The 95120-nt window shown below is 53.8% G+C and carries 68 protein-coding genes and 2 pseudogenes; 20 read left to right on the forward strand and 50 right to left on the reverse strand.

The window, feature by feature from the left end:
* Positions 1 to 607: 607 nt before the first annotated feature.
* Both BLR64_RS05585 and BLR64_RS05590 read left to right on the forward strand, forming a co-directional pair.
* Positions 608 to 1477 (forward strand): aldo/keto reductase, encoded by an 870-nt coding sequence (locus BLR64_RS05585; protein WP_090713017.1) that lies wholly within the window; start codon positions 608 to 610, stop codon positions 1475 to 1477.
* Positions 1478 to 1491: 14 nt separating this feature from the next.
* Positions 1492 to 1899: pseudogene (locus BLR64_RS05590) on the forward strand (cupin domain-containing protein).
* Positions 1900 to 2014: 115 nt separating this feature from the next.
* Here the strand turns inward: BLR64_RS05590 and BLR64_RS05595 are convergent.
* From BLR64_RS05595 to BLR64_RS05615, 5 genes are all read right to left on the reverse strand, one after another.
* Positions 2015 to 5563 carry a glycoside hydrolase family 2 TIM barrel-domain containing protein gene (locus BLR64_RS05595; RefSeq protein WP_090713019.1) on the reverse strand — a complete coding sequence of 1183 codons (3549 nt, stop codon included), beginning with the start codon at positions 5561 to 5563 and terminating at the stop codon, positions 2015 to 2017.
* Positions 5564 to 5608: 45 nt separating this feature from the next.
* Positions 5609 to 7207, reverse strand: coding sequence for an extracellular solute-binding protein (locus tag BLR64_RS05600; protein ID WP_090713021.1), 1599 nt, complete (start codon positions 7205 to 7207; stop codon positions 5609 to 5611).
* A 200-nt stretch (positions 7208 to 7407) separates the two neighbouring features.
* Positions 7408 to 8202 carry a Nif3-like dinuclear metal center hexameric protein gene (locus tag BLR64_RS05605; protein ID WP_090713023.1) on the reverse strand — a complete coding sequence of 265 codons (795 nt, stop codon included), beginning with the start codon at positions 8200 to 8202 and terminating at the stop codon, positions 7408 to 7410.
* A 12-nt stretch (positions 8203 to 8214) separates the two neighbouring features.
* On the reverse strand, positions 8215 to 10347 hold the full coding sequence (locus BLR64_RS05610; RefSeq protein WP_090713025.1) for an alpha-glucuronidase family glycosyl hydrolase: 2133 nt from the start codon (positions 10345 to 10347) through the stop codon (positions 8215 to 8217).
* Between the two features lie 408 nt (positions 10348 to 10755).
* Positions 10756 to 12912 carry a glycoside hydrolase family 52 protein gene (locus BLR64_RS05615; protein ID WP_090713027.1) on the reverse strand — a complete coding sequence of 719 codons (2157 nt, stop codon included), beginning with the start codon at positions 12910 to 12912 and terminating at the stop codon, positions 10756 to 10758.
* Between the two features lie 179 nt (positions 12913 to 13091).
* Here BLR64_RS05615 and BLR64_RS05620 point away from each other — a divergent pair, with 179 nt between their 5' ends.
* Positions 13092 to 14000, forward strand: a complete 909-nt coding sequence (locus tag BLR64_RS05620) for an AraC family transcriptional regulator (protein WP_090713028.1) — start codon at positions 13092 to 13094, stop codon at positions 13998 to 14000.
* The gene (locus tag BLR64_RS05625; RefSeq protein ID WP_090713030.1) at positions 13997 to 14488 is read left to right on the forward strand and encodes an LURP-one-related/scramblase family protein; all 492 of its coding nucleotides are present in this window, start codon (positions 13997 to 13999) and stop codon (positions 14486 to 14488) included. The genes BLR64_RS05620 and BLR64_RS05625 overlap by 4 nt, the downstream gene beginning before the upstream one ends.
* A gap of 100 nt (positions 14489 to 14588) precedes the next feature.
* Here the strand turns inward: BLR64_RS05625 and BLR64_RS05630 are convergent, their stop codons facing one another.
* Entirely contained in the window at positions 14589 to 16040 is a 1452-nt protein-coding gene (locus BLR64_RS05630) for a 6-phospho-beta-glucosidase (RefSeq protein ID WP_090713032.1), read from the reverse strand.
* Positions 16041 to 16083: 43 nt separating this feature from the next.
* Positions 16084 to 18678, reverse strand: coding sequence for a glycosylhydrolase-like jelly roll fold domain-containing protein (locus BLR64_RS05635; RefSeq protein ID WP_090713034.1), 2595 nt, complete (start codon positions 18676 to 18678; stop codon positions 16084 to 16086).
* Positions 18679 to 18809: 131 nt separating this feature from the next.
* Here BLR64_RS05635 and BLR64_RS05640 point away from each other — a divergent pair, with 131 nt between their 5' ends.
* Complete coding sequence (locus BLR64_RS05640) at positions 18810 to 19853, forward strand: AraC family transcriptional regulator (protein WP_090713036.1); 1044 nt, start codon at positions 18810 to 18812, stop codon at positions 19851 to 19853.
* Between the two features lie 10 nt (positions 19854 to 19863).
* On the opposite strand, the gene BLR64_RS05645 is transcribed toward BLR64_RS05640, so the two are convergent.
* Both BLR64_RS05645 and BLR64_RS30720 read right to left on the reverse strand, forming a co-directional pair.
* Entirely contained in the window at positions 19864 to 21261 is a 1398-nt protein-coding gene (locus BLR64_RS05645) for a glucose PTS transporter subunit IIA (protein WP_244157622.1), read from the reverse strand.
* Positions 21152 to 21745: a PTS transporter subunit EIIB gene (locus BLR64_RS30720; protein WP_244157623.1), complete on the reverse strand. Its 594-nt coding sequence runs from the start codon at positions 21743 to 21745 to the stop codon at positions 21152 to 21154. Before BLR64_RS30720 ends, BLR64_RS05645 begins: the two co-directional genes overlap by 110 nt.
* A gap of 357 nt (positions 21746 to 22102) precedes the next feature.
* Between BLR64_RS30720 and BLR64_RS05650 the strand changes: the two genes are divergently transcribed.
* On the forward strand, positions 22103 to 22315 hold the full coding sequence (locus tag BLR64_RS05650) for a hypothetical protein (RefSeq protein WP_090713038.1): 213 nt from the start codon (positions 22103 to 22105) through the stop codon (positions 22313 to 22315).
* 811 nt (positions 22316 to 23126) lie between these two features.
* Positions 23127 to 23678 (forward strand): hypothetical protein, encoded by a 552-nt coding sequence (locus BLR64_RS05655; RefSeq protein ID WP_090713041.1) that lies wholly within the window; start codon positions 23127 to 23129, stop codon positions 23676 to 23678.
* 100 nt (positions 23679 to 23778) lie between these two features.
* Here BLR64_RS05655 and BLR64_RS05660 read toward each other — a convergent pair whose 3' ends face one another.
* Positions 23779 to 24855: an LCP family protein gene (locus BLR64_RS05660; RefSeq protein WP_090713044.1), complete on the reverse strand. Its 1077-nt coding sequence runs from the start codon at positions 24853 to 24855 to the stop codon at positions 23779 to 23781.
* A gap of 150 nt (positions 24856 to 25005) precedes the next feature.
* Here BLR64_RS05660 and BLR64_RS05665 point away from each other — a divergent pair, with 150 nt between their 5' ends.
* A complete protein-coding gene (locus BLR64_RS05665; protein ID WP_090713046.1) occupies positions 25006 to 25989 on the forward strand; it encodes a bile acid:sodium symporter family protein in 984 nt (327 codons plus the stop codon).
* Positions 25990 to 26049: 60 nt separating this feature from the next.
* Here the strand turns inward: BLR64_RS05665 and BLR64_RS05670 are convergent, their stop codons facing one another.
* Complete coding sequence (locus BLR64_RS05670) at positions 26050 to 26805, reverse strand: YheC/YheD family protein (protein WP_090713048.1); 756 nt, start codon at positions 26803 to 26805, stop codon at positions 26050 to 26052.
* A 211-nt stretch (positions 26806 to 27016) separates the two neighbouring features.
* On the opposite strand from BLR64_RS05670, the gene BLR64_RS05675 reads away from it, so the two are divergent.
* Together BLR64_RS05675 and BLR64_RS05680 are read left to right on the forward strand one after the other, a co-directional pair.
* Entirely contained in the window at positions 27017 to 27832 is an 816-nt protein-coding gene (locus BLR64_RS05675; RefSeq protein WP_208607137.1) for a DUF6492 family protein, read from the forward strand.
* Between the two features lie 12 nt (positions 27833 to 27844).
* Positions 27845 to 29167 carry a sugar phosphate nucleotidyltransferase gene (locus BLR64_RS05680; RefSeq protein ID WP_090713052.1) on the forward strand — a complete coding sequence of 441 codons (1323 nt, stop codon included), beginning with the start codon at positions 27845 to 27847 and terminating at the stop codon, positions 29165 to 29167.
* 22 nt (positions 29168 to 29189) lie between these two features.
* Here BLR64_RS05680 and BLR64_RS05685 read toward each other — a convergent pair whose 3' ends face one another.
* The gene (locus tag BLR64_RS05685) at positions 29190 to 31178 is read right to left on the reverse strand and encodes a Na+/H+ antiporter (RefSeq protein WP_090713054.1); all 1989 of its coding nucleotides are present in this window, start codon (positions 31176 to 31178) and stop codon (positions 29190 to 29192) included.
* Positions 31179 to 31613: 435 nt separating this feature from the next.
* A complete protein-coding gene (locus BLR64_RS30215; RefSeq protein ID WP_167360607.1) occupies positions 31614 to 31784 on the reverse strand; it encodes a hypothetical protein in 171 nt (56 codons plus the stop codon).
* Between the two features lie 277 nt (positions 31785 to 32061).
* Between BLR64_RS30215 and BLR64_RS05690 the strand changes: the two genes are divergently transcribed.
* From BLR64_RS05690 to BLR64_RS05700, 3 genes are all read left to right on the forward strand, one after another.
* Positions 32062 to 33012 carry a helix-turn-helix transcriptional regulator gene (locus BLR64_RS05690; RefSeq protein ID WP_090713056.1) on the forward strand — a complete coding sequence of 317 codons (951 nt, stop codon included), beginning with the start codon at positions 32062 to 32064 and terminating at the stop codon, positions 33010 to 33012.
* Between the two features lie 85 nt (positions 33013 to 33097).
* Positions 33098 to 33466, forward strand: coding sequence for a VOC family protein (locus BLR64_RS05695; RefSeq protein ID WP_090713058.1), 369 nt, complete (start codon positions 33098 to 33100; stop codon positions 33464 to 33466).
* Positions 33467 to 33788: 322 nt separating this feature from the next.
* Positions 33789 to 34649 (forward strand): P-loop NTPase family protein, encoded by an 861-nt coding sequence (locus BLR64_RS05700; protein WP_090713060.1) that lies wholly within the window; start codon positions 33789 to 33791, stop codon positions 34647 to 34649.
* A 153-nt stretch (positions 34650 to 34802) separates the two neighbouring features.
* Here BLR64_RS05700 and BLR64_RS05705 read toward each other — a convergent pair whose 3' ends face one another.
* Genes BLR64_RS05705 through BLR64_RS05720 form a run of 4 tightly spaced genes read right to left on the reverse strand, consistent with a single transcriptional unit; the run spans position 34803 to position 40884 of the window.
* A complete protein-coding gene (locus BLR64_RS05705) occupies positions 34803 to 36692 on the reverse strand; it encodes a DUF2264 domain-containing protein (protein ID WP_090713062.1) in 1890 nt (629 codons plus the stop codon).
* Positions 36693 to 36703: 11 nt separating this feature from the next.
* Positions 36704 to 37840: a glycoside hydrolase family 88 protein gene (locus tag BLR64_RS05710; protein WP_090713064.1), complete on the reverse strand. Its 1137-nt coding sequence runs from the start codon at positions 37838 to 37840 to the stop codon at positions 36704 to 36706.
* Between the two features lie 38 nt (positions 37841 to 37878).
* Positions 37879 to 39693 carry a heparinase II/III family protein gene (locus BLR64_RS05715; protein WP_090713066.1) on the reverse strand — a complete coding sequence of 605 codons (1815 nt, stop codon included), beginning with the start codon at positions 39691 to 39693 and terminating at the stop codon, positions 37879 to 37881.
* A gap of 45 nt (positions 39694 to 39738) precedes the next feature.
* A complete protein-coding gene (locus BLR64_RS05720) occupies positions 39739 to 40884 on the reverse strand; it encodes a DUF2264 domain-containing protein (protein ID WP_090713068.1) in 1146 nt (381 codons plus the stop codon).
* A 124-nt stretch (positions 40885 to 41008) separates the two neighbouring features.
* On the opposite strand from BLR64_RS05720, the gene BLR64_RS05725 reads away from it, so the two are divergent.
* On the forward strand, positions 41009 to 41860 hold the full coding sequence (locus tag BLR64_RS05725; protein ID WP_167360608.1) for a helix-turn-helix transcriptional regulator: 852 nt from the start codon (positions 41009 to 41011) through the stop codon (positions 41858 to 41860).
* A gap of 425 nt (positions 41861 to 42285) precedes the next feature.
* Here BLR64_RS05725 and BLR64_RS05730 read toward each other — a convergent pair whose 3' ends face one another.
* The 4 genes from BLR64_RS05730 to BLR64_RS05745 all read right to left on the reverse strand — a co-directional run bounded on the left by BLR64_RS05730 (position 42286) and on the right by BLR64_RS05745 (position 52354).
* Positions 42286 to 48936 (reverse strand): S-layer homology domain-containing protein, encoded by a 6651-nt coding sequence (locus BLR64_RS05730; RefSeq protein ID WP_090713071.1) that lies wholly within the window; start codon positions 48934 to 48936, stop codon positions 42286 to 42288.
* Between the two features lie 205 nt (positions 48937 to 49141).
* Positions 49142 to 49981, reverse strand: coding sequence for a carbohydrate ABC transporter permease (locus BLR64_RS05735; RefSeq protein ID WP_082707787.1), 840 nt, complete (start codon positions 49979 to 49981; stop codon positions 49142 to 49144).
* A 15-nt stretch (positions 49982 to 49996) separates the two neighbouring features.
* A complete protein-coding gene (locus BLR64_RS05740; protein ID WP_090713073.1) occupies positions 49997 to 50935 on the reverse strand; it encodes a carbohydrate ABC transporter permease in 939 nt (312 codons plus the stop codon).
* A gap of 69 nt (positions 50936 to 51004) precedes the next feature.
* A complete protein-coding gene (locus BLR64_RS05745; RefSeq protein ID WP_090713075.1) occupies positions 51005 to 52354 on the reverse strand; it encodes an ABC transporter substrate-binding protein in 1350 nt (449 codons plus the stop codon).
* Positions 52355 to 52711: 357 nt separating this feature from the next.
* Here BLR64_RS05745 and BLR64_RS05755 point away from each other — a divergent pair, with 357 nt between their 5' ends.
* Positions 52712 to 54439 carry a cache domain-containing sensor histidine kinase gene (locus BLR64_RS05755; RefSeq protein WP_090713079.1) on the forward strand — a complete coding sequence of 576 codons (1728 nt, stop codon included), beginning with the start codon at positions 52712 to 52714 and terminating at the stop codon, positions 54437 to 54439.
* A 32-nt stretch (positions 54440 to 54471) separates the two neighbouring features.
* A complete protein-coding gene (locus tag BLR64_RS05760; protein WP_090713081.1) occupies positions 54472 to 56121 on the forward strand; it encodes an AraC family transcriptional regulator in 1650 nt (549 codons plus the stop codon).
* 486 nt (positions 56122 to 56607) lie between these two features.
* On the opposite strand, the gene BLR64_RS05770 is transcribed toward BLR64_RS05760, so the two are convergent.
* Both BLR64_RS05770 and BLR64_RS31205 read right to left on the reverse strand, forming a co-directional pair.
* Positions 56608 to 57546 carry a glycoside hydrolase family protein gene (locus tag BLR64_RS05770; RefSeq protein ID WP_090713083.1) on the reverse strand — a complete coding sequence of 313 codons (939 nt, stop codon included), beginning with the start codon at positions 57544 to 57546 and terminating at the stop codon, positions 56608 to 56610.
* A 270-nt stretch (positions 57547 to 57816) separates the two neighbouring features.
* Positions 57817 to 58053 (reverse strand): annotated as a pseudogene (locus BLR64_RS31205) (MarR family winged helix-turn-helix transcriptional regulator); the annotation flags it as partial.
* 271 nt (positions 58054 to 58324) lie between these two features.
* On the opposite strand from BLR64_RS31205, the gene BLR64_RS05780 reads away from it, so the two are divergent.
* Positions 58325 to 59413: a low temperature requirement protein A gene (locus tag BLR64_RS05780; RefSeq protein ID WP_090713087.1), complete on the forward strand. Its 1089-nt coding sequence runs from the start codon at positions 58325 to 58327 to the stop codon at positions 59411 to 59413.
* 170 nt (positions 59414 to 59583) lie between these two features.
* Here the strand turns inward: BLR64_RS05780 and BLR64_RS05785 are convergent, their stop codons facing one another.
* Positions 59584 to 59958, reverse strand: a complete 375-nt coding sequence (locus BLR64_RS05785) for a MerR family transcriptional regulator (protein ID WP_090713089.1) — start codon at positions 59956 to 59958, stop codon at positions 59584 to 59586.
* A gap of 136 nt (positions 59959 to 60094) precedes the next feature.
* Here BLR64_RS05785 and BLR64_RS05790 point away from each other — a divergent pair, with 136 nt between their 5' ends.
* Positions 60095 to 61036, forward strand: a complete 942-nt coding sequence (locus BLR64_RS05790) for an SDR family oxidoreductase (protein ID WP_090713091.1) — start codon at positions 60095 to 60097, stop codon at positions 61034 to 61036.
* Between the two features lie 101 nt (positions 61037 to 61137).
* Here BLR64_RS05790 and BLR64_RS05795 read toward each other — a convergent pair whose 3' ends face one another.
* The 7 genes from BLR64_RS05795 to BLR64_RS05825 form a co-directional block, all read right to left on the reverse strand.
* The gene (locus BLR64_RS05795; RefSeq protein WP_090713094.1) at positions 61138 to 61413 is read right to left on the reverse strand and encodes a sensor histidine kinase; all 276 of its coding nucleotides are present in this window, start codon (positions 61411 to 61413) and stop codon (positions 61138 to 61140) included.
* 27 nt (positions 61414 to 61440) lie between these two features.
* Positions 61441 to 62355 (reverse strand): phosphotransferase, encoded by a 915-nt coding sequence (locus BLR64_RS05800; RefSeq protein ID WP_090713096.1) that lies wholly within the window; start codon positions 62353 to 62355, stop codon positions 61441 to 61443.
* 155 nt (positions 62356 to 62510) lie between these two features.
* Positions 62511 to 64373 carry an ABC transporter ATP-binding protein gene (locus BLR64_RS05805; protein ID WP_244157624.1) on the reverse strand — a complete coding sequence of 621 codons (1863 nt, stop codon included), beginning with the start codon at positions 64371 to 64373 and terminating at the stop codon, positions 62511 to 62513.
* Positions 64342 to 66108 carry an ABC transporter ATP-binding protein gene (locus BLR64_RS05810; protein WP_090713098.1) on the reverse strand — a complete coding sequence of 589 codons (1767 nt, stop codon included), beginning with the start codon at positions 66106 to 66108 and terminating at the stop codon, positions 64342 to 64344. Before BLR64_RS05810 ends, BLR64_RS05805 begins: the two co-directional genes overlap by 32 nt.
* Positions 66108 to 66410: a hypothetical protein gene (locus BLR64_RS05815; protein ID WP_090713100.1), complete on the reverse strand. Its 303-nt coding sequence runs from the start codon at positions 66408 to 66410 to the stop codon at positions 66108 to 66110. Before BLR64_RS05815 ends, BLR64_RS05810 begins: the two co-directional genes overlap by 1 nt.
* A 120-nt stretch (positions 66411 to 66530) precedes the next feature.
* On the reverse strand, positions 66531 to 67316 hold the full coding sequence (locus BLR64_RS05820) for a hypothetical protein (protein ID WP_090713102.1): 786 nt from the start codon (positions 67314 to 67316) through the stop codon (positions 66531 to 66533).
* 480 nt (positions 67317 to 67796) lie between these two features.
* Entirely contained in the window at positions 67797 to 68777 is a 981-nt protein-coding gene (locus tag BLR64_RS05825) for a zinc-binding dehydrogenase (RefSeq protein ID WP_090713104.1), read from the reverse strand.
* Positions 68778 to 69507: 730 nt separating this feature from the next.
* Here BLR64_RS05825 and BLR64_RS05835 point away from each other — a divergent pair.
* Together BLR64_RS05835 and BLR64_RS05840 are read left to right on the forward strand one after the other, a co-directional pair.
* Entirely contained in the window at positions 69508 to 70125 is a 618-nt protein-coding gene (locus BLR64_RS05835; RefSeq protein ID WP_090713108.1) for a TetR/AcrR family transcriptional regulator, read from the forward strand.
* Between the two features lie 28 nt (positions 70126 to 70153).
* Positions 70154 to 72655 (forward strand): MMPL family transporter, encoded by a 2502-nt coding sequence (locus tag BLR64_RS05840; protein WP_090713110.1) that lies wholly within the window; start codon positions 70154 to 70156, stop codon positions 72653 to 72655.
* Between the two features lie 92 nt (positions 72656 to 72747).
* On the opposite strand, the gene BLR64_RS05845 is transcribed toward BLR64_RS05840, so the two are convergent.
* The 19 genes from BLR64_RS05845 to BLR64_RS05935 all read right to left on the reverse strand — a co-directional run.
* Positions 72748 to 74847 carry a serine hydrolase domain-containing protein gene (locus BLR64_RS05845; RefSeq protein WP_090713112.1) on the reverse strand — a complete coding sequence of 700 codons (2100 nt, stop codon included), beginning with the start codon at positions 74845 to 74847 and terminating at the stop codon, positions 72748 to 72750.
* 25 nt (positions 74848 to 74872) lie between these two features.
* A complete protein-coding gene (locus BLR64_RS05850; protein WP_090713114.1) occupies positions 74873 to 75952 on the reverse strand; it encodes a DUF5808 domain-containing protein in 1080 nt (359 codons plus the stop codon).
* Positions 75953 to 75954: 2 nt separating this feature from the next.
* The gene (locus BLR64_RS05855; protein WP_090713116.1) at positions 75955 to 76350 is read right to left on the reverse strand and encodes a GntR family transcriptional regulator; all 396 of its coding nucleotides are present in this window, start codon (positions 76348 to 76350) and stop codon (positions 75955 to 75957) included.
* A gap of 152 nt (positions 76351 to 76502) precedes the next feature.
* Entirely contained in the window at positions 76503 to 77009 is a 507-nt protein-coding gene (locus tag BLR64_RS05860) for a GNAT family N-acetyltransferase (protein ID WP_090713118.1), read from the reverse strand.
* 169 nt (positions 77010 to 77178) lie between these two features.
* Positions 77179 to 77898: a trehalose operon repressor gene (gene treR, locus BLR64_RS05865; RefSeq protein WP_090713120.1), complete on the reverse strand. Its 720-nt coding sequence runs from the start codon at positions 77896 to 77898 to the stop codon at positions 77179 to 77181.
* A gap of 132 nt (positions 77899 to 78030) precedes the next feature.
* Positions 78031 to 80007, reverse strand: coding sequence for a PTS system trehalose-specific EIIBC component (gene treP, locus BLR64_RS05870; protein ID WP_090713122.1), 1977 nt, complete (start codon positions 80005 to 80007; stop codon positions 78031 to 78033).
* Positions 80008 to 80051: 44 nt separating this feature from the next.
* Positions 80052 to 81767, reverse strand: a complete 1716-nt coding sequence (gene treC, locus BLR64_RS05875) for an alpha,alpha-phosphotrehalase (RefSeq protein WP_415841136.1) — start codon at positions 81765 to 81767, stop codon at positions 80052 to 80054.
* Positions 81768 to 82502: 735 nt separating this feature from the next.
* Positions 82503 to 83396, reverse strand: coding sequence for a nickel transporter permease (gene nikC, locus BLR64_RS05880; RefSeq protein ID WP_090713126.1), 894 nt, complete (start codon positions 83394 to 83396; stop codon positions 82503 to 82505).
* A gap of 12 nt (positions 83397 to 83408) precedes the next feature.
* Complete coding sequence (locus BLR64_RS05885) at positions 83409 to 84413, reverse strand: ABC transporter permease (protein WP_090713127.1); 1005 nt, start codon at positions 84411 to 84413, stop codon at positions 83409 to 83411.
* A gap of 86 nt (positions 84414 to 84499) precedes the next feature.
* The gene (locus tag BLR64_RS05890) at positions 84500 to 86170 is read right to left on the reverse strand and encodes an ABC transporter substrate-binding protein (RefSeq protein WP_090713129.1); all 1671 of its coding nucleotides are present in this window, start codon (positions 86168 to 86170) and stop codon (positions 84500 to 84502) included.
* A gap of 85 nt (positions 86171 to 86255) precedes the next feature.
* Positions 86256 to 87251, reverse strand: coding sequence for an ABC transporter ATP-binding protein (locus tag BLR64_RS05895; RefSeq protein WP_090713131.1), 996 nt, complete (start codon positions 87249 to 87251; stop codon positions 86256 to 86258).
* Entirely contained in the window at positions 87248 to 88237 is a 990-nt protein-coding gene (locus BLR64_RS05900) for an ABC transporter ATP-binding protein (protein ID WP_090713133.1), read from the reverse strand. Before BLR64_RS05900 ends, BLR64_RS05895 begins: the two co-directional genes overlap by 4 nt.
* Before the next feature lie 562 nt (positions 88238 to 88799).
* On the reverse strand, positions 88800 to 89705 hold the full coding sequence (locus tag BLR64_RS05905; protein ID WP_090713135.1) for a dihydrodipicolinate synthase family protein: 906 nt from the start codon (positions 89703 to 89705) through the stop codon (positions 88800 to 88802).
* A 211-nt stretch (positions 89706 to 89916) separates the two neighbouring features.
* Positions 89917 to 90546 (reverse strand): GNAT family N-acetyltransferase, encoded by a 630-nt coding sequence (locus tag BLR64_RS05910; RefSeq protein ID WP_244157625.1) that lies wholly within the window; start codon positions 90544 to 90546, stop codon positions 89917 to 89919.
* Positions 90547 to 90599: 53 nt separating this feature from the next.
* Positions 90600 to 92426: an APC family permease gene (locus tag BLR64_RS05915; protein WP_090713140.1), complete on the reverse strand. Its 1827-nt coding sequence runs from the start codon at positions 92424 to 92426 to the stop codon at positions 90600 to 90602.
* A 146-nt stretch (positions 92427 to 92572) separates the two neighbouring features.
* A complete protein-coding gene (locus BLR64_RS05920; protein WP_090713142.1) occupies positions 92573 to 93448 on the reverse strand; it encodes a cation diffusion facilitator family transporter in 876 nt (291 codons plus the stop codon).
* A 180-nt stretch (positions 93449 to 93628) separates the two neighbouring features.
* A complete protein-coding gene (locus BLR64_RS05925; protein WP_090713144.1) occupies positions 93629 to 94336 on the reverse strand; it encodes a Crp/Fnr family transcriptional regulator in 708 nt (235 codons plus the stop codon).
* Between the two features lie 20 nt (positions 94337 to 94356).
* Complete coding sequence (rd, locus tag BLR64_RS05930; RefSeq protein WP_090713146.1) at positions 94357 to 94536, reverse strand: rubredoxin; 180 nt, start codon at positions 94534 to 94536, stop codon at positions 94357 to 94359.
* Positions 94537 to 94884: 348 nt separating this feature from the next.
* Positions 94885 to 95120: transposase (locus BLR64_RS05935; RefSeq protein ID WP_139171909.1), on the reverse strand; the 236-nt coding region annotated here is incomplete at its 5' end.

Here is a 95120-nt window from a genome sequence, read left to right on the forward strand (position 1 = left end):
CGCTTGGGGCAAATTCAAAGGCATTTTTGCCTTTGATTTCGGCCATCACAATAAAGCAGCCGGTCATCCAGACCGGCTGCTTATGTTACACTAGACGGGAATTGATACGGAGGATGGGACTCCCGTTCTCTTTTATCCGTACAGAGTGCACTCCTGCACTGTTCTTTCTAACAAAATGCCTACTTGTTTTGCCACTTCGGCAGGCGGACTGGACTGGGCATTCCTTTTACAATCTATCATTCGCCCCCCTACTATGCAGTTGCCATAAATTGCAGCACGCCACGCCCCCTTCTGATAACGCCCGATTCTTCTCTACGGTAAGATCCACCTCTTCATGAAACTCTTTTATGTTCTGGGTTGAGCTTGTTTAATAAGTCATATTTATCCTGATAATGAAGATGGTCATTCCAGACACGCCAGCTACTCTTGAATGATTGACACTTTGGTTCAATATGTCTAGTAATCGACAAATTTGCTGAAATTAGCGATTGAATACAATTGTGATTATTTTATTATATACATATGTCAAATAGACGATCCATATCGATTAGTGCGCATTTCAATATTTTGCGAGCTGCCATTCTGAAAAGGAAAAGGAGATAATCATATGTTTAGCGAAGCTTTCAAATTAGCAAATGGTGTTGAAATTCCAAAGTTAGGCCTGGGGACCTGGCTGCTTGATGATGAACAGGCTGCCCGGGCTGTACGTGATGCGGTGTCCATCGGCTATCGCCATATTGATACTGCTCAAGCTTATATGAATGAAGCGGGTGTAGGTGAAGGAGTCCGTTCCAGCGGAATTTCGAGAGAAGAGCTTTTTATCACGACAAAGGTAGTAGCAGAAGCAAAGAGCTATGATGCTGTAATGCAATCCATTCATAAATCTTTAGCCAAAACGGGGCTGGATTACATCGATCTTCTGATTATCCACAGCCCGCAGCCCTGGAACGAATTCCGCGGAGAGAAACGTTATTTTGCGGAAAACAAAGAAGCATGGAGAGCCATGGAGGACGCTTATAAGGCAGGTAAGGTTAAGGCCATCGGTCTTTCTAACTTCCTGCAGGACGATATAGAAAATATACTTGAGAGCTGTGAGATTAAGCCGATGGTCAATCAAATTCTGGCCCATGTGAGCAATACTCCATTCCAATTGATTGAGTTCTGCCAGAACAATGATATCCTGGTCGAGGCCTATTCACCGATTGCGCACGGTGCTATTCTTGATCATCCGGAGGTTAAGGAAATTGCAGGAAAGTATGGAGTATCTGTAGCCCAGCTCAGCCTTCGATACGATATTCAGCTTGGTCTTGTGGTCATTCCCAAGACGGCGAACCCGGAGCATATGCGAATCAATGCCGAGCTTGATTTTGTGATCAGCGATACGGATATGGAGACTTTGAAGAATGTTGAGACCATTCAACATTATGGTGAGCACAACTTCTTCCCGGTCTTCGGCGAGAAAAACAAAGTGAATTAAGGGGAGGAAACGAAATGGCAAAACATGAAGAAGTTGCAAACGGCGTGATTTTCCCTATTGGCGAAAAGAATGAAGCATTTGCAAAATATTTTATCGGACAAAGCTACTTCAAACTGCTGGTTGCTGATCCTGAAATCAATGTAGGGGTAGGAAATGTGACCTTTGAACCGGGTTGCCGGAATAACTGGCATATTCATAGAAACGGCTATCAGCTTTTACTTGTAACTGGCGGCGAAGGCTGGTATCAGGAAGAAGGACAACCGGCACAATTGTTAAAAGCAGGCGATGTCGTTGTTACCCATGATGGTGTAAAACACTGACACGGCGCAACAAGGGACAGCTGGTTTGAACATATAGCAATCACTGCAGGTACACCCGAATGGCTTGAGCCAGTCTCAGAGGAGCAATATAACAATCTTTAACGGGTATGATAAAGGCAGCCGGTCTAAGCGACCGGCTGCCTTTATTGATGATACTGACATTGAATCATTGCTAAGCGGGTCAATGATTCGCTTAACGGTCTCCCCTTCCAGAGGATCAATCTCCTTCTCCTGCTTGCAGAAACCGGAACCACCGCAGGTCAAAGTTACTGCCCGGCAGGAACAGGAATGTCACAGTGTGTGCACCATACACTGGCTCTAGCGTAAATTCCCGCACCGTATAGCTGTCCGCTCCTTGGAATTCAACAAGCTGCTTAGAGTCGCCGTCGGGGCCGCTGAACAGCAGGTGCACGGTATTGTTAGCAAGCCCGGAACGGCCGCAAATCTGCAGACTCACTGCGCCATGCTTACCGAAATCCATGTCCTCGTAGATCAGCGACACGTTGTTGCCGATCCCCTCAATCGCATGCTCTGTGACGGAGAAGGTATCGCCGTAAATCCGGCTGTTATCCAGGGCACCGAGACGGGCAAACGCTTTGTGCCGGCGGGCAAACGAGATGCCCTTGAGGTGAATCTTTTTCCGCAGGATGAAGGAAATCGTTGTAATGCCGCGCAGCTGGCGGGGCAGCTTGTAGGTCTCCTCCTGATATACATTCCAGCGGGACGGCTTCCGGTACAATACGGTATCCAGCAGCACCGCGCCGGACTGGCCCGGAATTCCTTCCCAGATCTCGATGGGATATTCCTCGCTATCCAGTGCGAATACAGGCATTGTCAATTCATCTGCGCCGTAGCTGCCAAAGTCAATCCGCTCGAAGCAGATCAGGCTCTCCCCTTCACGCGCCGTCGCTACGCCGCGTTCATTGCCGTTGGTCAGGTTGTAGCTGGCGCTGCTGTGATAGGCGGCGGAGATGAATTCATAAGGATTCAGATAAGCCTGGCCGAAGCCGCTAAGCTTGATCTCCATCTGTGAATAGATCCGGATGCCCTCTGCCCCGTTGCGCACTCCGCACCGCACAAAGACATCGCCGTCCCCGAGAGGGGTAACCAGCACTTCCTGTCCCTTAACCTCAAGCGCAGCAATATTGGAATCTACCCCGGCCGCATTAGTGATGCGCCATTCCACATCCTGATAAGTGGCGTTCTCCGGATGCAGCTTCACGCGGATGGGCAAGCCGGACTTATCCGGGGTCAGCAGCGTGCCCTCCGGACAGAGGATCTCCAGCTTCCGCACCGGCACCTCAGGCAAGGCTTCGCCGCTGGCGTGTCCAGCCTTCAAGCCGGCTCCCCGCCAGGCTTCCAGCGGGCAATCTGCATAGAGCACCCGTTCTTCCGGCTCTGCCCCCGTATCCGTAACAGCAGGCACGGACTGCAGCACGATCTCAGCACCGGCAATACCTGCCGACTCCGCGCGCAGCGTAATCGCCCCCGGCTCCAGTGTACCGGCAATAATCGCCAGCAGCTTGCCGCTGAACATCCGGCGGCTTGCGCCTTTGTAGGCATCGTAATCGGTGCTGTCCCCGTTATCCAGGCCGACCAGCCGTCCCGGTCCTTCGATGCCCAGCAGTACCCGGTTGTTGGCATTCTCCACAGGGAGACCGGCTGCATCTGCAGCAGTAATCGTGACGAAGATCAGATCCTGCCCGTCAGCAGCAAGCTCCTGCTTGTCTGCTGCCAGCACAAGGGAGGAGGCATCGCCGAAGGAAGCCCTCTGCTCTGAGGCAATCACCTGACCCTGTTCATCATAGGCATCGGCCCGGAGAACCCCAGCCTTGTACGGCAGCTGCCAGTTCCCTACGAGCTGCAGGCCGTGTTCATGGTCAATATCATAGGTTCCCTGCGATACGTCATCCAGAAACAGCTCAATCCGCGGGGCGTTAGAGCAGACACGAACATCGATCAGCTGCCCCTCCGAGAAATCCCAGTACGGGAAGATATGAATCATCGGAGCGGTGCGGTAATCCGTCCATTCCGCCTGATAAATATAATAGGAATCCTTCGGGAACCCGGCGGTGTCCAGCTGTCCGAAGTAAGAGTTCTTGGTATGGTACGGTGTCGGTTCCCCGATATAGTCGAAGCCGGTCCAGAGGAACTGTCCCAGGGAATACTTGGCGTCCCGGTCTCCGGTGATGCAGGTTTCTGTATTCTTCGCGCCCCAGCTGGTCGAGCTGTTGCCAAGCGCTGAACACTGCAGGTCATCGTCGGCAAGCACCGGCTGCTCCAGCGGAAAATGATAGACTCCCCGGCTCTGCACCGTCGAGCAGGTCTCGCTGCCGTAGATCATCCAGTCCGGATGCTCCGCATGATGCGTGTCATAATATTTCTCGCCGTAGTTATACCCGGCAACCTTGACAATGTCTGCACATTTCTGTGCATTCTCCCACGGCATATAGTTAGAGCCGATCGTCACAAAACCGTTGCCGCGCGGGTCGTGCAGCAGCACCTCATCCTGAAGCATCCGGGTAACCTCCTGGCCCCGATCACCAGCGTGAGTATCATAGATTTCGTTGCCGATGCTCCACATGATCAGGCTCGGGCGGTTCCGGTCGCGCCGGACCCAGCTGGCGATATCCTTCCTCCACCATTCCGGGAAAAAACGGGCATAGTCGTAAGGCGTCTTACTGCGCTCCCACATGTCAAACGCCTCCGAAACGATCAGCACGCCCATTTCATCCGCCAGCTCCATCAGCTCGACCGCAGGCATATTATGGGCGGTGCGGATGGCGTTCACGCCCATCTCCTGCAGCAGCACAATCTGCCGGCGCAGCGCAGCTGTATTAACTGCTGCCCCCAGTGCACCCAGATCATGATGCTGGCATACCCCATTTAGCTTAAAGGAGCGGCCGTTCAGGAAAAATCCCTTGTCACTGTCCAGCTCCACTGTCCGGAAGCCGAACCGCTCGCGTTCCTCCTGGATAACGGTCCCGCCGGCCAGCAGTTCTGTCTTTAGCCAGTACAGGCTAGGACTGGCAATGTCCCAGAGCGCCGGCTGTTCCACTGTCAGCCTGCTGTGGGCATGCACAGTCCCGCGGCTGTCCGCCATCAGCACTGCGGACTCCTCCAGGGCTACTGCATTACCGTCCCCGTCCAGCACCGTATGGCGGAGCGTGTACGCTGCTTTTTCCACGCCGGCTGCATGGTTCTGTCCGTCGTCTCCCGGCCAGCCGGCAGTTTCCGCCAGCTCCAGCTCTGCATCCACATCCACCGTCCAGTTCCCGCCGTCCGCCAGCCGCGCAGCAATGTAGATTCCGTCAGCCGCAATATGGCTAAGCGGGTATTCTCGCAGCCACACCGAGCGGTAGATACCTGCGCCGGAATACCAGCGGGAATTCGGCGATTCATGGACGACCCGCATCACAATGCGGTTATCGCCTTCCTGCAAATAAGGCGTAATGTCAAACTCAAAGGTGGAATACCCATACTTCCACTCCCCCGCCTCCTGTCCGTTCACATACAGTGTAGAATCCATGTATACGCCTTCAAACCGCAGAGAGTAACAGCGCTCCGGCGATATTTTATCCAGAATATGCGTCTTGCTGTACCAGCCCTCCCCGTTCTCGTAAAGCGCATTCGTATCGTAGATGAGCCAGTCATGCGGCAGGGTAACGGGCATCCAGTCCGCCTCTGCCATTACTTTTGTCAGCTCAGAGCCCAGCGGCTGCCTGCTGAACTGCCAGCCCCCGTTCCATTTGCGTGCAGTATTCATTCTGTCCTCTCCTCCTGTATCTTTTTTTCCGGATACCGCCCGGTCTCACCGCTCCAAATAACGTTCATAGGCAGCCTGCTGAATGTCCAGCGCCCGCTCGATCCCCATATCCCGCATCTGCTGCACATATTTGTCGTAGTTATCCGCCGGTTCGGTGCCGAGAATGATTCGGAGCTCCGCTTCCTTCACCAGGGTGTTGATGTCGTTCATAATGCTGCCCAGCTCGTCGGATTCCTCGCCTGTCGGCGTAACCGGCGGGAGCAGATGGCGCTCGTGGTTCGTATTCTTCCAGATGTCCAGGGCCGCTGTGGTCTGGGCATACTTCACCGGCAGGTGATTATCCTGCTGAATCATGGGAAAGTTCGTGCTGTGCGAGTATTTGAGCATCACCTTATCACTGGAAATACCGTCCGGGTTATTCGCCACAAAGTCCGTGTACACCGGCTCGCCGCCCACCAAAGTATACGTAGTCCCCTCGATGCCGAAGGTATTCAGCATACTTCCCTCTTCGGTAAAAGCATAATCCAGCCACCGCATCGCCGCCTCCACATGCTTCGTATTAGCCGAAATAGCCGCGGAGTAAGTTCCGGCATAGGCATTGTCGAGCTGGCCGAACTCCGGCGTCTCCCCCTTGGCTGCTGCAGGATACGGAGCGGCTGCAAAATCAGCATGTTCGCCTGCAGCCTGTGCTGCCGAATTGTAGCTCTCAATGTAAAATTGCCAGCCGATTGTCGCTCCGCTCTCGCCGGAGGTCATTTTTTTATCCACAGTCGCCGCATCGATGGAGGCAAAATCCTTGTCGATCAGCCCCTCCTTATACCACTGGGCCATCGTCTTCAGGTACTCCTTATATTCCGGCTCCAGGTACCCATAGACCACCTTCCCGTCATTGACATAGAAATTGCCCATCACCCCGAAGGCGCCGGCAAATCCGCCGGTCCGCTCACCCAGGAACAAGGTCCGGAGCGTCAGCGGGGCGGCAGCCAGTTTCTGTTCTTTAAAGGCGGTCAGCACCGTATGCCACTCGTCGATCGTCTCCGGGATGCCAAGCCCCAGCTCGTCCAGCCAGTCCTGGCGGATGATCGGTCCGCCGTACACCCTGCCGTTTTCCGAACGGATGAACGGGAAGGCATAGTAGGTTCCGGCATCGGTTTTAATCATTTTGTCAATTTCCGGATGCTCGGCAAGCGTCCGTTTCAGGTTGGGGGCATACTGGTCAATCAGACCGTTCAGCTTGAGAATATAGCCCTGCTCCACCGCTTTATCGGGACCGCCGGGGAACTGCAGCCAGGTGTTGAGAAAAATATCCGGCAGCTCGCCTGACGCCAGCAGCAGACTGAATTTCTGGTCAGTCATCGGCGTGCCTCCGAGCTGCCTGATCCGGATCCCCGTCCTGAGCTCATACTCGTCATCGATCGGCAGACGCTCCGGCGTCCCGCCCAGCTGTTCATTCATAAAGGTGAGTGTGATATCCCCCGCCATCGGATAGGAAAAATCAGCGGATTCTGCAGACGGATTGCCCGAAGGTGTCTTCAAAGCGCTTTCATTATTAGAGCCCTCGCATCCTCCGGCAAGCAGGACAATGCCCAGTAAAAAAACGGCTGAATGCCTGGCCCTTCCTTCTCTCCAATTGTTGATCAACATGATGACCTCCACTGTGAATTCTGGTCCGGCGAACATACTGTGCGATTTCATGCACCTTCAATGTAAGCTATAACCAGCGCCCGGAGCAATGTTCAATATGCAAAATGGATTGTCATTATCATAAAAAAGCCTGCTATATCCCGCTATTGGGACACGCGAGCAAAACCAAAAACCTCCTTGGCAGCAAGGAGGTTCTGGCGTTAAATCACTTCAAACACCGGACGTTCCGGGATAAAATGCACCGGCACCGCCGGAAACTGCGCCGCCAGCCGCTCTGCCAGCAGCTTCATGCCCGGCGCCTCACTCTCGGCGTGCCCAAGCATGATCAATGCTTTGCTGCGCCCCTGCTGCAGCGCATCCCTGACATATTCCGGCGTCTCCCATTCCGGTCCCTCCCCGGCAATAATCAGGTCCAGGCCTTCTTCCCCGTACAGGGGAATCACCTGCTGGCCTCCGCCCCGGTAGCCGACCAGGATGCCAATTGTGCGGCAGGCCGTCGAAAGATCTCCCGCTGCACGCACATAGGCAATCTGCAGCTTACTTTTCACATGCTCCGCGGCCTCTCTGGCCGTCATCGGCGGGAGCGTCAGAAGGGACACCGCAGGGCGGTGCTCCGTCACATACTCCTGCCAGCCCAGTGCCGTAATCAGTCCTTCGGTAATCCCGTCCGGTGTATAGCGGTGCACATAATCGTGAAAACGGTAAATACTGATTTGCGCTTCGGCAATCAGCGCCGATTTCTGCCGGTATACAGGATCATTCCCAAGCTGCTCCCGTTGATCATGATGGCTGTAATAAACCCCCTCATGCGAAATAATGAGGTTCGCACCAAGGGCAGCCGCCTGTTCTATCACATATTGCGAGGCGGTAAATGCGGTGACAATTCCCCGCACCTCCGTCTCCGGTGCTCCTGTCTCCAGCCTGTCTACCGTCTGCTCCGGCGCGGGAATTCCGGCCGTCAGCCAGTCAATAATGGTTCCGAAGGTAATCGTCATGGTCATATCCTCTTAGTAGATGGTGCGTGACGCCTGATCTTCTATCCCGCTTTTACGGTAAAAATACGTGTTGATCTGGTCACGCCACTCCTTGGCATGCGCCGCTTGCCCTGTAAGACGCTGCTCCACCTGCACATACAGATCCTCTCTTACCTTGTCCTTTAAGGTCTGCCAGGAGGACAGCAGCCCTTCCGCCCGCTGCGCACCTTCAAAATGCGTATCATAGATATGCTGGATTACGGTTTTGCCGGAATGGAGCACATGGGTGTACGGCACATGGTGGAAGAACAGCAGCAGCTCATCCGGGCATTCCTCAAGCGATTCGTAGCGGGCAGCGTTGCTGCCGATGTACTGGGCGCTGTATCCGGTTCCCGTCTTCACCGTCCGGTCGACCCCGATCCCTCGGTTGTCGGCATAATGATAGGTGCCCCATTGCGAATATTCATAGCCGTCCACATTCGGCCCGTAATGATGCTCTGGATTGATCATCCAGCCCACACCAAGCGGAGCGGTGTAGGATTCGTAGATTTCCCATGAATCCAGCAAAATCCGGCTGATTACATCCGCCACCTCCGGATTGCTGCCAAAGGTCAGTGCTATCCACTCAGCGGCGATGGCTTCCGCGCTGAGCTCAGGATTCCAGGCCAGGCGGCCGTAGCCGTACAGGTTGGCCTGGGCCAGCAGATGGCCGGTCCAGTTGATGTCATTGCCGGTGTTGGACACCGCCGCAATCCCGCTGTGCCTGTTGCCCCACAGCGAGCCGTCCACGATGCGCTTCACCGGAGAAGCTTCGCCTTTGGCGAGGGTCTGGAATTCCAGCACCTCCTTCCATTGGGGAACCAGGTAGCAGACATGGCGCTGCTGGCCGGTATATTCCTGGGCGATCTGAAATTCAATGATCTGATTAGTCTGCGTAAGTGCCCCGAACAACGGAGAGACCGGCTCTCTGACCTGGAAATCCATCGGCCCGTTTTTGATCTGGAGGATGACATTGTCCTTGAATCTGCCGTCCAGCGGCTTGAAGTGGTCATAGGCTGCCCGCGCACGGTCTGTCTTGCGGTCACGCCAGTCCTGCTTGCAGTTGTAGACGAAGCAGCGCCAGATGACAATGCCGCCGAACGGTTCCAGCGCCTCAGCCAGCATGTTGGCCCCGTCGGCATGGTCGCGTCCGTAGGTGAACGGCCCCGGACGGTTCTCCGAATCCGCCTTCACCACAAAGCCGCCGAAATCCGGGATCACCTGATAGATTTCTGCCGCCTTGTTCTGCCACCAGGTGCGCACGCCCGGATCCAGCGGGTCGGCAGTGCCCACTCCGCCTTCCTGCATTGGCCCGGCAAAATTCACACTCAGGAACAGCCGGATGCCATACACCCGGAACTTGTCAGCGATTTCTGCCACCTGCGGCAGATACTCCGAGATGAACAGTGTCTCCAGTGCGTGGACATTCACATTGTTGATTGCAATGGCATTGATCCCGGCGGAGGACATCAGGCGCGCATAATCGCGCACCCGCTCCATATCCCCGATAAACCGGTTATTCTCATAGAAAAAAGACCTGCCGGCATAGCCCCGCTCCACACTGCCGTCAAAATTATCCCAATGGTTGATCATCCGCAGGCTGTTGACCGGATTCACTGCCTCATCAAGTGCCGCGATGGGCTGAAGCGTGCCAATGAGCCGCAGCAGATGGAATACGCCGTACAGCACCCCGGCAGGTGCGGAGGCACCTACAGCAATGCAGTTATGCTCTGCGCTGGTGCGGATGGCGAAGCCTTCGCGGCCCACCTTGCGGATGTCGGCCTCTGCAAATACGCTGTTAATCAGCGGGTTGCCGCTTCCGAAGGTTCCGAAGGCAATGACATGGCCAGCACTTGTCCCGTCAGAATGCTCCGGGGCATTCGCTGCTGTATCCGCCAGGGCAGCTTCCGCCTGCACCTGCACCTCAATGCCCAGCATCGAAGCAACGCCCTGCTTCCATTCTGCGAGCGCAGCCTGAACCGTGTCGTCCGTCTCTGTAACACTCACCGCTCCGCACCATTTCACATATTGCTCCTGCAGGCTGCCCTGCGGAAGCTCGGGATAGCTTAACCAGGCATTGTACCCCTGGTCCTGTAGCAGATTGTTAATTCCGCCCGCCTCATTCATCCGGGAATCTCCTCCTGATTGTTCCTGATTAATGTTACTTAACACACTCTATTTCTACACACTTGATATACTCAATCATCCTGTCCGCTCTGCGCATACGCCCCACTATCAATTCCATAACTAGCTAAGCACACCCGTCCAGCTCACAGATCACCCTACTCACCCGGCTTGCCTCTCGCTACACTTGACAACTTTAGCTGCACTTTATACAGCTAATCCGGTTACTTTTGCTCCTCTAACCGTTTTAAATGTACTCCGTACACCTATATCGGCGGATTAAGCCCATTCAGTCCGATTTCAGCCAGTTTAGCTGTACCAAATGCAGCTATTTTGTCTAAACGCGGATTTTCCCTGCTTTTAGTTGCACAAACTGCAGTTATAGAGCGTGCCAGCTTTTATCTGCACAATTTATTTAGCAAAGGCCTGCCCTGCCAGCCCGGTCAGCGCCCGGCTGCCCGTGCCTTCCAGCAGCCAGAGGATGGCCGTAACGCCGCGCGGGTAGTATTTGCTGCCGCCGATCAGGCCGCCCAGAATCTGGTCGCTCCAGCACCAGTAGGACAGCTCGGGATGCAGCAGCCAGCCCACATGGGCGGCATCCGCCGCACGGCCGCTCTCCTCCCAAGGCAGATGCAAAATCTCGCGGGCGATAAACTGCGAGAGATAAATTTTACTGAGCCAGGAGTTGTTGCTGGTGGAGGACAGCTTCCAGCCTCCATCTTCGAACAGGCAGACGCCCGGAACCAGTACAGTCTGCAGATGCGTGTTCAGCGCGCTGAGGTACCCGGCGAACCGGCCGGCCGGATCAAGCGCCTCCTCACAGCCGGTGAAGAGCGGGAAGATCAGCCCTTCGATTGCCGGAATGATACGGGAATCATTATTTTCGTTAATGACGGCCGGAATAAACCCTTCACTATTTAACTGCGAAGCAATCGAAGCAGCACATTTCTCCGCCTGCTGTCCCGCTTCTGCCGCCAGCTCCGTCAGCCCCTCCTGTCCGAAAAACTTCTCCAGCGCCACATAGGCCGCCCAGCATTTGCCCGCCATATAAATGTTATTGCGTGACTGTCCCAGCGAGGTGTCCAGACTGTCGTAAGTGGTAATTTCGGCTCCGCCCTGCGTCCGGTTGCTGTCCAGACCCATCAGGCCGTTGCGCTGCTCCTTGTCCGGATGGTCACGGTTCAGCATGCTCTCGAAGCAGGCCCGGAGCACCGGCAGCATGTTGTCCACGAATTCACGGTCTCCGGTCTGTTCAATATAGACGAGCGCCGAGACCAGCCAGTTCACCAGCTCCTCATGACTCATAAAGGAAAAGCAGTCATCCAGCCCCGCCAGCTCATAAGCGGAATATTGCGGACGCGAGAACACATTGGCTACGCCGACATCATGGGTGAAGCTGATGCCGCCAGGATACTCCCTCGTTTCGCCCGGAAACACAACCTTATCCTCATAGCTGTAGCGGTCCACGAACAATTCCAGCTCATTCCGTACCGTCCACGGATTCATTACCAGCTCAAAAAACAGCTGATCCGCCGTCAGATCCAGCGTATTCATCATCCGGTATTCACCTTCGTTGACAATCCACAGATACTTCTCCCCGTCATGCAGCAGCTGCGTGCTTCCGTAATAGCTGTGAATTGCATGCGACAGCATGAAGCTCTGGTCTGCACTAAGCCCGGCCGAGTGAATCCAGGCATCAGCGTCCGTACAGGCAGCGGTCAGTTCACCGAAATGCTCCAGCGCATAACCGGCCACCTCCTCGATATTCCGGAAAAAGCGGGTATACGCATAGCAGGCATCGATCCCTGAAGTTACCAGACCGCCGCGGTAAAAGCAAACCGCAAACCGGTACGTCCGCTTTTCGCCCGCCGGAACGTCCATCAGTACGGCACCCGTGCCGCCCAGTCCAAAGGACAGATTATGCTCAAGCTTGGCCTCCAGAATCTTTTCCATGGTAAAGCCGAGCGCCGACTGCACGCCTTCCTCCGCACAGGCAATAGCCGTCAGCCGGCCTTGTCCGATTCCCTGAAAAGCGCCGCCGCTCGTATCGCCCAGCCTGCGCATGGAGCTGTATGGATCGCTGCCTTCGTAGCCGAAGAAGCCTCTGCGGGCAAAGGTCCCCCGGGTGTTATCGAGCGTAAGCTCGGCATAAACCGCCGGCAGCAGCGCCGCCTTCAGCGATTCATCATCAGCCGTGGACGGATCAGGTACCGACCGGACGGGAGAGTACACCTTGAAGGTCAGGTCCCCCGCCTGCCACGTATCGCTCGCTGTTCCGAGCGTCCGGCTGATCGCCTCATCTTGAAACGCTTTCAAATGAATTCTCGCGGATTCCCCCGCTTTTTCAATATCATATCTGGCTCCGGCATCTGCCACCTGCTCGAAAAAAGGCAGCACCTCATAGCTTTCACCGTCCGCAGACTGAAATCCGATATACATATTCTGGTCAGCCGGTTTGCCCAGCTCCAGCCCGAGCCCTCCGTTTTTACCTTTAAAACCGAGTGTGAAGCTTGCAAATGCCCCGATAGGTGAATGCTGGACATTATAGAATGGATTAGATTTTGTCATAATGGCTCCTTCCTGTTACGCAGCATGCGAGTTTGGCAGTTTATAGATTGCCCATTCTCATCCTATCACGGGGCTCTATGCCGGGAACATTGCCAAATCAGGCAGAAATTTACCCAAATCAAGCTAAACTCCGCTATACTAAAATCTACAGAGAACTTGCTTACCGGGAGGAACCGCCTATGGCTTCAGCTTTTTTGCCGCCTGAACTCGGCCAGAACATTAGTGAAATCATTATCCCTGACGTCAAAACAACGCTGAACCTGTTCGGCATGCATCTGCGGACGGTAAGCGGTGCATGGAGTTATCCAATTCATGCCCACCCGCAATATGAGTTCAACTATGTACTGGACGGGGAGCAGCGGATCATCGTCAACAGCCGCAGCTATACGCAGCGTGCCGGGGATCTGGTTCTTTTGCGGCCGGGAGACTCGCACTCCAGCCAGAGCGGCAACGGGCGGCCGTTCACGTATTTTTGTATCCATTTTGATATCGACGATAAAATTCTCATCTCGCTCTTGAGCCGGCTGCATCATGTATTGTTCAAGGCTGACAGCACGATTGCCCATAAGTTAACGCCCTCACTCACCCGGCTGGTCGATATCTCCCGCCAGATTCACGGGGACATCACAATGTCACAGCGGATGATGCTGCAGTCTGCCGTGTTTGAACTATTCGGCCAGCTGTGGGAGGCCTTCTCTGTTGAGGCCAACCTGCAGGCTTCTGCCAGCTATGAAAAGGTCGAGCTTGCCCACCAGATCCGCAGCCGCCTGCAAGGTCTTGTCTATCAGCAGTTCAAGCAGGATGCGCAGGAAGACCGGACGCTTGGCGTCGATGATATCGCGGCAGAGCTGGGCATCAGCTCCTCGCACTGCTACCGGGTATTCCGGCAGGTGTTCGGCCTCTCACCGAGAGAGTTCCTATCCCGGCAGATGCTCCATGAGGCCAAGGTGCTGCTGGACGATCCGCGTCTGCCGGTCAGCCACATCTCTACGATCCTCGGCTACCGGGATATCGCCCACTTCAGCCGCCAGTTCAAGCGCTGGCACGGCAAATCACCGCGCGAGTACCGCGAAGGAGGTTCATTATGAAGCAGCTATATATGAAGCAGAAGGTATTCAGTCTGAGCGGAAAATTTACAGTGAAGAACCAGCAGGAGCAGGATGTCTATCTGGTAGAAGGCAGCTTTATGCAGATTCCCAAAACGTTCTCCATTATGAATGCCCGCGGAGAGGAGATCGCACTGATTACGAAAAAGGTGTTCAGCTTCCTGCCGAAGTTTTTTGTCGAGGTGAACGGCCGGGAAGTGCTGACGATCAAGAAGGAATTTTCCTTTTTAAAAGCGCGCTATACGATTGATTCAGCCGGCATTGAGGTACGCGGCAACTGGTGGGATATGAACTTTCAGGTCTTACAGCACGGTTCAGTCATTGGTGAGGTCAACAAGGAGTGGTTTACCTGGGGCGACAGCTACAAGATTCAGATTTTGAATGAACAGATGGAGGCCATCATGATTGCGATTGTTGTGGCGATTGACTGCGTGAAGGCTGATCATGCGGCGGCGGGTTCTTCCCAGTAACTCCATCTCTAACAAAAAAACACCTCCAGGGATAATTCTATCGAACGATAGAGCTTACCTTCTGGAGGTGTTTTCTGGCTTTCATCCTATGCAGCTTATCCTAGTACAGCCCGTCCGCCGACAGGTTCCCGCCGTTACTGGCAATAACCTGCTTGTACCAGTGGAAGCTCTTCTTCCGGCTCCGCTGCAGGGTACCGTTGCCGGCGTTGTCCTTGTCGACGTAGATATAGCCGTAACGCTTCTTCATCTCTCCGGTTGAGGCGCTGACCAGATCAATCGGGCCCCAGCTGGTATAGCCGATGATCTCGACGCCGTCCTCAATGGCCTCGCCCATGGCGGCGATATGTCTCTGCAGATAGTCGATCCGGTAGTCGTCGGCTACCTCTCCGCCGGGACCGGGTTCATCGGCAGCGCCCAGCCCGTTCTCGACCACAAACAGCGGCTTCTGGTAGCGGTCATACAGCTGATTGGCTGTAATCCGGAAGCCGAGCGGATCAATCGTCCAGCCCCAGGCCGACTTTTGCAGATACGGATTATCGACCGAGCCGAACACATTGCCGCTGGTCATCCGGCCAAGCACCTCTGGGTCCGTGCTGGCAGTCCGGCTGGCATAGTAGCTGAAGCCGATATAATCCACCGTATTGTGCTTCAGCAGCTCCTCATCGCCCTGCTCCATCTCAACGGTGATGCCGTTATCCTTAAAGAACCGTTTGGCATAGCCGGGATACGCCCCGCGGGACTGAACGTCGATGAAGAAGAATGATTCGCGGTCCTTATTCATCGCATCCCATACATCCTCCGGATTGCACACATACGGATACGTTGATCCGGCGGCCAGCATACAGCCTATCTGCGCATCGGGGATAAGCTCATGACAGGCCTTCACCGCCAGCGCGCTCGCCACCAGCTGATGATGGGCAGCCTGATATTGGATCTGCCGCTTATCCTCCCCCTCACTAAAGACCAGCCCCGCGCCGACAAACGGCAGATGCAGCAGCATGTTAATCTCGTTGAAGGTCATCCAGTACTTCACTTTGTCCTTATAGCGTGTGAACAGCGTAATGGCGTACCGCTCAAACAACCCCACCAGCTTGCGGCTTCTCCAGCTTCCGTACGTCTGCACCAGATGAACCGGCACATCGAAATGTGCGATTGTAACCACCGGCTGTATCCCGTATTTCAGCAGCTCATCGAACAGATGATCATAGAACTCCAGCCCCGGCTCATTTGGCTCGGTATCATTCCCATTCGGAAAAATCCGCGTCCAGGACACCGACACACGCAGCGCCTTGAAGCCCATTTCCGCGAACAGCGCAATATCCTCTTTATAGCGGTGATAAAAGCCGATCGCTTCATGCGACGGATACATCAGCCCCAGCTGCGGCTCAAAAGCATCCAGCTTCCCGCCCATCACAGGCCAGCGCTGCGGCCCTGCCGGAATCAGATCCACCGTCGTCAGCCCTTTGCCGTCCTCCCGGTAAGCCCCTTCCGTCTGATTGGCCGCAATTGCGCCGCCCCACAGGAACCCTGCGGGAAAAGTATATTTTGACATAATATTATGCTCCTTCTGCTTATGCCTCTGTTTCAATCACTTCCTACCGCAGCACAACCGGTCCCAGCAGCCCGGACGGCTCGTGGATCATGTACTGGGACAAGAAATCCTGCTCCTGCTTGCCGAGGTTGTTCGTTACCTCAATGACCAGCCGGTTCTCGCCAAGTACCAGCGCAGTTCCTGCATCAAAGATGTAAGGCGGGCAGATTTTTACACCCAGCTGCTGGCCGTTAAGCGTTACTTCGGCAACCTCGTAGACGCGTCCCAGGTCAAGCACGGCATTGGCCGGAACTTCTTCCTCCAAAGTAAAGGCCAGCTCATAACGCATCGTTCCGGAGAACCGCGCCTTGCCTTCCACTCTGGAGATATCCTGCAGCGAAACCAGCGTCTGCTCTGCTGAAAAGGACGGATAAGCTGTGGCTGTGGCAAAAGAAACGCTCCATTCTCCAGCGATTTCTGCGCCGTCATTCGCCTGCTGCGGAGCAGCCTCGGCTTCCACCCGGCTTTCCAGCAGCACAACGGATTCATACGGATGCAGCACCAGCTGAACCTCAGTTTTACCATCGGCCTGGGACTGCGATACCGGCTTGACCTGATTGGAGAAGCCGTCATAGGCGACAACCGGACGATCTCCGCTTAACGTCACTGTCGTCTCAATCACCTTGTAAGGTTCTTCATTGAAGAACATGTATACATCGCCTTCGGCCTGACGGTAATGATAGCTGCGAAGGTAGGGCTGATGCTCTGAGGTGTGCACATCGTGATGATTTTCTTTGATCAGCTGAGCCGTAAACTCCTCCAGCCCGCATACCGCCGCCTGCTCCAGCAGCGTGCCGTCCGCCTGCTCCCCGTGCTCGTTTCTCACCGGAAGCCCGTCAATAAACTGCACGCGGATACCAGCATCTGTGAACACCTTAACCCGCTCCAGCAGCGCCTGCGGCAGTGCCTCGGCATAAGGGATCACCAGCGCGCTGAACGTCTGTCCGTTAATTGTATACGTGCCGCCGCCCAGCTCAGCCTGTGCAATCAGATCCGCCGGAATGACATCGAACTCGATCTGATGCTGCGCCAGCTCCTTTGCCGGCTTCTGGAACAGCATATACTCACCCAGCCATTCCGCTTCGGCATGATACAGCAGCCCAACGTTCGCAACATGCTGCCCCCCGTTCAGCAGATGGCTGACCCGGTTCAGATAATCAAACAGCACGCTCATGAACCGGTACTGCGGATTGTGGCCTCTGGCATCGAGATGCGGCGGGCAGTCAGGGTCCGGGAACTCTTTTGGCGAAAAAGCATGGGGTACAAAATGGGTCACACCCCGCACCAGCATATGGTCGGTAATCCACTTCATCAGCTTGATGCCTTCCGCCCAGCCGTAAGCCCCGTAGACCTCGCACATGGTGCGGTTCCGCTTTTTGGGATCGAGATGGCCAAGGGAAGCGCCCATTTTGGCCAGTCCATAATGGAAAAACTCCCCGTCCCAGCCCTTGGCCGTCATCGACTTGAACGGTCCTTTGTCCATGCCGGGCATAATCTGGTTCAGCACCACGTCGATGCCGGCCATATCCTGCTCCCAGATCGCTCTGAAAAAATGTCCCGCCCCGTAACCGAGCCGCGCATGCGCATTGTTGTCCTCGATCAGATGGCCGATATACTCTACGCCATGCTCCCGGCACCAGGCCGCCAGTGTTCCGGTGAACGCTTCACCGTACATCCGGCTCACAATGTCCATGTATTTGTAGCGGATGGCGTGCTCTGCACCCTCTGCCTCCACGGTTGAGAGCAGCGGCAGCAGCAGCTTTTCTTCCGCAGTGAACTGCTCCTGCAGCCCTTCTTTCCAAGGCAGCACCATTTCTGCCCGGCCGATCGAGCCGAAGGCCCCGTGCATATTGCCAAACCGCGGCTCATCCGAGAAAAATCCGGCAAACGTCTCGCCGAAATCCGCCGCATAACGGGCATAATGCGATTCGTAGACCTCGCTAATCAGCACCTTTACAGCCTCGGGATCAAGCGGATTCAGATAACCTTCGGTGTGGGGCTCCCCGCCGTGAATGGTCTCCAGCATAATGAAAACCCGCCAGTCTCCTTCCGGGATGTCCCAGTACAGCACACCGTCCTGCTCATGGGAGCTGACATCAGCGAAGCTCGCCGGATCGACGCTGTTCTCACCGGTTCTCCGTGCGGCGATGATGCCCAGCACTTTGTCATTCACAGCCTTGGGAGCTGCAGTCAGACTCATCCGGTTGCCGGGGCTGCCCCATTTTACGAGAAAAGAGGCGTCCTGCAGCGGGCCAACGAAATCAAGCTGATGGATTTTGAGATATTTTTTGACCAGCCCGGGGTGATCGGATTTGATCTTGCCGTTCGCATAGCCCGTAGGGAAATGGGAGTCGTCCAGCAGCCATACCTTCATGCCCCGGCGGCGGGCCTCATCCATAATAATGTCCATGTCGCGCCACCAGCCCTCACCGCAGAAATCGGGGTGCGGACGGGATTCCACGCAAAGGGCGTGTATGCCGGCCTCCTGGATTTTGGCAACCGATTCTCTTAAAAGCGCCTCCGGCTCTCCATGCAGCCACAGAAAAGGAAGCACGTAGTTTTCCTGTTTATTGTCCAGAACCTCAGCAAGTCTTTTCATAAAGGCTCCACTCCTGTCTTCTCTGTCTATTTGATGTATCTGATACCGCAAGTAAGCGGGTGATTGATTTGACTTACCAAACTTAACTTCATATAGTTAATCTTATCTTTGATCAAAGGGGGACTGCAGCCATGCAGAGAGACGAGTTAAGACGGCGGCTGTCCGAGCTGTCGGAAAGCGAGCACCGTCATAAAAAGGATCCTGACAAGGGTCTGCTTATATTCGAACAAATGAACAAGACGGTGAACATTACCGGAAGCCCGGTATATATTCTGGACCTGGATCCTTATTCAACCCAGGCGTGGAGAGACTCCAAATTTCCCGCTAACTCCACCAACTCTTTTCACATCAACCAGATGACGATCCGCCAGCATTCCCGTTACAGTAAAATTCCGATGCATATCCATAACTACGTCGAAATCAATTACGTCTACTCCGGCCAGTGCAAGCAGATTATCGACGGCAAACACGTCACCCTGCGGGAGGGCGATCTGTGCATGCTCGACACCAACGTGCCGCATACCATTCTCGAGACGACCGAGGAGGATATCATCATCAACCTCATTATGCTGAAGCCGTTCTTCACCACAGGTTTTCTGAGCAGGCTGGCGACGACCGGGATCATTTCCAATTTCATCGTGAATGCGATCTCGCAGATTCATAATCACAACCGCCATATTATTTTTCATACCGGCAATGAAATCTCGTTCAAGGAGACGATGGAGAGCCTGATGTGCGAAACGTTTGATCCGGGCTTCTGCTCCAAGGAGATTATCGAATCCTATATGGTCATTGTGTTCAGCAAGCTGCTGCAGTCGTTCCAGGGCGGTCATGACAAGGACTACGGCAATGAGGCCGGCAGGGCCAATCTGATCGAAATCCTGAAATATCTGGAGGATCACTATAAAGACGTCACCCTGATTTCCGTAGCCGAGCATTTCAGCTTCCACCCCAATTACTTCAGCGCCTATCTGAAAAAAGCGACCGGAAGAACGTTCAAGGAGCTTGTGCAGATCCAGCGGATGACCAGTGCCGGCCTCCTCCTGACCAATACTTCGCTTACTGTGGAGGAGGTGGCCGGTGAGGTCGGCTACAACAATCTCGGATTCTTTTACAAAAAATTTGTTGCTTACTACGGCCAGACGCCGAGCGATTACCGCAAGCAGCACCGGTAGTGCAGTATTATTAGCGGATGCTCAGAACCAGCTCGCCTGTCTTGGCTTCACGGCTGCGGTCTGCCTTGAGCTCAACTGACTCATGTTCGGCAGTATTTGTCACGATAACCGGGGTCGTCACCTCGAACTGATTGTCCCGGATCATGCTCCAGTCCACAATGGCCAGCAGCTGGCCTTTTTTAACTGCATCATTCTCCTGAACCTTGAGCTCAAACGGCGCACCCTTCAGCTTGACGGTATTAATCCCCATATGGATCAGCAGCTCCACACCGTCCTCCGATACGATTGCAACTGCATGCTTGGAATTCGCCACGGTTACTACTGTACCGTCGAATGGCGCGTAAACCTTATTATCCGAAGGAATGACGGCGTAACCGCTGCCCATCGCACCGCTTGCGAAGGCTTCGTCCGGCACCTCGCTGAGCGGGATAATTGTGCCTTGAATGGAGTTGTAGACCTGGGTTTTTGTACCCGCCGCTGGTGCTGTACTGCTTGTTCCGGAAGACACCGGAGCTGCTGCGGGAGTCTCCTGTTTGTCCTTGAAGCCGAACAGGTAGGTGAGCACGGTTGCAATCACGACGGCCACCGCACTTGCAATGACATAGGCATAGAAGCTGTTGTCGAGCCCTGCAGGATTAATGAACATCGGAGCTGCAAAAATCCCCCCGCCGCCGAAGCCGAACATCGTCGCACTCATCGCCGCAGTGATTCCGCCGCCAACAGCTCCGGCGATTCCTGCCATGACAAAAGGCTTTTTGTACGGGAGCGAGATCCCGTAAATTGCCGGCTCTGTTACACCCATAAAGGCGGATATGGCAGCCGGACCGGCAATGCTGCGCACCTTCGCATTTCTGGATTTCAGGAACACCCCGAGCGCCGCACCAACCTGGGCAAATACAGAGGCACTGAGGATCGCATTCACCGGATCATACTGCAGCGTTGTAATATTGTTGATCAGCACCGGGATAAAAGCATAATGCAGGCCGAAGATGACAATCAGCTGCCACAGCCCGCCAAGCACAACGCCCGCTATAACCGGACTGAGGTTGTAAATCCACATGGTCGCATCTGCCAGCAGACTGCTTGCTTCCGTCAGTACCGGACCAACCAGCAGGAAGGTCAGGACCCCGGTAACCAGAATGGTAAAGAGCGGAACAAAGAACAGCCGCAGAGAAGCGGGAAGCTTGCGCTCGAACCATTTTTCCAGCTTCGCCGCAACCCAGGCGGCCAGAATAATCGGAAACAGTGACGAGGTGTAGCTGGCCAGCACAACCGGAATCCCGGCAAAGGTCAGACTGTCACCCGCATTGTAGGCGGTAATGACCGACGGATAGACCAGCGCGGCGCCGATGGCTGCCGGGAATAAACGGATTGCCGTTAAATTTCCGGCCGGCCGAGAAGCCGACAATAATCGGCATGAAATAGAACAGGCCGTCTCCAAGCGCATTCAGCAAAATATAGGTGCCGTCTGTTGCCGCCAGCCAGTTCAGCGCCGTCGCCAGCCCCAGCATCCCTTTGATAATCCCGGCAGCGGCCAGCAGGCCGATGATCGGTGAGATAATGCCGACGATTACATCAACGAAGCGGTTAAAGGCATTTTTCTTTTTGCCGGGTGGCGCTGCTTCTGCATCATTCGACACGACCGCTCCGCCGAGCTGGTCCGTGACCTCTTTATAGACCTCTTTTACCTTATTGCCGATGACAACCTGGTATTGGCCCCCGCTTTTGACCACTGTCATAACGCCGTCCAAATTATTGATCGTGTCCGTCTGGGCGACGGATTCATCTTTTAACGTAAATCTTAACCGGGTGACGCAGTGCTCCAGATGGCTGATATTGCTCCGTCCGCCGACGTTCCGGATAATCTCCCGGGCTAAGCTCTGATTGTCCATAGTAGACCCTCCCTGATTCTGAAAAAAGCGTACAAAAGGAATTCACGGCCGCTGAATAAAAAAGCCTCTCATTCCAGTATGCCAAATATTCCATATTATTGTGCGAAGCATTAAACTTAGAGCGTTTACATTCCTTGCTGAAACCGGTACCCCCGGGTTAGGCCTTTACCCTTGAATACCCTTACACGAATATGATAACAAACGGCGCCAACGTAAAGTATCGTCAGTTCTTAATGAATTCACTTACCAAACTTAAGATTTTGTAAAGCGGTTGCAGACGGGTCGGGTACATTTGATAGGGATAGGGTAGACGGGTGATCGCGTATAGGGCCGAGGTGCTTGTGGAGAGCGGTAACGGTGGATGGACAGGCTGGGGCGTGGCGTAAGGATAGTCTGGAGCGTGGAGAGTGTGTGGCTGTGGTGGGCGTAGAAAGCGGTATTAGTGTGAGCAGTCTGGAGCGCGGAGATTGTGAGGTTGAGGTGGGCGTGGAAGGCGGTATTAGTGTGAGCAGTCTGAGGCTTGGAGAGTGTGTGGCTGTGGTGGGCGTGGAAAGCGGTATTAGTGCGTGAACAGTCTGAGGCTTGGAGAGTGTGTGGATGTGGTGGGCGTGGAAGGCGGTATTAGTGTGAACAGTCTGAGGCTGGAGAGTGTGTGGGCGTGGAAGGCGGTATTAGTGTGAGCAGTCTGGAGCGCGGAGATTGTGAGGTTGAGGTGTGCGTGGAGGGCGTTTGTTGTAGCGTCTGCAAAATATGGTAACGCAACTAAAATACTCACCTGCAGCGCTGAACTCATGTAAGGGCAGGACTTGGCTGAAATTTCGGCTGATCTAAACACAACATTGGGTTGGCAAGTTAGGTAATATTACTACCAGCGTTCCAGCTAACGGACTCAGATGCACTTATTTGCAGCAAAAGGCGTGTTTCTGCAGGCTAACGGACACCAGTGACCTTATTTCCCATCTTTCCGCGTAAAAAGTACTTTTAAGCTGGAAATAAAGTCATTACGGTCCGTTAGCCTGAATGAACAGGCCGATTTCCATAAATAACGGCTCTGGTGTCCGTTAGAAAAAGTGAAGGTTACTTAGGGGCGCGGGGGGGTACGGGGTTACGGGGTTACGGGGTTACGGGGTTACGGGGTTACGGGGTTACGGGGTTACGGGGTTACGGGTTACGGGTTACGGGTTACGGGTTACGGGTTACGGGTTACGGGTTACGGGTTACGGGGTTACGGCACTTGCAGCAGAGTACGGCACTTGCGAGGTTAAAGTATTCACGTTGTCCGCAGCGTATGCGCTGTTTAAGCCTGCTTCAAACAGTCTTTCCCGCCTGCAACCTTTCCCCTCCAGCAGCCGTCAGATATGTATCACGGAGGTGAATAGATATGCTCAGAGCAGCCCTGCTTGCTCTTTTAATAATGCTTTTTTTACCTGCCGGCAGCTCCCTTGCCTTATCGTGTGCCCAATTGCCGACGGTTGAACAAGCATATGATCATTACGACGGCATCGTGATCGGTCATGTCGATAAAATGTCTCCAAGCGATGACGGCACCTCAAATGAGCTCCATATCACAGTTAAGCGAAGCTTCAAAACAATAACGGAACGTTCGCTCATCCTGAAGGAAAACATCACCTGGGGTGCACTTAACGGCCCGAGCGAGACGGGAAAAGACTACCTGTTCTATCTCAAGCAGACGGACGGGGAGTGGGAAAACCCGTTATGCTCGCCTTCTGCTGTAATCAGCAATACTTCTGCCGGTCCGGAGTATTTGCAGAATAAAGAGATTGCACTGCTGCCTGCCCCACAGCCGCCCGCAGAGGATAACAGCTCCCTGGCAGACAATACCCCTATTGATGCCTGGACCATCGGAGGCTTAGTGGTGATAGGTATATTCACGGTTGTAACAATAGTCTGGCACCGCCGGAAGAGGGGTTAGAAGCCGCATTTTAATCTGTATTTAAAAAAGAGGGAGCTGCTCTCCGCTTTATGGAGAATAGCTCCCTTATCTTGGTTTCCTCTTAAGAAAAGCACTATTGTTAAAGTCCAAAATCATGAAGCAGCCGGCTGTTATCCAGTGCAGGCAGACCGAGCGGGCTGCGCAGCTTCTCCAGCTTCTCCAGCAAATCCTCTTCATTCGCGTAGACATACGGGCTCTTCCATTCCGATTCCAGCGTGATCAGCTCACTGGTTGCAGGCTTCATCGTCTTGTAATTCATAATCCAGCTAACCAGCTGGTCCTTATCAATATCTGTGCGGATATTATCGCCAAGAATATCAATAATCTCGCCCCACTTGGTAATGCCGCTTACCGAATCCAGCTTGTCCAGGATCAGATTCAGCACCTCCTGCTGCCGTTCATTGCGGGAGAAATCGGAGGACTCTGCCGTACCGCGGTTCGATTTGCGGTAGCGGACGAAATCAAGCACCTCTTTGCCGTTTAGATGCTGCATCCCTTTTTTGAGATTAATATTGGTGCCGTCCGCATTATCCACATACCGCATATCCATCGGCACATCAATATCCAACCCGCCCAGCTCATCAACAATGCTGCTGAAGGCCGCAAAATTCACCAGGATCATGTGATCAATGTCCATCTGCAGCAGGCTGCCGTAGAACTCTCTCGTCTTCTGCAAATCCTCGCCTTTGTTGTGGGCATAATAATAGGCATAATAATAGTTCGCCTTATGCGTGCCAAGATCACTGCTGGTGAGCTTCATGTCCCGGGGAATAGATAAGATGGACAGACGTCTGGTGGCAGGCTCATAGACAACCGGCATAATGACATCCGTATTCATCGTCCCGCCGCTGCCGCTTCTGTTATCGACCCCAGCCAGCAGGAACGTAAGCGGCTTGTTCTTCTCTTCTTCGGCAGCAGCAGCATCTGCAGCAGCCGAAGCCTCCGGAACAGGTGATACAGGCCCGGCCGTTTCACTCGGGGCTGTGCCCGAAGCGGAAATCCGGTCCAAGGCCCGCTCTGCCTTGAAATACAGTGTTCCGGCATATACAGCACCGGCAATCAGGCATGTACCCAGTATTGCAGTCGTGGTGATCAGCGCATTGCGTTTGCGAGCTTTGCCGAGCTGCGCTTTCCTTCTCTTGCTCCGTTGCTCCATTCCCTTCCTCCTGCTTGCTATGTATTAACTGTTATAAGTTGTAAACTAGTATACCATAGGCCGGCAGAGGTCCTCAAAAGCATAGCGTCACATGCACCATCCGGCAAAAGGTGTATAATAGTGGGAACCTACTAAAAAGGATGTCCTGACATGCTTCTCAAACTGAACCGTGTGCTTAACCGGATGATGCCCTTGATTACCCCGCTGAGTGTTCTTACCGGTGTGCTCTGCGGCAGTTCGCTTACCCCTTATACTTACTTGTCTCCCTGGCTGTTCGCCTTTATGACATTTGCAGGAAGCATCAGCCTTGGCGTCAGAGATTTTGTGAACGTTATCAAAAAACCGCTGCCCTTGTTCGTCTGTCTGTTTATCCTGCATATTACGATGCCGCTGGTCGCTTTCGGACTCGGAAATCTGCTGTATTATACCGATCAGTTCACCATAACCGGCCTGGTGCTGGCAGCGGTCATCCCGACCGGGGTCAGCAGCTTTATATGGGTGAGCATCTATAAGGGCAATACCGCCCTTACGCTGTCTATTATTTTGATTGATACCCTTCTAGCGCCTTTTGTCGTCCCGGGAGTGTTGTCCGTGCTGATCGGAACGAATGTGGAGCTGGATACATGGGCGATGATGGGCAGCCTGTTCTGGATGATTGTTGTCCCTTCACTGCTTGGAATGATCCTTAATGAATGGAGCAAGGGAGCGGTCGCACCGGTATGGAGCCCGCGGCTGAATCCCTTCTCCAAAGTGTTCATGGCTGTTGTCATTATGATTAACGGCTCGGTTATCTCGCCGTATCTGGCCGACATCGACCTCAAGCTGGTTGGTCTGGCGGCCGTAATCGTGCTCATGGCCTCCACCGGCTATGTTCTCTGCTTCCTGACTGCAAAGGTTCTGCGCTGGAATGAGGCGGATGAGGTGGCACTGATCTTTAACGGCGGGATGCGTAACATCAGCGCCGGTGCCGTGCTTGCCGTATCTTATTTCCCTGCTCCGGTTGCTGTCCCCGTTGTCCTTGGCATGGTATTCCAGCAGCTGCTTGCTTCACTCGCCGGGGTGATCCTCGGCCGGCGTTCCAGAGGCCGAGAACGCCTGAAGTTTGCATCATCGCGCTCCCCGCACGGAGGATAGCCGCATACAAAAAGAGCTCAGCGGAAGAAATCCCGCTGAGCTCTTTTGCCGTCCGGACGATTATATTTTCAGCTGAAACCGGCGGTACCGCATTACTTTTTTATACATGGCCTTATCCTTGAGCTGATTGAAAATGTAAGGGTCGGGCCGCATGTTCACTTCAATAATCCATGGAGTCAGCGACCGGTCCAGCCCGACATCTACGCCGATCTGCTTGATTTTGGGATAGGTCTTTTGCATGTGGGCCGCTATGCGCACACCAAGCGTATTCAGCTCCTCTGTCAGCTGTGCCAGCCGGGAGGCAGACAGATGGGTATGGAGCAACGTTTCAATTGCCGTCGGCTTGCCGCCGCTGTGGTAATTGGTAACGATTTTGCGCGGGTGTCCCAGCCGTCCGATGATGCCGGTAGCTTCCCAGGCTCCTTTGGGGCTTACCTGCACCATCACCCGGATGTCAAAGCGGCGGCTGTTGTGCTTGAGCAGATGAATCCCTTTTTGGATCAGATATCTTTTGCGGCCTGTTTTCTTCGCCAGACTTTTATAAAAAGCATCAAACGTATCAAACCGGCGGACTGTCTCCTCATACTGGTAGATAAAGCCCTGCCGTTCTCCCCGTTCAGCGCGGATCACCCCGTTCCCGTAGGTTCCCCTCTCCGGCTTCACGTAAATCATTCCATAGCTGTAAATCATCTGCTCCAGATTGCGTCTGGTAAATTTCCGGGTGTCCGGAATGTAGCGTCTGACAGTACCGCTCTGCAGCAGCAGTTTGGTCTTAATCCATTTACTCTGTAGGTGATCAGCCTTGGTTGCCTTCACATTTGCACTCTCCTGTCCGGGAGAGACGGTTAACCTCCCCCTGAATTACATCACAGTGCATCCTATGCCGCAGCATCAGCAGCTGAATAAACCATCTGTCCCGTGACTGGGAGAATATCTTTACAGTATATTTGGCCCGGTCATATTCTGCCTGCCAAGAATAGTCTAGTGCAGACGCTAAGATGTCAATTTACGTACGGAGATGAACCGAATGTCAGCATTTTCCTCAGGGAGCGCTGTTAGCGGCCCCGCTATCGACGTCCTGATTCCGGCCATTGACAAGGATCTGGGTACCCTTCCCTTTGTTATCGACAGCCTCCGCCGCCATGTGCGCCATCCAATCAGTCACATCTACGTCGTCTCACCGGCCAGCAGCAGAATCAGAGATCTGTGTGCACGCAAAAATTGTATTTTTGTCGATGAAGCCACCGTCCTGCCGTTCACCAAACAAGACATCCATTACTCCTCCACCCGCTGGAACCGCTCCGGCTGGCTGTATCAGCAATTGCTGAAAATGAATGGAGACCGCATCTGCCGGGAGCCCTTTTTTCTCGTAATTGATGCAGATACTGTGCTGATCCGCCCCCACCGCTTCCGCTCAGCAGGGAAAACCGTTTTTTATTGCCGGGACTGGAGCCAGCCGGAATATTTCCGGACCTACCGGAAGCTGCTAGGGAGCGCTGCCCCTTCCCCCAGGTCCTTTGTGACCCATTATATGCTGTTTGAAAAACAGAAGCTGGCCGCTTTGAAAAAAATGATTGCACGTCGGCATGGGCTGCCCTGGCATGCGGCCATCATCCGCAGCATCAACAAGAAAAGACAATTTGGCTTCTCCGAATATGAAACGTACGCCAACTATGTATACAGCCGTAGCCGCACTTCTGTGCTGCTGAGAAACGCAAATAACAAATCGCTGCACAGTCCGGCAGCCAGCCTGAACGAGAAGCAAATCCGCAAACTGGCCCGTACCTACCGCTCCCTGTCTTTTCATCAGCGCAAGGGATATTCCATTCCCGGCAAGCATTAAGGAGGTTTATCCATGCAGCATACCATTCTGCTCTGCGGCGGTTCCGGGCAGCGGCTGTGGCCGCTGTCCGGTGTCATCCGCTCCAAAATGTTCCTGAATCTGCTCCCCGCACCGGATGGCGGAACCGAATCCATGATCGGCCGGGTATGCCGCCAGCTCGGCCGGGCGGGACTTGGTGAATCTGTCTTATTTGTAACGCATAAGGATCAGGCGGCCCTTGTCCGGCGCTACACCGGGAATCGCTATCCGGTCATCGGGGAGCCGCATAAACGCGGCACCTTTACTGCCGCAGCCCTGGGCGTGCTTCATTTGTATACGACAGGGACAGCAAAGCCGGAGGACACGGTCTGCGTGGCTCCGGCTGATATGTTCGCGGATGATGTTTTTTTTCAATTATTCCACCGGTTCACAGAGGTCCTGGCTGCTTCCGGGTCCGAGCTTGCCTTACTCGGGACAAGGCCTGCCCATCCTTCCGACCAGTACGGCTATATAATCCCCGGGGAGGAAGCATCCGGCGGCTATGCTAAGGTTATCTCCTTTGAAGAAAAGCCCGGCCGCGCCCGGGCGGAGGAACTGCTGCAGGCATCTGCGCTCTGGAACTGCGGGGTATTCGCCTTTCGGCCCAGCTTCATGCTGTCACAACTGGAACGCATGGGACTGCCTGCCGAATTGGCAGCTTTTACAGACAGCTATCCCGGCCTGCCGGTGCTCAGCTTTGACAAGGAAATTGCTGAACGCAGCAGCAAGGCCGTTGTGCTCCGGCATGAGGGGGAATGGCGCGATCTCGGAAGCTGGGCGGTCCTGAGTGAGGAGCTGCAGCAGCCGGTAACCGGCGCAGGCGGAATCTGGGGAGAATCCACGGATTCCGTAATCATCAACGAGTTGAACATTCCGCTGCATGTGATTGGCGTGCCCGGCATCGTCGCTGCAGCAAGCCCCGAGGGCATTCTGGTTGCCGGCAAGCATGAAGCGAATGCGGTCAAAGAAATTGTGCAGCAGAACGCGGCCGGGCCGAGATACGGGGAATGCAGCTGGGGAAGCTACACCATACTGGACCGTGCGGCAAGCGGTCCGGAGCGGACAGTGACGATTAAACTGGGCATTCTGGAGGGCAGGGAGCTGCCTGTAATATCCTGCAGCAATTCCCGTAAACACTGGATTATCCTATCGGGGCATGGGGAAATTACGCATAACGGGATCAGCACTGCGGTGCATCCAGGGGATTGTTTAGCCATTACCCTTGCAGAGCAGCATGGGATCAAGGCCTGCACCGCAATGGAGCTGATTGAAATCCGGACCTCTGATGGGGATGATGAGGACTCCATTTATACCTGAAGTGCCGGGTCCGGTATTGCCGTCAGACAGTCTCTTCGCGCAGATCATGCTCCATGAACAGAATGTCCCGCTTCATTTCCTTCATCCCCTGGCGGGATATTCTGCCGGCCTCGAACATGGCCTGCAGGCTGTCACGCTCCAGCTGAATGCCGATCCGCGCCTGCTCCAGAATGGACTCGTCATACTCCTCACGGCTGACGGAATAGGCTTCGCCCCGCGTCAGCCTCAGCAGCAGCCGTTCATATTGCAGAATAAACGAGCTGACTTCATCCAGATCCGGCCCGCCCTCCGCGAGCAGCCCGTTCAGCTGCTGGAGTACAAAAGTCACATTCCGGATTCGCAGCCGGCTGAGCTCGGCGCGTCTTTGCGGCCTGCTGAGCCGCGCCTGCTGCAGAATGCCGACCATTTCATCCCAATGCTTAACGGGAAAGAGCTCCCTTTTGTAACGGGCTTCACGCGTATGCATGAACAGCAGCCGGTTAATCCGGTTCAGGTACCGGTAGCCGGTGTAAGGGTCAACCTCCTTGCGCTCCACCGCCAATAGCGTGCTCTCCCGCTCCCACTTCATGACTGACAGACCCAGAGCACGCTGCACCTCATACTTGCGGTCATCCTTTCGGAGCATGCGGATTCTAGAGGTATAGGCATTGATAATCTGGACCGAGGCGAGCCGGTTCTGCTCGGTGGACAACTCGTTTAACCCGGTGACTACACTCTGCAAAATTTCGATTTTGGCCTGCGTCTCTTCTTCCTGCGCTGCTTCCGCCTCTGTCCCGAGCAGCAGCGGCAGCAGATAATTGGACGCCAGCAGCGTCCACAGGATCACTCCGGACGCCAGGAAAATAATCAAATCCCTGGATGGAAAAGCCGAGCCGTCATCCAGGAAAAATGGCAGCGACAATGTACTCGCGAGTGTAATGGTGCCCCGGACTCCGGACAGCGCGAGAATAAGTGCTGTTCTGAATCTGCTTTTACGCGGACTGTGCTCTGCTCCGCCGTCTCCTGGCACCTTCATCAGCAGCACCCAGATCAGCCGCAGGCCGAGGACGGCCAATGTCAGCAGCAGGGTGTACAGGATTACCCGTACATTGCCGATTTCCGGGCTGTTCCAGATTGTCTGTATAATTTCCGGCAGCTGTGTGCCGAGCAGCAGGAACACCAGGCCGTTCAGCACAAAGATGATGACCGACCAGGTGCTTTTGGAAACTACACGCAGCTTGGCGACTTCGGGATTCATCTTTTTATAGCTGACAGAATGAGCAATCCCCGCAGCCACTACAGCCAGAATGCCGTTGACCCTCAGCTCCTCCGCTGCCATAAAGATCAGAAAAGGGGTCAGGATTTCAATCAGCATATGGAGAGTAACGTTCTCCATCCCCAGCCTGCGCAGCCATTTGACGATGCCATATTTGATCAAGGTAAGCAGCAGGCCCAGCACGATACCGCCAAGTGATATAGCCAGGAAGCTGAGACTCGCAGACCGGAAGGAGAACATTCCCGTAACCATCGCAGCCGCCGCAAACTGGAAAGAGACCAGGCCGGAGGCATCATTGATGAGCGATTCCCCTTCGAGAATCTGCATCGTTCGGTGCGGAATCTTCACCTTCTGCTCCAGCGCCCCGACCGCAACCGCATCGGTCGGCGCCAAGGCCGCCGCCAGGGCAAAGGCCGCCGCCAGCGGAATAACCGGCAGCAGCCAGTTCACGAAATAACCGACGATGCCGACCGTAACGAAGACAAGCCCAAGCGCCAGCAGAAGGATCGGCTTCCGCAGGCTCCAGAGCGCCTCCTTATCGGCCTGGCGCCCGTCATTGAACAGCAGCGGAGCGATGAACAGCAGCAGGAACAGCTCCGGATTGAGCGTTAATTCAAAATGCAGAGGGAGCAGCGTGAGCCCCACCCCCAGCGCAATCTGGATAATCGGCACTGAGACCGACGGCATAAACCGGTTCACCAGATTGGACACGGCCAGCGCCGCCAGCATCAGCAATATGTATTCAAATAACTCCAAAGGACCTCTACCTCCATTTCTTCATTCAGGCTTAGTGTAAACAAACAATGCAAACGGAATGTAAACGGGCCGTTTATTATTTTATCGGCGTGACTGCCATCAGACTAAGTGGATTTTCGCCATCTAATTCTCAATCATACCCACTTAATACTAGATTAGTTGGAAAAAGCACACTTAAAAATACCATTTTCGTCCTTGGTGAGCTATATTAGCAGAAATAAGCTGCATTTTTCCAACTAAATCCTGCGAGGCGGCAAATTTATTCGATTTAAGTGTCAAAAATCCAATTAGTTTTTGTGACAAAACTGTCCTAAACCAAAGAATAACTCCTCTCCAGCATTTGTCGTCAGACAAATGCTGATGAGGAGTCCATATGCGGTACTGCAGCTGGTCTTTTCTGCAAAATTACGGTAGGCTGATGGAACCTGACTACTGTTACAGTGGCTGCTTAGGCGGAATCTCCGGTGGGACCGGGGGCGGAATCTCCGGCTGCTCACGCGGGATGACCTCAGGCGGAATATCGGCCGGCTTTGGCTCCGGTATGCGCTCAGGGTCGACCTCGGGAACAACCTTAGGGGGAAGCTCGGGCGGCAAATCCTTATACATGGCTTCACACCTCCTTCCTTCCTGATACCCCTTAATACCCGGCACGGCTTTTTTCAAACGTTATCCCGGCAGGAGCAGCAAGCCGTTACTCCAGTATAGGATCCCGGACCGGATCTGGCTCCAACGCTCCTTCTAACTTATCCATGCTAACTTATCCATGGAGCTACTGACATCAAGTTGTCAGTAGAGTTCTATTATAATTTAGATATAAGGATACCTAAGCTGATATTAACTAAACCATTGTGTGGTGAATTCTAACAAGGGAGTGCAGCTTCAATTGAATAAAACAGAGCGTCTTTTAGCGATTGTAATGGAATTACAGCGAAGCAGATTGCGGACAGCTGATGAATTAGCGGAGGTTCTGGGGGTCAGCGCAAGAACGATTTACCGGGATATGCAGGCTTTGAGTGAAGCCGGTGTTCCCGTCGTTGGTGAGACAGGGTCGGGATATTCTTTAATGGAGGGCTATTTTCTTCCTCCCGTCAGTTTCACAGTAGAAGAGGCAGTGTCCCTTCTTCTTGGCGCTGAATTTATAGAAAAGCGTTTTGATCCCGCTTTCCGCAACAGTGCCCGTTCTTCCCGCAGAAAAATAGAAGCCATTCTTTCAGGGCCCGTCCGCGAGGAGACAAACCGCATCCAAGGGAGCATCCGTCTGCTCCAAAAAGATGAAATGGACATCATGATCCGGGAAAAAGTAAACCTGGGAATCATTCGTAAAGCCATGCAGGAGGGCAAAAAAATTCGTTTCACCTATCACAAGCGGGTTGCTGAAGCTGATGGGAGCAGGGTAACTGAGCGAACGGCATCGCCATTCGGATTGGCACATGATGAGCAAAATGGCTGGCTCTTGCTTGCTTCCTGCGACCTGCGGGAGGATATCCGCCATTTTCGGGTTACACGAATCAATGACCTTACCGTGACTGATGATTCCTTTCAGCTTCCCGATAACTTCAACCTTCAATCCTATCGGCCGAAGGATACGCGCGGCATACGGGTCTGTGCCATTTTCAATTTAGAGGTCGCCGATAAAGTTGATGAAGCGAACAACTATTATATGGAGACTGCCGAAGCTAAAGAGGATGGTTACCATGTCACTTTCCGGGTCCGTCAACCGGAAGAGCTGCTGGGTTGGGTTCTTGGGTGGGGTGCAGATGTGGTAGTCACAGAGCCTGAATCCTTCAAAAGCCGGATAAAAGAAGAAATCAAAAAAATGAAAGAACGCTACTGACATACTGTTGGCAACAGGGGGTTTGTATAATCAGGACATACCAAATGAAAGTGAATTAACAAACCCATACACAAAGGAGATTATTATGTCAGCTATTGGACCCGATTTCATCTCACTTCAGGTGAGCGATCTTGAAGCCTCTGCGGAATTCTATCAAAATTATCTCGGACTGGTCCGCTCACAGGCGGGACCGCCCCATGCCGTGGTCTTTGACACAAAGCCGATTGCATTTGCCCTGCGTGACCTGTTGCCAGGCACAGCACTAGGTTCCGGGAACCAACCCGGACTTGGTGTCGCCCTGTGGCTGCAAGCCCCTGACACGCAGGAAATTCACGACATGCTTGTTGCAGCAGGTGTAAAGATTATATCCTCCCCCATTGATGGACCCTTCGGTAGAACCTTTACATTTGCCGACCCGGACGGGTACTTCATCACGCTTCACAGTAAAGCCTGACACGCACACGTAAACGGCTCTATACGTGATTGTGTTCGGCCCGGTCTGATGGTAAGCTGATTAACAGAGATGTATACAAAGGAGCTTTCGCCGATCATGTGGATTACTCTGTAACGATTAACGATGCACAAGCCTGCCCGATAACAGCTTTATTCGCTGTTCTATTCGGCTTGCCTGCATGTAATCTTACAGGATATGCACGGAAGGCGCGCTCTAGATCCCTTCTGCGGATACCTGACGGTATCCGCTTTATTGTTGCGGAAAACAGCATCTCAGGCACTCCTCTGCAAGCGTATCCTCTATCCCGAATGGAGGAAATGATATGACAACTATTCCAAAGCTGATTCTGATTGAAGGCCTTCCCGGATCAGGGAAAACAACGGCCGCAGGACTTGTTCATGAGCTGCTTGCGGCAATGGACATTGACGCCAGACTATACACCGAAGGAAATCTGGAGCATCCTGCAGATTATGACGGGGTTGCCTGTTTTGAGGAGCATGAATTTGCAGAGCTGCTGTGCAGCTATGATGAATACAGAGATTTCTTGAATGAACATATCATCCGTCAGGATGGCCGCTGCTTTCTGGAATACCGTAAACTGCAGCAGGAGTACGGGCCGGAGTTTCCGGATGAGCTGCTGCAGGCTATTTTTCAAAAAGATATTTATGAGCTTCCGCTCGAGGACAACAGAAAGCTTATCACCGAGAGGTGGAGGAAGTTCACTGCAAATGCTGCGGCAGGTCAGGACACATTCATCTTTGACTGCTGCTTCATCCAAAATCCCGTAACGGCGGGAATGATTAAATATGGTGCGGACAAGGAGACTGTCGCTGGCTACGTAACGGAGCTCGCTGCCATTATAGAACCGCTCAATCCGCTGCTAATCTACATCACACAGCATGATCTTGACCACTCATTTAAAAAAGCTGTGCGGGAACGCCCTGCCGAATGGTCTCAGGGATTCATCGAGTATTACACGAACCAGGGATACGGCGCGCAGCACCAGTACTCAGGCTTAGAAGGTACTTTACAGGTGCTTAAAGCACGCCAAGAACTGGAAGCTGACATTTACAGCAGCCTGACCATCGCCAAGCATAAGGCGGATAATTCCGCTTTTGACAATGAGGGGTATAAGCAGGTGATCGCAGGGATTCTAGAATCCTATTTTAAAAAGGCAGACTAGACGTTGAAGCTGTCAAATCAGCTGTTGCATTAACTTACCAGCATTCCGAAGCAGGAGCAGCAGCCACGGTTGAGAAGCAACAAGTCCCCTATGTCATTGAAATGACATAGGGGACTTGTTTTTTTGGGAAACTCTGAAACAGGGGTTCCGTTTCTAATCCGTTGAAAGGGTAACCTGGCTGCCGCCGGACGTGAGCACTTTAACAGACTGCTGATCAATGGCTACATTAAGCAGAATTTCCGGCTGCTGCTCCAGAATACCGGCTGCCTGGCGGCTCCAGCTATCCTTCGCGGGATTCCCGGCCGGATCGCCATAGACCGCAGATACCAGCCAGTGCACCCCCGGCTCAAGTGACGCCGTTAGGGTAGGCAGCACGGTCCGCGGCCGGAGCAGATTCGTGTTGGCGTTTGGCATGACCAGCTCTGCTTTGCCTTTGGCGTTGGCGAATCCGAGCAGTCCTTTAATCGCTGTAGCTCCCCAGGCCGTACATGCAGCTGCGCCTGTGGGGCTGATAAACTGCCCGCGCTCTGCTTCCTGGCCGAGGGCAAACCCGCCTTCCGCAATGTCCAGCGCCCGTCCCGCTGCAATCCGGTGCACCCGGATGTGCCACGGAAGACCGGCGATAATCCAGGTGCGGACCTCAACATCGGACCATGGCATCCATACGGAATGAAGCACATTGTCCGTGATCTCCGATTTCAGGTTCCGCCTTCTCACCCGGTACAGATTATCCCCGCTCTCGCTCAAGGCAAGCATCGAATCAAAGGCTCCCTGGGACAGTCCCCATTCCGCACGGGGCACGCTGAAGCCGAAGCCGGTCGAGTACACGAATTTCTCGTACTTGGCCGAGGTATGGGTATGCTCATTGGTGTACAAATGCCCGCTGTTGAAGGCGGCCACATGACCGGCCTCACGCACCATTAAGAGATGCGCCGGCTGCTGGACGGACACCGCCGGAAGCTCCGGCAGCGGCAGCTCGTCAGCCTTCCAGAACGGATGCTCCTCATCCAGCGCCAGCGGCAGGAAGGTCTTCAGCGCCCAGTACGGCGATCCGGGTGCATTGTAATTCTCCGCCATCACCAGGTTAGGATAGGTGTAGCCGATCGTCAGCAAGCCGTCCCGGTCAAAAATCTCCCGGCTGAACCACCAGCGCAGGTTGCGCAGCACCAGCCCCTTAACCACCCCTGCCGGGTAGCCTCCCTCTACCTCTGCATAAGCATATGCGCTCCAGAAGGCCGATTGGGCAAAACGGTATGCCAGACTGCGGCCGTATGGCAGCGCGGAGCCGTCCGGGGCGAACCAGCTGATGAACGCCGGGGCGAACAGTCTTGCTCTTTCCTTGAACAGCGCTGAACGCTCCGGGTCCTCCTGCTCCATCAGCTTCGCATACAGCAGCCCGTAATAATGGATAGCAAACGGCACATAGTAATCGCTGTGCCCGTTGACCCCGTCGCTGTACCAGCCTTCATCCAGATAGAACGCGTCCATCCGCTGCAGGTTCGTCTCCAGCTGCCCTGCGTCATAGGCAAGCCTGAGCTTTTTGAAGCCGGCATTGACCAGCACATTGAAAAACAGCCAGTTGCAGTCATAGCAGGGATGGGCGTTGATCTGATTGAGCCAGCTGTACAGCCGGCTTTGCTCCTCGGGAGCAAGCGGCGTCCAGATCTGCTCCGGAACCGCTGCCAGAGCGAAGCCGAAGACAGCCATCTCTACGAGCCGCTGGTCGTAATCAGCCACATCGCCCCAGTATTCATCATGTGCAGGATCGGTGCCATGGCGGATGCCATCCAGCACGGTATCCAGAAGCGGGCTGCTTCCGCCGCCCATCAGGAGCGGCACCAGCCCCCACAACACCCGTGAAAAGCCCTCCATCTCCGCTACGGCTGACGGATAGCTGGCCCCTGTCTTTCCGGCTCTGAGCCGGGCCCCGCCCGGACTATACAGCGGTCGGAGAGGAGCGGTAAGCTGCTCAAGGGCCAGCGCCATATCCTGGCGGGTTACAAGCGGATTATTCTGAATTGCAGCTTTCTGCTCGCTATTCATCCCGTTCCCCCCTATTCCCAGTAGAAGGGGCCGGCTTCCTTCACCCGGGCCAGCGCCTCTACGTAGAAGAAGTCACCATAAATGAGCGGGACATCGATGTTCCCGTTCTCCGGGTAGTTGCCTGTGCCGTGCAGCAGCAATCCCTGCTCCTCTGCATTGTCCCAGGTGCCGTAGTTGCTGTAAAGGGATTCCAGTATTTTAAGCGCGGCATTCCGGTACACATGCGATTCCGCAGCCGTTACCTGCCCGGCCAGCAGCAGCATCCCGCTCGCTGCACACGAACCGGCAGAGGTATCGCGGAGGTCTCCGGTTACGCCCGCTGTCCGGAAGTCCCAATGCGGAACATGATCCTCCGGCAGCCGGGTGATGAAGAAATTCGCCACCTGCTGGGCAGCGTGCAGATAACGCTCATAGCCGGTGTGATGGTAAGCCAGCGACAGGCCGTAGATCGCCCAGGCTGTGCCGCGCGACCAGGCCGATTCCGGCGCATAGCCCTGGCCGCCGCGTTTTTCGGCAACCTCGCCGGTATGCGGATTAAAGTCAACAATATGATAGACCGAGCCGTCCGGCCGGATGAAATGCTCAAGTACGGTATCCATATGCGCTTCCGCGATATGTCTGTAGCGCGGATCACCACTCGTCCCGGACGCCCAGAACAGCAGGCTCATGTTCATGCAGCAGTCGATGATGGCAACGCCGCTGTTGTCTTCACCTTCACGCCACGGATTCCAGGCCCGGATATAGCGGCCTTTCAGATTGAAGCGCGCCGCCAGATAATTGGCTGCCTTCAACGCCCGGGTACGCGAGACCTCTGAACCGGTCAGCTTGAAGTTCGCCACACTGGTCAATATCCACATGAAGCCCAGATCATGATCCAGTCTCAGGTAGCCGTCAAGCACCTCATCCAGCCGCTGCTCACATTCCACGGCAACCGCCTTCAGGCTCTCGTCACCGCCCCCGGCATAGAGCTGCCAGAGCATGCCCGGCCAGAAGCCGGCTGTCCACCAGTGGGGTGCCGCCAGATCGTATTTTCCGCCGTGGCTGGCATGGGGAAACTCAGAGCCGATGCTCCTGCTGTTGATAACGGTCTTCTCCAGCGCCTTGGTCCAGGCCTCTTCCACCCATGTATGCTGTGCTTTCATATTCATTATTAGTTCCCGCCTTCGCTTGATTGGTTGTGTTTCTTCTATATAAACTGAAAGGTAAACGCATAGCTGCCTTCGCTGCCCGGCCGGACAGGCTGAAAGTCCAGACTGTGCCACACCTGCTCCTGCCCGAAATGATCGCGGTATACATGCTCATTAATCTGCAGTTCTACCGCAGCCGGATCATACGTTACCTTTACTCCGCCGCCGTCCTGTCCCGGCAGCAGCACCGCACCGGAGGATAGCACCTCCGGCTGTCTCCATGTAATGAAGCGTTCTGTCCAGCCCTCCGGAACCCCCGCATAGCGGTATTTGTCAATTAGCTCCAAACGCGGCAGTTCTTCCTTGTGCCAGACTAGGGTGCGGGTGAATGACTGCAAATCTTCCGCCTCATAGGCGGCTGTCAGGTCCAGCGTCAGCTCATCTGCAGCCTCGTCCGTTGCCGCGTGCAGTACAGCGGCACTGAACGCCCGGCCGGCCTGCTGATACCGGCCGTTAATGACCGGCACCGAATGGCCCTGAGAGCCGTTGCAGTCATATTCGTAACGGCCGGCGCCGAAGTAGCCGGCCGTGTATTCCCCGCTGCCCAGATCGGCAGCGTACACCTCACCGCGGCCGGTCAGAATGAACTGGCCGAGGTCGTTATGGTTATGCGGCTCGTTGTTATGGCCGCCTTTGGCTGCGAAGCCAAAGGTGCCGGCCGCCGAGACATGCCGCGACAGCAGCCAGGCTGCATCGGGAAGGTAGGCACTGGCTGCCGGCCAGTCCTGCCGCCCGGTACCGGGCTGCTTCCAGATCAGATTGCGCAGCGCCGGAGCGAACCGGCTGCAATGATCCTCGGGATAAGGAGCCCGCAGCTCAGCCGGAGGGCATTCAACATCTCCGGGATATACGCCGGCGAGGTAATGGGACAACCCCATATGCACATGTACCCGGGGCAATGAATCGGAAAAATTGGCGGTAAGGCTGCCGTCAATGAAGCACTGCTGCTGGAAGCGGGCGATCCGCTGCACCTTGGGCACCTTGAACCAGTCGAGGCTTCCCCTGCTGCGGGTGCGGAGCAGATCACTGTAGTAAGTGAAATAGCCGAACCCGTAATTCCAGTAGCCCAGCCCTTCCAGGCAGGCACCGTCGTCCCCGAAGCCTTCCAGATAACAATGCATGCTGCTTTCTGTCTTCTGCAGAATCTCCGCAAGAACCTGCGGATCTTCCACAGAGAGCAGCGCGGCGGCACCGATGGAGCCGGCGCAGACCGCTGCCCAGTTGTGCCGGGCAGTCTCCCATTCATAGGGTCCCTGCTCCAGGAAAGGCCGGAACAGCCGGTCTTCCGTTTCCTGTCTGATCCGCAGCCGGAGCTCCAGCGGAAGCCGTTCCCCAAGCAGCAGTGAAATTTCACTCACCGTAAAGCCGGTCTCGGCCGAGAAAAGGTCGATATAGCGGTTAATCTCCGCCGCTTCATGACCGCCGGGAACGTGGGCCGGCAGGCACCAGGTGTATTCGCTGCATACAGCCATGAGCATTTCCTCCGCATATTGCAGATGCTGTGCATTGTCCGGCTCCAGCAGTGCCAGGAATACATAAGTGTTAAGCCTTCTTCTCCGTTCAAAATACACCCGCTCATATTCAAGGCGTGAGCCGGTACGTGCAAAAACCGAGAACAGCTCCGGGGTCAACTCCGGAACCGGCTGGCCAGCCAGCCTTTCTCCTTCTGCCCGGATCTCTGCTATATCCTGCTGCAGATGCCCGGCCGAGGCCGCCGATCTCCAGAGGGCGTCCGGGCTACCATTCCGAACATAAAGACTCATACTAACAGGCTGCAGCTCCTGTACCCTTTTCAAAAAAGATTGCTCCGTCATCTTCCGTCCTCCTATCGCAACCGTCACCCTGTACGCCGGGCTGTCTTATTTACCTATTGCCTGATCCCTCATTACATTCTCACCGGCGGCAATCCGCGCCGAGGTCCATTTCATATCATCCTCCGCCCAGAAGGGATCGGAGGGCAGCAGGCCGAGCGGCAGAAATACAGAGGCGCATAGATAGAGGCTGCCTGTATTAATGTAGCTTTCGGCAAGATCCGGCTGATAGCCGTACACTCCCGGCCGCAGCCAGCCTTGTTCGTCCAAATTTCCCGGGAAATCCATCGTCCGTCTGATAACAGCCGTCAGAGCGCAGCGTACCTGCTGCTGCGGCAGCGCGTCCTCCAGGAAATGCTGCAGCGCCGCCTGCGACAGCAACTGAAAAGCGCCAAAGCGGTACACAATCGACCGCCCGGTGAACGGATAGGTTCCGTCCGGGGCAATCATCTTTTCCAGCACGGTGGCATACCTCCGGGCCCGCTCCATAATGACCGGCTTCAGCGCCGCATACTGTGCGGAGTCCTGCTCAAACACTGCAACTACATCCGCCAGCATCGGCTGAATGACAAAGCTGTTATAGTAATCCCAGTGGAAGTCCTTGCCGTCCCCGTAGACGCCGTCGCCCTTGTACCAGTCCATGAACATGTGCACGGCATAGCCTACACGCATCCGGTCATATTCCGGATCGCCCAGAATGAACAGGGCCGCTTCTACCATGGCACTGAACAGAATCCAGTTGCTGCCGCTGGGCGCGGTCCGCCGGGTTTCTTTTAACGCGGTAGTTACATTCGACTTGACCCGGCTGTCGAGCCGTCCGGCGAGCTGTTTGGGTGCCCGTACCAGTGCATGGGCCAGAAAAGCGGCATCCACCAGCGGCTGGCCTTCGGTCTTGAAATTCATATAATCCGGGGAGGCCGGATCGGTACCGGCATCTATCGCTTCCAGCATCAGACCGGCATAACGGGCTCTAAGCTGCTCCTCTTCACCCTCCAGCCCCTCAAGCTCCAGCCATGGGGCCATCCCGCAGGCCAGCCGGGCAAAAGCCTCCAGATGGGCAAACGTGCTCCGGTCGGCGTGAAATTCCGTAGGCAGCTCTTCTTTTAAACGTCTGCGGCTCAAGGCATCGAGTACCGGATGGCCGATCAGCAGCAAGGTATCCAGCCAATATTTGCGCTGCTCCGTAGTATTCATGTAAGCGTTCTTCCTTTCATTTGCACAATCTACCTTTATAGTTTACTGTTGAGTTATTGCAATGTCTTTGCGATTAATGAGGTTTTATTGCGTTTATTGTGATGAATCGGAAGGGGCAGCCGAAATGAAGCATTCGGAGTACTATCAGCCGTTTCAGGGGGATATTCTGGCCGGAATCGGCAATTCGCCGGTCTCCCCGACCAGGGATTTTCATATCCATGACCACTATGAGATTTTTCTGTTTCTGGGCGGCAGGGTGAACGGCTTCGTGGAGCAGTACAGCTACCCGCTGCAGCGCGGCGATGTGCTGATTTTTAACAACCATGAAATCCATAAAATCATTAATCTGACCCGGGAGCCGTATGAACGGTTAACGGTCCATTTCCGGGCTCCGCAGATCTATCCCTTCTGCACTCAGGCAACCAACCTGCTCGCCTGCTTCCAGAACCGCCAGCCCGGTGAGCATAATCTTGCGCATATGGAGGAGCCGCTGCTGAGCGAGTATCTGGACTTGTCCATGCGCCTGATTGAAACGGTGGAGCAGCCGAAATACGGCAGCGAGGTCCTTTCTCTTACTTATCTGATCCAGATTCTCGTGCTTGTAAATGAGCTGTACGCCCGCACCCGCTCTGCTGTTGCTACCAGCGTCATTTCACCGCATATCCAGGCAGCCATGAGCTACATTGACGGCCATCTGCAGCTGCATTTGACACTTGAACAGATTGCCGGCGAGCTCGGTCTGGATAAATATTATCTCAGCCACATGTTCAAGCAGCAGACCGGAGGAACCCTCTACCGCTACGTCCTGCTCAAAAAAATTACCTTAGCCAAGCAGCTTCTGTCCGCCGGCACCTCTGTTTCCGACACCTGCTATCTGACCGGGTTCAACGATTATGCCAACTTTATCCGCACCTTCAAGAACATCACCGGCATCCCGCCGGGCAAATACGGCAAGCTGGCGGAGCGGACGGTTTGAGTAGCGGGTCTCTGGTCTGAGCTTTGGGCTTTGGGCTTTGGGCTTTGGGCTTTGGGCTCCTGGCGGTTAGCAGCTAGTGGTTGGCCACAGCGGTATTCTCTTTTGGTTTCAGCTGGCCGTATGCCGGGAACGGGACCCATATGCTCATAGTTAAGTGGAATTTCTCCACCTATTTCTCAACAAAACACCTCTCACAAGGTATTAGTGGGAAAAACTCCACTTAAAATGCACGTTCTGCCCTCCTGAAGCCTGATTTGCCCAAAGTAAGCGGAATCATTCCAACTATTCATCGTTTTTATTAAAAAATACTGAAATTAGGTGGCAGAAATCCACCTAATTCCTCAAGTGCTCCTTTCTTCGTCCTCCCGCCCAATAAAAACCCGGCAGCCTGCAATAGCGCAGGCTGCCGGGTTTTTAATGCATGCCTACTGCTGCTTCAGCAGGTTGTAGATCACCTGTGCACTTTCGGCACGGGTCATCAGCGCCTGCGGAGCAAACTGCCGGCCGCCGCGTCCCTGCAGAAGCCCTGCCTCTACAGCGATGCCAACTGCCTCCTCTGCCCAGCCGCTGATTTGCAGCTGATCACTGAACGATCCGGCAGAAGCTGCCTGTGCTTTCTCTCCCTGCAAATACTCGTATGCCCGCACAACCATCACGGCCATTTCCTCTCGTGTAATGCCGCTGTCCGGTACAAAGGTATCTGCCGTGCGTCCAAGCACAATGCCTGCCTGATTAACGGCAGCAATGCTGTCAGCATACCAGGCACCAGTCTTAACATCCTGGAATGCCGTAGTGCTTCCATCCGCAGCCTCCAGACCGAGCGCCCGGGCGATCATCGCCGCGAACTGCGCTCTTGTCAGTTGCCCTTGCGGAGCAAACTCGTTGGCAGAAATCCCTTTAATAATATGTCTGGCGGCCAGCGACTTGATTACGCTGTTAGCCCACATGCTGCTGCTGACATCCGCAAAGCTCCTGTCATATTCCAGCACTGCATATTGGCTGAAATGGCTCACTGCCGCTGTCATTTTTCCGTCCTTCAGCGTGCCGCCAACATACTGGAGGCTCCCATCCCCGGCGATATAATACACGCCAAGCAGTTCGGGGTTGGCATCCGTGTCAACACTGAAGGTCAGACGCAGCGGTACATCAAACGCTGTTACCTTTACAGCAGTGCCGTCTGCAGCAACAGTCTCCAGACTGAAGCTGATAATATCCCCTGCCGCAGACAAGCGGAGCGAGCTGTCCGCAGCCTGATTGTTGATCAGCTGCTCCGCTGCTGCAGCTGGTGTCTTCAGGGCTGTCAGCCTGATGCGCACCTGATCAGCCTGAGCCTGACCTGCTGCAGCTTTCTCAACAATGCTCTTCAGCGCATCAGGAGTGAATTCTACAGCAGCATTGCTCCAGGCCAAGCGCAGTGTATTGCTGCCCGTCAACCCCTGAATCCCTGCCGGAAGCACAACGGATTCTGTACCTTCAGCCAGCTGAACCGTAACGGCTCCGTCTGCAGCGGCAGGAATATCCTTCTGTTCCAGCGTCCGCACAGTCTGCACTGCAGGCGTCGGTGTTGGCGATGGCGTAGCCGCCACCGGTGGAGCAGTCTGCACAGGCGTATCCGTCGGTGCCGGTGTAGGTGTCGGCGAAGGCGTCGGAGTTGGTGTTGACGGAAGCTCTTTCTCAGCAACAGTAACGGTTCGGATAACTTCAACCGCTGCATTACCGGCTGCATCGCTCACATTATAATGGTAGAGATAAATACCTGCTTCCGTGGTATCCAGCGCATTTACCGGCTGGCCACCCGTCGTGATGGTCGTTATAATCTGACCGGTAAGGTCCCCATCCCGGTCATCCGATGCTGTCGCGCCGGCATCGGTATACGCCGTACCGTTTGCCAGCTGTACAGCTGGCTCACCAAGCAGGGTAATGACCGGTTTTACCGTATCCGGATCTTCAGCTACAACTACTTTTCTCGTTACTTCCAGCGCCTTATTACCGGCATCGTCACTGACATTATAGTGGAAGGTGTAGACATCCGCTTTAGCCGTATCCAGCGCTGTCAGCCCGTATACCTCACTGCTGACCGTAGTGATGATCCGGTCTGTCAGATCGCCGTCCACCTCATCGGCTGCGGTCGCTCCGGCATCTGTATACTCCGATCCGAGCTTAACATTGACCACCTGATCTCCGTTCAGGGTAATGACCGGTGGTGTTACATCCGGCTCCGGCAAGGTAATCGTACCGCTGGCCGAACCCGTAGCCAGCGCTTCACCTTTGCTTAGCGTTACAGTAAAGCTGAAGCTTCCCGCAGTGTCCTCTGTCGCTTCCTGGAAGGCAGTAAAGGTCACGTCACCCAGAGTCATACCTGTTTCACTCAAGCCTTCCAGCCCGGAAATCGTCTGCTGCAGCCAGGCCTGCACAGCCTCTTCACTGTTGGCTTCCTCCTTCTTCACATTAAAGGCTGCTCCTTCGATAATGCTCTTAGCCTCATTCACAGCCAGCTCATTAGCAACACTGGTCTTGTCTCTGGCAATAGCCACATAGCTGACCAGCGCGGCCTGATTGCCGGAGTAGGTGTTGTTAATGGTATACTTCACCGTTCCGCTCACCGGCAGTGTGAAATCATGGTTAAGCAGGACGCCGTTCGGTCCCGCAACCAGTCCGGTCCGGACAGTCTCGGTTACCGGCTTACCCTCAGCATCGTTATAGCTGACGGTAATATCCATTGTGCGGTTAGCATTGCTCCACCAATCTCTATGGAAGGAAGTAAGGGTATATTTACCGGCTTCCAGCGGGAACAGATACACCAGCGGATTGTTTCTGGTGTTGGAGCCGTAGACCCCGGTCTGTGACTTATCCGTCGTAACCACCGCACCTCCGAGCCCTTTCATGCCGTAATTTGCTCCGATATTGGTGTGTCCCCATATGGTATCTCCGGTTGAAAGCTGATCCGCCTGCTCATTCAGCATTCCGGCACCCACAAAATTCTTAATAACGGAATAAGGCGGAGTAACTCCTTCCGCAGCTACGCCTGGATCAACAAAATAAACCAGGCCCTGCGGCACCACCTCTACGTAAACAACCGTCTTGAGGCTGCCGTACGTACCGGTAACCGCCACTCTGTCATACGGCGTATCAAAGCTGACTTCAGCCGTATTCCACTTCACGGTTACAGGCAGCTTGCTGCCGTCCGCCCGTGTCGCTTCCACCTGCTGCGGCAGAACAGGCAGCTGTCCGGCATACGTTGCGGTATCCGGCAGAACGGCCAGTTCCCGCAGGTCGCCTGTTGCCAGCTGATTCTGCGCCGAGATCAGACGCTCTGCCAGCTGCGCTGCGCCTTCCTGGTCCAGCCGGTAAGCGGCAATATCAGCCAGTGCACCCTCGGCACTGTCCAATGCAGCAGTGAACAGCTGCCAGTCTGCCTCCGTATATTCTTCCAGCTTCACGATTTCCTTCGCTGCACTCACCGCTGCGGCAAGCGCTGCCGTATCCGGTGAGCCTTGCACTTCCCCGGAGACAACAGCTACGGCATCCACAAGCAGCGTGCCGCTCAGCACCTTAATCTGCACCGTATGCTGGCCGTATTTCAGCCCGCGCAGCGCATAGGTCTGATAAAGCTCCTTCGAGGCCATCGTTTCCGCTGACTGTACAGCAGTCTTGCCGTCCACCGTCACCTCAAGCTTCGCTGATCCGTCATTTGGCCCCAGAATATCCAGCCCGGTGCCTTCAAACGTATACGCAAGCGTCGCACCTGCTCCCTGGCTGGTAGAGGTGGAACGCTGATAGATGAACATGCCGGCGCCGTTGGTATGATTCCAATTCCCGCTGTAGGCCAGCTTGGGATTCGGAGCAGCAGCCAGATCATACATTTCCAGATTGTCCAGCAGCTCGGAATAATACGGTGCATAGCCGTCAACCGTCTCTACCTTCAGGTTGTCGAACCGGACATGATAATAGCCGCTGGCCAGATCAACCCGGCCGGACAATTCAGGAACCGGATCGGTATAGGCAGCCAGCTTCACCCCGTCCAGATAGGCGGTAACGGTGGCTCCGGCAACCTGTATTGCAATGTTATGCCAGGCGTCATAGGCTGTATTGACGCCTTCGATTTTCACGCCGCCGGTCCCTGTCGCCGCATTCCCGCTGGCCACGGCCCCGCCGTTCACCAGCAGCTGCCAGCCGCCGTCGAACCAGAATTTCAGCACATATGGAGTACCTCCGATAGTGTGCGAGCTGCCGCCGCCCTGATAACGGGCGCCAATTGCCGCGTAATTGGCACTTCCCTCAGTGCTGTTATGCTCAAACGAAACGTCTACGCTGGCTTTGTAGTTCGTCCAGCGGTTGTCGCCGATAGCTGTAACCGGATCACCGCTGTTCCATGTGCCGCCAAGGCCCATAATGCTCCGGTCCAGCTGCTGGCGGAGAACATAATTATCCGATCCGTCCGGCAGATAAGCCTCAAATGCACCGTTGCGGTCATGGGTATAGCGCGGAATGGCCCCCTTTGATCCGCCACGGGAGTCGATATAGCTCTCGGTGCCTGCTGCCTTTCCGTCTGCCCCGATCTTCACCACTGTTTTACCGGAATAATCAAAATCATCGGCATACAGGAATTTGTCTCCGGTATCCGGCACCGCTCCTGTTGCATCGGTATCAAGCACCGTCCGTTCGCCTTCCACAGGCAGCGGGGTGTTGTACTCTGCTTTGTCCTTAGTATCCAAAGTGGTGACCGTTACCGTCGAATACGGCTTCACCTTTACGGTGTACACACCGCCGCCGTCTGCGGCAACATTACCGAGATACTGCATGTAATTGCTGTTGAACGCTTCTCCGGCATCGGCGGCACGGGTCTCCCATACCTCTAAGGAAGGAGTGCCGGCGTAAGCCATATTGACGGCTTGCAGCTTGTAGGTTTTTGTGTATTCGCTGTCATTTACAATGACGGTCGAGAAATCGCTTTTGTCAGGGGAAGCAAGCGTAATATAGCTTGGCGTTCCGTTGCGACCGTTGACCGGATTGGTTCCGGTAGCCCCGGTGGAGCTGGCCTTGGCAACGGCTCTCCAGATGCCGGCCGTATTGTCTTCATTTTCCCAGCCCAGCTCTGCGAACCGGCTGTAATGCTGCAGAATCACCAGGCCGGCATCATAGTGAATCCAGCCTGACCAAGGGTCGCGTGCGCTGACCAGCTCCTTGAAGGAATATTGTCCGCCTTCATAGAAGGAGCCGATTGCCGGCTGGTAAATAAAATGGGTACGTCGTGAATTCACAAACCCTTTAATAATCGTGTTGCTCATTTCCAGCGGGCCGCCCACCCCGCCGATGCCCGTTCCGGCAGCTGTAGGGTCCTTCACATTGTTGTTGGGACGGAATGCCGAGTTACTGAATGTAGCCTGCGCCTCGCTGTTCCAGATTTCAATGTCATACTGCTCGGCAAGCTTTTTGAAATTGCCTGCGGCATCGTCATCGGTGTTGTAATGGTATCCGGCTATCGGTACGGCATTGCGAAGCGACTCATCGGTTACCATTGCACTGCCGAAGGAGCCGATGCCGACCTCATCGGAAATAACCACCTGAATCCGGTTATACAGCGCCTGCTCCTCTGCGCTGGCAAAGCCTTCTTTATCCGTCTTGACCTTATCCGCATACTGTTTGGTCCAGTCTAAATCCGGAGCATGCTCGTTAATGTACGGATTGACGTAGTTGGTCATATAACCGTACTGGCGGTACGCCTCCAGAATCGTGTTTTTGTACCAGGTATAGATTTTGTCGTTGTTATCCGCCCAGGCCGGAGCGCTCCAGCGCAGAATGCTGACCTTCAGGTCCGGATTGACGGCCTTCGCATCCGCTGCCAGCTGAAAGCCGGGATGGCGCTTCACATTAACCTCTTCATCCGCTGTGCGCATTGTAGCCGGATCAGGTCCGGTGGAGTTGTTGCGGTCATTGCCCATTTCAATTTTGACATGGGTCATGAGCGGATGCTCTCCGCCGAACAGGATCTGCAGCATTTCCGCATACTTTTCCGGCTGCTCCGACTTGTAATCCATGAGGAGCGCACTGGTGCTGTTGGCGCTCAGTACGCCGAAGCCCTTGAACGTAAGACCGTTCTGATTGTCCGCCTGAATATCATTGCCGTTCAGCAGAACCTGCACCATGGAGGCCGCAGTCGCCTTGGCATCATCGAGGATGGATTTAATTCCCCCTTCAGCAATGGCGAACCAGCTGAGGACCGGTTTTTCACCGGAGACGTAAGCATATGTCAGCGTAATAGGAACGCTGGTGTCCACATCTGCCGGAACGGTAAACTCGCCGGAGTTGATTTTGGACGCATTGACATTGAACTGGCTCAGTGACAAGGTGTGCTTGCCGCCGCTTGTGTCCTGGTACTCGATCCGCGGCTGGATAACCCGCGAACGGCTGCCGTACCAGTCGTGGAAGCCGCTGCTCAGCGTATAGGTTCCGGCTTCAAGCGCCTTAAGCTGGTAGACGATATTGTCGTTAGCAGCGCGTACACCGACTACCCACACAGATGGATCTGTTGCCGGATCGGTGTGTCCGCCGTCCTTGGAATTTTTGATCTTCTGCACGGAATCGTCGAAGCCCCAGTCCGTGGTCCCGCTGACATAGCGCTGATCCGGCGTCTGATTGATCAGGTTCCCGCCGCTGAGCGCTTTGACCGCTTCATACAGCGGGGAGGCTGTAGGCCCGTTCCCCACCGAGTCTCCGCCCCGGCCGCTGTCCACAAAATAGGCCAGCGGATAATCGGCAGGCGGAATGACCAGAGCGCTGGCGGTAACCGGACCGCTGGCCGTTGTTCCGCTTACGGTTACTGTTTCATACGGCACAGCAAAGGTGTCTTCCCCGATATTCCAGCTGACAGCTGTACTGCTGCCTCCGATATTGATACTGGCCGGCAAATTGGTGCCAGCCGCAGTCTTCGCTCCCATATAGGCGGCTGCGTAGACGTTATCAACCGTTGCAGCAGAGGCGGACGGCTGGCCGAGTCCCGGGAACATCCCGAACACGAGCATCGCAGTCATCAGGATGGAAAAAAGCTTTTTGCCGGATGATGGCTTTCTGTTCATTCACTTGTCCTCCTTCAAAATGTAAAGTGGGCAAACCAAAATACAAAGAAAGCGTATACATACCACTGTAAAAAGCATGCCTTGGACAGCTGCCGCACAGGTTGTATAATCTCAGAATGCTCCGGACGGCCGTACAAGGCATAGACAAACAAACCTGGCAGCTTGCGGGTAAGGCAACTGCCAGGCTTGCACATGCTGTAATTCTCTAACCCTTAATCCCTGACGCAGCAACGCCTTGAACGAAGTACTTCTGCAAAGCGAGGAACACAATAACAACCGGAATGATCGACACTACGCTGGCCGCCATAATCAGCCCGTACTCAGCGGAATACTGGGATATGAACATGCGAAGTCCAATCTGAATTGTCTTCAGCTCGGTTTTGGTCAGGTAGATCATCGGCCCGAGGAAGTCATTCCAGGTATTGACGAAGGTGAAGATCGTCAGTGTCGACAGGGCCGGCTTGGACAGCGGAAGCATAATTCTGGCCCAGATTCCGTATTCGCTGAGGCCGTCGATCCGTGCCGCTTCACATAATTCATCCGGCACACCCTGATAGAACTGGCGCATCAGGAACACCCCGAATGCCGAGAAGGCCTGCAGTAGGATAATCGCCAGATGGGTATTGTTCAGCCCGAGCGAACGCATCATGATGAACTGCGGCACCATGTAAGCCTGCCAGGGAATAGCGATGGTAGCGATATAGCCCAGGAACAGGATATTTTTCCCCTTGAACTGCAGCTTGGAGAAGGCATACGCTGCAAAGCTTGAGGTCAGCAGCTGCAGAATCGTAACGACTACGGACAGCTTCGCCGTATTGTAAATGAACTTACCGAGCGGAATCCGGGTCCAGATGTCCACGAAATTTTGCCAGCGCGGCACATCCGGGATCCACTGCATCGGGAAGGAAAAGACATCCTTGTTCATCTTGAGTGATGAGGACAGCATCCATACATAAGGAATCAGCATACAGAAGACTGCTGCAGCGAGCAAAGCATACACTAACACTTTAACGCTGACTCTGATGATTTTATTTGAACCTACCATATCGTTCTTATCCTCCTATTGTCCGTACTTCTTCTCGCCGCGGAACTGGACGATGGTAATACCAAGCACCAGCAGGAACAGCACAATAGCCATGGCGCTGGCATATCCGTAATCAAGCGAACGGAACGCCGTGTTGTAGATTTGATAGACCATTACTCTTGTTGAGTCGTTCAGCTGATTGTCGGCGCCGGCAAACAGGTTGATGAAGATATCGTAGACCTTGAACGAATTAATGACCAGAATCATCAGGACAAAGAACGTCGTTGGTGCCAGCTGCGGAACCGTCACATTGCGGAACCGGCTCCAGGCATTAGCGCCGTCGAGCTCAGCGGCTTCATATAATTCCGGGTTGATCCCCTGAAGACCTGCGAGGTAGATGACCATGTAGTAGCCCATGTTTTTCCAGACAGTAAACAGGATAACGGTGAACATCGCCCACTCTTTATCCGCCGCCCAGCGGGGGAGATCCTCAATCGGCACGCCGGAGATCAGATGCAGGATGTTGTTGACAGGGCCCATAGTCGGGCTGAAAATAAAGTTCCATACCGCCGCCACCGCTACAAGCGATGCGACATAAGGGAAGAAGAAGACAGTACGCATAAAGTTTCGGGCAATAATCTTCTGGTTCAGCAGAATCGCCAGCGCAAGGGCAACGGCCATCGTAAACGGCACAACGCCGATTGTATAGACAATGGTATTCCATAGCGCTTTATGGAAGGTGGTATCCTTGATCAGCCGGGTAAAGTTATCCAGGCCGATGAATTCCATCGGATTGGCCCCGTCCCATTTCACAAATGCCAGGACAAAGGCAAAGAACATAGGGACAAGCGTAAAGATGGCGAAGCCGATAAAATTCGGTGCGATAAAGCTGTATGCTACCAGATGATCCCGGACGCCCTTGGACAGTATGCTTTTTGGGGCTTTTTTTGGTCTAAGTACGGTTTCATTTTGCATTCGTTCTCCTCCAAACCTTTTACCTTCTATGCAAAGGGCGGGCATGGCCCGCCCCCTGATAATCACTGCCTAGTTGTTCAAAAGCGCCTGCACACGGGTATTCATATCCTTCAGGCCTTCGTCAATCGTCGCATTTTTGGTCATGATGTTGTCATGCGCTTCATTCAGGATCACTTCGATGTCGGCACTCTTTTCATGCATAGGCATTTCCAGGTAAGTCTGCACAGTGGTCAGGGCAGCCTTGCTGTTCTCGTCGGCAGGGAAGCCTTCGATGGAAGTGATCGAGCTGATAACCTCATCGTTTTTGATCGCCGGAATAGTACCTGTGGAAGCAATGACAGAAGCGCCGTCTTCACCGGTCACGAATTTCATGAAATCCAGGGCAGCCTCCTTGTGCTCGGATTTCTGGTTAACCGCCAGGGAAGTGATTGTTCCCAGTGTAGTTCCTGCTTCAACACCGTCTGGATGCGGATATTTCACGATACCCCAGTTAGTTGCCTGGGACTCGCCGCTCTTCACCTTTTCAATCTGGGTGGCGATGAACCAGCTGCCCATGTTCATCATGGCAACGGAGTTGTTGTAGAATACGCCGGAATAGTGCGTGCTGGAGGTCTTCAGTGTTGCATAATCCATTACGATGCCGTCTTCCTGCTCTTTCAGGATGCGCTCATAGGTAGGCTTCAGGAAGTCGTAGCTTCCGTCCACTACGGTGTTCTTGCCGTCCAGGATGCCGAACAGCTGAACCGCACTGCGCCATGTATGATAATGCGCACCGTATACCTTTTCTGCGCCGCTGCCGGAGGTCATTTTTCTGGCCAGCTCATCGTATTGCTCAAACGTCATATCGTTGCTCGGATATTCAACCCCTGCTTTGTCGAAAAGGTCTTTGTTGTAGTACACGATCCAGAAGTCACTGCGGAAAGGAAGCGCATAAACCTCATCGTTCACTTCAATCTGCTCTACCGTACCGCCGTACAGTGCAGGATCAATGCTGTTCGTGTCCATGAACCCTTTTAACGGCTCAAGATGATTCTGCTTCACCAGGTTGGAGTAGCCCGGAATGTCCTTGATGGTCAGGATATCGAGATCGGCACCGCCGGACAGCTGCGTGCTCAGCATGGTCATATAGTCGGTGGAACCAAGGTCAACATACTCGATGGTCACGTTCGGATGCTCTTTCTGGTAAGCCTCGATCAGCGGTTTATAGTAAGCGGTTGCTTCCCAGTCCCACAGCGCCCATTTTAAAGTAACAGGCTCTTGGTCCGGTTCGGAGGAAGCGCTTGCATTAGTGCCGGCGGCGGGAGCGTTTGTTGCAGCGGCATTGTTCTGGGCATTATTGTTGTTGCCGGAGCAGCCTGCCAAGAGGCCCACGGAGAGCACTGCAGTAAAGGTCATGCCATACAATCTTTTGTAATTCATTGAATTATCCCCTTTTCTTCTTGTATTGTTGACCAGCCATCATCTTCTGAAGCTATTTCACATTCTACCGGGTTACAGCGGGAGATGGGATGTATTTTCCTGCGCAGATCATTCACTTTTATGTCCTGTTTGCGCTTTCATTGTCCTGGACCTGTAATTTTCTATTCAAAACCTGTAAAATTTCGGCTTCCTTCCTCCCCCTCTATTTTGCAATACCGGAATATGCTATGGTGGTTATAACGCTTTTTGCAGCAGCATCCGATAATCTTGTAAACGCTTCACTACATTTCTTGTGTACCAAAGGAGAGAATCACCACGATAAGAAGATCTACTATTAAAAGCCGCATCATCCTGATCATGATTGTGTTTGCGCTGCTTATCGCTACCCTGCTGTCCTTTTTCAGCTATGAGCTCATTTCCTATTATCAGCGCAAAACGACAATTCAGGCAACCGAGTTCAATCTGCAGCTTGTCTCCCATATTATAGAACAAGATCTGCTCAACCTGTCCGTTCTGGCCATGACGAGCAGTACGAATTCTCCAACCAATACGCTGCTGGCGGATTATTTCGAATCACCGGATGCCAAAGCCAGGGATGCGCTGGATGTATTCAGCTCGATGCAGGAGGATTTCCAGATTAACCGTTCCTATAATTATGTCCGCCGGCTGATCGTAACCGACAATAAGGGAAAATTTCTGCAGCTCGACAATTCAGTCAGTATATCCACTCCGCTTACCATTCACAATATCGGCCAGATTACCGGACTGAACAACGAGACTACAGAGGAATTTGACCAGGTGATCAAGGACCCGCTCTCCACCGCCTATGGCATTCCGTTTATTCTGCCGATATACGGCGACCGCGCTTCCCGGATCGGAACCGTCTACCTGCTGGTCAACACCTCCGTCATTACCGACAAGCTGAAGGGCTACACCCTGCCGGAGGATTCGCGTCTGCTGCTGACGCTTGGTACCAATCATTATGAGATTATCGGTGACAAAATACAGCCCGTTACAACCCCATATCACCCGGTCGCTTATACGCAGGATGAGCCTGTCGGCCCGATGACCAGGCTGTCTGAAATCAGCCTTGAAGGTGAGGAGCGGACGCTGGCCGTCTCCTACGTGGTCAGAAGCGGAGTCGAGCTGACCCAGACGATTGCCGGCAACCAGTTCGCGCCGAAGGCAAATATATGGATACCGATTATGTTCGGCGTCTGCCTGTTAGTGCTTGTGCTTAGCGGTATCATTACCTTGTATCTGACCCGGACGATCAGTCTGCCGGTCGAGAAACTGAAGAAACGGATCGACAAAATCGCCCAGGGGAACTTCCTGCTCGACCGCAACATTGAGTGGAACAGCGAGCTTGGTGATGTCGGCAGGGGGATCAACCGCCTGTCCCAGGACATCATTGCCCTGATGGACAGCAGGCTGGCCGATGAGAAGCAGAAGCAGGAGCTGGAGTACCGGATGCTGCAGAACCAGATCAACCCCCATTTTCTCTATAACACGCTGAATTCGATCAAATGGATGGCTACGATTCAGAACGCCACCGGCATTGCGGAAATGACGACCTCCCTGTCGAGGCTGCTGCGCAGCATTGCCAAAGACAACCGCCGCCTGCTGCCGCTGCGAGACGAGCTGAACCTGCTGGAGGATTATTTTCTGATCCAGAAATACCGCTACGGAAGCACTGTAACGATGGTGCAAAGCATTGCGGACGAGGAACTGCTGGGCGGGCTGATTCCGCGCTTTACCCTGCAGCCGCTGGTGGAGAACGCGATTTTTCACGGCATTGAGCCCAAGGGCAGAGGCGACATCCTGATTACCGTGGCCAAAAGCGGCTTCGGCGACATTCTGATTACAGTCGAGGATAACGGGATCGGCATGGAGGAGGAGCAGATTACGCATATCCTGTCCAAGCCGGAGGAAGGGTCCAAGGGGCTGTTCGAGAACGTCGGGCTGCGCAGTGTCAATGAGCGGCTGCAGCTGGCGTTCGGGGAGCCTTACGGGCTGTCGATTGAGAGCAAGCCGGGACAATATACGCAGATGAAGCTTCTTATCCCGTTCCAGCTGAAGGAATAGTCTGTACTACTAAAAGCAAGGAAGTGATACGTTTGATCAAGCTGCTGATTGCCGATGATGAGGCACTGGTCTGCATCGGCCTGCAATCCATGCTGAAATGGGAGCAGTATAACATAGAGATTGTCGGCATTGCCCACAACGGGGCCCAGGAGGAGGAAATGATCGACACCCTCCGCCCGGATATTGTCATCAGCGATATCAAAATGCCGATCAAAACCGGTCTGCAGGTAGCAGATTCTGTCCGCAAAAAATACGGCCGCGTTCCCCTGTTCATCATCCTGACCAGCTACGAGGAGTTCGAATATGCGCGCAGCGCCATTGAAGTGCAGGCTGCCGATTATCTGGTAAAGCTGGAGCTGACGCCGGAGACGCTGGCCGCCTCCATTCAGCGGGCGATTACCCTGCTCGGGGAATACCAGACAATCGAGAGCTACCCCAAACTGGTGCACCGCGGCAACCTGCAGGCCGAGCGCGATAAATTTTTCGTCCGGCTGTTCAACAATCTGTTCGAGAACAAGAACCAGTACCTGCTGCAGCAAGAGGACCTCGATCTCGACCTCAGCGAATCTGCTTATGTAGTATGCACCTGCCGGATTCTCGGGCCGGACACCGTCCCGCCGCGCGGGGATAAGCTGGTCGCGCTCTGCTCAAGCACGGTGCAGATGGCCAAGGATACGCTTACGTCCATCAGGCCCTGCCATGTAACGAGCCTCGACCTGCGCAACTTTGCCGTGACCCTCCCTGTCTGCGGAACCGATCCGCAGCTGTGGATGCCGGACACCCAGAAGCTGCTGGCCGACATGGCCTCCGTCCTTCACAACTATTTCAATGTGACGATTATCGGGGCGATCGGCTTTGCCGTGGAGGACCCTTATCTGCTGCGGGAGAGCTATCTTGCCGCCCGCAAGGCGCTGCCGGCTGCGGTGAAGGCCCATTCCTTCGTCTTCTTCTCCGAGGGCAAGCCGCCGGAGCAGGACTTTCCGTTGTTTGATTTCTCGGAGTCGCGCTCCGAGATCCGGCGGGCCTTTGAGGAGATGGATACCCAGGCGCTGTACGCCATCATCTCCAGAATGATTGAAATCTTCGACGGCCGGTCAGACCTGCTTGTTCCCGCCACGGACGCAGCCTGCAATATTCTCTACATGGCTACCTCGCTGCTGGCCGACGGCGAGGAGATCGTGGAGCATATCTTTGAGCATGACCCGGAGGGCTACCGGGCGATCTATCAGATGCACACTATCGAAGAGATTGCCGGCTGGCTGGTCTGCTTCCGCGACGGCGTCTCGGAAATGCTGTCCACCCGCAGGCAGAGCTACAAGGAGCAGATCGTCAAGAATGTCCAGGAGTACATCAAACGCAACCTCGGCTCCAAGCTCTCGCTTAACCAAGTGGCCGATGTCTTCAATTTCAGCCCTAACTACCTGAGCCACCTGTTCTCCAAAACGGCCAAGGTCAATTATGTGGAATACATCACCGAGACCAAAATATCGGCCGCCAAAGAGATGATGCTGCGCGGCGAAGGCCGGATCTATGAAATCTCTCAGAAGCTCGGCTATGAGAGCGCCTTCTACTTCAGCAAGGTATTCAAAAAGGTAACCGGCATGTCGCCGCGGGAGTATATTCAGCAGGCGGAGGCAGGTGCAGCGTCTGAGCGGGGTGTGCAGGAGAATGGGCGGGGCTGAGCGCCGGTTGATAAGCAGCAAACGTACCAGCCGCAAAAAACCTTCAGGGATGATGTGTCCCTGAAGGTTTTTTGACGTCTGACAGGCTGCATGAGCAGGGCTCGCTTTTCGCCAGCCTGTGCCATTATTCTATTCTGTTGTACCTGCTGCTACTCGATCTTTCCGCCCTCAACCACCAGCTCATCGGTATAGCCTTCACCGTATACCTCATTCAGCGTCGCCTTATAAGCCTCTTGGATGAACTGCTCCTTGCCCAGCGTCTCCAGCTCGGTGTTAAGCCAGTTCAGCAGCTCGGTATTGCCCTTGGCTACTGCTTATGTCAGCATATTCAGCCCAGTATTCGCAGCCGGAGAGGCGATAAGGTTGCTGTGGTCCGTTAGCGTAGCCTGAAGAGTTACTTTCCGGTAAATAAGGGCTCTGCGGTCCGTTAAGACTGCAAGATCCGGATGGATTCAAGAGCACGGACAACCCAACCAAATCTGCGCATTAATCCTGATCCGGCAGCAGCCGGAGCTCAAATGCCTCGTTACGGTCGCAGACAAGCACGCCGTCAATTACATCCAGCCGGGCAGCCTGAACCGAGGAGCGGCGGCTCTGGTATCTACCTTCAGGGGTGTCTTCGCTCTCGCTGCCGTCTCTGCCGGGATGCGTGAAGTAGAAAATATAAGCCTCATCACCCTGCACGACCACATCTGCATGCAGCCCGATAGTACCATCATCCTCACGGCTTCCCGGCTGGTCCAGGATCAGACCGTTACGCTCCCATGTCTCCAGGTCACCGGAACGGAAGACGCCCTGCCCGCGCCATTCGTCTACAATCATCCAGTAGTGGTCTTTGAACCGGAAGACGTTGGCCCCTTCATGCGGCCGTCCGGTGATGACAGGTCCGGTAACCTCCCACTGGTACAGGTCCTTGCTGTCCGCTGCATAGGTATGCGACCCGTTCGCCTCATCCTTGTACCACATGCGGAACCCGCCGCCGGGCAGCTCATGGATGCAGGCATCGATTACCCGGTCCGAGCTCAGCTCAAGCCGGGAACGGAAGTTCCACTCCAGCAGGTTAGTGCTGGTATAGTGGAGCATGTCGCGCCGGTGGCCGGCCCAGCCGGACGGAATGCCCTGAATGTAGCTGACGTACATATGGTACAGCCCTTCATGCCAGATAATCTCGGGTGCCCAGAACGTATTGCGGCCCCATTCGATATCGAGCCCCTGCAGGGTGCCGCGGTATAGCCAGCTTGTCCCGCCGTCGCGCGAGGAAGCAACACCGAGGTCTGTACCGTGTACCCAGGCCACACCTTCTCCCTCCGCCGTCACTCTGCGGTTCGTATAGATCATCCACCATTCCTGTGCTTCCCGGTTCCAGATGATGACCGGATCAGCCGCCCCGTCGTATACCGGGTCCCTGAATAAAGGTGCCTTCATTGTGTTATCCTCTCCTGCAAATGTTATGCGCCGCTCGGGAGCTGCTTATAATACTACACTATTCTTATCTGCCCGATAATCTCCCTGAATGATTACTTTGAATGGTGAGAGCAGCCGTTAAACCGCAGTTGCTGTCTCACTCCTCACCGTTCACCATCATAGCCGGAGATCTGAGCCGGGCGCGTATTACTTCCGTTATCATATATAGCCGTCAGGTTGAATCCGGCAGAACGCATTTAAGAAGTTGCGCCAAAGAGATGTTAATGTATCCTAATTGGCGTCCAACGCTGCGAACTGCACTTTTTCCTCATCACTAAGATTTTCTGTTGTAATCTCTTCCATCCTGTTCCAGACCTGAGTAACGCCAGATTCAATTTCAAGCCCTGCCAGGGTGAGCGAGACGAGGGTTACCCGACTATCTTCTTCCGAGCGGCTGCAGGTGACAAGCCCCGCGTCTTCCAGCCGGCGAACGGATTTCGCAATGGTAGAGTGGTCAAGGCGCAACGCTCTCGAAAGACTATTCTGTTACTGGCTGTCCCGTTGCCAGAGCTGCATTAGTACGAGCTCCTGCCCGGGACATAACCCTGCTTCCTGTTAAATTGTTATTTATGGAAAACAGGGAACCGGGCGTTTCTCTGGTGTGTACGGTCTCCTCTAACACACTGATATCTTGACTTGTTCTCAGCCAGTCTTGCGGTAATCCAGAGAAAGCCATTATGATAGGGAAAACAAACAGCAAGCCGGAAATCATCCGGACGGCTAAGGAGGCCTGATGCACATGACCGAGAAGAAAGTAACCTGGCTGGAGCTGTTCTATGATCTGCTCTTTGTCGCCGCGGTGGCTAAAGCCAGCCATGTGCTGCTGCACGTAGAGGACGAGACCCTGTCCCTGGAGACGCTGGGCAAATTTGTACTGATCTTTATCCCGATCTGGTGGGCCTGGGTGGGACAGACCTTGTTTGTTAACCGCTTTGGGCAGGATAGTGTTCCACACCGGATTTTTCTGATTATCCAGTTATTTTTTGTCCTGATCATGACAGCCAGCCTGAACGTTGATTTCGATGCCACCTATCTTTCCTTTCTGATCGGCTACATCGGACTGCGGGCGATGACTGCCGTGCAGTATCATTATGCGCATGCCAAGGAAGAAGGGCATTTGCGGGCTACTGCCCATTATTTCGGGACCCGCTTTTGGATCGGACTGGCCATCTCCGCCTGCTCCCTGTTCTTTGATTCCTGGGTGCGTTATGCCGTGCTGTATGCCGGAATTGCACTTGATATTATCCTTCCGCTGACCGGCAGAAAGATTCTCCTCAAGACCCCGACGAACACTCATCATCTGCTGGAGCGCTTCTCGCTCTTCGCGCTGATCCTGCTCGGCGAATCTGTGGTCAGCATTCTCGCCGTACTGAATTCCAGCTCCTGGACCCCGCAGTCGGTGACCTTTGCAGCATTAACTTTTGTGCTCATTATCGCGATGTGGTGGCAGTATTACGACAATCTGGAGAAGAAGGTTAATAAGCATGTACAGACCGCAGGACAGACGATTATCTATGGCCATCTGTTCATCTTTCTCTCGCTGTGTATGATTGCCGCCTCGATTCAGCTTCTGTTCCTGAATGAGCTGCATTACGGGCTGATGCTGAATTTGTTCTTCGGGTCTGTCGTACTCTATTTTGCCTCGACGACACTCGTCTTTCATGTCTACAGGCATAAGCAGCACCGGCTGGGTATTACGCATCTGTCCCTGCTGCTGGGGATTTTGATCGGCTTCTACATTGTTAATCTGGTGTTTCACGTTCCGAATGTGGTAATGATGGGCGAAATGGCGCTGTTCTTCGCCGTCTATGCCAAGATCACGACGTAAGTCCGTACAAGAAAAGGCTGTGCCCGTGAGATCTGAAAGAAGGATCTTGCGGGCGCAGCCTGTTTATTGGCATTCTGCGGGAGGTTTGTACTTTTGCGTTCTCAAATTCTCAATTACATGCCGTGCTCATGTTATGTATTCACTTAGAGACCACTCTAACTAAATAGCTGCTAAATCTCTCGCAGCAGGTCCATATTATTGGTTTCGTATAAGGCGACCTTCAAATCGATAATGTTCAGATTTTTCTTCAATTCATCCATTTGCCGCAGCACTTCCTTACGGTGCTCGATCATCATGCTGCGCCGTGTGTCCTTGGTAGCATCGCCTTCCATAATCAATTCGATATATCTTTTGATATCTTTGATAGGCATTGCGGTGTTCTTCAGGCAGCAAATCACTTTGACGAGCAACAAGTCCCCATCAGAGAATATTCGTTTTCCCGCCGCGTTGCGTCCCACAAAGGGCAATAATCCCTCCTTATCATAAAAGCGGAGTGTATGTGCCGTCACGCCGCAAAGGGCCGCTACTTCATTAATGCTATACATGATCTTCACCTCCCTGATAGGGTTTTAAAGACTGCTTGACTTCGATAGTTCTCTAAGTATTAGCATTAAGTATAGCGAACGGATGGACCACTTTCAATTCAAATGCCGGACGTTAAGACGAAGGAGTGAAGGAAGAATGAATAAATTCCCGAAATGGACAGCAGCAAATATCCCCTCTCTGCAGGGCCGCTCAGCTATAGTTACAGGTACCGGCGGACTCGGCTACGAAACGGCCCTGGAGCTGGCGAAACATGGAGCTGAAGTCATACTCGCCGGACGCAACGCCGCTAAGGGAGCGGAGTCAGTTAAAAAGATCCGTAGCATCGTTCCCTCAGCTATCATACGCTTTGTAGAACTGGATCTTGCCAATCTGGCCTCGGTGCAGGCGTTTGGTGAACAGATGAATAAAGAACGGCAACATCTTGATCTTCTGATCAATAATGCAGGCGTAATGACACCGCCTACCCGCCAAGTCACGAAAGACGGCTTTGAGCTTCAGTTTGGCACGAATTATCTGGGACATTTCGCGTTGACGGCGCATCTGATGCCTTTGCTGCGCAAAGGAAATAAGCCGCGAGTCGTTAGCCTGGGCAGTATTGCCCACCGCAGCGGGTCTATTCATTTCGATGACCTGCAATTTGAACGCCGTTATCATGCAATGGAGTCTTATGCCCAATCCAAGTTAGCAATGATTATGTTTGCACTGGAGCTGCAGCGGCGCAGCGAAAGATTCGGTTGGGGAGTGATGAGCATTCCGGTTCATCCTGGAGTATCCCGCACCGACTTGCTTCTAAACGGGGCTGGTCCTAAAAGCTCTGCTGGAAGAACCCGCAGACTGTTAGGACCGATCTTGTTCCAGCCGGCAGCGCAAGGTGCACTTCCGTCGCTGCTTGCTGCCACTTCACCGGACGCAAAGGCCGGAATCTATTACGGTCCAGCCAGACTCGCGGAAACGAGAGGTCTGCCAAGGCCAGGCAAGCTGGCTCCGCAGGCATTGGACACTGCTGTAGCCTCCAGATTGTGGGACCTCTCCGAACAACTAACCCAGGTAGTTTTTGAAACAATGGCGAAGGTATAACGTTTTTTTACGGGGGATGGAATAGATGTGAATGGCACTAAACTAACGCACAGCGGCAGCCTAAGACTTTATTTATTGAGTCTTGTTCTGCCGCTGCTTCGTTAAACAGGAGCATCAATTATGACACTGGTCCCTTTGCCTGCTGCGCTTATGAACGCTATGTCCCTGGCTTCACTGCCAAAAAACAAACTCAGGCGCTTGTTGACGTTCCCCTGCGCTCCTCCCGTTTCCATAATGCCAGGCATAATCGCATTCTCCACCAGCGGCTGCAGGGTAATCTTGGGCAGCATACAACTAAGGAGGCTGTCATGGCTTATAAGCAGCTGCTTCGCCAGCGCATGGACCCGCTCCGGCTTCACCCGGTTCAGCGGAAGCACGAATCCAAGCTCCCCTAAATAATGAGCCTAATCCGACAGTGCCCGCATGATGTTGGATTTCGCTTCTGCCGCAATGTCTTCATTCCCGTCATCGACCGCTTGCATTAAGATCAGTATGGGGATGTATACCGCGATCAGCCGCGCCAGCAGCTTTGTTTCCTCGTCCGCTCCTCCGTACGTTTCGAAAAACACGCCGCGAGCGTAAGGTGGAAAAAAGCTATAAGCAACGCTCAAATCGCAAGCCGGATGGCCTACGCTCAGATCGCCCCAATCAATGATGCCGGAAACGATTCCGTTCTCATTCACAAGCATATTTTTGAAATGAAGATCGCCATGCAGCAGTACATTCACCGGTTCGACACGGTCCTTTTGCAGCCTGCTTATATACGCTTCGATCACACCGGACTCCTCCGGCGACAAGTGTTCAACCACCTTCGATAGAAAGCCCTCCAATTTCACTTTGCGCGATGCTATGTCCGTCAAGTTTCGATGATCTTGCTGAACTCCGCACTTCAGCGCCGCCTGCACCGGAAACTCATGCAATCTCCGCAAAAATTTCGCCAGCGCCTCTGCCGATAAAGCCCGGCGTTCTTCAGTCAAACCGATTGGGAAATCTCCTGGCATGTAGGCATAGCCAAGAAATGGTGCCGGGTATTCGTCACTTGCTTCGCCATAAAACAACGGTTTCGGATAGGGGATGGTTATATATGCCTCCAGCTTCGGCAGCAGTTTCCCTTCCATTCGAATCGAGCCAACTGCAATCGTTCTTCTTGGAAACCGGAACACGTACTCGTCACCGATGAGAAAAACCGTATTGTCCCAGCCCCAGCCCAATCGCTTCACTTGCTTCGATGACAGCTGAGGGAATTGTCTGCCGATCAGCGTTCGCGCCTGCTCTTCGTTAACCTCCCACTCCGCATCCCATACATTCGTTCCTCCCATGAATTGTCTGCCTCCTCGTTCCTTGCGTTATTTAGATGTTTACATTCCCTGAAAGTTGCGTATAGCTGCCCGTTAGGGAGCTTAACAAAAATAAGTATAAGAGAAGAGCAGCCTTCCTCCCTGAAGAAGAATAGCTGCTCTCAATAGAGGCGTTTCTAGCTTGCCGTCCCCGATACAAACTGGTTCTGGTACATCTCATAATAAAAGCCCCGGCGGTCCATCAGCTCCTCATGGGTACCGCGCTCGCTGATCTGTCCGTCCTGGATCACCAGAATGGCGTCGGCCTCACGGATGGTGCTCAGCCGGTGGGCAATGACAAAGCTGGTCCGGCCCTGCATCAGCTTGCGCATCGCCTCCTGGATATGCAGCTCTGTCCGTGTATCTACATTGCTGGTCGCCTCATCGAGAATCAGAATCGACGGATTGGACAGCACAGCACGGGCGATGGTCAGCAGCTGCCGCTGCCCCTGGCTAAGGTTGCCGCCTTCGGCATTCAGATACGTATCGTAGCCGTTCGGCAGCTTCCGGATGAACACATCGGCATTTGCGAGCTTAGCCGCTTCCTCAACCTCCCAATCCGTAGCTTCCATCCGCCCGTACCGGATGTTGTCCCGGATCGTCCCCGAGAAAACGTAGGCATCCTGCAGCACAAGGCCGATCTGTGACCGGAGCGTCTGCTTATCCAAATCACGGATATTGTCACCGTCTATCAGAATCCGCCCGGACTGGATTTCATAGAAGCGGGTCAGCAGATTGATAATCGTTGTTTTGCCTGCTCCGGTCGGGCCGACAAGTGCCAGCATCTGGCCGGGCTCGGCGTGCAGGGAGAGATTCTTCAGCACGGGTACCTCAGGTTTATAGCCGAAGCCCACCTGCTCGAATACCACCTCGCCCCTGATCCGCCGGGTTGCCGTGTCTTCCTGTTCCCCAGACATTTCCGGCTCCAGATCCAGCACTTCAAACACGCGCTCCGCCCCGGCAACCGCTGACTGGAACAGATTGTACTGGTTGGCGAGCTGGTTCAGCGGCTGGCTGAACTGGTTGGAATAATTGAGGAAGCTGACAATAATACCGATCGTGATCATTTCATGGTAAGCAAAAATACCGCCCGACACCGCGATAACAAGGAAGGTCAGATTGCGCATCGCGTTCATCATCGGGCCCATGGAGCCGGAGAGGGTCTGCGCCTTCACTCCGACGGCCCGCAGCCGTTCATTGATCTGCCGGAATTGGCGGACTGCCTCCTCCTCACGGCCGAATACCTTGACGACCTTGAGGCCGGAGATATTTTCCTGGACGAAGCCGTTCACCTCGCCGAGATGCTGCTGCTGCTCCGAGAAGTAGCGGCGGGTATGGACGGAGATTTTTTTAACAATAAACGTAATAAGCGGGACGGTCAGAATGGTAATCAGCGTCATCCACACGCTCAGACTGAGCATCATAACCAGACAGCCGGCCAGCATCAGCACACTGGCAATCAGCTGGACTACTGTCTGATTCAGCGTATTGGAGACGTTGGCAATATCGTTGACGGCCCGGCTCATCAGCTCGCCGTGGGTGCGCTGGTCGAAGAACGATACCGGCAGCCGCTGATACTGCTCGAACAGATCTTGCCGCATATTTCGGACCGTATTCTGGGACAGGCTCGAGGCTGTATATTGCTGAACCCAGGTGAAGAAAGCGCTCAGGGCGTATACGCCCAGGAGGATCATGCCCATCCGGAACATTCCTTCAAACCGGCCGGGCACGATATAGTTATCGAACAGCTTGCCGATCAGATAGGGACCCGCAAGCGAAAGAGCAGTAATCAGTACGGTACACACAATAACCCAGGTGAGTGCCCCGCGCTCCTGCTTCAGGTAGCCCCAAATCCGCCGCAGTGTGCCGAAGGTATCCTTGGATCTTACTTTGGGTACGCCGCCGTGCATATGCCCCGGACCCTGGCGGAAGCCCATCTGGTCGAACTTTTGCGGCATTTTGCCTTGGTTAGACGGACTGGACGGCGGGTTCGCTGACATAAGGCACCTCCTCTGAGCCGAACTGCGACCGGTAAATCTCCTGATATACCTTGCAGTTCTGCAATAATTCCTCATGGGAGCCGCTGCCTGCGATCTCCCCGTCATCGAGTACGATGATCGTGTCCGCTTCCGTAACGGACGATATTTTCTGGGCGATCAGGAAGGTCACGGCCTCTGCCGTAATATCCTTCAGCGCACCCAGCAGCTGCCGCTCCGTCCGGGCATCCAGGGCGCTCATGCTGTCATCCATGATCAGCACCGGCGGCCTCACGAGCAGCGCCCGGGCAATGGACAGCCGCTGCTTTTGCCCGCCGGACAGGTTGACGCCCTTCTGTCCGAGCTTCGTCTCATAGCCTTCCGGCAGTCTGCTGATAAAATCATGCGCCTGGGCGATTCGCGCCGCCGCTTCCACCTCGGCCTGCTCTGCATCAGGCTTGCCGAAGGCGATATTGTCGCGGATCGTGCCGGTGAACAGGAAGGATTCCTGCAGAATCATCCCGATCCGCCGCCGCAGCTCCTGCAGCGGAAGCCCGCGGATATCCTGTCCGTCAAGCTGAATGGAGCCTGACGTAACGTCATACAGCCGGGGAATCAGCTGGACGAGCGTGGTTTTGCCGGAGCCGGTTGCCCCGATAATGGCCACCGTTTCTCCGCGCTCAGCTTCAATATTAATCCCCTGCAGCACCAGATCCTTCGGATCGGATGAACCGTTATAGGAGAAGGATACATTCTCCAGCTTGACACTGCGGCCTGGCAAAGAGCATTCGCTTTTTGCTTCAGCAGAGCGGATATGCGGCTGTGCAGCCAGCACCTCCTGAATCCGGTCAGCCGACACCTTGGCCTGTGACACGTTCATCAGCAGACTGCTGACCATGAGGAGAGAAGATAATACCTGGACTACATAGTTTACAAAAGCGACCAGATCGCCTGCCTTCACCGAGCCGAACGATACCTGGTTCCCGCCGTACAGCAGCACGGTTACAAGGCAAGCGTTCATAATCAGCGTGACGATCGGGGAGTTCAGCGCAATAAAGCGGGCTGCCCGGATCGAGACCCGGGTATACTCCCCGTTGACCTCGCGGAACCGTCCTGTTTCATAGCCGGCGCGTACAAAAGCTTTGACGACCCGGATTCCCGCCAGATTTTCCTGAATCCGTGTATTAACGGCATCCAGCTTCCCCTGCACCGCCGAAAAAATCGGAGTTGAAAAACGGATCAGCAGCGCGACTACAGCAATCAGGACAATCAGCGTGCCCAGTAGAATAAGCCCAAGACGACGGTTGATAATCAGCGCCATAACCACACTGCCGATCAGCAGGCTGGGTGAGCGGACGAGACCCTGCAGGCCCATCTGCACCAGATTCTGCACCTGCACGACATCGCTGGTCATCCGGGTCATCAGCGAGCCGGATTTGAAGGCATCGACATTTTCAAAGGAAAAGGTCTGCACCTTCGTGAACAGCGCTTCACGGATATCGGCGCCAAAATTCTGTGAGGCCCGGCTGGCAAAAAAGTTGCACAGCACGCCGGTAACCAGCCCCAGCAGAGCAACGCCCAGCATCAGAAACCCGGTCTGCTCAATAACGCTGAAGTTGCGGCTCACAATGCCGTTATCAACGATATGTGCAGCCAGCGTAGGCTGAAGCAGGTCAAAAAAGACCTCCAGCATCATGAACAGCGGAGCCAGAATCATAAATTTTAGATACGGCTTCAAATAACGTCTTAATTCCCACATCATGAATCCCCTTCTGGCGTCTGAGGCTCATCCGCTTCCTTGCGGCGCAGCTCAAAATGCCGGGTATACTCGTCAATCACCATCTCTACCGCCTTGAGCTCACCGAGCAGCACCGGTTTGATCTCCTGGTATTCCGGCGCTTCCACCTGCTGCTTCAGCGTTGCTCTTTTCACCTCAAGCACATTCAAAAATTCCAGCGCCCGCCCGCGGCGGAACGTCTTGGCTCCGTCATGGTGCCTGCCTTTATGCCGGCCTTCGCAGTTACGCTCACCAGGCCCGCCGTGCTCCCACTGGTCTTTCATGCTCGAATCCCTCCTTCGCTAACCTATATGTATACAAATGTATACATATCGCTACAAATTGTCAATCAGGATGACAAAAAGACTACGCCTCCATAGGTGGAGAACGCAGCCGCGTTTACATTACTCTTTTCCAAGTGAAAAATCCGCTATCAGTTCCTCTACCGTCTCGTCCCCCTGCCCCCCGGAAACCCAGCAATCCGCCTTAGGTCTGCAAAAGCTGTAGAGGTTATACTCATCATCTTTCTTCTCGTCTATATCCTGAAGTGTGGCCTCGATTTGGCTATAATCTTCCTGGTTCATAAAAAAGACAGCGCTGAGGAAATCCGCTATGCCATATTCCTTAAGCTCCTGGTTCAGCTGCCTGATCTGCGTGGCCTGTACCCGCTTATCCAGTTCGCCTTCCTGTGCCATGAACACATTAATGCCTGCTGCATACGGGTAATCCTTCACTTCTGCTGCGGGAGTGTAGCTGCTGTCCGGAAGCGAGCCGAACGGCCCTTCAAAATAGACGACATCCAGCTTGGCCGGCGTCTTCCAGATCGACTGAACCTTTTGTTGGACCAGCTCGGCGAGCTTATCGGACATGATCAGATTGATATAGCCGTCTTCAATGACATTTTCCTTCTCCCAATACTCCACCCTGAACTCCGTCTCCGGATTTCCGGCAGGGTAAGCGGCAGCCTGCACTCCGGCAACCTCTCCGCTTGTGAGCGCACCTACCCGGTGATAACGCAGCTCTTCAACCTTTTCTATTATAAAAGCTTCAGAATACTTCTCCTCCAGGTACTCTTTCATTTCAGAGGCCTTCTGCTTCTTCCCGGCTTCGGAGTATCCGCCGCTGCAGGAAGTTACCATTAGAGCTGCTAGAGCTGCTGCTGATATCAATAACCATTTAAAAGGCTTCATGAGTCCCCTCCAACGTGTACTTAGCAGATTGGGTATGTGCTGCCCTCCGCTGTTGCCGTTCTTGTGCTGCTGGCGGTGTCGTTCTGTTGCTCGTGTTGGTGCTGGTGCTGGTGTTGGTGCTGGTGTTGGTGCTGGTGTTGGTGCTGGTGCTGGTTCAAACGGTTTAGGTGGATTTTCGCCACTTAATTCTTGAGCTTTCAGGTATATGCAACTATTAGTTGGAAAAAAGTTACTTATTTCGGGCGATTGTTAGCTTTCGAGGTATTTTTGATGAATTTAGGTGACTTTTTTCCAACTAGCTTCCTGATACTTGCGATTATTATTGAATTAGGTGGCGATTTTCCACTTAATTTATATACGACCAAATCAGATACAAACACATTTAGATACAAACCCATTCAGATACAAATAACTGCAATGCCTTCTCCCAAGTGTAGCTGTGACTTCGGAGAAAGTTCGAATTAGCGGACGCTCACCGCCTTATTTCAGCTTTGCTACGATTTTGCCACGGATATGCCGCTCTGACAGGCGCACCAAAGCTGCCGGCACCTGGTCCAGCGGAATGACCTCCTCCAGCAGAGAGGAAAGTTTACCTGCGGCAAGCAGCGCGAGCATCTCGTCACCGATTACAGACAACTGCCGCAGTGCCTCCGGATCACCGGACTGATGTGCAGCGCCAAGCGCAACCTCATGGACGGAAAAAGCTTTGGTAAACGGCTTCACCGACGTATAGTCCGGCGCACCGGCAATATGCACCACATGCCCGAAAAAGGCAATCAGCTCCAGCCCCTGGGTTGCGCTCTGTCTGCTGATCGAATCAATTACCGCATCCACCCCTCTGCCGTCTGTCAGACGGAGCACCTCGGCGGCTACGTCTGCCTCGCGGTAGTCGATCACATGGTCCGCTCCCAGGCTTTTCACATACTCACGGTTGTGGCCCGATGCGGTGGAAATTACCCGTTTTCCGGCCAGCTTCGCCAATTGAACGGCAAATCCGCCGACGCCTCCCGCGCCTCCATGGATCAGCAGGGTGTTCAGCTGCGTAAGCGGCAGCTTGCCGTGCACCGCCTGGTAAGCTGTATAACCGGCTGTCGGGAGCGCAGCAGCATCCGTGAAATCTACAGAATCCGGTATCCGCGAGAGCGTGCTGGCCTTGGCCAAGGCAAATTCCGCGAACCCGCCCGTCCGGGTAAGGTCCCCGTGATATAAGACCCGGTCACCGGGTTTCCATTGATCCACACTTTCGCCTACTGCGGTAATCACTCCGGCCACATCCAGCCCGAGCACATGCGGATAGGTCCAATTGGGGTTGCCGCCGGTGGCGGTTTTATAGTCAACCGGGTTAAGTCCGGCCGCATGCACCTCTACCAGCACTTCGCCGGCTGCCGGCTCAGGTGCGCTGATTTCACTAACCTTCATCTCATTCCATTTACCTTTTTCCTGCAGTAACAGAGCTTTCAACTGTATAGCCTCCTCGGATAGTATTCTAATGAATTTATTGTAGCAGAATTTTCCGGCGGTATCCCGTGGCGGAACGAGATGCCTGGGAGTGTGGCTGTGCTGTATGTTCGTTGAACGATCAGCTGGGAGCATCAGGCGGGTCGGGTTGCTGGCTGGGCTGGGATCTAGGGCCGGGGCGGCCGGATTCATGGGCATTTGGCCGGGGCGGCCCGAATCAAGGGCATTTTTGCCCTTCATTTCGGCCGTTTGGCCGGGGCGGCCCGATTCAAGGGCATTTGTGCCCTTCATTTCGGCCGTTTGGCCCGGTCGGCCAGATTCAAGGGCATTTCTGCCCTTCATTTCGGCAATTTGGCCGGGGCAGCCCGAATCAAGGGCATTTTTGCCCTTCATTTCGGCCGTTTGGCCCGATCGGCCGGATTCAAGGGCATTTGTGCCCTACATTTCGGCCGCTAAGCCGGGTCGCCCGATATTTCTTCCGCCCAGTGCACCCACACCAGCGAACAAACATCCGCAGCACCTAATCTCCGCCCAAAGCATAAAACACCCTTTCCGCTATAGCTTTATTAGCACTCTTACCCAAAGGCAATCTTCCTTTAACAGTTGTATATAGACGTTCCCTCACTCTCACCATGTTTGCCCATTGAGCATTTTTGCACTTTGGGCAAATATATGCTTTAATAAACTTTAGAATTTAAACTATTACTCTTCTCAAGGAAGGAGGAAATGAACATTGAACCCCAAGCTGACGCTGCGCGACCAGAAAAAGGAGGCCACCGCTTACGCTTTATCTGTAGCTGCTTTTGAGCTTGCTCTGGTACACGGCATGGACGGCTTCATTGTTGACGATATTGTCCGGCAGGCGGGCGTCTCCCGGCGAACCTTTGCCAATTATTTTTCCTGTAAAGAAGAAGCAGTGGCAGAGTATTTCATGAACAGGGCAACCAGTGAGGACGAAAATGACCTGTTAGCGCATCTGGCGCCGGACGCGACACCGCTGGATGCCCTGTACAGCCTGCTCAAGCTGCAGTTCACTTCTGAATTTCTGCGCAGATTGAGGCAATTTGCATCGCTGGCCAACCAGTATCCGTCGCTGGAGCCGTACATCCTCAGCGTGTTCCGCCGGCTGCAGATGGCCGCCCAGGAAGTGCTCGAACGGTTCACCCACGGCCGGTATTCCGACGGGTATACACATCTGCTGGCCGGTGCAGTTTATGGAGCTTTTGTACCTATACTGGACGGACGGCTGAACGTGCTGCTGCCGGGTGAATCGCAGGAGGACCGGCCCGGCTCTGTATCTTTTGACCAATATCTGACCTCCATGTTCAATTACTTACGCAACGGCTTTTAAACCAGAGACAAAAAGGAGAAACCATTACATGTCTACATTTCTGTACCGATTGGGGAAATCGGCTTATTCCAAGCCCTGGTATTTCCTCGGCACCTGGATCGTTATTCTCGGTGTGATTGGCGCGCTGCTCGGTGTGAACGGCATCCAGTCCAGCTCCGAAATGAAAATTGAAGGCACCGAATCGCAAAAGGTGCTGGATATGCTGGCCGAAGAGCTTCCGGCTGCCGCCGGCGGCCAGGCCAGCGTCGCCTTCACCGCACCGGAAGGCGAACGCCTCGATACGCCTGAACGGGCCGCTCTGCTCCTGAAGGCCATTAATGATGTGTACAGCATGGAATATATCATTAACCCTGCTGAGCTGGCCGCCCAAGCCGCCGCGGCACAGGCAGCAGGCGCTGACCCGTCCGCGGCTGCGGGCCAAGGCGCTGCCGCTGATCCATCTGCTGCTGCAGGCCAGGGCGCTGCCGCTGATCCATCTGCTGCCGCAGGCCAGGGCGCTGCCGCTGATTCGTCCGCTGCCGCAAGCCAGGGCGCTGCCGCTGATCCATCTGCTGCCGCAGGCCAGGACGATGCAGCAGCTCAAGCCGCTGCGGCCCAGGCTGCCGCCGCCGCGCAAGCTGCATCAGCTGCTCCTTACGGCCCGCTGCTCGTTGACGGCGCTATGGTTCCCGGCGTTATGCTGTCCTCCGACGGTAACATTGCCCTGTTCCAGTTCCAGTTCACCGTGCAGCAGACCTCACTGCCATCCGAAGTACCCGATAACGTGATCGAGGCTGTTACGGAAGTCGAGCAGGCTGGCTCCGGTATTACAGCAATTCCGAGTGACTCGCTTAAGAGCACGCCTTCTATCGGTTCCACTGAAGCGATCGGGGTTGCCGTGGCTGCAGTCGTATTGTTCATTACCCTTGGTTCGGTTGTAGCAGCCGGACTGCCGCTGATTACCGCACTTCTAGGGGTAGGTATCAGTGTCGGCGGCGCATTTGCCCTCGGCAGTGTAATCCAGATGAATGACATTACGCCAATTCTGGCCGTAATGATCGGTCTGGCTGTCGGGATCGACTACTCCCTGTTCATCGTCAACCGCCAGCGCCGCCTGATTCTCGATGAGAAGCTGAACGCGCGTGAGGCGGCCAGCCGGGCTGTCGGGACTGCGGGGAGCGCAGTATTTTTTGCCGGCTTGACTGTTATTATCGCCCTGTGCGGGATGCTGGTCATCGGGATGGAATTCCTGTCCACCATGGCGCTTGTTGCCGCAGTCAGCGTACTGATCAACGTCCTGCTGGCACTGACTCTGCTGCCTGCGCTGCTTGGTCTCGTCGGAGAAAAAATCTGCACAGCCAAAGCGCGCTCCAAGAGCAACGCAGCCGGCAACAAAGAGCATCACGGCTTCTCGCACCGCTGGGCTAACGCCACAGTGAAATTCCGCTGGCCGATCATTATTCTGGTTGTGCTTGTTCTCGGAACGGCTGCGATTCCGGTAACCAAAATGGAGCTCGGCATTCCTTCCGGCGCCTCGGCGAACCTGGATACTCCGGCCCGTCAGAGCTATGACGTCATCTCCAAAGGCTTCGGCGAAGGCTTCAACGGCCCGCTGCTGCTGGTTGCCCAGCCGAATAATCCTTCGGACAAAATCTCGATGGAAACTCTGGGCAAGCTGACCCAGGAGCTGCAGATGCATGACAATGTCACCCTGGTATCTCCGCTGGGTGTTAACGAAACAGGCGATATCGCGATTATCAGCCTGATTCCAAAAACCGGGCCGACAGATACAGAAACAAGAGATCTGGTGCAGGATCTGCGCGATCCTTCCTACAGTCTTGCGTCCGACAACGATATTACCCTTGGTGTAACCGGCTTTACCGCCATTAACATCGATATGTCATCCAAGCTTTCCGATGCTTTCCCTATTTACATCGGTATCATTGTTGTTCTTTCCCTGATTATTCTGCTGCTCGTATTCCGGTCGATCATTGTGCCAATCAAAGCAACAGTCGGCTTCATTCTCAGTATCCTTGCCACCTTCGGCGTGACTACAGCCGTTTATCAGTGGGGCTGGCTGCACTCCCTGTTCGGTTTTGATACCGGCGGACCGCTGCTCAGCTTCATGCCGATTCTGGTTACCGGTATCCTGTACGGTCTGGCGATGGATTACCAGGTGTTCCTGGTCAGTTCAATGCGCGAGGCTTACGTTCACGGCCGCCACGGCAATGACAGCATCGTGCACGGCTACGATCTGGCCAGCCGCGTCGTGCTTGCTGCGGGTATCATTATGGTTTCCGTCTTTGCCGGCTTTATCTTCGCCCCTGATGCGATGATCAAGCAGATCGGCTTCGCCCTGGCCTTCGGGATCCTGATCGATGCCTTCATCATCCGGATGACGCTCGTTCCGGCCGTTATGGCCGTCTTCGGCGACAAAGCCTGGTGGCTGCCGAAATGGCTGGACCGCCTGCTGCCGAACCTCGACGTCGAAGGCGACAAGCTGATCGCCAAGCTAAATGCCGAGAATGGCGTGAGAGGACACAAAAAATAACAAAAAGGACGGCACCACCGCCGTCCCCAAAAAAAGAGCAGAGCCTGCAGACCGTGTCTGCAGGCTCTGCTCTTTTTACTCCCGCTTAAAAGTTACTGCACGGAAATCCCGAACTCTGCCCCGGCATCCCCGGCGAAAACGATGGCTCCCCCCAAAGGCAGTACGACCTCATCCTTACCTCCGATGACGCTGAAATAGAGGCATTTTCCCTTCTCATCATAAATGGCGAAAGAAGCGTTCGGGGGCGTGTTCATCTTAATAACTTTCCCTCCGTCTTTGTCGCTTACCGTATACCACCTGGCGTATCCGCTGGACGGGATTGTGACAGTTGACTGCTCGGCGAAGTTAAACGGCTTCAAGGCTCTCTCGCTCACTAGGATGAATCCACCCATCTTCAAGTACTCAACGCCGTCTTGTGTAAAGAAAGTAAGATCCGAGAGATCCCGCCCGTTCCCTCCCGGAATTTGCAATTCGGAAACAGCTGTATTGAGGCCGGTTATCCTCTTATCCAACATGTACCCTGGCAACTGCTTCGACATCTTCAATTCGATGGACGGCGACACCAGATACATGAGCGACGTATACTTCTGATCCAACAGATAATAGGTTCCATCGCGCTTTATCCATGCTTCTTTGGTTTCTGCAGGAAGATCCTGAGACTGGAGTTTCTCCGCATTGTATACAGACACAGCTATTTGCCCAAGACCCGGCACTAAGACGTATTGACGATTCCATAAGTAAGTACGGCCATTCTCTTCCGTCACGAAGCTGATCATCGTATTCCCGTCCGTACTCCGGAATGTACCGTCTGCCGAATACCCGAAGCTTTGAGCCGGATTATCGGACGATTGCTCCGAAGTAATGGACAAGACTCCGCCTTCGGATATATTGATCTTCATCGTTGCATTGCTCGCACCATAGATTCCTGAATACTGCAGCACGGACTCCGGCATATCAGCCTTTACCGGTGCACCGTATGACTTCTCAGGCTTGAATTCAGCAACGGCCCCTTTCTCCTTCAGCGCCTGAAGCAGGATCTCGGTCGCCAGAAGCTGATCGTACGCGCCGTTCCCTCCGGAAGAGACAACAGCTGCAGCCATGTCCTGTCCGGGAACCACAATGAGCGACGCATGATATAGATTCGTGTCCCCGCCTTTGGTTAGTGCCTTCATTCCGTATTCACTGAACGGATACAGATTAACGCTGTCCCAGCCGAGACCGTAGTCTATGGAGTTATCAGCAGCGTCAGGCCATAATGGTGTCTTGTACTCGTCTTGTGCGGTGGCCGCAGCCGATTTGTCGGCCAATATTTCTTCTTTCCCACCCGTAAAGACAGTCGAGAAACGGACCAAATCCTCCGCTGTGGAATAAATGCCTCCCGTTCCGATTACGTTAACCGTCTCGTTTGGAAGCTGACCTGTATATGTAGGATAAAAGAGTCCCGCCATCTCCATTCCGTCCAGAGAATCGAGCGGAGTCTTCGTATTAACCATACCCAGAGGTTCCGTAATATACCGGTGGATATAAGAGGTAAAATCCATACCGCTGACCTGCTCGACCAGAATCTCTGCCAGGGTGAATCCGTCATTACAGTAAACCGAATACGCCCCCGGGTCCGCCTTCAAGGTCTGACCGGACAGCTGCTCCAGCAACGTGTCGTGGGCATAAGTATCGTTATCCTCAAATAAAAAGACGTTCGTAAAGGAGGAGCCCATCAGCCCGGAAGAATGATTCAGCAGCATACGCGGTGTAATCTGCTTATAACGTTCATCCTTCATCTTAAACCCGGGGACATATTCGATAACCGGCGTATCGAGGCTGATTTTTCCCTGATCGGCCAGCTGCATGACGGCGACCGTGGTAAACATTTTACTCGTCGAGCCGATCCCGTACAGTGTGTCTTTCGTGAGCGGCCTCTGTCCATGCTCATCATTCTTGCCGGATTGGCCGGATACGACGATATCACCATGATCAATAAGGGCGTATTGCACACTGTTCGTTTCATATTTTGACGTGAGGAGATTTGCTTTTACCGTTGCAGTTTTCCCGGTGATTTCATAGGAGACCGTCTCAGATATATTCAGCGCCCCTGCGATATTCTCCATTGCATCAAGCGGTGTGTTGTCATCACAGCCTGCCAGCAGCAGACACAAAATGAACAAAACCAGAATGATCCGCCGGCCTTTCATCATTGAAATTTCCCTCCAGACTTTCGCCTTATTTATTTATAACGGGCAAAATCAAGATAAATTCGATCACCGGAATGGCTGCCGTTGCGGCGACTATAAACTTACTGCGGGGATTGGCCATATTGATCGTCCAGCCGAAGCCGTGAATATTCGGGACGATCAATGCCGGATCTTCAGGGTTCACGTAGATGCTGCCGAGCCACTTCCAGTGTCTCTCCTCCATCGACGGGACGTCCGTTAGCTGATCAATACCTTTGATCCGCATGTAGAGCATTACGCCGATTAGGGCCACGAAGAGTACTGCCACGAGCGACATGCCGGAGAGGAAGAGCAGATTTCCCTTCCAGCCGTACAATCCTATGGCCTGTGCCACTCCTACGAATACAATCATTAGCAATGAAGCGGCCCAGGCCAAAACCGAATGGATTCGCTTATGCGCCAGCTGCTTCTGCAGCGACCCTTCCCGGTCCTGGGGATCCAGCGATGTCCTTGCGCGGCTGATCAGCCGGTTATAGCAGAGGAAAACGGTGATATTTAGCGCTTGCACCATGTTCAGTACGAACACAATCCACACGGATTTGTTAAAACTGAAATCCCCGAGAATCAGCACCTGCGGAATCGTATCCCATTTCGCAGCAGCGAAGAAGATGCACAGCGCCGTCACGGCGGCATTTACCGAATACCACCAAGGGCTTAACACCGGTCTATGCTTCCTTCCGGCCATAAGACTTGCTGCTCGCTTACTCTGCTTGGCAATCTCCCAGCCTCTGGCCGCCTTCAAGCGCATTGCAGACAAGCGGCTGATCCACATGGCAAAGCCTGACCCAATAATTGAAAGCAAAATAGCTGCCGTCCAAATCAGGAGCCCCCACGCAGGCAGATGGCGCAACCATAAAAAGCAAGCCCCTCCGCCGGCAACGGCCGCAAAACCGCTGGTAAGCATAGCATAATTCCGGCGAATGGCACGGACGGCAGGGTCCTGCACAGCCTCCTCAGGCAGCACAATACCGAACAGCACAGTCCGCAACCCGAGATAGACCTGTAAGCTAAGCATCAGAACGATCATTACATAAAGGCTCGATATCAAGATTACCGGTTGTTGTGCCAATGTTATTCCCCTCCGCGATTCGTAATAATATCCCGGTACACCGATCTGCTCTCCTGCGCGAATACCTCTTCCCCCATGCCTCTTACCGCAGCTGCCGCCGCAAGAGATCGCAGCTGCCGCCGGAGCTTCTCCTCGAACGCCTCTGTCACACCGGGCATCCCGCCCGGCTGAACGATAACGCCTGTCTTCCGGTGTACTTGAAGCAAGCCCTCCTGTTTAAGCAAATTGTAAGCTTTGTTGACGGTATGGAGATTGATCCCCAGGTCCTCAGCCAGGCTACGGATCGACGGAAGCGGATCCCCGGGCTGCAAGGCACCGGAGGCAATCCCTTCGACGATTTGGTCAACCAGTTGTGTATAGATCGGTGTCTCCGATTGCAGATCGAGCTCTATGAACAAAAACAGCCCTCCTTTGTTTGTTTGTTATATTACATGTATAACATAGGAAACAAAATTACTCAAGATCAGATTGAAAATAATCCCATACAGCCAAATAAAACAGCAGCTGATTACTAGTCAGCTGCCGCGTGTCGTTATTCAACTAAGTTACACTATTGAACCGGAATTTCTTTTTCCATAATGAAATCATCCATGACGAATCCATTCCCGATATCCGCAACTTGTTCCCGTACAGTCCGGAAGCCTTTTTTCTCATATACCGCAATACTGGATTCGTTATGACGATTGACCGTCAGCCAAATATGGCTCAGGCTCCGGTCTTTGCACAGCGTCTCCAGAAAAGCCAGCGCCTGGCTGGCATAGCTGCGCCCCCTGTGCTCCTTGCCTATGTAGAACTTGCTCAAGAAGAGCTTGCCCTCTGCGGGTCTGGCCGACATATATCCGACTGCGGAGCCGTCACCACGGATTATGTAATATTCATAGCCCTGATTAAAGATTTGATCCGTAATGGCTTGAACAGACTGGAACTTTTCAATCATGTAATCAATCTGCTCCATTGTAATGATGGAAACATAATATTCGCGCCATATTTCTCCCGCCAACCGTGCCACCTCAGCAGCTTCTTCCGCTGTATTCACCTGTGAAAACAAAAGTCTCATAGTATGCGCCTGCCTCTCCCGGATTTCTTGCCCGAACATATTAATAGATTATTATAAATTGATAGTATTAAAATGCAAGGCCGTTATTTATGAATACGCTCCTGATAGGTGAAAATAAAAAAAAGTACCCCGGCCAGTCGGCTCTCAGGATACTTTTTTTGCTGCACATTTACCGCCGCACCCGTCTGGCAAAATCCACGAACTGGAACTTGTCCAGCCGGTGCCTGGATTCGGTGTACTGGAAGAGCACGGTGTTTTCCAGATAGACGTAGTTTCGTACGACAACGATATGCGTGTATTTCTTCAGATCAAGCAGCCGGTGGTCCTCCTCTGTCGAGGGCTCTACGGAGATCAGTTTTTTGGCATAGCTGATCTTCAGCCCGAGCTTCCCTTCCAGATATTCATAGATGGAGCCTGCGGCAATGTCCCTGCTCAGAAACGGCACAATATCTGCCCGGAAATAGTCCTTGTCCAGAATAATCCGTTCCCCTTCAATCTCTCTGGCCCGGATGACCTTCCAGATCAGGGCATCCTCCGGAATCTGCAGCTGCCTGGCCGGCATGGAGCCGGCCGGCTCCTGCACGGTCTCTTCAACCAGGGTCCGGGACGGGCCGCCCAGCGTATCAGCCATCTCTTTGAAGGAAATGAGGCCGGTCACAGGAAAATCCATCCGGGTCATATCCAGAACAAACGAGCCGCGGCCTTTGATTTTGTGGATGTAGCCTTCCCGGAACAGCAGATTAAGCGCTTTGCGCACCGTCTCCCGGGAGGTGCCGTAGCTTTCGGCAAGCTCACTTTCGGACGGCAGCTTGGCCCCGGGCTGAAGCTGGCCGGAATGAATCCGGCTGCTGTATTCGTTATAGATTTGCAGATAGATATTTTCTCTCAATGTTGATCACCGTCCTATATTGTATCATGCAATGCCGAAGGAAGCATCGCTTCAAATGTGGACACGGCGTAACAGAAAAACAGCCCCGAAAGGGCTGTCCATCTGCAGTCATTTTTACCGGTGCGGGCTGGTTCAGCCCTTAAGATGAATGGTCAGGATACCGGTCTGCTTGGCTGTCGCCGGTCCGGTCTTCTCTTCAATCCGTTCTACCCTATCCTGCCCGGCAGGAATAATAATCGGTGTAATGACCGGAAGACCGGCAGCACGGATGGCATCCATATCGAACTCCAGCAGCAGCTCTCCGGCCCGGACCTTGTCGCCGATATTACGGTGCGGGGTAAATCCGTTGCCTTTTAGAGATACCGTATTAATTCCTACATGAATGAGCACCTGCACCCCGCTGGCATGTTCCAGTATCAGCGCATGCTTGCTCTTGATGACATGGGCGACTGTAGCATCAAACGGTGCATAGACCTTACCGTCAGACGGCTCAATGGCAATCCCTTCACCCATCTGCTTCTCGGCAAAAGCGGGATCAGGAACCTGCTCCAGCGGCACTGCCGTTCCGCTTATCGGTGCAGCCAGCTCCAGAATGTTCACCGGCTCCTGCGAGGCCTGCACAGAGCTGCGGCTGCTGAGTTCATTGGTCGTGTTCACCGCGCCGGCCCGGGCAGTCTCTGCCGGCTGATTCTTTTTGGCGCGCTGCACAGCTATACGCCCATACAGCATAGTGGCACCAAACGGCACAATCAGCACAATCGCCATCCCGACAAAGAATACGCCCCACTGGTTCGGGAAAATCGACAGGAAGCCGGGAATCCCGCCTACCCCGATGGATGAGGCCCGAACGTTATTCAGCGTCAGCAGCATACCGGCAAGCCCGGAACCGATCAGTCCGAAGAAAAACGGATAACGGTAACGGATGTTAACCCCGAAGATCGCCGGCTCCGTAACGCCGAGGAAGGCGGATACAGAGGAGGTGACGGCAAGCCCCTTGGCCTTTTGCTCCCGGACGAGGAAGAACATCGCGAGTGCGGCAGCCCCCTGGGCAATGTTGGACAGCGCCAGCATCGGCCAGAGGAAGGTTCCGCCCTCACTGCCGATCAGCTGGACATCGACGGCAAGGAACGTATGGTGCATCCCGGTGATGACCAGCGCGGAATACAAGCCGCCATAGATCAGGCCCCCGAGCAGTGCAAAGTGGTCGAAGATATAAACGAGACCGTCCGTAATCGCATTACCGATGGCAAACGTAAGCGGTCCGATAATGGTAAACGCCAGAAAGCCTGTGATCAGCAGCGCTACCGGTGCAACGACCAGCAGTTTAATGGAATCATGCACCCGTTTGTTCAGGAATTTCTCAATGGCGGCCAGAATATAAGCCGAGACCAGTACCGGCAGCACCTGCCCCTGGTAACCGATCTTCTCGATATGCCAGCCAAACAGATTCCAGGTCGGAACCGTCCCTTCAAGCGAGGCGTTGGCATAGCCATAGGCACTCAGCAAATCCGGATGCACCAGGATAAGTCCCAGCACAATCCCGAGCAGCGGACTGCCCCCGAAGCGCGTAACTGCGGCCCAGCCGATCAGTGCCGGCAGGAACGTGAACGCCGTGCTGGCAATGGTATTGATAATGGAAGCAATGTCGCTCCAGGCCGGATAGACCTGAACCAGCGACTGCTCGTCGAAGAAGATGCCCGGTCCGGTCAGGATATTATTAATCCCGAGCAGCAGACCCGCCGTAACGATGGCCGGAAGAATCGGAATAAAAATATCGGCCAGCGTCTTGATCGCCCGCTGCAGCGGGTTCTGCTTACGGGCAGCCGCCGATTTCACCTCATCCTTGGAGGCGCGCGACCCGCCGGTAATCTTGATCATTTCATCGTAGACGGTATCGACCGTACCCGGCCCGATTACGATCTGGAACTGGCCCTGGGTCGAGAACTGCCCTTTAACGAGGTCATTGCGGTCCAGCGCTGCCGAATCCACCTTGCTCTCGTCATAAAGAGAGAATCTCAGCCGGGTTACACAGTGTGTGGCAACCTCTATATTCTCTTTGCCCCCGACGGCCCGGACGATATCCTCTACATTTTTGCGGTCTATAGCCATGTGATCACTCCTTACCTGCTGTAGTTATAATGATGAAATATTATTTATTTGCGGATCAGCCACATGTAGGAGGCATACGGGCTAAGCGGAAGCTCCTGCGCTAAGACCGGGGCTTCTGCCGTATTGCCGATCAGCAGCTGCTGCCCGCTGCGCTCACCCAGCTCTGCCCATTGCTTATCCCCGAAGCGGAAGGTGATTTCTTTTCCGCTGAAGTTCGAAACGACCACCAGCGCCGCTCCTTCTGCCTGTCTGGCATAAGCGAACACCTCAGGATGGGCCTCATCCAGTCTGATGAAGCTCCCTTCCACAAATACATCATGCTCCTTGCGCAGAGCGATCAGCCTGCGGTAGTGATGGAGGATGGAGCCGGGATCGGCGAGCTCTTTTTGCACATTGATATCCGGATACCGCTCATCTACCTTGATCCACGGTGTTCCGGTGGTGAAGCCCGCATTTGGGCTGTCATCCCACTGCATTGGTGTCCGGGAATTGTCGCGTGAACGCTCCTGAAGGATGCTTTGCGCTGTGCCCGGATTTTTACCCTGCTCCTGCAAAATCCGGTACATGTTCAGCGACTCAATATCGCGGAATTCTTCAATGCCCTTCCAGATCGGGTTCGGCATGCCAATCTCTTCACCCTGATAGACATAAGGTGTACCTTGCATGCCGTGCAGCGTTGTCGCCAGCAGCTTCGCACTTTCCACACGGTAGGCCTTATCGTCGGTGAACCGGGAAATCGCCCGCGGCTGATCATGGTTATTGAAGAACAGGGCATTCCAGCCTCCGCCCTGCTGCATCCCGGTCTGCCACTGCGTGAACAGCCGCTTCATCGCCTCAAAATCATACGGCATCAGCTCCCACTTCTGCCCGTTCGGATAATCCACCTTCAGATGATGGAAATTGAACGTCATGGAGAACTCCCGCTCCTCGGGACTGGAATAACGGATGCAATGCTCGAGCGTCGTTGAGGACATCTCTCCGACCGTTACCATCTCATACGGCCCGAACACCTCATCGTACATCGCCTTGATGAATTCATGGACCCGCGGTCCGTCGGTGTAGAACTTGCGCCCGTCTCCCGGCGGCACACTGCCGTCATCATCAGGGAAGCGCTGATCCTTGGAGATGACGTTAATGACATCCATCCGGAAGCCGTCGACACCCTTTTTGGCCCAGAACAGCATCATATCGTTCACTGCCCGGCGCACCTTCTCATTCTCCCAGTTGAGGTCTGCCTGCGTTTTGTCATACAGGGTAAGAAAATATTGCCCCGACGCTTCATCGAACTGCCAGGCCGGACCGCCGAACTTCGACTGCCAGTTGTTGGGCAGCCCGCCATCCGGGCCCGGGTCCTTCCAGATATAATAGTCACGGTACGGGTTGTCCTTGCCGGAAGACGCCTGCTTGAACCACTCGTGTTCAACCGAGGTATGATTGACCACAATATCGGTCATCAGCTTCATGCCGCGCCGGTGCAGCTCCTGCACAAGCTCGTCAAAGTCCTCCATCGTGCCGAAGTCCGGATTAATCGCCTCGTAATCGGCTACGTCGTAACCGTTATCATACTGCGGTGAAACGTAGACCGGCTGCAGCCAGACAATATCAATGCCAAGCTCCTGCAGGTAATCCAGCTTCTCTGTAAGCCCTTTAATATCTCCTGTTCCGTTGCCTGTCGTATCCTTAAAGCTCTTAGGGTATACCTGATACACCGTGGACCGGCGCCACCATTCCGAATACCGGGTCTGTGTCAAATGAAGCACCTCCAGAATTTGGTTCTCTCCCAATCATTTAAACCTGTATATACAAGATCAAACACTTCACACAGTTTAAACCTGTATATACAGGTTGTCAATAAGTATAATGATGGATAGCCTAAAGAGACTCTCCTCGTAAGATGGATGGGACGATGGGCCGGATTAGGGGGGATTTTCCCCTTGGCGGGGCTCGTTTGCGGATGGATGGGCCGATTCAAGGCTCGTTTGCGGACGGTTGAAGCGATTTAAGGGGATTTTTCCCTTTGGTGCGGCTTGTTAACAGGCATTGCAACGGCAACGGATTGTAACTCCTCGCCTTAGTACGGGCAGGCACACATACGTCCAATGAGCAGGAGGAGGGGCGAGCACCAGGTATTCTTTCCGACTCCTCCATACCATTCCTCACTCGTTACTATCGGTTACAAGTTTTCCCTTGCATATCCGGCAGGTTTTCCCAGATAAGAACGCCATCTTTCGGCCCGCGCCTGCCCAAGTCTACGGCTGCAACCGCTCCGATTGGATTCGTGTACCTCAGGCTGTGCTTTTTCCTCCGGCTTCCTTCAGATTCCACCTAGCGGTGCACACCTTTGCCCTTCGCTAACGGTAGGCGCTTGCCAGCCCCCGTTCGGGACTTTCACCCTAGAGATGACGCCCATGCCATGCTGGGCTTACCACAAACAAAGCCGCCCGGCCCTGCAGGACCGGACGGCTAATAGATTAGTGCATGTACAATTCCACTCGTCAGCTCTTCATTCTAGGATCGAGTACGTCGCGCAGGCCGTCCCCCATCAGGTTAAAACCGAGCACGGTGAGCATAATCGCCCCCCCTGGAAAAATAACCGTCCACGGTGCCTTTTGGATAAACTGCCGCGAGTCGGACAGCATCTTGCCCCACTCCGGATCGGGCGGCTGCGCGCCAAGACCGAGGAAGCCCAGAGCGGCCGCTTCGATAATGGCGGTCGCGATGCCTAGCGTGCCCTGCACGATAATCGGCGTCAGGCTGTTCGGCAAAATATGCTTCAGCAGAATACGGCTGTTCTTCATCCCAATGGCGCGTGCGGCCGTTATGTATTCCTCCTCCTTCAGGCTGAGCACCTTGGCCCGAACAAGCCTGCCGTAGGTAGGGATGTTAACGATCGCGATAGCGTACAGCGCGTTTTGCAGGGAAGGCCCCAAAATAGCAACGATGGCAATCGCGAGCAGAATGCCCGGAAAAGCCAGCAAAATATCAAACAGCCGAGAAATGATCATATCGATCCATTTGCCGTAGAACCCGGCCAGCACGCCGAGAATCGTACCGACGATAATCGAGCCGATTACGGAGAAGAAACCGACCCAGAGCGATATCCGTGCCCCGTACAGCACGCGTGTAAACAGATCACGACCGAGATCGTCCGTACCAAACCAGTGATCGGCCGAAGGGGCCTGAAGCCGGTTGACAAGCTCCTGCTCTTTATAGTCGTAAGGCGCTATAAGTGGAGCCAGCAGCGCGATCAGAATAAAAAAGACGATAATGCACAAACCCATCATGGCCGTTTTGTTCTTACGGAAAGCCTTCCACGCATCGCGCCAAGGACCGGAGACCTTTTCGGCAGGGGCATTCGGAGGTGCAGCATTTAAGGTTGCCTGTGACACAAGGTTCACTCCTTACTTGTATTGGATGCGCGGATCGATGGCGGAGTACAGCAGATCCACAAGCAGATTGATGACTACAAAAATAAACGCGATAATCAGAATGCCGGTTTGAATAACCGGATAATCCCGCGAGCTGATCGCTTCAAATATATACCGTCCCACGCCCGGCCAGGCGAAGATCGTCTCGGTAAGCACCGCTCCGCCGAGCAGCGCCCCGGTTTGGAGACCGACGACCGTCAGTACGGGAATCAGCGAGTTCTTCAGTGCGTGCTTGTACACGACCAGAAACTGTGACAGACCTTTTGCTTTTGCCGTGCGGATATAATCGGAATTCATAACTTCCAGCATGCTGGAGCGCGTCATCCGGGCGATAATCGCCATCGGTATCGTTCCGAGCGCTATGCTCGGGAGAATCAGGTGTTTAATGACGGTCCAGAGCTGATCCCAGCGGCCGGCGATAATCGTATCGATGACATATAGATTCGTTATGCTCTCAACCGGATCGCGCTGATCCATTCTTCCTATTGAAGGAAGCCAGTGCAGCTTCAGGGCAAATATCATCTGCTCCATCAACCCAAGCCAGAAGATTGGCATGGACACCCCGATCAGGGCAATGATCATGGACGTGTAGTCAAACCAGGAGTTCTGCTTCCAGGCGCTGAGAATGCCGGCGTTTACTCCGACAAAGGTAGCGAACAGCATGGCTGCAGCGGTAAGCTCCAGCGTTGCCGCAAGATAAGGCATGATCTCCTTGGCGATCGGCGTTTTGGTCCGGATGGAGGTACCGAGATCACCTTGAAGCAGATCACCCATGTAGTTGAAATACTGCTGCAGCCATGGCTTGTCGAGACCGAGCTGTTCACGTAAAGCCTGCTTGGACTGCTCTGTCGCCTTCTGGCCGAGAATCGTTTCCGCCGGATCGCCCGGAATGGCGTGAATGATGGAGAAGACGATAATCGTCATCCCGATCAGAACGGGGATCAGGACCATTACACGTTTAATTAGATAGGAATTCAATTCGGCTCACCTTCCAAAGGTGTATTAGGGGATAACAGTAACTTACCGCCGCTGTTTCAGCGGCGGTAAGGCTGTCTGTCAAACGTCTATTCGAAATATACTTCGCTGTAGTACTCGGTACCTGTCGGGCCTGGCACATATCCCTTCAGATTGGCTTTGGCCGCCAACAAAGGCGTTGTATGCACAAGCGGAATCCAAGGTGCGTCCGCTTTGATGATTTCCTGAGCCTGTTTGTACAGGTCGGAGCGTTTCGCTTGATCTGTTTCCTTCTGAGCGTTGATCAGAACGGTGTGCAGCTCTTCATTGGCGTAGAACGAACGGTTGTTGCCCGGGATGGCGTCTTTGTCAAGCAGCGTGTACAGGAAGTTGTCCGGGTCACCGTTGTCGCCGGTCCAGCCCAGCATGTAAATGTCGTCCTTCTCGCCGGCTTTCGTGTCGTCCAGGTAAGTCGCCCACTCCGGCGATTCGATTACGGTTTTTACACCGATTTTTTCCCAGTCGGCTTGAATGGCTTCGGCTACCTTTTTGCCGTCAGGCATGTATGGACGGGAAACAGGCATTGCATACAGGGTTACCGTATCTGGCAGTCCGTCCGGATATCCGGCTTCGGCCAGGAGCGCTTTTGCTTTGTCCAGATCATACTCGTAATCCTGTACGCTGTCGTTGTAACCCCACAGCGAAGGCGGCATCGGGTTAACGGCCGGCTGGGCCTGCCCGGCGAAGAAGGCATCAATGATGGCCTGCTTGTTCACAGCATGGTTCAGCGCCTGTCTTACCTTCACGTTATCGAAAGGAGCCTTTTGCAGATTGAAGCCCAGGTATGCAACGTTGAACGGCGGACGTTCTATCTTTTGCAGATCGCTGTTGCCTTCAAGTGTGGACAGATCATCCGGACTCAAATCCTCCATCAGATCGATTTCCCCGTTCTGCAGCGCCGTAAAGCGGGCCGAGTTATCCGGGATGGAGCGGACGATCACCTTGTTCATCTTAGGCAGACCTTCCTTCCAGTAGTCCGCATTCTTGTCCAGGGTGATGGCGTCATTACGTTTCCATTCCACAAACTTGAACGGACCCGTGCCGACCGGCTCATTCTTGAAGTTCTCTTTCTTCTCCTTAACCGCGGTAGGACTAGCGATTCCGAAAGAAGTCATGGCTATGTTTTGCAGGAACGGAGCCTGCGGCTGGTTCAGTATAAACTGCACCGTCGAATCGTCAACGGCTTTTACTTCCTTAATAACGCGGGAACCGTCCGGTCCGAACATGGAGTCGTAGTAGTCAAAAGAGTCCCCTTCGAATTTAAATTCGCTGTTAGGATCGCTCCAGCGCGTAAAGTTGAAAACTACGGCTTCGGCGTTGAAGTCAGTACCGTCATGGAATTTGACGCCCGGATGAAGTTTGAAGGTGTAAGTCAGGCCGTCTGCGGAAACCTCCCAGCTGTCCGCCAGCGATGCCTGTACTTCGGAAGTCCCCGGTTTATACTCCAGCAGGGAGTCGAACACCTGGTGAGCGATTTTGAGGGACTCGCCGTCGGTGACGATGGCCGGGTCCAGCGAAGCCGAATCGCCACCGCGTCCCACAATCAGAGTATCCTGCGTCGATGCCGAAGCGCTGCCGGAGTCCGTCTGCGGCGCATTGGTCGCCGCAGTATTTCCTCCTGCATTTCCTTCCGTTCCGGCATTGTTGTTCCCCCCGCAGCCGCTAAGCGTCAAGGTGAGGCCGATCACGGCGGCCAAAGCCAAACTGCTCCACTTTTTCATGGTTAATAACTCCCTTCTTTCTATTAAGTAAGAATAAAGCTGTATATGGAGCCTGCGCCTGGAGGCGTAAGGCCATAAACCTGATTTAAGCGAATAATTCCTTCCCTGCGCCCGTGTATAAGTGACAAGCGGTCAAATGTCCCGGCCCCGTCTCGGCGAGCGGCGGTCTGACATTCCGGCATACATCCATCACGTGGGGACAACGCGTACTGAACGCGCAGCCTACCGGCGCATTGGCAGGGCTCGGCACCTCGCCCTGAAGAATGATCCGTTCCTTGCGGATATCCGGATCCGGTTCCGGAACGGCCGACAGCAGCGCCTGGGTGTAGGGATGCTGAGGTGTGGTGTACAGGCTGTGCTTATTCGTGACTTCCACGATACGGCCGAGATACATAACCGCAACCCGGTCGCAGATATGCTTAACGACACTGAGATCATGCGCAATAAATATGTAGGTAAGACCAAACTCCCGCTGCAGATCCTGCATCAGATTGATCACCTGTGACTGGATCGACACGTCAAGCGCGGACACCGGCTCGTCGGCGACAATCAGCTTCGGCTGCAGGGAAAGCGCACGGGCAATACCGATCCGCTGCCGCTGCCCGCCTGAGAACTGGTGCGGGTAACGCTGGAGATGCGCCCTGGATAAGCCCACAACATCAGCGAGCCGTTCAACGGTGGCTCTGCGTTCTTTGGCATCGCCCACTCCGTGTACGGCCAGCGGTTCCTCCAGAATGCGGAAAACCGTATTTCTAGGATCCAGCGAAGAGAAGGGGTCCTGAAAGACGATCTGCATCTCCCGCCGTTTCCGGCGCATTTCCTCCTGGGACAGCTTGGTGATGTCCTGCCCCTCAAAGAGCACCTGCCCCTCCGTCGGTTCGATCAGTCTGAGCAGCGAACGCCCGGTCGTCGACTTGCCGCAGCCGCTTTCGCCCACCAGCCCGAATGTTTCCCCCTTACCTACGGTGAAGGAGATATCGTCAACCGCCCTTACGTAACCCTGCGTTTTGTTAAAAAACCCTTTATTGATCGGATAATATTTCTTGAGGCCTTTGACCTCAAGCAGATGTTCCGTGGTCATACCGCATCCTCCTGACTGCTCTCATGAAGCCAGCATCTGCAGCTGTGAAGCTCCTCCTGCAGCGTCAGCTGCGGAAGCGAACTTCTGCAGATGTCCATTGCGTGCTCGCAGCGCGGCGCAAAGCGGCAGCCCTGCATATCTTTGCTCAGGATCGGCACGTTTCCCGGAATGGAATACAATCGTTCCCGGGTTTCATCCATGCGCGGTACCGATTCGATCAATCCGCGTGTGTATGGATGAAGCGGGTTCTTGAATATATCCCGCACGCTGCCTTCCTCCACAACCTTGCCTGCATACATGACCGCAACCCGCTGGCACATTTCAGCCACGACGCCAAGATCATGTGTAATCATCATGACAGCCGTCCCCTGCTCTTCATTGAGCCTGCGGATGAGGTCCAGGATTTGTGCCTGAATCGTTACATCAAGCGCGGTCGTCGGTTCATCCGCGATCAGAAGCTCGGGGTTGCAGGAGATCGACATGGCGATCATCACCCGCTGGCGCATACCTCCGGACAGCTGGTGCGGGTATTCGTCGATAATCGCCTCCGGCCTCGGGATGCCGACCTTCCGCAGCATATCGATGGCATGCTCTCTGGCTTCCTTCTTCGTCTTGCCGCTGTGCAGCCGGACCGTTTCGATGATCTGCTGCCCGACCGTGAACAGAGGATTAAGCGAAGTCATCGGCTCCTGAAAAATCATCGAGACGGCATTGCCGCGAATCTTGCGCATGTCCTTTTCCTTTAATGGAACGATGTCGTCGCCCTTAAACAGGATGCGTCCGCCAACGATTTTGCCCGGAGGATTCGGCACAAGCTTCAGTACCGAAAGCGAGGTAACGCTTTTGCCGCAGCCCGATTCTCCGACTACGCCCAGCACTTCGCCGGGATTAATATAGAGGTCGACGCCGTCAACGGCCGGAATTTCGCCCTTCTCCGTGAAAAAATGGGTACGCAAATCCTCAATCTTCAAAATAGGCTGGACCAAGGGGATTCCTCTCTTCTTTGTTAAAAATTGAACTAAGGTCAAATGTCCGGAAATAAAAACTCCCTGCAGCAGAGAGTTACACCTGACACTACACGAAAGTGTTAATCTGACATTACATGAAAGCATTAATCTAACATCACATGAAAGAAATAACGCTTTAACTCAACAAAGATGTTATATTTAATGACTTTACTATATGAACCCACTTTCGACAAGAAAAATTTTACAAGACTGATGTCCTTGACTAAAAAGGTTATGTGTTGTAATGGCATTGTAGAATTCCGCTCCTTAACTTGATAGTTTTTTTCTACAAGCCCTTATTTTTTATGTCCAACTAAGTGAAGACGATCCAAACTCGTTTGCGGGCGGATGAGGCGATTTAGTGTGATTTTTCCCCTTGATGGGGCTCATTTGCAGGCAATTGCGCCAGATTGGTGTGACTTTTCGCCTTAGTACGGACAGGTACACATACGTCCACACAGAAAAGAGCCGCATCCCCAAGGAAGCAGCTGTTGGTGTGCGAACATTGACAGGCTAGTTTTCTTCTAATCCTGTACACCCTCTAATTCTGTAAACTTTCTAACCCTGCAACCTCCCGTAACACTGCCGTCAGCTGCTCATTCACAGATGAATTTAACGGTAGCAGCGGCAGCGGAAGGGCCGGCTCTGAAATGAAGCCTAATTGCTGTGCTATAGCAGAGGCAACACGCAGACTGCCATATTGGCGGAATAAGGCCCACAGAGGTTCGAGCAATGATGAGATTTGCCCCTCTTCCTCCTCACGTCCGGCCTGGGCCAAGCGGGTCAGCTTCAGGCAAGTTTTCGGAAGCAGGCCGCCCAGCACAGAAAACCAAACCTCACACCCTGCCTTTATACCGGCTGCTGCCGAAGGATCTCCGCTTATGCCAAGCGCCACACGGGATGGAACAAGCCCACGCAGATTTCTTATACGCAAACCGGCTGCTTCAGCACCGGCAGGCACACCGGGAATCTTGATGGCTGCGACATTAGGCAGATTGGCAATCCGGCCGTGCAGCTCATCGCTGAAACGGAAATGTGTGGTATTAGGATTATCATAAACACAGAGTGGCACGGACAGATTGCTGGTCACCTGTTCATACAGATGATAAACCTCTTCATCCGTTAAAGGCTGATACGATACCGGAGCGAACAGAACAGCACTTGCTCCTGCTTTCTGCGCATCCTCTGCCAAATGCAGCACATCAAGCGTCCGGAGCGCGCTTATGCTTGTCATTACAGGTACTCCGCCTGCTGCCTGGACAGCAAGCTGTAAAACCCGTTCACGCTGCGTCCGGGTTAAATACGCATAATTTCCGGTTGAACCTAACACGCCGACTGAGTCAACTCCAGCTGAAACCAAGCGTTCTATCAAAGGAATGAATTCTTTTTCGTTAATACCTGTTTCATCTAATGGGGTAAGCGGAAACGCGGATAAACCTTGGAACATCTGTCTGCACTCCTTCAGTAATGGGCTGTTCATATTGAGCCATTATATGAATGGATTGGACCCATTATAAGTGCCAATTCGCAAATAAATTACTGGTCCACTCCTGCTATCATACAAATTACACAGGCCATATTTCAGGCAGCTTGTAGACCAGGAAGTTGAACAAAAGCTGCCGATCCCATTGACAGTTGCTTTCTTGGTATTATTGAGCTCATAATCTTTTAACAAGGAACAAATTCAGATCGTCATCTACAATTACCTGCTGACTATATTGCAGGTACTCCCCGTGTTTAAATATTCCTTTGCCATCCGGAACATATCCACGGTTGACGTATAAGGCTTGTGCAGCCCCATAATCACTGAACAGGCCTACACCAAGGCCTGAGACTTCTGATCGTTCTCTAACGATATCTTCTGCTTTATCCATCAACAATGTGCCCACTCCGAGACGTCGATACTTAATCAGGACATTGAAATCCTGGATTTCCGGTATAAGCCGCTTTTTAAAATAGGGATAATCTGATTGCCAAAGTACATTGACATAACCCGCAAAATCACCGTTCATTTCAGCCACCAATGTGACCCGCTGCTCTTTTTCTTGTTCTATCCAATATTTTCGAAAAAGAGTTTCAGGCTTCTCCCACCCTTGATTATGAAACGCCTCGGAGATCACTTTGAGATCACTTTCATTCAGGATCCGGATAGTTACTTCAGTCATAAAGTCACCTTCTTCTTTTCTTTTAGTATAAATTAAACGAAAATCTTTATATGGGATAAAACGAGTATACTCAACAAATATGCCCGTTAACTTGACAAAACGCCAGTGTAAAATTGCACGCAAAAAAGCCGCCCCAAGCCACTTTCATGACTTTGGGACGGCCCCTTCAGGCTTCATTACTTCTTCAAATGATAAGGCACCGTAGTAACAATTACATCGCTGCGGAACAGCAGACGGGCACGGATCAGCAGGCTCGACTGGTTGTGCAGGATGTTGTGCCAGCCTTTTTTTGGAATAAACTGCGGAATAATAACTGTGACTCTATGATTTAGCTCTGCCGCTTTCCAGTTGACCGTGTCAATGAACTTGGTTAACGGTTGAACAATGCTTCTGTACGGTGTATAGAGGGTAACCAGACGCACGTCCGGCTGCCACTTTTTCCACTTCTCTTCAAATATCGCTTCGTCTTCCCGTTCAAAAGGAACGTAGACGGCGATAATCTGCTGCGGTGACAGCGATTTGGCGTATTCCAGTGAGTTCTCCACGACATGGGTGATTCCGGCCACCGGCACGATGATGACATTGCCTTCGATTTTGACCGTAGGCTCACAGGTTGTGATTCTAAGCTGGTCGGCAATAGCCTCGTAATGCTTATGAATTCTATGAAAGACGAACAGGAGAATCGGCAGGAAGACAAATACTGGCCACACCTGAGTGAACTTGGTCAGGAAGAACATCATGGTTACAATGAAGCTGATCAGCGCGCCGACGGTGTTGATGACGAACTTCGGCATCCAGCCTGCCGGCTTTTGGCGGAGCCATTTTACCATCATCCCGGTCTGGGATAACGTAAAGGGAATGAATACCCCCACCGCATACAGAGGAATTAACTGCTCCGTCTCTCCTTCAAACACATAGATCAGCAGCATCGAGAGCACGCCCAGGATAATAATCCCATTGGAATACCCCAGTCTGTCTCCACGCATTGTGAACATCCGCGGGATGAATTTGTCCTTGGCCAGATTCACTGCCAGCAGCGGGAACGCCGAATAACCGGTATTAGCCGCCAGAATCAGAATTAACGCAGTTGTACCCTGAACAAAGAAGTACATCGCATTGCGCCCGAAGGTCTGCTCCGCAATCTGCGACACAACCGTGACGTCAGCACGGGGAGAAATTCCGTAGTAATAGGCCAGCACAACAATCCCGGAGAACAGGACCGCTAACAAAATTCCCATCGCCGCCAGCGTTTTGGCCGCATTGGAAGCTTCCGGGCTTTTGAAATTGGGAATGGCATTGGAGATCGCCTCTACCCCGGTCAACGCAGAGCTCCCCGATGAAAAGGCGCGCAGCAGCAGGAACAAACTGATTCCCGCCACCGGAGTACCGATTGAGGTATGCAGCTCTGCCGGAACGTTACCCGTTAAGATGTTATACAGACCGGTGCCGATCAGAATGAACAAGGCCAGCACGAACAGATAAACCGGATAGGCCAGAACGGATGCGGATTCCGTCACGCCTCTTAAATTCAATAATGTAATGAGCAGCACAAAGATAATGGCGATCAGCACCTTATGCTCATGCAGGCTTGGAAAAGCCGATGTAATCGCGTCTGTTCCCGCCGATACACTTACCGCCACCGTTAGAATATAATCCACCAGCAGCGAACCGCCGGCGACCAGCCCGGGATATCGGCCCAGGTTTTCTTTGGAGACAACATAAGCTCCCCCGCCGTGCGAATAGGCAAAAATAATCTGCCGGTAGGACATGATCAGTGCTGTCAGCAGTACCAATACCCCGATCGCAATCGGAATGGAATACCAGAAGGCCATTGTACCAACGGTAACCAATACAATTAAGATTTGCTCGGGACCGTAGGCAACCGAGGATAAAGCATCTGAGGAAAGAATCGCCAGCGCTTTCTTTTTATTTAACTTCTGCTCCCCGAGTTCAGTGGACTTTAGGGGTCTGCCAATCAAAAACCTTTTCAAAAAGGAAATCACGGGTTTCACTCTCACTTTGCATGTTAGCCTTATTATCCTGAAAGCATATCATCTGCCGGATTAAGCTAGTGTTAGGATTTCGCCTTCAGTATTAAGATTGCATTAAGATAAACCGTTTTCTCCAATAAAAAAAGCCCCTTTCGGGGCTACTTCGACGGCTCATAGTGCACATGCACCTCAATGACTTCGGCGGATTTCTTCAGCTCATTCTCCACGTTGGTAGCAACATTATGAGCCTCCTGAAATCCGAGGCCGTCTTTGATCGACAGGACAACGTCTACTACAGCATTACTGCCGTAGTTTCTGGCCCGCAGCTCTTTAACCTCCTCCACGCCTTCTACCTGCTCCACGGTCTCCCTGAACGTATGAATAATCGTTTCATCAAACCCGTCGGATAAGTGGTGGGAGGCTTCACGGAAGATATCCCATGCTGTTTTGCAGATGATAAAACCGACCAGTACAGCTGTAACAGGGTCAAGCCAAGGAAGGCTAAACTGGGAGCCGACGATTCCGATTACCGCACCGACGCTGACCAGGGCATCCGAAAAATTATCCTTGGCAGCGGCCATCACGGCCTGGCTTTTGATTGTAAGCGCAAGCCGCTTATTGTAACGGTAGACAAAATACATCACAGCTGCACAGAACAGCCCTGTCCAGACGGAGATCAGATCCGGCGGCTCTCCTCTTCCCTTAAAGACAGAAGCAACCGCCGTAATCAGAACCTGCACACCGACCGCCATCATAATGAAGGAAGCTATTAATGAAGCTATCGTTTCCGACTTCCAGTGGCCATATGGATGGTCAGCATCAGCCGGCCGCTGGGCTAACTTCAGTCCGATCAGCACCGCGATGGAAGCTACAATATCCGTTGCATTGTTCAGGCCGTCCGCCTTGAGGGCTTCCGAGCCCGATACATTGCCGATTATCAATTTAAGAGCGGATAGACAGATGTAAGCAATAATACTGATAATGGCCCCGCGTTCACCCATTTTTAGGTTTTCATAACGCTGCTGCTGTTCCATTTTTCGTTTCTCCCCTCACCGCCCATTGCATTGTTTCATAGTAGCAGACGTAATTTGAGTGGGTCTAGAGAAACGTTTTTCGACGCGGGACGAATAATGTCTCCGGGCAAAAAAGCTTGCACTGAAGCAAAAGGTTTGCCATATAGAAGGATATTTCAGCCAAACTATAAGGGCGTTCAGTTAAACCGTATACTTCTCCAAAGACGGCCGGTCCTTCACGATCAGCTGCTTGTTGCCGACCAGCTCGATCAGGCCCAGATCCTCGAACCGGGCGAACTTGCGGCTGATCGTCTCGCGGGTGACACCCACATAGCTCGCCAGCTCCTCGCGGGAGAGCGGCAGCTTGATCGCAAGGCCGCCGCTGCGCGGCTTGCCGTACTTGTCGCCCAGCTCGAGAATCATATGGGCAATCCGGATCTCCGGGTCCTTGGTCGCCAGACTCTGGGCCAGATTCTCGGTATGGGCCAGCCGCTTGGCGACGGTCTTCAGCAGCTTGATCGTAATGTCCGGGTTCTCCGCCATCAGCTGCTCCATATCCGTCCGGGTCAGCATGCAGATCGCCGTCTCGGTCAGTGCGTAGGCGCTGAAGTTGCTCAGCTCCCCGCTGCTCAGGATATTCAGCTCGCCGAAAAATTCCCCGCTGCTCAGCACATGCAGAATCTGCTCCTTGCCCTGCGGCGTCATTTTGGACAGCTTCACCTGCCCCTGCTGGATAATAAACAGCGTGTCTGTCGGCTGCTCCTCCAGAATCAGCGCCTGGCCTTTGGCGTATTTGCGGTGCCTGATCATCGCGCTGATCCGCGAGAGCTCACTGCCGCTGAGCGAGGCGAAGATCGGCACCTTGCGGGTACACGGCTCCGCAGCGTTTTTACAGGAATGTTCCGGCATTCTGTACCCCTCCTTGGTTATTAGGATACGATCCGCTTCTGTGCGACCGGTTCAAAGTGAGTGGTATCTTCCCCGCATACCGGGCAGACCCAATCCTCCGGCAGATCCTCAAACGTCGTACCTGGTTCAACATCCTCATCGGGATCTCCGAGCGCCGGATCATAAATATAGCCGCAAGGCTTGCAAATGTATTTAGTCATTGTTAATTCCTCCTGTAAAATAAATTAGTTGGATTTTCGGCACTTAATTCCATCATTTCTAAAGTTTTGTAATCATTAGTTGGAAAATCGCCACTTGTTTTAGGCCGAAAGCTCCGTTTGGAGCGAAAGGTGTATCGTTAGGTGGCGTTTTTCCACCTAAATTCTTCAAACCGGCGGTTATCCGGAAATTAGGTGCCGATTTTCCACTTAGTTTGGTCAGCAGCCGCCGTGGGGGGGATTCCCGCACACTCGATCGTCAACATAGCTGCACTCTTGAGTCAATTTCATAATTCAGTTTGTTGAGTAGCAAGACTGGGCCAAAATTTTTGAGATCGTTTTTAAAAAAAATCAGGCTACTTTCTGGAAACTGTTTAACTGCTTGTTCAACTTGTCTAGCGCAAACTTACTCAAATTGTAGGCCAGTGTACTGAGCTGGAAATCCACACCTGCCCGGACACCGCGGTGACGTGTACGTTTCATGCCAAAATACTCTTTGAGGTACGCAAAAACTCGTTCCACGGCCGTTCGCTTGTTGTACAGTTTCGTAAAGCTCTCGCTACCTCTTGCGGGGTAGGCGTGCTTTC

Origin of the sequence: Paenibacillus typhae (assembly GCF_900099765.1) — a bacterium.
In the GTDB taxonomy this organism is placed as follows: Bacteria; Bacillota; Bacilli; order Paenibacillales; family Paenibacillaceae; genus Paenibacillus_AQ; species Paenibacillus_AQ typhae.

Coding starts and splice junctions, on each gene's coding strand:
- BLR64_RS05815 (WP_090713100.1), bottom strand. CDS start 66,410: ATGAAAGACCAGTGGGAGCACGGCGGGCCTGGTGAGCGTAACTGCGAA.
- BLR64_RS05860 (WP_090713118.1), bottom strand. CDS start 77,009: ATGAGACTTTTGTTTTCACAGGTGAATACAGCGGAAGAAGCTGCTGAG.
- BLR64_RS05770 (WP_090713083.1), bottom strand. CDS start 57,546: ATGAAGGCACCTTTATTCAGGGACCCGGTATACGACGGGGCGGCTGAT.
- BLR64_RS05620 (WP_090713028.1), top strand. CDS start 13,092: ATGGCTTCAGCTTTTTTGCCGCCTGAACTCGGCCAGAACATTAGTGAA.
- BLR64_RS05745 (WP_090713075.1), bottom strand. CDS start 52,354: ATGAATTACAAAAGATTGTATGGCATGACCTTTACTGCAGTGCTCTCC.
- BLR64_RS05635 (WP_090713034.1), bottom strand. CDS start 18,678: ATGAAAAGACTTGCTGAGGTTCTGGACAATAAACAGGAAAACTACGTG.
- BLR64_RS05735 (WP_082707787.1), bottom strand. CDS start 49,981: ATGGTAGGTTCAAATAAAATCATCAGAGTCAGCGTTAAAGTGTTAGTG.
- BLR64_RS05920 (WP_090713142.1), bottom strand. CDS start 93,448: ATGGAACAGCAGCAGCGTTATGAAAACCTAAAAATGGGTGAACGCGGG.
- rd (WP_090713146.1), bottom strand. CDS start 94,536: ATGACTAAATACATTTGCAAGCCTTGCGGCTATATTTATGATCCGGCG.
- BLR64_RS05895 (WP_090713131.1), bottom strand. CDS start 87,251: ATGACCACGGAACATCTGCTTGAGGTCAAAGGCCTCAAGAAATATTAT.
- BLR64_RS05845 (WP_090713112.1), bottom strand. CDS start 74,847: ATGATGAAAGGCCGGCGGATCATTCTGGTTTTGTTCATTTTGTGTCTG.
- BLR64_RS05675 (WP_208607137.1), top strand. CDS start 27,017: ATGTCAGCATTTTCCTCAGGGAGCGCTGTTAGCGGCCCCGCTATCGAC.
- BLR64_RS05790 (WP_090713091.1), top strand. CDS start 60,095: ATGAATAAATTCCCGAAATGGACAGCAGCAAATATCCCCTCTCTGCAG.
- BLR64_RS05600 (WP_090713021.1), bottom strand. CDS start 7,207: ATGTTGATCAACAATTGGAGAGAAGGAAGGGCCAGGCATTCAGCCGTT.
- BLR64_RS05725 (WP_167360608.1), top strand. CDS start 41,009: ATGAAGCATTCGGAGTACTATCAGCCGTTTCAGGGGGATATTCTGGCC.
- BLR64_RS30720 (WP_244157623.1), bottom strand. CDS start 21,745: ATGGACAATCAGAGCTTAGCCCGGGAGATTATCCGGAACGTCGGCGGA.
- BLR64_RS05925 (WP_090713144.1), bottom strand. CDS start 94,336: ATGCCGGAACATTCCTGTAAAAACGCTGCGGAGCCGTGTACCCGCAAG.
- BLR64_RS05595 (WP_090713019.1), bottom strand. CDS start 5,563: ATGAATACTGCACGCAAATGGAACGGGGGCTGGCAGTTCAGCAGGCAG.
- BLR64_RS05780 (WP_090713087.1), top strand. CDS start 58,325: ATGACCGAGAAGAAAGTAACCTGGCTGGAGCTGTTCTATGATCTGCTC.
- BLR64_RS05655 (WP_090713041.1), top strand. CDS start 23,127: ATGCTCAGAGCAGCCCTGCTTGCTCTTTTAATAATGCTTTTTTTACCT.
- BLR64_RS05710 (WP_090713064.1), bottom strand. CDS start 37,840: ATGAATATGAAAGCACAGCATACATGGGTGGAAGAGGCCTGGACCAAG.
- BLR64_RS05715 (WP_090713066.1), bottom strand. CDS start 39,693: ATGACGGAGCAATCTTTTTTGAAAAGGGTACAGGAGCTGCAGCCTGTT.
- BLR64_RS05805 (WP_244157624.1), bottom strand. CDS start 64,373: ATGTCAGCGAACCCGCCGTCCAGTCCGTCTAACCAAGGCAAAATGCCG.
- BLR64_RS05585 (WP_090713017.1), top strand. CDS start 608: ATGTTTAGCGAAGCTTTCAAATTAGCAAATGGTGTTGAAATTCCAAAG.
- treP (WP_090713122.1), bottom strand. CDS start 80,007: ATGGCTATAGACCGCAAAAATGTAGAGGATATCGTCCGGGCCGTCGGG.
- BLR64_RS05730 (WP_090713071.1), bottom strand. CDS start 48,936: ATGAACAGAAAGCCATCATCCGGCAAAAAGCTTTTTTCCATCCTGATG.
- BLR64_RS05610 (WP_090713025.1), bottom strand. CDS start 10,347: ATGAATGAGGCGGGCGGAATTAACAATCTGCTACAGGACCAGGGGTAC.
- BLR64_RS05905 (WP_090713135.1), bottom strand. CDS start 89,705: ATGTTCCAAGGTTTATCCGCGTTTCCGCTTACCCCATTAGATGAAACA.
- BLR64_RS05785 (WP_090713089.1), bottom strand. CDS start 59,958: ATGTATAGCATTAATGAAGTAGCGGCCCTTTGCGGCGTGACGGCACAT.
- BLR64_RS05665 (WP_090713046.1), top strand. CDS start 25,006: ATGCTTCTCAAACTGAACCGTGTGCTTAACCGGATGATGCCCTTGATT.
- BLR64_RS05720 (WP_090713068.1), bottom strand. CDS start 40,884: ATGAATACTACGGAGCAGCGCAAATATTGGCTGGATACCTTGCTGCTG.
- BLR64_RS05705 (WP_090713062.1), bottom strand. CDS start 36,692: ATGAATAGCGAGCAGAAAGCTGCAATTCAGAATAATCCGCTTGTAACC.
- BLR64_RS05615 (WP_090713027.1), bottom strand. CDS start 12,912: ATGACAAAATCTAATCCATTCTATAATGTCCAGCATTCACCTATCGGG.
- BLR64_RS05820 (WP_090713102.1), bottom strand. CDS start 67,316: ATGAAGCCTTTTAAATGGTTATTGATATCAGCAGCAGCTCTAGCAGCT.
- BLR64_RS05625 (WP_090713030.1), top strand. CDS start 13,997: ATGAAGCAGCTATATATGAAGCAGAAGGTATTCAGTCTGAGCGGAAAA.
- BLR64_RS05740 (WP_090713073.1), bottom strand. CDS start 50,935: ATGCAAAATGAAACCGTACTTAGACCAAAAAAAGCCCCAAAAAGCATA.
- BLR64_RS05605 (WP_090713023.1), bottom strand. CDS start 8,202: ATGACGATTACCTTCGGAACCATTATTGACTGGCTGACGGCCGGAATT.
- BLR64_RS30215 (WP_167360607.1), bottom strand. CDS start 31,784: ATGTATAAGGATTTGCCGCCCGAGCTTCCCCCTAAGGTTGTTCCCGAG.
- BLR64_RS05640 (WP_090713036.1), top strand. CDS start 18,810: ATGCAGAGAGACGAGTTAAGACGGCGGCTGTCCGAGCTGTCGGAAAGC.
- BLR64_RS05660 (WP_090713044.1), bottom strand. CDS start 24,855: ATGGAGCAACGGAGCAAGAGAAGGAAAGCGCAGCTCGGCAAAGCTCGC.
- BLR64_RS05755 (WP_090713079.1), top strand. CDS start 52,712: ATGATTGTGTTTGCGCTGCTTATCGCTACCCTGCTGTCCTTTTTCAGC.
- BLR64_RS05840 (WP_090713110.1), top strand. CDS start 70,154: ATGTCTACATTTCTGTACCGATTGGGGAAATCGGCTTATTCCAAGCCC.
- BLR64_RS05800 (WP_090713096.1), bottom strand. CDS start 62,355: ATGGGAGGAACGAATGTATGGGATGCGGAGTGGGAGGTTAACGAAGAG.
- BLR64_RS05630 (WP_090713032.1), bottom strand. CDS start 16,040: ATGTCAAAATATACTTTTCCCGCAGGGTTCCTGTGGGGCGGCGCAATT.
- BLR64_RS05680 (WP_090713052.1), top strand. CDS start 27,845: ATGCAGCATACCATTCTGCTCTGCGGCGGTTCCGGGCAGCGGCTGTGG.
- BLR64_RS05890 (WP_090713129.1), bottom strand. CDS start 86,170: ATGAAAAAGTGGAGCAGTTTGGCTTTGGCCGCCGTGATCGGCCTCACC.
- BLR64_RS05695 (WP_090713058.1), top strand. CDS start 33,098: ATGTCAGCTATTGGACCCGATTTCATCTCACTTCAGGTGAGCGATCTT.
- BLR64_RS05810 (WP_090713098.1), bottom strand. CDS start 66,108: ATGTGGGAATTAAGACGTTATTTGAAGCCGTATCTAAAATTTATGATT.
- BLR64_RS05700 (WP_090713060.1), top strand. CDS start 33,789: ATGACAACTATTCCAAAGCTGATTCTGATTGAAGGCCTTCCCGGATCA.